Here is a 112,061-nt window from a genome sequence, read left to right as displayed (position 1 = left end):
GTGTGCAGCAGCTCTTTGTCCTGGGTGCGAGCTTGTTCCGCAATACTGGTCCATAAGTATTCCGGGCGAACCACGTAATGCACCTTGCGGCGCATTTGCTTTTCGAATTCTGCGGTGTCGGCGGCGTTGTTCTCATACCAATCCGCCAGCGGCGCGCGGCGCTCGCCCTCAGCCAGCTTGGGATAGTCCGCCCCCAGTTCCTTCTGTGCGGCGGTCTCGTAGTTGTCCGACAGATAGCGCAGGAACAAGAAGGCCAGCATGTAATCGCGGAAGTCGTCCGCGTTCATCGCGCCGCGCAGTTGATCGGCGATCGCCCAAAGAGTCCTACCCAGTTTTTGCTTTTCGTATTCGGTCATGGTGTGCCTGTTGCCTCAACGGCTTGAGGGAATAATTCTGGATTGAATGGGTAGCGATTCAGCAAGTCATGCAGAATCTTCCTGAAATAGGCCTTGTTCTCGTCCAGCATCTGCTGTGGCTCGTAGAGCGAATAATTGCCGTGACTCAGGATATTGATCAGGCGGGCGTGCAGGATGCCGTCCGGGTCATCCTCCTGCTGCTTGATGCAAGCCGAGAAGTTCTTGTGGCCGTGAAAGCTCGCCGTCTTCTCCAGGATCGTGCGCAGCATGTTGAAGTGGTGGGTGAACAGCCTATCTTCCTGCGCAGCCTGGTACAGCTCGGCCAGAGCGGCGACGTGGTGAAAGAACGGCGTGTCGCCCGTCTCTTCACGCAAGACGTAGCCGCTACCTGCTGAGTTCTTGTTGATGAAATACCGCTTGGCATTCTTCAACTCATTGCACAACACATTGAAGAACAGCGTGTGGTGCGTCGAAAGAACGGTCTTGAGCTTGCTTTCAGGCCGCTTGAGCAGTTGCGCCAGGTGGTTGGCCACGGCAATCGCGTTGTGCTCGTCCAACGACGAAATCGGGTCGTCGATATAGAGGTGCTTGACCCAACGGTAAGCCTCGATCTCCGGGTCCATGGCCAGCTCGACGACGGCAAGGAAGAAGCACCAGACGAAGATGTTTTCCTCGCCGCGCGATACCTTGATGTTGTCGATGACCTGCCCGCCCACCGTGCGCGAGAAACGCACCGCCCATTCCTGCGTGTCGATGCGGAAATCGAAATCCGCATAGCGCTGCAGCAGCGGCCGGATGCGGTTGTCCATCTCCAACTCGGCCAGACCGGCAAAGAAGCGCGAGGCCGCATTGAGCATGAGCCTTCGGTCGTTGTCGCCTTCCAGATCGTTGTCCCAATGGAACAGGTCTTCGGTGAAGGCGTTGAAGTAGAGCGTGTCGCGCTTCTCGTCCTCACCTTCGCCTTGCTTGCCGATGTCCTTGAATGCCATGGACAGGCGCGTCTTGCCGGTGCCGTTGTAGGCATAGAGCAGGATGGTCTTCTTGTTCTCCAGCTCCTGCCGCAGGTGCGCGGCCAGTGCGGCCAGGTCGGTAAAGGTTTGACCCGGCTTCATGCCTGCACCGCATCCAGCGCCGGAAAAAGCTGCTGCATCAGGCCCTGCTTGTGGGTTTTGAGGGCTACTGTCTTTTGACTTTGAGCACTGATCAGTTCGTCGAGGGAGGACAAGCAGTCGGCGATTTTTTGTTGTTCGGCCAACGGAGGAATTGGGATCTCCATTTGTTTCAGGTGAGTTGGGCCGAAGTGCTTTATCCCTCCACCAACTGCGGCAGATGCAGCTTGTCGCGCAAAGTGCGGGCTTCCCAGAAAGGCCTTTAAATAGCCAAGGTTTAGTCGTTCATTGCTTGGTCGAAATCGAATGAGCCCGGTGTAGAAAACGGCACCAGTTGCAGCCTCGGTGACAATAGATGTGAGGCCAAAGGTCGCGCTGGTTGAAATAATTAGATCGTTGGGTGCAAGACGAAAATGTGACCACTTCTGCGTTACCTTTTCGGGATCCAGATAATTGCATCCATCAAGTGTGACAGCCGCTCCACCAACACCTGCGAGTCTAACGAGCGGCACTCCTTCACTGCGAAAATCAACGGCCATAATTCCTGGGCCTTCTTGAAAGAAGACGACCTCAGGCAGGCTAGCCACATTCCAATCGCCCTCATTTGAGAAGCACAGGCGGGGGACCGTTTCGCCCTCGCTGGGAAAAAGCTGCTGCATCAAGCCATTCTTGTGGGCCTTGATGGTGTCCAGTTTCTGGGTTTCCGCCGTGATCAGATCGTCAAGGGAAGACAGGCAGTCGGCGATTTTTTGCTGTTCGTCTTTGCTTGGAATGGCTAAGCCAAACCTCTCAATGATTGGCAGCCTCAAAGAAAGAACCGTTGATTTGACGGCGTTCTTGGCTAAAACGTCTTTGAAGCGGTCCAGCGTGTAGTAAACAAATTTGGCATAGCCTTTATGCTTCATTAGCGCATAGGCCCGCTGATGAAGATTAAACTTTCCTTGAAAGTACTTTGGCTGAAACCGCATGCCCTCGCCGGGAATGATGACTGCTTCGTCATCAAAGGCAAAGTCGCTGCTCTTCTTGATAACCTCGGAACGGTCAAACAACGGATAGACGCCGTCTTCTTCGTGGTCCTCAGCGTTTGCCTTGCCGTTGGTGATCCGCAGGCAAACATCAGCCAAAGCCTTATTTTCCCACTCCTCCGCATCCCGAAATTCAGGAAACCGCAACCTTGGCGTCAATGGGCGCTTATCGTTCCCGCTCATTCGGCGCGCTCCGCATTCATGGCAACCGATCCCGCCGCTGCAAGCACATCGGGCCGCGTCACGATGGCCTTGAAGAGGTTGCCGGCGCGGTCGTCGATGAGCTCGATGTCAGGCCAGGCCCGCAGGGCGCGCAGCAGGCCGCTGCCCAGCCCGCGATAAGGGAGGAGCTTGGCGGCGAAGGAAGCCAGGATGGGGTTGCGCATATTAGAGTTGCCGGCCTTGACGTTCTCGATGGTCAGGTTGTTGGGTAGGTGTCCGGGACTGATGATCTCGACTCGATCCGCAAACACCAGCACCCGCACCGGGGCGCTGATGAAGTAATCGCGGTGAATGAGCGCGTTGGCGACCAGCTCTTCCCAGACGATGCGTGGTACCTCGGGGCGGCCCAGGGTGTTGATGCCCTGATCCCCTTGCAGGGCTCGGGTGTTGGCGCTGATGAAGCCCAGCGTTTGCTGAAACACATCGGCCAGCTTGCCGGTGATGTCGCGGCTGTCGATGTAGCGCTCGTCCTCAATCTCGTTGCCGACAAAGGCCACCGCCTTGACGATGAAGGCCGGTAGCGCGTAGTGCGGCACCTTGGCGAACAACAGGCTACCTGCCACATTGAGCTGCCCCTGATTCATCAGGTTCATGTTGGTCAGCAATTGGGGCAGCGGCTGTTGGTGCTGGGCGAGCGGCTCACCGAATTGCTGCTCGAAGAAGGCTTCGAAGTAGGGCATGTCCACATCGCCCGCGCCCAGGCCGGCCACGGGTGTTTCGTCGGCATGAACCAAGCCCGCCTGCTGGAACAGGCGTTGCAGTTCCTCGCGCGAGGTGGCCCGACGCTTGTCTGGGCCAGACTTCACCCAGATAGCGCCGTTTCTGTCCATGTAAGGCTTGCTGATACCCTCAGGAATGGAGACCACCATAACCGTGCCTGCTGGGTGCGGCACGTTGTCGGTAAGCGGATTCACAGCGGGGCGCACGTTCTGCGATGCTGCGTTGGCGACAAGCTGATTGAGGCGGGCCACGTCGGCACCTGATAGGCCGCGCACCGAGCCATCGTCGTTCACGCCGATAAAGATGCGCCCGCCTGTGGTGTTGCTAAAGGCGACGATCTCCCCCGCCAAGGCATCGGCATTGGTGACGTCCGCCTTGAACTGATGGCGGCTGTCCTCGCCCCGACTGAGGATGTCGATCAGCTCTGTGGTTTCCATAGGTTGTAAACCTCTTTACGACGGTTGAAGGCTTCCTGGCCTCCTTCCATGATGTTGATGATGGCTTCCTGCACCGGGCGGGCGTCGATGCTGCCGCTTTGCGTGGTGACCTTTTCGTCTTGGTACTGGCAGGCGTGCACCTGCTCGGCGTCACCCAGCACCGGGAAATTGGCGTTGTGGGTGGCAAAGATGAATTGGGCGTGAGGTTTCATTTCACGCAGCAGCTTGATCACATCGTCGTAGATGGTCTGGTTGTCCAGATCGTCTTCTGGCTGGTCGATGATGATCACGTCGTTCTGCCGTTGGCTGAGCACATACAGCAGTAGTGCCGAAGCACGCTGCCCGAGCGAATGGTGCTTCAGCTCCTTGCCGCGATAGCGGATGACGAAGCGGTTGGGCACCTGCCAGGTGACGAACTCGGCCAGGTTCTGCATGAAGGTCTTCTCAAAGACCTCGGGGGTGCTGCCTGCCTTGGCCAAAGCTCCCGGCAGGGCACGCAACAGCCCGCCGAAATCGGCGTAGTCCTCCATGACCGCTCGCAGGGTGGTTTCGCGGATGTTGCTGCCCTTGAAAAGCTGCTGCATGAAGCTGATGGCGGCTTCCTTGTCGCCTTTGAAGTCGGCTTCGATCTGCAGGGCGGTGTGGCTGGCATTCACGCGGTCCAGTTCCGCCTTGATGGTGTTGAATTCGCGCAGCCAAAGCTCGTTGAGTTTGTCGATCTCGGCAAACAACGCATCGCGGATGCTGGTCTGCTGTGACTCCTGCTTGGCCAGCGCCTCTAACATCTGCTCAGCTTTGGTTTTGCGCTGTTGCTGGGCCAAGAAGTCGTCCGGCTGGATGGCGGTCATGCCGGTTTGCTTGAGTTCCTGGGCCAGTTGCCGCTCGACTTGTGCGAACTCCTCCTGAAGGCTCTTGCTTGCACCTTCAAACTCGCCCTGTTTGGTCTTGAGGCGAGCCGCAATGGCGCGCGCCTCTTGCTCGATCTGCTTGAGCTGATCGACCTTTGCAATGAGACTGGAAAACTCGGCGTAGTACGCAGAGAAGAATTCCGGGTTCTGCCGGGACACGTAGCTCGTCGCGTTGCGCAACTCGTCCTCGTGCTCGGCGAGCAGGCTGCCCAAGGCAAGGATGAAGTTGTCTGCCCGCTCTTTCATGCGCGTTAGCGCAGCGGCGTCCTGCTGGAAGCCCAGGCGCTTCTGGAGCTTGTCGGCAACGCCGTACTCTTCGAATTTCTTCAGGCGGAAGTTGGAATCGGTGAGTTGGGTCTCAAAGTCGCGCTTGAGTTCGGCGTTGTTGCTGAGTTTGAGCCAGCGTTGGGCGGCTTCGCGCACGCGCTGGCGTTGGTTCTCGATGTCATCGCGCAGCACACGAAGCTTCTCGCCGACCAGCTTTTCCACCAGATCGGTCTCGAAACCTTCGCCGGTGCTGGAGAGGTCTTTTTGCCCGAAGTAGATCGGGCGGCGCAGTACGGTTTCCCGGATCGATACGCCGGGCTGCAACTTGTCGTCCAGATAGACGTTGGGTGCTTCGCGGAAGATGCGGGAGATGGTGAATTCTTGCCCGTACACATCGCAGGCCGTCAGCGTCACTTTGCCGCCGCTGCCCAAGGTGTGGCGGATTAGCTCGTCTTTGTACTTGGTGTCCTGTGCTTTCTCGCCCCGTGGAATGTCGAGGGCGTAGCGCACTGCCTCAAGGATGGATGACTTGCCGCTGCCCCGGATGCCGATGAGCGTGTTGAGTCCCGGGGAAAAATGCAGCGTCTGCCCGTCAAGGATGCCACCATCGAAGTGGATGCTGCGAATATGGGATGCCTGGTGCTTGGGCGGCTCCGGCGCGACGCGCGAAGCGGGATCGCTCAAGGCGAACTTGACCGCCTCGAAGGACAATTCGCCCAGCTTGAGATAGCAGGTTTTGCCCCGGCCGATCTCGTCGATGCACTTGGGGTCACTGCCTTCAAGCTCGGCGGGGTACCAGTTTTGCAGCCAGCCCTGAACCTTGGTACGACTGGGCTTATCTTTGCCCGCACCATCATGGGTGCGCACCTTTTGGAAGCCCAGGGTTCTGCGCCGGAAAAACTCGTTTTGCCCCAGCTCGGAAAGGCGGCCGCCATCCAGCTCGGCCCACAGCCCACTGGGTGCTTCCACATGGGCGAAGACGAGGAAAAAGTCGCGGTGATAGCCTTCCAGCTTCTTGATCGTCTCCAGGAGAGACCAGGAGGTGCGGCCGTTCTCCTGTTCATACTCTGCCGGTGCTTTACCTTCGAACGCGCTGGTCAGGAATGGGTTGATGTAGTTGTGCTCATCGATCCATTCGTCGGAGAACACAACCAGCGTGTGGATGCCATTGGCCCCATCGTTGACGGACAGCTCTACGCCCGGCAGCAGTGCAATGCCTTTCTTTAGGGCCGTCTTGCGTAGCGCTTTGAACTCTTCGAAGTCGAACTTGTTGTGATTGGTGATGACGCCCAGTCGGATTTGCGCTTTCTCCAGCGCTTCGACGTAGTTGCTGTTGTAATAGTTGTCATCGCCCGCGTACTTGAATTCGCGGTCTGCGCGGGTGTGCAGATGAAGGTCGGCGCGAACCCATTGCGCCCCTTCTGCGAAGAGGGCGGTGCGCGCCCCCGATTGCTTGGGCTGCAGGTTATCCATCATCACCCCTCCTCATACGCCGACAGCCCGGCAATCTCGCGCCCCTGTGCCAGTTTGTGCAGCAGAGGCGTCAGGTCTTCCACCAGTGCCAGTTCCTTCTGGGTGCGCGCCTTCCAGCCCAGGCCCAAGGGCGCCATCAGCTCGCTCAAGGCTTCGCCGTCGAAGATGCGGCGGCGCAGCACTTCATCGACAAAGGCTTGCAGCGCGGAAGCCTCCAGGCCATGCCGCGCCGCGATGCCGGCAAGTTCGCGCGTCTTCTTCTCGGCCTTGAAGCGCTCGTAACCGTCGCGGATTTGCTTTTCATCCAGCGCCTCGCCCACAGGTAGGCCGCGGATGTATTCGGCGATGTCCTCGCGCTCGTCGATGAACTTGGCGTCTGACTGGATCAGGCCGATGAGCTGCTCTCGGTTGAGGGTCACCTTGCCGGGCTTCTGCTGCGTCATGCGGGCGATCAGGCCCATGATGTAGTCGTAGTCGATCACCGCCGAGGCAAAGAGCACGAACTCGAAGTCGAGCTGCTGCACCTCGGGCGGAGCCTGATCGCCTTGCTTGTCCTGCTGTTCCTTCAGCCGCTTGGCCGTTTCCAGGTATACGCCCTTGAAACCCTGCAAAGCTTCTGGCGGCGCGATCTGGCTGATCTGTGCTTGTTGATCCTCGTTCAGGTCGGTGTACTGGTCGAGCTGGGTTTTGAGGCGCTGCACTTCCTTGAACAGGTTGACGAATTGGCTGCGCGCAGCGTCGCCCTTGAGATTGGCTACCTCTTCTGGCGCATTGGCCAGGCCCTGCGATTGCATGAAGTCGGCCAGCCTCTGGGTAGCCGTCTGCAGGTTGTCGATGACCTTTGGTGCAGGGTCAACAAGCCAGATTTCGCGAGGGTTGTCGATCTTCTCGCCGGAAAATAGCGCAATGGCTTCTTCCACCGGCTTCTGCTGCTGCCGGAAGTCGAGGATGTTGCCGTAGGGCTTGCTGTCGTTCAGCACGCGATTGGTGCGCGAGAACGCCTGAATCAAGCCATGGTGCTTGAGGTTCTTGTCCACGTACAGGGCGTTCAGGTACTTGGAGTCGAAACCGGTGAGCAGCATGTCCACCACGATGGTGATGTCGATCTTCTGGGCGTGGGGCAGATCGGCATTGGGGTACTGCTGGTCCTTGATGCGCTTCTGCACGTCCTGGTAGTACAGATCGAACTCACCGATGCGGTGGTTGGTGCCAAAGCGGACGTTGTAGTCGGCAATGATGCGGGTGAGCGCGGCTTTCTTGCCTTCCGGGTCCTCTTGGTTGTCTTCCTTTTCCTGCGGCAGGTCTTCCTGAATCTGCTGCACATCCTTGTTGCCCTCGGCGGGCGGCGAGAAAACGCAAGCGACGTTCAGCGGCTGGAAGGCGTCGTCTTCTCCCTGCTTCTTCGCCTGGAGGGTCTGGAAGGCTTCGAAGTATTCGATGGCGTCGTTGATGCTGGCGGTGGCCAGCACAGCGTTGAACTTGCGCCCGTTGGTGGCAGCATCGTGTTTGGCGAGGATGGTCTCGATGACCTTGGCCTTTGCCAAGCCTTCGCCGGGCTTGGGCGGGTTCTTGCCTTCGGGCTTGAAGTAGTCCACGTGGAAGCGCAAGACGTTGCGGTCTTCGATGGCGTGGGTGATGGTGTACTGATGCAGGCAGCGCTGGAACAGGTCGTCCGTGGTGCGGTAGCTGGCCTGCTGGCCTTCGATCTGCTGATAGCTGGCGTTCTGTTCGAAGATCGGCGTGCCAGTGAAGCCGAACAACTGTGCTTTCGGGAAGAACTCCTTGATGGCCTTGTGGTTCTCGCCGAATTGCGAGCGGTGGCATTCGTCGAAGATGAACACCATGCGCTGGTTGCGTAGCGGCTCCAGACGCTCTTTGTAGTTGCGCTTGTTGTTGCCGTCGAGCGCCAGGCCCAGCTTCTGGATGGTGGTGACGATGACCTTATCCGCGTAGTCGTCAGCCAGCAGGCGGCGCACCAGCGTTTCGGTGTTGGTGTTCTCTTCGACGCAGCCTTCTTGGAAGCGGTTGAATTCCTCGCGGGTCTGGCGATCCAGGTCTTTGCGGTCCACCACGAACAGGCATTTGTCGATGTCCGGGTTGTCCTTGAGCAAGGTTGACGCTTTGAACGAGGTAAGCGTCTTGCCGCTGCCGGTGGTGTGCCAGATGTAGCCGTTGCCGCAGTTCTGGTGGATGCAGTCGACGATGGCCTTGACGGCATAGATTTGGTACGGCCGCATCATGAGCAGTTTCTGCTCGCTGGCTAGCAGCACCATGTAGCGGCTGACCATCTGGCCCAAGGTGCACTTGGCGAGGAACTTCTCGGCGAAGTTTTCCAGTTGGGTGATCTTCTTGTTGTCCTCGCTTGCAAACTGGTAGACAGGTAGGAAGCGTTCGTCAGCGTTGAAGCTGAAATGGCGCGCGTTGTTGTTGGCGAAGTACCAGGTGTCGGTGCGGTTGCTGACGATAAAGAGCTGGATGAAGCACAGCAGCGTCTTGCCGTAGCCGTTGCCGGGGTCGCTCTTGTAATCGACGATCTGCTGCATGGCCCGGCGCGGGCTGACGGCCAGGGTTTTCAGCTCGATCTGCACCACCGGCACGCCGTTGATGAGCAGCAGCACGTCGTAGCGGTGGTGGCTGTAGTCGGTGTTGATGCGCAACTGATTGACCACCTCGAAGTGGTTCTTACACCAGTCGCGGATATTGACGAGGGTGTAGTTCAGCGGCGTGCCGTCGTCGCGCTCGAAGCTGTTGATGTTGCGCAGCGTCTGGGCGGCGTTGTACACATCAGGCGTGATGACGCTGTCGAGCAGGCGCTGGAATTCGCTGTCGGTCAGGCGAACGCGGTTGAGGGCCTCGAACTTTTCGCGGAAGTTCGCCTCCAGCGCGGCACGATCGCGGATATCGGGGCGGTAGGTGTATTTGAGATCTTCCAGTGTGGCAATCAGATCTCGTTCGATTTGGTTTTCTGTTGTCGTCATGAACCGGACCCCTTCCTTCGCAGTGCTGTTTTGACCCATGTTCACACTGCCTCCGACTTCTTCCTATTTATGCTCTCGGCGATCCAGCGATCCAGTTCGGAGCGGCGAAAGCGCCACGTGCCCCCGAGCTTGAACGCCGGAATTTCTCCCTTCTGGGCCAAGCGATAGACCGTCCGTTTTCCGGCTTTGAGGTATGCGGCGACTTCGTCGAGCGTCAGGATTTCGTCTTCTGGATCAGTCATCGTCTTGCCTTTGCCATTTGCCGACGCTGGATTTCGTTAGCCAAGATTGGCCAATTCTACCAAGCACGGTAGGCGCTCGCCAGCTCCGCATTCCGGGAGCTCTGCGCAGTCGATGGCCGCCTCGACCCAGGAATCCGGTCATGCCGTAGTTCCCATTCCCTGCGGCGCAAAGCGAGAGCGCGCCACAGCATCTGGCCATCCGCTTCAACGGGGAATGGCACGATGGGACAGACCAACCGCAGCACATCCGCATGGCCTGCGCTTGCCGTGGTGTTGGCTGTGTCGTTCTCGGCGCTGCAGCCTGCCGTCGCCGCCGACAGCCTCGCCTCGGAGCGTGAGCAGCTCGCCGCGCTTGCCCGCCAGCTCGACCTGATCGACCGCCTCGCCGAGCACGCCGCCAATACCGCGCCGCAGGAACGCGCCCGCTACCACTTCGACTACGCCCGGCTGCGCGCAGACCTGATGCGCGTTCGCGCCGGCCTGCAGGACTACCTCGTGCCCCAGCGCGCCCAGCCGCGCGATCCCGTCCCGCTGGCCGGCGATTACGTCCGCCGCGACCGCGCCGACGACGAGGAGCCATCGCCATGACGCCCTCTGCCGATCAGGTCGCCGCCTTCCAGGCCAACGGCGGCTTTGCGCCTTCGGTCGTCTCTGCCGTGGTGCTCGCTTTCGTGTTCGCCGTGTTGCTGCTGTGGGGCGTGTGGGCCATGCGCACCGCCTACGTCGGCTGGGCCGAGCACCGCATCACTGAACGTCAGTTCCTCGCCGTCGTCGTGCGCTTCGTGGCGATGTATCTGGTGCTGACGTTCTTCCTCCTCTCCTGACCGTCACGAAAGGCCATACGCCATGAACATGCCACCGACATCCCATCGCATTCCGTCCCGCATCGCCGCTCCGCTGCTGCCGCTGGCGCTCGCAGGCCTGCCGCTGTCGGCCTTCGCGCAGGGCCTGCCGACCATGGAGGACCCATCGCGCGGCCAGGGCAGCGGCATTCTGCAGACCTTGCAGAACTACGGCTACGACATCGTGCTGCTGATCGCGCTGCTCGTGGTCGCCTCGATGTTCGTCGGTGTCTGCTATCACGCCTACACGCGCTACTCGGAGATCCACACCGGCCGCGCCACCTGGGGCCAGTTCGGCCTGACGGTCGCCGTGGGCGCGATCCTGCTGGTGGTCGGCATCTGGCTGCTCACCAAAGCCACCGGCGTGCTGTAAGGGCGGCAAGCGATGGCCGTCCCTTCGGAGACCCCGCGCGACACGCTGGTGACCTTCCTGCCGCACCGGCTGAACCGCCAGCCGGTGGTCGTGCGCGGGCTGACCGCCGACGAGTTGTGGATCTGCGCCGGCCTGTCGGCCGCAGCCGGGTTCGCGCTCGGCCTGCCGCTGGCCTGGCTCACGCACAGCATCGCCATGGTGCCCACGCTGATCGTCGCCGGCATCGCGCTGGGCGTCTTCGTCGGCGGTGGCTTCCTGCGCGCACAGAAGCGTGGCCGGCCCGACACCTGGCTGTACCGGCAGCTCCAGTGGCGGTTGGCCCTGCGGCATCCGGCGCTGGCAGCGCTCCTGGGCGGCCAGCGTCTCGTCACCCGCTCGGGCTACTGGACTACCCGGCGCAACACCGATCGAGGGGCGCCATGAGCCGTTTCAAGAACGAGGTTGCGCACCTGCAGGCGCACGTGAAGACGCTGCGTCTGGGGGCCGGCGCGTTGTTCGTGGTGGCGCTGCTGCTCGGCTTCGGTTGGTGGAGTGCGCCGAAGAGTCTGACCATCCATGTGCCGCCGGACTTGCGCTCGGGCAGCACGCGCAAGTGGTGGGACGTGCCGCCCGAGAGCGTGTATGCCTTCTCGTTCTACATCTGGCAGCAGGTGCAGCGCTGGCCCACGAACGGCGAAGAAGACTACCCGCGCAACCTGCGCGCGCTGTCGGCCTACTTCACGCCGAGCTGCCGGGCCTTCCTGCAACAGGACTACGAGTACCGGCGCGCCAGTGGCGAGCTGCGTCAGCGCGTGCGCGGCATCTACGAGATTCCCGGCCGCGGCTACGGCGATGATCCGGCCACGCGCGTCAAGGTGCTCTCCGACCGCGATTGGATCGTCACGCTCGACGTGAGCGCGGACGAATACTACGGCTCCGAGCAGGTCAAGCGCGCCCTGGTGCGCTACCCCATCAAGGTCGTCCGGCTGGACATCGACCCCGAGCACAACCCCTTCGGCCTGGCGCTGGACTGCTACGCCAGCGCACCCCAGCGCATCGAACCGTCGCCGACGCCGACCGAGGCCGGCGTGCCCGCCAATGCCTCCGGCCATCTGCAGGGAGACTCCCCATGAAGCCCGTTAACTGGTCGGCCCTGGCCGGCGTCCTGCTGATCCTCGGTTTCGTGCCGGCCAGCCAGGCCGTGGAAATCCTGCGCTGGGAGCGGCTGCCCCTGCCGGTGCCGCTGGTGGTCGGCCACGAGCGCGTGGTCTTCATCGACCGCAATGTGCGCGTCGGCGTGCCGGCCAGCGTCGGCGACCACCTGCGCGTGCAGAGTGCGGGTGGCGCGATCTACCTGCGGGCGAGCGAGCCGATTCCGTCCACGCGGCTGCAACTGCAGGACGTGGAATCCGGCGCGCTGATCCTGCTCGACATCGCCGCCGAGCCGGCGAAGGACGGCCAGGCGCCGCTGGAGCCGGTGCGCATCGTGGAGGCGGAAGCCCCCGCGAAGCGCTACGGCGGCGGTGCAGCAAGTGGCGCGGACGAGCAGGCCGATGCGCCCGCAGACAAATCCGTTCCCCGGCGCGAAACGCCGGTATCGGTCGTGCTGACGCGCCATGCCGCGCAGAACCTGTACGCGCCGCTGCGCACCGTCGAGCCGGTCGCCGGCATCGGGCGCGTAAACCTGCGCCGCGACCTCGCGCTGGACACCTTGCTGCCGACGCTGCCGGTGCACGCGCGGGCATTGGCCGCGTGGCGCCTGGAAGACCAGTGGGTGACGGCCGTGCGCCTCACCAACACCTCGGCGCGTTGGCTCGACCTCGACCCGCGCGCCCTGCAGGGGAACTTCGTGGCGGCGACCTTCCAGCATCCGAACCTGGGGCCGGCCGGCACCCCGTCCGACACCACGGTGCTCTACCTGGTCACGCGCGGCCACGGCCTGGCCGAGTCGCTGCTGCCGGCGCTGAGCCCGATCGATGCCACCGCGAACCTGCCGCCGGCCGCCGCGGCCGGCTCGACCGGAGGAGCGCGCGATGAAAAGTAATCCGCTGCTCAAGTGGCTGCTGATCCCGATGGCGCTGCTGCTGGTGTTCGTCGGCGTCAAACTGTTCTCCGGCGCCCCCGGCGGCCAGCCCGCCCCCAAGGGCGCGGCCAGTACGCTCACGCCCGAGGAGATGAAAGCCCTGGGCATCGCAGGCGACACGCCGCGCGATACCGTCGCCACGCTGGTGGCCCAGGTGAAGCAGTTGCGCACCGAGCTGCAGAGCGCGCTCGGCGACAACAAGCAGCACAAGGCCGAGAACGAGCGCCTGCGTGCCCGGGAAAGCGCGATCGACCAGCGCATCCAGAGCGCGCTGGAAGGCGAGCGCAACCGCCTGGAGCAGGAGCGCACCCAGGTGGCCAGCGACAGGCAGCAGACCCAGGGGCTGCTGCAGGATCTGCAGCGGCAACTGGACGGCCTTGCCGGCAAGGGTGGCCCGTCCGACCTGCCCGTCGGGCTGGGGCTGGAAGAGGGTGACGGCAAGCGCTTCAACCGCGGCGTCGGTGGTACGCAGTGGGTCGAGCCCGACGATGCCAAGGTCGACGCCAAGAACGGCAGCAAGGAGCCGAGCTTTCCCCTGAGCTTCGGGCCGGCCCAGAAAAGCCTGTCGGCCGCAGCGGAATCCGTCGCCGACGTCGGCAGCCGCGCGGTGGGTGCCTCCACGAAGGCGGTCTACACCGTGCCGTCGAACTCGACGCTCATGGGGTCGATTGCCATGACGGCGCTGATCGGGCGCGTGCCGATCGATGGAACGGTCAACGACCCGTACCCGTTCAAGGTGCTGATCGGCCCGGATAACCTCACGGCCAACGGCATCGACATCCCCGACGTGGCCGGCGCCGTGGTCAGCGGCACGGCCTCGGGCGACTGGACGCTCTCGTGCGTGCGCGGGCAAATCCGCTCGGTCACGTTCGTGTTCCAGGACGGCACCATCCGCACGGTGCCGGAGGACAGCGGCAAGGGCGGCAGCAGCGGCGGCAACTCGGGTCACAACGGCGCCAGCATCCAAGCCGGCCTGGGCTGGATCAGCGACCCCTACGGCATTCCCTGCGTCAGCGGCGAGCGGCGCAGCAACGCCCAGCAGTACCTGGGCAGTCAGGCGCTCATCACCGCGGCCGGCGCCGGCGCGGCCTCGCTCATCAAGTCCGACAACGGCAGCGTGGCCGTGGTCGCCAACAGCAACGGCTCGCTGGGCACCGTCGGCATCAGCGGCAACGAAGCGATGGGCCGCATCCTCGCGGGCGGCGTGCGCGACATGGCCGATTGGGTCAACAAGCTCTACGGCCAGGCCTTCGCGGCGGTCTACGTGCAGCCCGGCGCCAAGGTGGCCGTGCATCTGGAGCAGCCGCTCGACATCGACTACGACGCCAAGGGGCGTCGGGTCCACCACCGCACCGGAGAAGCCCATGCCTCGGATCTGGATTGACGCGGCCGCCGTGCTGCTGGCGGCCACCCTGCTCGGCGGCTGCGCTACCAGCAAGGAGAAGCTGCTGCCGCACGGCGACAGCACCATGCTCGACATCTGGCATCGGGAGACCGGCGGCAGCGCGGGCGGCGGCCAGGCCGCGCGGCAACTGCTCGATGCGCGCCAGGGCCTGCGCCGGCCGCTGGTCGAGGCCGATGTGCAGGCGGCGCCCGGCGTGCAGGCGCGCTACACCCGTACCGCGCAGAACGAGATCTACCGCCAGTTCCACCGCCTGCCGAACCCCGACCTGGTGATGTACGTGTTCCCACACCTGGCGGGCACCGACCCGGTGCCGGTGCCCGGCTACAGCACGGTGTTCCCGCTCTACCAGCGCGTGCAGTACGCGATGCCGGGCGAGCGCGTGGAGGACTACTGATGGCCTGGTCGCTGTCGTGGTCACGCAAGGGCGACGCATCGCCTGCTGACGCCGTGGATGCGACCGATGATGCCTGGGCACGGCACGTGGCGGCCTTGGTGGCACAGGGTGTCGCCGAGCCGGGCAGCGCGCTCGGCCGGGGCCGGCGCAGGCCGGCCACCCAGGCCGACCACGATGCGCTCTATGGCGTCGCGCCGTCGTTCGCGGACTTGCTGCCCTGGGTCGAGTACCTGCCCGGCAGCAAGTGCATGTTGCTGGAAGATGGCCAGTCGGTGGCGGCCTTCTTCGAGCTGGCGCCGGTCGGCACCGAGGGCCGCGAGATGGCCTGGCTATGGCAGGCGCGCGATGCGCTGGAGAACGCCCTGCAGGACTCCTTCGACGAGTTGGACGACAACCCCTGGGTGGTGCAGCTCTACGCCCAGGATGAGGCCGACTGGGACAACTATCTGCGCTCCCTGGCGAACTACCTGCAGCCGCGCGCACAGGGCAGCGCGTTCAGCGACTTTTACCTGCGCTTCTTCGCCCATCATCTGCGGGCCATCGCCAAGCCGGGTGGCCTGTTCGAGGACACCACGGTGACGCGCCTGCCGTGGCGCGGCCAGGTGCGGCGCGTGCGCATGGTGGTCTACCGCCGCACGTCCGCGGCGCCGACCCCGCGGCGCGGCCAGTCGCCCGAGCAGGCGCTGACCACGATCTGCGACCGCCTCGTCGGCGGGCTGGCGAATGCCGGCGTGAAGGCTCGGCGTCTCGGCGCGGCGGACATCCACGCCTGGCTGCTGCGCTGGTTCAACCCGAATCCGACCTTGCTCGGCGCCACCGCCGAAGACCGGGAACGCTTCTACGCGCTGACCCGCTACCCGGAAGAGCGGGAGGAGGGCGAGATCGAACTCGCCAGCGGCACCGACTTCGCGCAGCGCCTGTTCTTCGGCCAGCCACGCTCGGACGTGCCCAACGGCCTGTGGTTCTTCGACGGCATGCCGCATCGGGTGATCGTGATGGATCGCCTGCGCACGCCACCCGTGACGGGCCATCTCACGGGCGAGACGCGCAAGGGCGGCGATGCCATGAACGCGCTGTTCGACCAGATGCCCGAGGACACGGTGATGTGCCTGACGCTGGTCGCCACGCCCCAGGACGTGCTGGAGGCGCACCTCAACCACCTCGCCAGGAAGGCTGTCGGCGAGACACTGGCCTCGGAGCAGACCCGGCAGGACGTGCAGCAGGCGCGCGGCCTGATCGGCAGCGCGCATAAGCTCTACCGCGGCGCGCTGGCGTTCTACCTGCGCGGCCGCGACCTGGCCCAGCTCGATGCGCGCGGCCTGCAGCTCGTCAACGTGATGCTCAACGCCGGCCTGCAACCGGTACGCGAAGAGGACGAGGTGGCGCCGCTGAACAGCTATCTGCGCTGGCTGCCCTGCGTGTTCGATTCGGCTGCCGACAAGCGCCAGTGGTACACCCAGCTCATGTTCGCGCAACATGCGGCGAACCTGGCGCCGGTCTGGGGCCGCAGCCAGGGCACGGGGCATCCGGGCATCACGTTCTTCAACCGCGGCGGCGGTCCGATCACCTTCGATCCGTTGAACCGCCTCGACCGGCAGATGAACGCGCATCTGTTCCTGTTCGGCCCCACGGGTTCGGGCAAGAGCGCGACGCTCAACAACATCCTGAACCAGGTGACGGCGATCTACCGGCCGCGCCTGTTCATCGTCGAGGCTGGCAACAGCTTCGGCCTGTTCGGCGACTTCGCGGCACGGCTGGGCCTCACCGTGCATCGGGTGAAGCTCGCGCCGGGCGCGGGCGTCAGTCTGGCGCCGTTCGCCGACGCCTGGCGCCTGGTCGATACGCCGAGCCAGGTACAGACGCTGGACGCCGATGCGCTCGACGAAGACCAGACCGATGCCGGCATGGCCGTGGAAGGCGATGAGCAGCGCGATGTGCTCGGCGAGCTGGAGATCACTGCACGACTGATGATCACCGGCGGCGAGGACAAGGAAGAAGCGCGCATGACGCGCGCCGACCGCAGCCTGATCCGCCAGTGCATTCTCGATGCGGCCCAGCATTGCGTGGCGGACAGACGCACGGTGCTCACGCGCGATGTGCGCGACGCGCTGCGCGAGCGCGCCCGCGACGCCACGCTGCCGGAGATGCGGCGCGCACGGCTGCTGGAGATGGCCGACGCCATGGATATGTTCTGCCAGGACGTGGACGGCGAGATGTTCGACCGGTCCGGCACGCCGTGGCCCGAGGCGGACATCACCATCGTGGACCTGGCCACCTTCGCGCGCGAGGGCTACAACGCCCAACTCTCGATTGCCTACATCTCGCTCATCAACACCGTCAACAACATCGCCGAGCGCGACCAGTTCCTGGGCCGTCCGATCATCAACGTGACGGACGAAGGCCACATCATCACGAAGAACCCGCTGCTCGCGCCCTACGTGGTCAAGATCACCAAGATGTGGCGCAAGCTCGGCGCCTGGTTCTGGCTCGCCACGCAGAACCTCGACGACTTGCCGAAGGCGGCCGAGCCCATGCTCAACATGATCGAGTGGTGGATCTGCCTGTCGATGCCACCCGATGAAGTGGAGAAGATCGCGCGCTTCCGCGAACTCAACGCTTCGCAGAAGGCGCTGATGCTCTCGGCGCGCAAGGAGGCCGGCAAGTTCAGCGAGGGCGTCATCCTGTCCAAGTCGATGGAGGTGCTGTTCCGCGCCGTGCCGCCCAGCCTCTACCTGGCGATGGCGATGACCGAGCCCGAGGAGAAGGCCGAACGCTTCCAGTTGATGCAGCAGCACGGCATCAGCGAACTGGATGCCGCCTTCCGCGTGGCCGAGAAGGTCGACCGTGCGCGGGGCATCGAACCCCTGGCGCTGGACACGTTGGCCTGACGGGAGCAACACGATGCGCATGCCTTCATTCGCCCGCCGTCATCCCTGGATCGGCCTGCTGATCGTGGTGACGATTGTGGTCGCCTCGTGGATGCTGCTGCGCGCGCCGCATCCGGCAACCGAGTCCATGTCCCTGGCCGCCGCCGGGTCCGAAGCGTCGAAACCGGCTGGCCCGCCCTGGCTGTATGGCCGTGCCGATGCGCGCTTCACGGTGGTCGGGTACGCCGACCTGGAGTGTCCGTACTGCCGGGCCTACTTCCCCGCGCTCAAGCGCTGGATCGACGCCCATCCCGAGGTGAACTGGCAGTGGCACCACCTGCCGCTGTCCATGCACGAGCCGGCCGCGACTGCCGAGGCACGCCTGGCCGAGTGCGCGGGCGAGACTGGCGGACATGCCACGTTCTGGCAGGCCGTGGCGTGGCTCTACTCGAACACCCGTGGCGACGGCCAGGGCCTGCCGGAGGGCCTGCGATATCCCGACCTCACGCCAGCCATGCAGGGTTGTCTCGACAGCGAGCGCCCCGATGCCGTCATCCGTGCCCAGGCGGTGGAAGCCGCGCAGCAGGGCATCGCGGCCACGCCGGCCCTGCAACTGCGCGACCGCGAGTCCGGCAAGACCCTCCTGCTGCACGGTCCCGTCGAAGGCGATGCCTTGCTGTCGGCCATCGACCTGCTCGCTGCCGGCAGCACGACCGCAGCCGAACCCGCCCATTCCCCAGACATGCCCGCCGGCGTTGCCGGTGACATGCCCAGGTAGCCATTGATCTTCAAGGCTGCGGCGCGGCTCGTCCGCGTTGATCGAAACCCGTTCGCATCGCATCCCTTGACGCGAACAGCCACCGCATCCGCGGTGGTGGATGCCCGCTCGTCACCTGCTCCATCCCCATCGTCCCCTGGAGGGTTTGCCCTCCACGGGCAGGCGCCCTCCGATCTCATCCATTGGAGGTTCGCCATGTCTCTTGTCATCGCCGACTCCCGCCCGGAGCCGCTCACCCTGATCGCCGCCCAGCACGAAAACTGGATCATCCGGCAGGCCATCACCCTGCTGGAGAACCGCGTGTTCAAGGCCGGTCCGGCGCTGGGCAGTCCCGCCGCCGTGCGCGACTACCTGCGCCTGAAACTGGTCGCGGAGCCGAACGAAATCTTCGCCGTCGTGTTTCTCGACAACCAGCACCAGGTGCTCGCCTTTGAGCCGCTGTTCAAGGGCACGGTCGACCAGACTTCGGTGTATCCGAGGGTGGTGGTCCAGCGTGCGCTGGCGCTCAACGCTTCGGCGCTGATCCTGGCGCATCAGCACCCCTCGGGGAACACCGAGCCCTCGGCCGCTGATCGTGCGATCACCGAGCGGCTGAAGAGCGCCCTGGCCACCGTCGATGTCCGGGTGCTGGATCACTTCATCGTCGGCAAAGGCAGTCCGTACTCGTTCGCCGAAGCCGGCTTGTTGTAGCAGCACCACCCCACGCGCATTCATTTCATCACCACGGGAGCCCTCGGCTCCCGTTTCCTTTCGCCGGTGCGCAGAAAATCGGGACTGACCGGTTTCGGTTTCTTTGTCGTTCCCTGATCTGCGTTGCGCTCGACTACGAGTCTGCATCGACTCCGCGGAGGCGCGACATGCCGGCTCATTCCCTCAACCTTCCTGCCGCCTCGCGGCGCCCCCTGGCCGCCAGGCTGGCCGCTGGACTCTGCGCCGCGCTGCTCGGTCCCATCGCGGCGGCCGCCGATGTGCTCGTGGTCACCGACGGCCGTCATCCGGTGCAGACCCCGGCCGGCGTGCGGATCATCGAGCTGGACCAGGCCACGCGCTTCGAGGTCGAACTCGCCGCGCACCTGCCGGCCGACCCGCAACAGGCCGCAGCCGTGGTGCGGCAGCGGTTGCATGACGGCGGCGAGGCCCTGCAGCGCCGCATCGGCCATGCCTACCAAGGTGTCGCGGATGCCTGGGGGCTGGGCATCGCCAAGATTCCCGCCGTGGTGGTCGATCGACGCTACGTGGTCTACGGCGAGCCCGACGTGTCCCGCGCCGTCGCGCGCATCAACGCCTACCGGAGCACGCAGCCATGAGCCTCCTGCTGGCACGCCGGCGCCTGCGCGCCACTGTCGCCTCGCTGCTGTTGGGCACGGCCACGTCGACGTTCGCCCTGGACACCGCCACCATCGTCTCGTCGGCGTTGTCCCCCGACTGCCTCGAATACCGCGTGGTCGGAATCTGCTACTGGCTGTACTGCACGCCCTTCGGCTGCTCGGTTCGCACCTCCGTCAAGGTGCGCCACTACGTCCCCGATGCGGTGGTGTCGAGCTACTCGAACACCGGCGAAAACCCGTGGCTGGAAGTCAGGGCGATGAGCATGCCCAACCCGACCGCCAAGGCTGGCGGTGACGGCACGACCAATCACGACAACGAGAACAACCTCGCCAAGTTCAAGAACGCCGATGTCATCGGCCATCCGGCCGGGCTGGTGTTCAGCCAGTTCGCCAGCGCCTCCGGCTACACCTGCGAAGGCGCTGGCACGGCCTTCATGCCGTATCTGCTGAGCACGCTCGACACGATCGCCTGGCGCTACAACATCCCGGAAGCGTTCTACCCCGAAGCGCTTATCCCCGGCCGGCGCGAAATCGGTACGCGCACCGGCCTGAACCTCTGGGGCAACGTGTATCCCCGCGGTGGCTTCCTGCACCAGACCGACGACCACAAGAGCGGCGCCGTGGTCGCGCAGCGCGCGGGCGACATCGTGACGCGCCGCAACCAGATTCACGTGTATCAGCCCCTGCTGGCCAACGCCCGCGACGGCTACTGGCCGGCCGGCGCGCTGATGGAGACCGACGCCTCGACGGGCAAGTGGCAGGAGCTGACGCCCACGCTCTCGAACAGTTGCGTGGTCTTCCCGCACAGCCGCACCCGCGTGCAGGCCCAGCAGGGCGACTACGCCTGGGCCTTGTGGCGGCCGTACTCCTGCTGCCGGCGCCGTGGCCAGGTCTTCCTCGGCAGCGTCGATTTCATGTGAGGAACCCACGATGAACGCCTCCCTCCCTGACTTCCTGCGTCGCGCGAAGTCGCACCTGCGGGCCACGCTGCTCGTGGCGGCCATCACGCTGGTCGTCGGCGTCGCCTGGGCGCAGACCCGCATCGACCCCAATGGCGTGAACGTCAGCGGCAGCGTGATCGGCGACGACGTGCTCTACAGCATCGGCGGCGGCCGGGCCGTGTCGATGGGTGGTGCCGGCAACATGCAGAGCATCGGCGTCGGCGTCGGCTGGAACAGCAACCTGATCTGCGGCGACATGAGCATCACCACGACGCTGCAGAACCAGCTCAACGGCATCACCAACGGCTTCCAGACGATCATGAGCAACGTGATCCAGAACGCCACCAGCGCCGTGGCCTCGCTGCCGGCCCTGATCATCCAGCGCGCCGACCCGGGTCTGTACAACCTGCTCACCAACGGCATCCTGCAGGCGCGCCTGGATTTCGACCGCTCGAAGATGACCTGCCGCGCCATCGCCAATCGCATGGCGGACATGGCCGGCGGCCAGGCCGGCTGGGACCAGCTCGCCGAAGGGATGGCGCTGCGGGATGCGGTCAGCAGCACCGATGCCGTCGCCGCCATCGAGCAGGCCGAGTCCAACAAGGGAAACAACGGCGTGCCATGGGTCGGCGGCGGCAACGCGGGCGGCTCCGGTCAGAGTTCGATCAAGGTGGTCGGCGACGTGACGCGCGCGGGCTACAACCTGCTCAACGGGCGCAGCGCCACCGATAGCTCGTCGATCGCGCGCAGCGCCTGCGGCAACCGCCTGACCTGCCAAACCTGGTTCTCGCCCCAGGCGGCCGCGGACTGGGCGACCCGCGTGTTGGGCGAACGCGAGCAGCGCACCTGCGAAAACTGCACGAAGACCCAGACCACGCCTGGCGTCGGGCTGACGCCAATGATCCAGGAAGAGTACGAGACCAAGCTGCAGGCGCTGCAGGAACTGGTGACGGGCGCCCGGCCGACGACGCTGGCCAATCTCGACGCAGCCGGCAGCAGCTCGCTGCCGATCACCCGCGGCGTGATCGAGGCCCTGCGTGACGAGCCCGACCAGGACGTGCTGGGCAGGCGCCTCGCGTCCGAGGCGGCGCTGTCCAGCGTGCTGGAGAAGGCCCTGCTGCTGCAACGCACGTTGCTGACCGGCAAGAAGGAGCCGAACGTCGCCGCCAACGAGCTGGCCGTGCAGGCGGTCGGCCAGGAGAACAGCGCACTGGAGCAGGAGATCAACAACCTCAAGACCGAGCTGGAGCTGCGGCGCACGCTGGCCGGCAACTCGGCGATGGCGATCATCCAGCGCCACAGCACCCGCGCTGCCGGTTCGCGCGGCGTCTTCGAGGGCGACACCACGCGCGACCGTCTGCGGGAAGTCCAGAAGCCGCGGAGCGGTACGCCATGAGCCGGCTGGCCTGGCTGCGGCTGCCATGGCTGTTCAACCGCCGCATCGGCTTGGCGCTGCTGTGGACCTTGCTGGTGGTCGCCGCCGCGGTGGCGGTGAACATCACTGGCATCCACGTGGTCGGCGGCGTCGAGGGCTGGCAGCACTGGCTGAAGGCGCACGCCGGCCACTTCTTCGTGTGGCGTCTGTGCCTCTACGGAGCGACGGCTTACGGCTGGTGGTGGATGCGTCGGCGCCTGTTGCGGCGGGAGCCGTCCCGCGAGACGCATCAGCGCCTGCTGTGCACGGAGATCGCGGCCGTGATCGCCGTGGTCGCGCTGGAAGCCAGCCAATTGTTGCAGCACGGCTGAGACCGGGAGGCAGGCATGACGCTCTACACCACGGACTACCTGGAGTATTACCTGACCCTGGTGGCTTGGGTGGTCAACAACGGCATCTGGAGCATCCTCGTGGCCAGCGGGGTGTTCGCGCTGCCGTTCGTGGCCATCGTGATCCAGGAATGGCTCAAGGCCCGCGGCGAAGGTGCGGACGAGGGCAACAAGGGCGTGCTGTCGTCGATGCGCATCGAGAACCGGGTGTGGGTGGCGATCGTGGTCATCATGTTCGCCGGCATCCCGTTCATCCCGGTGGATCTCGCCACGATCAAGTTCGACACCACGCGCTCCGCGCAATGCCAGGTCAACGTCCCACTGCCCAACGACACGGGCTGGTCCAACGTCTACACGGCGCTAAACGACCAGAGCGCGCTGGTGCCGGTGTGGTGGTTCTTCATGCACGCGCTGTCGAAAGCCGTGACGGGCTCCGCGGTGGCAGCGATTCCCTGCGGCACGGACCTGCGTCAGATTCGCATGGATGTGGATGCCACGCGCATCGACGATCCGGTGCTGGCACAGGAGGTCGCCGACTTCACGCACGACTGCTACGGGCCGTCGCGCGCCAAGCTGTTCATGAACCGGCCGACGCTCTCCGACGAGCAGATGAACGACGTCACCTGGATCGGGTCGAGTTACTTCCTCGACACGCCCGGCTTCTATGACACCTATCGCGCCAAGACCCCACGCACGGCCTGGCCCTACGACGCGACCCGCGATGCAGGGCTGGCACAGGTGGACAGCGGCGGCGGCTATCCGTCCTGCCGGCAGTGGTGGGCCGATGGCGGCCAGGGACTGCGCAGCCGGCTGCTGGCACAGGTCGACCCGGACCTGCTGACCCGCATCGGGCGCTGGGTGGGCTTCCTGTCGCAGAGCGAGGTCAATGACTCAGTGATCCGCGCCGTCGTCTCACCGCGGCAGCAGAAGATGAACCAGGGCGCCGTCTACACCGACTACGGCGGCCAGATCGACAAGACGCTGCCGAACATCGTCACGCGCGGCGCGAGCGACCTGGGGCTGACCGTCGGCTCGCTGGGCTTCTTTCCGGCGATGGACGTGGTGCGCCAGGCGCTGCCGATGGTGCTGGCGATGCTCAAGATGGCGCTAGTCATCTGCATCCCGCTGGTGCTGCTGATCGGCACCTACGACCTGAAGACGGTGGTGACGGTGAGCTGCGTCCAGTTCGCGCTGTTCTTCGTGGACTTCTGGTTCCAGCTCGCACGCTGGATCGACAGCACGATCCTGGATGCGCTCTACGGTTGGGGGTTTGGCGCGGACAGGCCGCACACGAACTTCGATCCGCTGATCGGCTTGAACAACGCCTTTGGCGACATGCTGCTCAACTTCGTCATGGCGATGATGTTCATCGTGCTGCCGACGTTTTGGGTGATGGCATTGGCTTGGGCAGGCGTGCGCACGGGAAATATCGTGCAGGGGTTGTCCACCGCCACCTCGGACGCCAAGGGCGCTGGGGGGCGTGGCGCTGGCATGGCAATGAGCGCCGTATCGAAGAAGTGACCGCCGTTCAGTCGTCGTCGGTCACATGCGGGTCGATGCGCCAATCGCTCTTGTCATAAAGCCCGAAGCCGTTGGGGCCTTCCCTCCACTCGGGTTGCGGTTCCTTTTGATCAGGGTCGTCGTGCTGCACGAGCCATGCAGCAGTTACCGCAAAGGCAAGCAGCAGGGCCAGCCAGAACGCGGAGTAGAGCAGCGCACCGAGCACGGCGAGCTTGACGATCCAGAGCACCGCCGTCGCCGCGCCCGCGGGCACCCCGCGCGTCACCAGCCAGCCGGCGACACGCTGCTCGCGGCGCACGTATCCACGCCAGGCACGGCCAGCCCCCCGGCCCAGCCGGTGGCTCCAGCGCCCGTTGTGCGTGTTGGTGGTCATGCTCATATGCCTCGGCTTCAGTGGTGCCTCACCTCGCGGAGCGGCCGGTCGTGGCCTGCCTTCCAGCATAGACCGCGATCAGGAGGGCGGGTTGCGGCCGGCAGAGCCGGGTTGGCTCGGGTCGCAGGTCGATTAGATTCTGCACGATAAATAAAACCTTATGCTACTTTCCATGCACGTTCTTGCAATGGCTCTAGGAGTTGATTGGATTATGTGTTATTTTTATAACATGGATGGAAATTCTCGGCACCAGGTAATCAAGCGACTGCAGGCGGGACTCCCCCGCGGGGCGCCGTTCGACCTTGCCACCCTGAGCCAGTTCGGGGTGTCGCCCCAGCTCGCCGCCCACTATGCCGACGGCGGGTGGCTCGTGCGCCTGGCCCATGGCGTCTATGCCTTCCCGAACGATGAGTTCGGGGTCTACGGTGCGCTGAAGTTCCTGCAACAGCGCGTGCCCGGCCTGCACGTCGGCGGCAAGAGCGCCCTGGCCCTGCAGGGGGTGCGGCACAACCTGGGCAGCCGGGAGGCGCTGGTGCTGTGGGGCGACGGTCGTTTCGCGTTGCCGGCCTGGTTCACTTCGCGCTTTCCGGCCCGCTACGTCCACGCCCGCCTGTTCGACTGGCCGGACACGGCGCTGGCCAGCAAGACCCTGACCACGCCGCCTGGCCTGCCCGAGGATCTGCGGGTGGCAGCCCCCGAGCGTGCCGTTCTGGAGCTGCTGTACGAAGCCGGCGTCAAGCAGAGCCTCGAAGAGGCCCGCAACCTCTTCGATGGACTGCGTTCCCCCCGCAAGGACTTGCTCGGACAACTGCTGTCCTGCTGCGCCAGCGTGAAGGCCGTGCGCCTGTTCCTGACCTGGGCGCGCGAGACCAGCCTCGTGGATGTCGACGCCCTGCTGGCGCAGTACCCGGTTCGCACCGGCAGCAACACGCGCTGGATGAGCCGGCTCGACGACGGCACCTTGCTGAGCCTGAGACCTCATGGATAAGACCTACGCGGACACCGTTCGCCTGCTGCTGGCCGTCGCGCCCGACGTGTTCGCCAACGACATCTTCGCCATGAAGGGCGGCACGGCCATCAACCTCTTCGTGCGGGACATGCCGCGTCTGTCGGTGGACATCGACGTGGTGTACCTCCCGTGGCAGACGCCGCGCGACGAAGCGCTGCAAGCCATCAACCAGGAGCTGGCCGCCATCGCCACGCGCGTTGCGCCACTGGGCGTGCAGACACGCCTGGTTCGCGCCAAGGACCTGGGAGACACCAAGCTGATCGTCGAGAACGACGCCAGCCAGGTGAAGATCGAGGTCAACGTCGTGTTCCGAGGCAGCGTGCTGCCCGTCGAGCGGCGGCCGCTGAGTGCCAAGACCAGCGATCTGTTCGGCGTCGAGTTCGAGCTGCCGGTTCAGGCACCGGACGAGCTGTACGCCAGCAAGCTGGTGGCCGCGCTGGATCGGCAGCACCCCCGCGACCTGTTCGACGTGTGGCAGCTCTACGAATCGGGCGACATCAGCGACGGCATGGTCGAGTGCTTCGTGATCTATCTGGCGGGCCACAACCGGCCGCCCCACGAAGTGCTGTTCGGCAACGACAAGGACATCGCCGGCGAGTACGAGCGGGCCTTTGTCGGCATGACCGAAGTGGACTGCTCCCTGGAGACACTGCTCGACGCTCGCGCCAGGATGCGGCGCGAGCTGCCACAGCGAACTGAGCACCGCGCACAAGCAGTTTCTGGGCGGGCTGGCGCGCGCAGAACCGGACTGGTCGCTGGTGCAGTGCCAGCACGCTGCGCAACTGCCGGCACTGCGCTGGAAGCTCGCCAATCTCGAAACCTTCCGCAAGCGCCGTCCCGACGACTTCGCAGCGCAATCCGCCGCCCTCGACACCGGCTTGGGCCAGAGCTGACGAACGTCCCGCAGCGCCCCACTTGCCGGGATTGCCCCATGCCGCATTCATCGTGGCACCCGCGCAGCTGCGGCCCTATACCCAAAGGCTTCCGTCAAAGGCCAAAGGGCTGGGAAGGGGCAAAGGAAGGGCGCCAAGGGGAAAGGCCCTATCCTGAAAAGGCCAAAAGGCGCCCCTGAGCAGCCCGTCATCCGGGGTTCGCCATGCTCTCGCTGTTCCAGCGCAAAAGGGTGCCACCCACCGCCGGCACGCCGCCCACCTCCGCCATCGAAACTCCGAAAGGGTCGATGCGGCCGGAGTCGGCCGCATCGCTGCTGGCCACGCCGCGCCGGCAGAAACTGCTGGAACACATCTGGCAGCGCACATCGCTCTCGCGCCGGCAGTTCGCCACGCTCTACCTCGCCCCACTGGAGCGCTACGCCGAGCTGGTCCAGCAGTTCCCGGCCTCCGAGAACCACCACCATGCCTATCCGGGCGGCATGCTGGACCACGGCCTGGAGATCGTCGCCTATGCGCTGAAATTGCGGCAGTCATACCTGCTGCCTGCGGGCGTCACGCCGGAGGCACAGGCGGCCCAGGCCGAAGCCTGGACCGCAGGCACGGCCTACGCGGCCCTGCTGCACGACATCGGCAAGATTGCCGTCGATCTGCACGTCGAGCATGCCGACGGCAGCGTCTGGCATCCCTGGCACGGCCCGCTGCGAAAGCCCTACCGCTTCCGTTACCGAAAGGAGCGTGAGTACCGCCTGCACAGCGCCGCCACCGGGCTGCTCTACGCGCGCCTTCTCGATCGGGACATCTTCGACTGGCTCTGCGGCTATCCCGACCTCTGGGCCGCACTGCTGTACGTGCTGGCCGGCCAGTACGAGCATGCCGGCACGCTCGGCGAACTGGTCGTGCAGGCCGACCAGGCATCGGTCGCCCAGGAACTCGGCGGCGATCCCAGCAAGGCGCTGGCGGCGCCCAAGCATGCGCTGCAACGCAAATTGCTCGACGGCTTGCGCTACCTGCTCAAGGAAGAATTCAAGTTGAACCAGGCCGGTCCGGCGGACGGTTGGCTGACCCAAGACGCTCTGTGGCTGGTGAGCAAGACCGTCTCCGACAAGCTGCGCGCCCATCTGCTGTCGCAGGGCATCGACGGCATCCCGGCGAGCAACACGGCGGTGTTCAACGTGCTGCAGGATCACGGCATCGTGCAACCGACGCCGGATGGCAAGGCGATCTGGAAGGCTACCGTCACCAGCGACGCCGGCTGGTCGCACGCCTTCACCTTCCTGAAACTCTCGCCGGCGATGATCTGGGATGCCGCCGACCGGCCGGCGCCGTTCGCAGGCCGTGTGCAGGTCGAAGAGGAACAAGCGGAGCCGACGCCGCAGGCGCCGGCGGTGCCCGATGGGCCGCGCGCGGAAGGCATCGAAGCTGCATCCGCGAGCACGACGCCGATCGCATCCGCAGCCATGGACACCGGCGTGGCCGCGCTGCTCGACCTGCTGGGCGACACCGCTCCACCCACGGCACCGGAGATCCCGAGTTCCCCTGTTGCCGAGCCCGAGTCGGCCCCTTCGACCGTGCCCCCGCCGCAGATGGGCCTCGCGCCTTCCCAGGATCGCGCGGAGCCCTCCGGGGCGCACTTCATGGCCTGGCTGCGTCAGAGCATCCAGACGCGCAAGCTCATCATCAACGACGCCAAGGCCCTGGTGCATACCGTCGCCGGTACGACCTATCTCGTCAGCCCCGGCGTGTTCCAGCGCTACGCGCAGGAGTACCTTCAAGTCGCCGCGCTGGCCAAGCAGGAGAAGCTGGAGGGGTGGCAGTGGGTACAGAAGCGCTTTGAGAAGCTGGGGCAGCACCGCAAGCAGCCGAGCGGGCTGAACATCTGGACCTGCGAAGTCACGGGGCCGCGCAAGTCGCGCCGGCTGCACGGCTATCTGCTCGCCAGCCCGGAGGCGCTGTTCCGGGAGACGCCGCCAGACAACCCATACCTGCGGCTCCTCAACGAGGCCGCAAAGCGCGAAGATTCAGCCCTTGGGGGCAAGGACAACGACGATCAGGGGTAGGCGTGCGACCGCTGTGCGGGCCGGCTTCAATCTGCGGATGGAGCCGACTCTGCCAGCTTGGCTTCGGTCAGAGTCATCAAGTGGGCGGAACTGCATTTCAGCGCACGGGCAATATTGAGGATGAGAGGGAGCGTGGGCACATGCTCGCCGCGCTCGATCTTGCCCATGTGCGACCGTTCGATGCCGGCCATGTGGGCCAGCGTTTCCTGAGCTATGCCCTGGTTGGTTCTTTCTTCCCGCACGGCAGCCCCAAACGCGATGGCTGGTTCCGCTTCGTAGGTAGTGGTGCCGGTGGGGCGGCCCCTTTGGATCGAACGCTTTGGCATTGCCAAGAGCGTCGAACACGGTCACGATTTAAACCACGTTAAACTTAACTCATCCAACGGCTTCGAGATCAGTTGCCACGAGTTCACCGCCTGGGGGAGCTGGACGTGGAATCGAGTGACATCACCGCCGAAATTCGCATGGCCGTCCTCGGCGAATGGGTGCCTCCCCAGCTCGCCGACGTGCTCGCCCTGCAGCGTGCCGAAGAGCCGGAGACTCATGCCGTCCTGGCCGGCTGGACAGATCCCGGTCGAGGCGCGGAGATGCCGGACGACGGCTTCGACTTCGCCTTGTCTGCGGTTGCCCGGCAGTGGCCTGGCTGGGTATGCGAACCGCTGTGGCATGACACGCTGGCGGTCGCCGTGGCCAAGCGCTCCCACCTGCTGGCCCACCGTGAAGTGCCGTGCGGGGAAGTGCTCAAGCAGCCCTTGATCTGCTCGCAGTCCACGGCCGATGAACCATGGCGCATGACCGTGCAGCGCGTGTTCGAGAACGCGCTGCAGGAGCGAGAGCAAGCGGTGGAGACATTCGATGTGGCGATGACGTTGGTTGCCGCCGGGTACGGGATCGCCATTGCGCCTGCCGCGAGACTGGCGAGCTACCTACGCCGAGGCATCGCCGTGCGGCCGCTGGCCGGCGCACCAACGATCGTGATGGCTTACCTGCTCCGCCGCGATGCTTCCTTGTCGGACACCCAGGCAAGATTCGCCCGCCGCGCGCGCTTGGTGTCCTGACAGACGCGCGGGGATCGCGGTTTCGCCACGATCCCGCATTCCTGCTGCTAGGCGACCCCGACTGTATGCGTCCGGCCAACCCACATTGAGTTTCGATAACCGGCCAGGGATGCTTGTGTCCACGGACTTTTGCACGGACACATGGACACTTCCGGGATGAGAGCGGCCTGGCGGCGGCACTCAGACGAGGCCAGGGCGCGGGCCAACGGACACGAGCCCTACGCGTACCTCAAGGACGTGCTTGAGCGGCTTCCCACCCACCCGGCAAGCCGCATCGACGAACTGCTGCCGCACCGCTGGCGCCAGACGACTTCAGTCTGACGCCTCAGCAGGCCTGGGCTGCACTAGGTGCACAACTGCACCGGTCGGATCGGCGACGGCGCACACACGACCAAACGCTGGTACGTCATGCGGAGCTACCAAGATCCTGCCACCCAAGGACTGGGCACGTCGAGCACATTCGTCGACATCGTCCACGGCAATGTACGAGTGCCAATAGGCGCCGGAACCAGGGGAGTCAGGCGTCGGGTTCATCATCCCTGCGACATCCCGGCCATTGCTCTGGAACAGCGTGTAGACGCCGAAGGACCCTGCATCTACCTCCCTTGAGGTCCAACCGAATAAGTCGCGAAAGAAGCTTCCGCTCGTCGGCTGATCGGGAGTGACCAACTCATGCCATATGAAGGGCGTCTCGTTCGGCATACGTGCTCCTTGGTCCCGCGGAATTCGTCCACAATACGATAGTTCAGGAGCGCCTCCTTGACGAACGGCAAACGCTCGTCGGGAAGGATGGTCAAGAAGGGTGGCCGAGGCATTTGAGGACGAGCGCCGACGAACCGGTCAAGATGACATGGCTGGACGCGTACCCCCGACTCGCGGCGGGGTCCATTCGCTTTCCTTCACGGCTGTGCTCACGGCCATGACGAGCTTGTCGAGATTGCTGGCCGTCACGCCCTCCAGCGCCGAACGCCCCCGCAGCGTCGAGCGCGGTTGCAGCAGTGCATGGTAGATCTGCCAAGGGTCCGCACCCCTGGTCAGCTTCAGGACGGACTGGATCAGCTCGTGCTTGAGTGGATCGAGGTGCCAGTCCGGCACGCGCTGGCCGCGGTTGCCCACGTTCAACGCCAGCAAGTTGCCCGCCTTGATCTCGTAGCTGATCCACCTGCGGGACTTGCCCGCCATCTTGGCAAACGCCGCGACGGGAAGGTTGTGCGGCGCTTCGAAGACATCGAACAGTTCCATCCTCTCGCGCTGAATGTCCGAAGGCGCCAGCGGCGCGGCCGATCGAGGGGGCGGAACCGCCGGCAGCCGATGTGCGGCGGCAGAAACCAACGGCATGGCGTCGCCCGGCTTCGTCACGAGCAGGATTGGCGAAGCGGCAACCGGCGTGGAGGGTACGCTTGCGGTTTGCTCATTCGGGAACGCGGGCACGCCTTCCAGATGCACGGTGAGCGGCATGCTGGCCGCCTCGACCTGGTTCTGCTCGAAGAGGTCGAGCCGATCGGCCCAGTCCTGCATCATGCGGCGACGCTGCTCCACGTACTCGGCATGGTTGTAGGTCGCGCTGACCTTGTTGGGATCGACGTGCGAGAGCTGTGCATCCACCCAGACCTTCGGGTAGCCGATCTCGTTGAGCGCGGTGGACATCGTGCCGCGAATCCCGTGTCCGGTCAGGCGTTCCTGATAGCCCATGCGCTTGAGCGCACCATTGAGCGTGTTCTCGCTGATGCGCTTCTTCAAGTCGCTGTCGTGCCGGAACAGGTGGCGCTGGGCCGGCTTGAACTCATCCAGCAGGTGCCGGACGATCTCCATGGCCTGAATCGACAGCGGCACGATGTAGGGCGGGATGTCCTTTGGCTGCTGCCGCTTCTTGCGCATATCCAACTGGAGTTGCTTCACGACGTCGGGCGGGATGATCCACAGCCCACGGTCCAGATCGAATTGATCCGGCGTCGCCTGTCGCAGCTCGCCGGTTCGCACGCCGGTCAGCAGCAATAGCCGCAGCCCGAGCTGGGTCTGCCGCCTGCCGCGATAGCTGCGCAGCCGCTGCAACAGCTTCGGCAGCTCGGCCATGCGCAGGAACGGGTTGTGGTTGACGGGTGGCAGCGGCAGCGCCACCACATCGAGATCGGCGGCGGGGTTCTGCTCCAGGCCCGGCACGATCACCAGCGCGTAGCGGAACAGTTGGTTGAACCACGTTCTGACTTTCTCGGCGACGGAGAGCGCCTTGCGCTTCTCGATCTTGGCGATCACCTCCAACAGGTCGGGACGCTTGATCTCATAGACCGACCGCTTGCCCAAGGCGGGCAGCACATCCTTGTCGAAGATGCGCGGAAGTATCGAGAGGGTCGTCTGCCGGCCTTCCTTGAGGCTGAGCCCGCGATGCTTGAGCCACTTGCGATACACCGCATCGAAGGTGTTCTCGTCGGCGAGCCGGACAGCGGTGCGCTTCTGCTTGCGGTGAACGCGAGGATTGGTGCCTTTGGCTAGCAGGGCGCGCGCTTCGTCGCGCAGGCTGCGGGCCTCGCGAAGCGTCACCTCCGGGTAGGTGCCGAGCGACATCCGCTTCTGCTTGCCCGCCCAGTAGTAGCGGAAGTGCCAAGTCCTGCCCCCTGCAGCCGTGACGGCCAGGGAGAGGCCATCCAAGTCAGGGAGGGTGTATGCCTTGCCAGTTGCCTTGGCCTGTCGAACGGCCAGGTCTGAGAGTGCCATGCTCTTGCTCCTGAACATGAGTCAGGAACCAGATGCTGGTCACGTCGACCTCGCCCCTCCATCAACAATCCGGAATCAGCCGCGCCCGCAAAAATGGACTTGTTTGTGGACTTAAAAGTCCCGGCTGTAGGCGGATCGCAGTGGACTGCGGCAGAACGTCAAAGAGAGGAAAAGTCCTTGTGTGGCAACGACTTGCAGACTCTCTTGGACTTCTGCGGAAGTCCGCAGAATGATGCAGTGGAGCGGGTTTCCGGAAACGCACCTGTACGACTGCATGGCGCCGACTGGCCGGCAGGCGAGTATCGAACTGTGAGACAACGCATAGACGCACGCGCCAAATTTGCCTAAACTTGGACCAAGATGGCTTAGAAAGGATTCCTACATGCTCCCCTCTTCCCGTACGGTCACCGCTTCCATGGCCGCCGTCCGTCTGCTCGGGGGTGAGGCTGTCCTTCACGCCATGCCACGCGTCCCGATGGAATGGATTCCGCTTCTGCGCCAGGGTTTGCCATCAGCCTCGATCGACGAAGCGATTCGGCTGACACGAATTACTCAGACGGATCTTGCGCGCGCCCTCAACATCCCAGAGCGCACCCTGGTGCGTCGCAAGCGCGAAGGCACGCTCTCGCCCGAGGAGTCGGCCAAGCTCGTCCGGTTTGCCCGGGTCGTGGAACGCGCTGAGATGGTGTTCGAGGATGCGGAAGACGCACTGAGCTGGATCCAAAGCCCCAACGCCTCGCTCGGCGGGGTGACGCCTCTGTCCCTTTTGGACACGGAGATTGGCGCTGACAGCGTGCTCGACACGCTCGGCCGCATCGAGCACGGCGTCTTCGCTTAATGCGGATCGTTTGGCGGATCACCACCGCACGGTTCGCGGCATCCGCCTTCAGCGGGGAAGGTGCGCGACTGTACGGTGGCCGCTGGAATCCGAAGGGCTGGCCGATGATTTACAGCGCCGAGTCGCAATCCTTGGCTTTGCTCGAACTGATGGTCCAGGACGATCCACTACGAGCGAACTACGTGCTGATCCCTGCGCAGTTGCCGGCCGATCTGCCCGAAACACGAGTTGATACCGAGACACTGCCCGCGGAATGGCGAACGATTGGCGCGCGCAGCGCGCTTCAGGAGATCGGCCGCACCTGGATCGACAGTGGCGATACGGCGGTGCTGAGTGTGCCAAGCGCCGTGGTGCCGGCTGAACGCAACTACCTCCTCAACCCAAGGCATCCAGACTTCACCCGCATCCAGATCGGCGCCCCGCTCTCGCTCGAGGTCGACACACGGCTGCTGCGCAACCTGGCTTAAAGAGGTGATCCACATGATGACGGCCCCCTCCCCTTGCCTCCCGGAAGTCTTCAAGTCGCTCGAGATCTCGCTGCTTGCAGCTCCCGCAGCAACGCCTGTCGTCGGCACCGGACAGCGTACGCCCATCATCCGCGCCAGCAACGATCGCGAGGCGGCCGCCCGCTTCCTGCGCGAATTCCAGGACTCGCCCCACACGCACCGGGCCTACAAGCGCGAAACCCTGCGCCTGCTCATGTGGTGTGAGGCCATCGCACGGAAGTCCTTCTCCGACCTGGTGCGTGAGGATGTCGATGACTACTTCGCCTTCCTGTCCGCTCCGCCCGCCGACTGGATCAGCCCCGGCCGGCACGAAGTTGGCTCGCCCGAGTGGCGCCCCTTCCGCGGGCCGCTCAAGGGCAGCTCGTTGCGCTACGTGAAGCTCGTCTGCGATTCGCTCTTCTCCTATCTAGTCGAGGCGCACTACCTTGCGGCGAACCCGTTCTCCCTGGCAAGGAAGCGGACACGGGAAGTCGCAACCGACGAACCGATTGCACCGCCCACCGCGCGTCGTCACCAGCTGCCCGACGACGCCCTGCAGCTCGCCTACGAGTGGATCAACGGGCTCCCCGACAAGACGCCCAGCCAGCGATGCCGGAAGATGCGCTTTCGCGCCACGCTCTCGCTTTTCCTGTTCACCGGTGGTCGCCTGAGCGAGATTGCCAGCGCCAACACACAGAACCTCGCGCACGAGAAGGGAAGATGGACCCTCTGGGTCATCGGCAAGGGCGGAAAGAAGGCAGGCCTGCCGCTCCCCCCTACCCTGGTTCGGGATCTCACCGAGTACCGGCTCGCCAACGGGCTACCTGCCTATCCGACGATGGGCGAGCGAAACCCCCTGCTCTCCAAGCTGCTGCAACCGTCCGAGGGCATCTCGGACAACATGGTCTATCGCGAAGTGAAGGCGATCCTGAAAGGCGCGGGCGAGATCGCGCATGAGCGCGGGCGGGATGACCTCGAGCACCTGCTCAAGCACTCCTCGACCCACTGGCTGCGCCACACCACCATCGGCGCGACGGTTGAGGCGACACAGGATCTGCAGCTGGCCCAGCAACTCGGCCGGCACAGTTCCGTGACCACGACCTCCATCTACTCGACCCTGGCCGACGAACAGTTCCACGACAAGGTCAGCGAGACGCTGGAAGGCGTCTTCGGTTCACTCTGAGGACGAGCTTTACTCGTCCTCGTCCTCATCATCACCCACTACGGCGTCGACGCCGGCGGCTGCGACGTCGACGGTCGTCTCGACGGCAGTTGCAGTGACGCTCACCGCTGTCGACGCCACGGTAACCGCTGCGTCCGCGACAGCTACGACCGCACAACCATTGAGGTGAAAGACAAGCAGGATCCAAGCAATATGCCTCATACGACATGCTCTTTGAGGGCAGGCAGGCTTTGTATGATCCGGACGCTCTCCAAGCTCACCCGCACGATCCGCTTCAGCAGGTCGACGATGTACCGCGGATCCTCCGACCACTGGTTCGGATCGTTCTTGATGCCAGAAGCCTTGTCGACCGTGACCTGGTAACGCTCCATGATCCACTCGATCGCCGACTTGCCGTTGACCACGTACTCGTAGGCCTCAAGCGGAATGTCACGCAGAACCAGGTGCGGGTTGTAGACGATGACGCTCTTGTCGGGCTTGCCGTCCTTCTTCCCGAAGGTCATCTTCGTCACCACGTAGTCGTCCGGTTCCATTATGAGGCGCTTCGCCTCCTCGGTCAGCGGAAAGGGGACGACCGACTCGTAGTTCACATGCCAGTCGCCCAGCTTGCGGCCGGCGGCTGAGAATGCGTTGAAGTCCTCGGCGAAGGGAATGCGCGGGAGCATCTTCTTGAGATCGGCCGCGAAGCGCTGTTTGTACTCGGGCGAGTGCAGGATCCCGTAGACGTACCAGAAGATGTCTTCTTTGGTGATCGTGGCGACTTCGTAGTGCTTGTGGAAGGCCTCCAAGGCCCAATCTGTTATCGCGTCACGGCGGACATAGCCATCAGCGTCAGGAGCCCCGGCGGAAGCGAACATCTCGCCCTGGGGCTCAGCATCGTCCTCAAGCTTCTCGTACCAGTAGAGGGGAAAGCACTGGCCGGTGTCCGTCAGATGCATGTTCGGAACATGGTCAGTGACGAGAACTGAATAGCCTTTGCGGTCAGCAACGCCTGTACTTGAGATCACGACATTACGATGCCGTGGGGTAGGGAAAAGTTTTGGAACTTGATAAACACGCTCGTTAAGTCGGCGGTTGAAGTACAGCCACTGCTTGTTGAATGGCCTGTACATACTCACTACTGGCGAACTCACGTCGTAGTCGAGTCGCTTCTGGCGCTTAGCGTCTTCTTTTAGGTTGTGCGTCCAACTGATCTTCGTCTGATCAGCCTCGACGACACTCTCAAACTCAGGACGCTGCTCTTTCTGCTTCCCTGCACATAATTCCGCATACCGCTTGAGGTCGGTGTTATAGATTCGAAGCATCCTCTGGACGTTGTCGGTGAGGGCGTCAAAACTGGAGTTGTAGACCCATGAGTCTCGATTCGTGACGACTCCCAGCGAGTAAAAATCGAATAGAACACTTGTTCCAAGACCATCCTTTTCGCCAATCAGCATGAAGCGCTCAAACGCTGGATCACGCTGGCTGGCCCAGTCCCCTTGAGCGTTCGGGGCGATCTTCTGCCAAGGTACCTCATCCAAGGAACCGAAGCTCTCGATGATGTCCAGTTTCTCCTGCTGGCTCAGGTAGTCGCCGATGTCGTGATAGTGCAATTCGCCACGGCCAATGTGGGTCGGATCCTTCACCAGGATAGTGATGGCAACCGGTGTCCTGAGCATGGTCACTGCTGCTGATGGCTTTTGCCGGCGGGATGATCAAGCAGCGTGATGGCGGAGGGGGGATCCCCCTCAGGGAACTTGAACAAACGAACCCCTCGGGGGAGTCTCTGGTTACCAAGCCAAGAGACCGTTCAAGTGTGCCATGTTGACCCGCAGCATTCGCAGTTTTTCCTGTTTCTGATTCGCCTCGATGAAGAACTCGCTGCCCAGGCGCAGGGTGCAGGGTGCCCATGCGGCGGCGTGCTCCATCGTGCCAACTATCCCCGCAAGCCCCGTGGTTGCCCGAACGCCGCTTTACGCGACGCGTTCTCGTCCCGGCTGAGCTTTTGCTGCAGCCGTTGCCGCCGACGCACGACCTCGATGTCGGTGCGCTTTCTGGGCCGGCGCGTGTATCTGGGCTTGGTGGTGGTGCTGTGTTCTGCCCGGCATGCCGGGCAGAACACAGCGGCGGCGAGGCTGTGCGAGGCGCTCGCGGTGCCGCTGCGCACCCTGCAGCGCTGGCGACGGTGGTGGCGTGAGGACTTCATGCAGACGCCGCTGTGGCAGGCGATGTGCGCCCGCTTCATGCCACCGGTGTCGGCCCAGGGGCTGCCGGGCGAGCTGCTCGCACGCTTTGCCGGCGAGACCACCGAGGCGCTGCAGCGGCTGCTGCGCTTTCTGGCGCCGCTCACGGTGCGCGCGGTCACGCTGCCCGAGGGCCGCTGAGTTCCCGCAGAGGATGCAGATCGCCACCGACGCCGAGGCTTCGTAGCCTGCACTCCCAGTGGCGCCACCACCCCGGTGCGCCCGAACCGGGAGTCCTCTTGAACACACCGACCGATCCCCCGCAACGCGATCGCTGGGCGCGGCTGCGCTTCTCGATCATCGGCCCCTTGCTGGCCGCACCGCCCGCGCCGGGCGAGGCGCACGGCGCACTGGCCACGCTCGCCGCCCGCACCTGGCGTCATCCCATCAGCGCACTGGACGTACGCTTCGGACTGTCGACGATCGAGCGCTGGTACTACGCCGCACGCAGCGCCGCCGACCCGATCGCCGTCCTGCGCGACCGACCACGCCCCCGGGGCCGCTTCGCGAGCCTGGCACCGGGCGTCATCGACGCCCTGGTGCAGCAGTACCGCGAACACCCGGGCTGGACCGCGCAACTGCACGTGGACAATCTGCGCGTCGCGCTCGCCGGCACCGGGCTGAGCGTGCCGTCCTATCCGACGGTACGCCGCTACCTCAAGGCCCAGGGGATGTTCCGCCAGGCGGCGCCCAAGCGCACGAGCGCGGGCGCGGTGCTCGCGCGCGACCGGCTCGAGCAGCGCGAGGTGCGCAGCTTCGAGCTCGATCATGTCTCGGCGCTGTGGCACCTGGACTTCCACCACGGTGCGCGTCGTGTGCTCACCCGCACCGGCACCTGGGAGAAGCCCTTCCTGCTGGGCATCCTGGACGATCGCTCGCGCCTGGTCTGCCACCTGCAGTGGTACCTGGACGAGAGCGCGCAGAGCCTGGTCCATGGCCTGTCGCAGGCCTTCATGAAGCGCGGACTGCCGCGTGCGCTGATGACCGACAACGGCGCGGCCATGCTCGCCGACGAGACGGTGTCGGGCCTGAACCGGCTGGGGGTGCTGCACCAGACGACGCTGCCGTACTCGCCCTACCAGAACGCCAAGCAGGAGTCGTTCTGGGGGCGCATCGAGGGGCGGCTGATGCCCATGCTCGAGGGCGAGCCCGCACTCACGCTGGAACTGCTCAACCAGGCGACCCAGGCCTGGGTCGAGCAGGAGTATCACCGCACGCTGCACAGCGAGATCGGCACCACGCCGCTCGCGCGCTATCTGGCCGGCCCCAACGTGCGCCGCGATTGCCCCGCCCCCACGGTGCTCGCCGACGCGTTCCGCATCGAGGTGCCACGGCGCCAGCGGCGCGCCGACGGCACCGTGACCCTGCACGGGCAGCGCTTCGAGATCCCGTCGCGCTACCACGCGCTGGCCGTGGTGCACCTGCGCTACGCGCGCTGGGACCTGACCCGGGTCGATCTCGTCGATCCGCACACCGGCGCCGTCCTGTGCCCGATCACCCCGCTCGACAAGTCCGCCAACGCCGAGCGCACGCGCCGGCCGCGCGCACCGAGCGTGGTCGATCTGTCGCCGCTGCCGCCCTCGGGCGTCGCGCCGCTGCTCACCCAGTTGCTCGCCGACTACGCCGCCACCGGCTTGCCGCCGGCCTATCTGCCTGCGCCGCTCCCCGTTGCCGACAAGGACCTCGCATGAACACCAAATTGCTGGCCCTCTACGGGCTCAAGTGGCACCCCTTCACGACCGAGGTGCCCACCGAGGCGATCCATGTGCCCGCGCGCCTCGAGCACTTCTGCTGGCGCATCGAGCAGGGGTTGATCGGCGAGGGCGGCTTCGCGATGATCCACGGCGATCCGGGCACGGGCAAAAGCGTGGCGCTGCGTCTGCTGGCCGAGCGCCTGGCGCGCCTGCCCGATCTCACCGTCGGCGCGATCACCCATCCGCAGAGCAACCTCGCGGACTTCTATCGCGAGATGGGTGATCTATTTGGCGTGCCACTGCGTCCGCACAACCGCTGGGGCGGCTTCAAGGCCTTGCGCGAGGCGTGGTTCGCCCATCTGGAATCGACCCGGCGCCGCCCGGTGCTGCTCATCGACGAGGCCCAGGAGATGAGCCCGGCGGTGCTCTCGGAGCTGCGCCTGATGGCGAGCGCGAAGTTCGATTCGCAGTCGCTCCTGTGCGTGGTGCTCGCCGGCGACGCGCGCCTGCCCGAGAAGCTGCGCCGCGAGGAGCTCATCCCGCTCGGTTTGCGCATCCGTACCCGGCTCGCCACCGAGGCGGCCAGTCGCGAGGAGCTGTTCGCCTGCCTGCAGCATCTGGTGAGCACAGCGGGCAATGCCAGCCTGATGAGCACCGCCCTCATGCACACCCTGTGCGATCACGCCGTCGGCAACTACCGCATCCTCACCACGATGGCCGCCGAGCTGCTCGCCGTGGCCGCCCACCGCGACCTGCCTCAGCTCGACGAGAAGCTCTACCTCGACGTCTTTGCCCCGCCCGAGACCGTCGTCCCGCGCCGCGCCTCGGCCCGGCGCTGACCGCCCACAGGAGTCCCATCATGCACAACCACCCCCAGAGCGCACCGCTGTCGTGGCCGGAACTGCCCGATGAGGCGGCCGTGGCCCTTCAGGGCGTGCTCCACGACTTCATCATGCTGTTCGAATCCCACTACCTCGGCCATATCGAGCGCTACTACCGCGAGCGGTCGCGCGAACCCCTCATCGAACCCGACTTCATCCAGCCCGATCTGTTCCGCTCGGCCTACCCCGACGATCCACCGTTCTGAGCCGTCCTCAAGCACAAACGCCGCCCCTCAGCATCACAGGGCGGCGTTTCCATTCGGCGGTGCGCTTCTGCACACCATCGCGCTACGTGATCATCGGAGCATCAAATCGGCTGACCACACTCAGTGTCCTCGATCCCGAACCGAAAATCTTGCCGCCTTCACGACGAGACTCTTCCCCAGCAGTGCGCTGATCTCCTCGTAAATTGAAAACATACAGGTGGCTGAAATCCTCGGTTAGGCACTTGCGTAACCCATCCATGTTATTGGCATTAATAAAGGAGCCATTGGTCACGAAGGCTACGATGCCACGCTCAACGATACGATCTGATGCCCAACGAATCGCACGGATGTAGGAGTCATACAGATTCTTGACCAGCTTTGCTGAGGAACTCGCTGCGTAAGACGAGCGGATTGCTGAATCGAGCGTCGGATAGGCCAGGTTCTTGTTGTTGTCACTTTCGCTATCCTGCTGCGCCGAATAAGGCGGATTCCCGACGATCACCCGGATCGGCTGCGCCAGCTGCCGCTCGGCACGAGCGTTGTTCTCCGGCAGCACGACCTTGTCGACGAGGTCGTTCTCCTCGGTCATCTGGAAGGTGTCGACCAGAATCATGCCGTCGAAGGGACGGTAGTCGCCGGTCACCCCGTGGTAGGCGGTTTCGATATTGATCGTGGCGATGTAATAGGCCAGCAGGACGATCTCATTGGCGTGCAGTTCATGGTCGAACTTGTGCGGCAGGTGCTCAGGATCAATTAGACCGGACTGGATAAGCCGCACCAGGAACGTCCCAGTACCAGCGAAGGGGTCAAGGATCTGGACACCGGAACTGGCGAGCGACTCCCCAAAATGCTTGCGCAGCGCAACATCTGCGCTCCTCAGGATAAAGTCGACGACCTGGATCGGGGTGTAGACGATGCCCAATCGCTCGGCCATTCTCGGAAAAGCGTTGTGGAAGAAGGTGTCGTAGAGGTTGCGGATGATGTCCTGCTTGGACTTGTCGCTTTTGGCGAGACTGACGCGCTCACGGACGTTCTCATAGAACTTGTCGAGGCCTTCGGTCTCGGACGTTATCGCCGATTCACCAAGGCGGTCTACGATGCGCTGTAGCGCCTTGCCGACCGCGTTGTGCTCCGGGAAGTTGGTGGCCGCGAAAAGCGCCTGGAACACCGGCAGGGTTAGGACATGCTGGGCGAGCATCTCCACCGCTTCACCCCGCGTCACCGCCGGATTTAGCGTGTCCTGCAGCCCTTTCAGGAAAACGTCGAACTCAGCGGCGAGCGCCGCATCGCGCGCCAGCAAATCTTCGATGCGGGCGATCAGGCGCTCGGCAACCTGGCCGATGCTCTTGGCCCACTCGCTCCAGTATTCGCGATCGCCGAGCTTCTTCGGGATCGCCGCATAGACGGCCTCGTTGATCGCATCGATCGGCAGATCCGGGAAGTCGAGCGGAAGCATCTCGCTCTCGCCGCTGCGATCCTCTCCCGACTTTCCGCCCCCACCGTCGAGGACAGTAATGCGGCGCCGGAACTCGGCCTCGTCGACCAGGCTCTCATCGTGCGCCCGCAGCGCCTTGATGACCTTCCAGATGCCTTTGAACTGCGGGTCACTGTCGATGTAGGCGTTGTAGTCCTTCACCTTCTCCGAGGGCATGCACACCGGCAAGATGATGTAGCCGTACTTCTTGCGGCCGGTGCGGTCCTTTCGCATGACGCGGCCGACCGACTGGACGATATCGACGATCGACTCGCGGGTGTCGAAGAAGACCACCGCATCGAGAGTCGGGACGTCGATCCCCTCGGACAGGCAACGCGCATTCGAGAGGATGCGGCAGTCGCCCGCCTCGAGGTCTGCCTTGAGCCAGTCGAGGGCGCGTTTGCGCGTGAGCGCGTTCATCGTACCGTCGACGTGGTCGAGGTCGCAGCGCACCATGCCGGTCGGCTCGGCTTCGTCGTGGGCCTGCTGATAGACGGCGACCAGGTCCTTGAAGATGTCCGTCGTCTGCTTCGAGAGCTTGATCGACTTGGAGAAGGCCACTGCCCGGCGCATCGGCTCGACGTCTTCGGTGAGCGCCTCTTCCTGGCCGTCCTCGCCGACCGCCACCAGGCCCCGCTTGGAGAGCCCCTTCCAGCTCCCGATGATCTTGGTCGCAAAGTTGATGTCGATCGCCTTCTTCTCGTCCAGGCGGTAGGCGTTGTTGAAGTTGTTGGCGAGCTTGGCCATCTCGTTTTCACGGACGGCGACGATCAGCACCTTGTACTCGGAAAGCAGATCGAGCTCGACGGCCTTGCCAAAGCCGAGCCGGTAGAACGCTGGACCGAAGGTCTCCTCGTCATCCATCGAGAAGAGCACCGCATCGGAGTTGTTCGCTTTGGTCTTCGATGCCTCGGCGTAGATCCGCGGCGTAGCCGTCATGTACAGCCGCTTGGCGCCGACGATGTTCTCGTTGTGATGGACCTTCACAAACTCCGACGGGCTCTCGCCTGGCAGCGTCAGGCCGGTCGTTCGGTGGGCCTCGTCACAGATGATCAGATCGAACTCGCCCAACCCCTGACGCTGGGCGTCAGCCACCACCTGGATGGATTGGTAGGTGGAGAACACCACCGTGCGCCGATCGGGCGAAAGCACGCTCGCCGCCTGGGCAACTTTGCGGGCATCTGTAGTCGCGGGATACGCTAGATCATGTGTGCTGATGTCCTCCTCGTCCTTGCCGACTTTCGTGTCCGAGCACACGACAAAGGCGTGGAACGGCTCGATCGCCTCCGACGACCACTCCCGAAGCGTCTGGCCGACTAGCGAGATCGAGGGCGCCAGGAACAGCACTCGGCCCGTTGCCGGCGTCGCCTGCTCCATCAGCCGTAGCGAGGTGAAGGTTTTCCCGGTACCGCAGGCCATGATCAGCTTGCCGCGATCGACCTCCTGAAGGCCCTCAAGGATCTTGGCCACCGCCTCTTCCTGGTGGGGCATGAGCGTCTTCTTCTCGCGCAGCCGAATGTCCTGAATGCGCTCGAGGCTGAACTGACTCCAGTCGATCGGGCTATCGGCCAAATCCTTGAACCACAGGCGCGAGACAGGAATGGCCTGATTCTCGAGCGCCTTCTCGGCGTTGCTGCTCCACTTGTCGGTCGTGGAAACGATCACCCGGTGCGCAAATGATCGTTCGCCCTGGTTGGTCGAGAAGCGCTTGCCCGAGGCTGTGAAGAAAGAGTCGATATCGGCCTTCTGCAGGGCGTAGTCCGGATCGTAGAACTTGCACTGGATCGCCCAGTAATCGCCTGTTCCACGCTCACGGGCGACCAGATCGATGCCTACATCCATGCCGCTACGGTCCGGCCACTCCGACCACAGCCAGACCTCGGCGAGTCGGTCAGCGTACTGCGGGTCAACCAGCAGATAATTGGCTATGAGTCGCTCGAACTTGTCGCCCATCTCGCGGTTGGACCGTGCCGCTTCCCGAAACTCGGAGAGGATGTCATTCAGGGTTGTCATTCTTTTTCAGCTTTGTGTTGGTAGCGAAATACTTATCGCATACCGTCCTGTGGACGACGACATAACTAGAACTGCAAGGGGATACCGCTCTAAGGATATCAGCACATCAGCCATTACCTGTCCTGCCCTAGGGCGATAGCCAGGCTCTGAGAGACTTTTGCTCGTGCTTCACAAGAAAATGGGGGCACCGCGGTGCCCCCATTCATTGTCACACTGCAATCTTACCGTGTGCCCGTCTTGAGCTTGATGACGCCGCGGGCATCATCGTGAGCATCCTGCTCAAGCTGCTGCTTCGTCGGGGACTGAATCGTTTCGATCGAACCCGAGATGCTGGCCCCGTCATAGACGACGAACTTGCCGCAGCGGATCTTGCCGACGACGACGGCGCTGGGCGCCAGAACAAGCGTGCCTTGGACTTCGATATCGCCCTCCACCTCGCCAAGAATGAAGGCACGAGGACCGACGAGCGAGCCTTCGACGCGTGCGCCCTTCGAGAGGATGCACAGCCCGTCCTCGGTGCCGAAGGTCACGTTGCCGGCAATCACGCCGTCGATCTTCAGTCCGTCCGAGAACGAAAGATTCCCTTCGAGGCGCGACTTTGCGCTGATCACCGAACTGATCTTCTCCTCGATGGGATTGATGCTGATCCGCTTGGGAGCATTGTCCTGACGGATCATCGAGAAGTTGGTGCGCTGGTTGCGTTGAGCAAGCTGCATGGTCGACTCCATTCGTCTCTCCGGATCAGGGCTTCACGCGGATGACGCTGCGATCCGTGATGACTGTCATCGCCACAGGATCGATGCGCTCGATGCGTTCACCCGAGGGCAAAAGGTCATGCACGCGATACGCGGCATCCCGGCCACCGGTGCTCACCACCAGTTGGCCGTCAGTGAATGCACGCAAACCGATCTGGGATGCGGTCACGACCATCACGTCACGTACCGTCTCGGGCTCTTTGCTCGACGGCTCTGCAGACTTGGTGCGTTGAGCGGTCTCGGTCTTTCGGGGCGCCGGCGCCGAGGCCTTCTTCGGCTCAGCAGGCGGGACCTTCTTGGTTTCGACGGCAGGCTTCACCGCTGCCGGCTCAGCCGCCTTCGCCACCTTGGCAATGGGCGCAACAGGGGCTGGCGCAGGTTGTGAGCTGACCGGCGCCGGCGTAGCGACCGGTGCTGGAGCGGGTGCGAGTGCGGGCGTGGGAACTGCAGCTTGAACCGGGGCTACGACCGGAACATCGGTCACGGCTTGAGATGCAGGCTGGGGCTGTTGGACCTGCTGAACAGGCGCTGGGGCAATCGCCTCGGCGGTGGCCGGCTCGCCTCCTGCTGCAGCGGCCAGAAGTTCGGCTTCAGCGGCGGTCTCAGCGATGACTGGCGCGGGCTGGGGCGCTGCGGGCGCGGCTTCGGCAACGGCTGTTTGCTGCGAAGCCGAGTCGGGCATGACTGCCGCCGGCGCCGGGGCGACCGGAAGCTGATCAGCCACAACAGCTTGCTGCGGAGCCGCCGCTTCAGGCGTGGCGAAGGGGTTGCCCGCCGTGGTCGGGCCGGCTTCAACACCCGAGAGGGCTGCGAGATCCAGCTTCTGGTTGTTCCCTTCGAGAAGCGCATGGACTTGCGGGAACTGCAGCGCGGCAGCACCGCCGATCACCACCCCTGCGATCGACAAAGCGAGAATGAGTTTCTTGCGGCTTTTCTTCGGGGGCACCTGCTCGACGAACTCGGTGTCGATGACGTCCTGGGGTTCCAGATCCAGTTCGATATTGGGCGCACTCCCTCCACCCATGTTGTTCATGATGATGGAGTCGTTAAAGCTGTCTCGCGACATACATTCCTCTTAGGTTTCGAGTCCAGGTTCTCCGCGGCACAGGGTGCACAGCACCAGTTGCGGACCACAACCCAGCCTCTCACGAGTCATTTCGATTGCAAGGCCTGGGCATGGCGCCTGCTGCTAACTCGAGGAAGTGTATGTCGGCGAAAGAAGCAGCATCCCTTCACAAAACAGCCAAAATCCGGGGTTTTACGAGGGAACAAACGTCGCCCCGCACCACGTCGTGGTTCCATCGTTGGCAATGCTGTTCTCCCTTATCTATGGTCAGAGTGGTATGAGGGGAGGATGCCGCCATGTTCAGTGAAATCCGCGCTGGCCTAGTTCTGGCATGTTTCTTTGCTGTCTCGGGAGTGGCCTCTGCTTGTCCATCAGGCCAGTCAAGAGGAGCGTTCGGGTGGTGCTACCCGAACGTAGGCGGCGAGGTGGGAAAGACATGGGAGAAGGGGAAGAAGGAAGCCAGCAACTTCGAGAAGGACATTCGGGCCTGGATCGAGACGGGCAAGTGCGGGGGCGACTTATGCGACGCGGTCGATGCATCACTGAAGTTCGGAAAGCATCAGGTTGACGATTTCGGGGTCAGCCTCGACAAAGCTGCCGAGCGCCTCAAGGAAGGTAAGCCTCTTGATGCGCTTTGGCACTTGCACACCGATTACGTTGTCAACACGCAGGAGAACGCCGCCGAGGCCGCACAAAGAAGCGCCGTTCTTAGAGCGACAGGCCAAATCGCGGCAACCGTCTACGGCGGGTACCAAGGCGCAGCAGCCTACACCGCTTGGCTGACCTACCATGCGACTGGAAGCTTCAATGAGGCGATGCGTGCCGGAATAATCTCCGGCGCATCAGCCGCTGCTCTGGACACCATATCCTCCATGGATTTTGAAGGGGTCCGCCGCGTCGCTGCCGAGTCAATAATGACAAGCGCAGTAAATGGGATTGCGGTCGCCGCCTCGGGCGGAGACGAACAAGCGGTTCGTGAAGCTGTCGCGTTGGCGATGACGACCGTCGTGCTCCGCGAAGGCTATCGAAGGCTTACCAACCTGGATCTCGACAAGCAACGGCTGAAGTCCTCTACGGGGCCAGCCTATTGCCTCGCCGAAGTACCGACCACAGAGTATCTCAACGGCGGCCCTGGTCCATCGTGTTTGGCGCCCCCCTCAGCGTATGCGAGGCGTGCTGACGGCTCAGTGGAGTTTGAAGGCAATGGCCCCAAGGTGAATTTCAAGCTTCTGGACCCCGATCGTCCGCATGTTGGTACATGGGGCACAGCGGAGATCTCCCCCCTCAACATCTCTGCCGAGAACTCTGCGTTCATGACCGGGGTGTCTCGGTTACCGGGGTGGAATGCGATGTCTGTAGTACACGATGAACTTAGCATCCAGATGAAATTTGATCTGCTCCCTGGTGGCATCATTCCCACGGTGGCGACAATACCTCCCGCAATGGTTGCGACTTACATCGGATCAGGGAACAGCATTCATGACTCGATCCGTGACACCTTTGCCAAGCGTGCTCAGGAGAGAGAGGCCGCCTCAAACTCAAACGGCACGGGAAAGGCGCCTCCCGCCCGAATCGACGAAGCGTCGACACGAATGTTGCCGCTCTTGGCTGCCGGGCCAACCGAGAGGATGCACCTCATCTGCGGCTTCGAAGGGGATGCCCCTGGCACGCTGCGGAGTCGCACCGACGTGCTTGTAGTCGTTGCAGCCGACGGGGCACCACTTGCGGAGGACGGTCGCATCTGCGACGTGCAACAGAAAACCGGTGATCACTTGTATGCACTCGGACATGCACACCACCAGATCAACTACTGCCACGGTGTTGCGGAGCGGATTGCACTCAACAGACAGCGCCGGGGCGGAGTCTGCTTCGCCAGTACGGGCATGCTTGTGACCTCGAAGCAACCAGCGGCCCAGTTGCAAGCAAATGCTCGGTAAGTACGCCTCTGGCGACCCGAATGGGACTGCTGCAGTTCGAAGGAATCAGGTCTCGTCCGGCTTGATTTCCGATTTCGTGATCCGCATCGTGCCATCCGGGTTCCGGCCCGTCTGGAAGCCTCGCTTGGCGAACAGCGTGTCCAGATGCAGTCTGAGCGCCTCCATCACGATCGAGGTCTGGCTCGCTCCGTAGGTCGTCTGCGCCATCCACTTGAGCATGAGGTACTCGTGCTCAGGCATCTTGATCATGACCGTTTGCTTGTAGCGCGGGTCGCCGCTGATCCATGGCATCTCGGCCCCCTCCCCTGCCCCGCTTGAAGCAGGCGCAACAGGCACGGGCGTCTCCACTGGCGCTTTCGGTTTGGCGACGGCATCGCCTCGCTCGATGAACGCCTGGGCTGCAGCCGACTCGATCAGCGCCTCCTTTGGCTTGCTCAGGGGCGGCGGAACGATTCGCTTCATGTCCGGTTTCACGGTTGCACTCCTTCGATCAAGCTCGATGCCTCGGGCCGCTCGCCGGCGAGCACCTTCATCAGCTCGGTATGCACGGATTCCATCTCCATCTGCGCGCGTGCCAGTGAATCAGCCTTGCCGGGCAGCTCATGCACCGCCCTGCCCTCACGCGCTGCGGCGATGAAAGAACTGCGCTGGCACACGAAGTGCGGGCTTACATAGAGACCCGAGTAGGCGGAGAGGAACTCACGCAGCGCCAACACCTCCTGGCCACGGGCGGCGGGCGACGGGCTGAGGCCGTTCATCACCACCATTACCTTGAGTCCCTCGTTGATCGAGCGCACGTTCGAGATCAGATCCTCGAAATCCTGGTGAAACACCCACGCATCGAAGTTGCTGGGCTTGACCGGGTACAGCAGCACGTCGGCGACCACCAGCGACGCACGAAGCTCAGGCGAGTTGTGGCCTGGCGCGTCGATGAACACGTGCTCGTAGTGCTTTGCCATCTCGACGGCCGAGCGCTTCAGATCGCCGCCCGTCTTTTCGATTGCCACGACCTCGGGGGTCAGGCCCCGCGACGCTCGCAACGCGACCCAGTTCGACGATGACCGCTGTGAGTCCGCGTCGATCAGCAACGACCCCAGGCCCTTCGCCTGGTGCATGGTGATCAAGTTCGTCGTGATGGTGCTCTTCCCACACCCGCCCTTGGATGAGCCGACAACGATGATTGGCACAGGGAATACCTCCTAGTGTGGTGAGCGCATGCTCGACCTTGCAGAACTGATGATGTGCAGCATTCTAGTCGAGCAAGCATCAATTTGCCGGCCAACATTACCTAGCCTGCTATCTCTAGCCTAGACAGTATAGATTACTAATGCTAGAGTTTAGCGCATAGGCCATACTGTCTGTTCAGGAGTAGTTCAAGATGACTAGCCCGCTCGTGCTGCCCAAGACTGCGAAAGAAGCGCAAGAAATGCTGCGCGCTGCAGGTCTTCCGGAACTGACGCCGGCCTTGATCGCTGAGATCGTCAGCAAAGAGGGCGAGGACTTCAAGAAGGCTCTCGCCACGGTCGCTCAGGGCAACGTCGACCGCGAGAATCCCAGCCTGCGCTATTTGCTACAGATCATCGGCGCCTGCGTGCCGGCCACACGCGCGGTACTCGAACGGCTCGGTCTGTGCGGCGTCGCCCTCAGCGCGCTCATTGAGATCAGCAAGGCAGAGGGCCGAACCTTTGTCCAGGCGATCCGGGCGATCAACGGCAATGAGATGTCGGCCGAGCACACACACGTCAGGCAGTACCTGACCAGAGTTGTAAGTCCGCACGCCACTGCGGCCCCAGGGGATCACGCACCGACCGCAGGGGCGCAGTCGCAGAGCGCAACCCATCCGAACGCGCCACAACCCCAAGCGCGCACGGAGGCGCCCACACGTCAGTCGCAACCGCAAAACCGCCAACAGGCACAAGGTCAAGGCTCGGTGACGCCATTTCCGGCTCGAGAACGTTACGAACGCGGCAACGCGGGCAGCGGACAGCCGACGACCAGCCGAGCCTCCCAGGCAAGCGGTGAAGCCCCTGATCGCAAATTCACCTCCGTGCATCTGTATGCCGGCAAGGCTGCGCTGTGCTTCAGCCCAGACGAGACCCGCAAGGACACCAGCCCCACCGTGCGCGTCGAAGCTGCGAAGGCATCGGGTCCGCGGCAGTACGACTGGGGCACGAAAGTGAGCTTCCAGATGACGGTGAGCGAATTGCCGCTCGTCTTCGGGGTGCTCTACGGTCTGATTCCGAAGGTCGAGCTCACCGGTCACGGCGTCGAGAACGAGAAGAGCATGAGCATCGAGGAGCAAGGCGGGAAGTTCTTCTTCTCGATGCGCGTTCGCGGCGGCACCATTTATCCGGTCCCCGTGCCGGCCAAGGATGCCTACCCGATCATGACCATGCTCCTCGAGCAGATGCAGAAGAACGCGCCGGGCCTGCCCACCGCGCAAATCATTCAGATCGCCAAGCGGGTCTGCGATATGTACCGGAGCGGCCTGAACGAGCAGCAGCCGCGCGTCGCCAATGGCTAAGCTGCTTCGATACTGGCCGGCACTGGCCGGCGCGCTGGTTGGTTGTGCGGCATGGGGCTATGGATTCACCCCCCTTGCCGCCCTCTTCTTTCTGCTTTGGGGCACCGCCCGCAACAGAAAGGTTGCGTACCTCACGGCGCTGGCCTACTACCTCGCGGGGTCGCGCGTCATCCCCGGCGCTGCGGCTGTGTTCTTCGGAGAGGACACCAGCCTTCTCCTGGGCATTGGCTTGTGGCTCGTCGCTGCGGCCCTCCTTGCGCTTCCGTGGGGACTACTCCATTGCGCGCAGGGCGGATTGCGCAACGCCTGGCGCCCATTTGCTGCCCTCTTTCTGGTAACGGTCCCGCCGCTCGGCTTTGTCGGTTGGCTCAACCCCCTGCTGGGCACCTCCCTGATCCTGCCCGGACTGGGTTTCGTATCCCTGGTCGTAGGCGTAGTTCTGGCCATCTGGCTCTCGCTGCTGCCAGCTCGCCACTGCTCCAGCTGGAAGTCAGGGTTGATCGCCGCGTTGATCAGTCTGATTGGTATCGCCGGCCAGCCCAGTCCGGCCTCAATGCCAGGTTGGGTCGGACTCACGACACATGAGGGCAAGACGCCCGAAGAGATGAACGACCGGATGATCCGGTACAGCCGAACGCAGGAGCTGATTGAGGCCGCGGTTCGAGAGGAAGGCACCAAAGTCGTCGTACTGCCGGAGCAGTTCATTGGCCGATTCAATCTCGATACGGAACGGGCGCTTCAGTATCTGCTTGGCCCCATGCTCATCGAACGATCCGCCCATGCGCTCATCGGGGCAGCGCTCCCTACTGGCGAGGGCAAACGCACGGCGAACGTGCTGATGCACTTCGATGGGAATCAGTGGTCGCCGATCAAGGCACGCTTTGCCGTGCCCGTGAGCATGTGGAAGCCGTGGGCCGACGACTCGACGGTGATCAACCCGCTCGATCTGCGCCTCTTCGAAGTGGCCGGCAACACGGCCCATGTGTCCCTGTGCTTCGAGGACTACATGCTCTGGCTACATCTTGGCGTGTTCCTCACCAACGAGCGGCCCGACCTGATCATCGCCGCGGCTAACGGCTGGTGGGTCAGGGAAGGAAAGGCTCAAGCCATTCAGGACGAGCACATCAACGCCTGGGCACGGATCTTCAACCTGCCGCTCGTTCGGGCACTCAACGCCTCTTGAAGTTCGGGCCATCCGTGTAACGATCATTGCATGACCAGCAATCCCGCCACCTCCGATCCGGTTCATGCCTTGCGCGCGGCGCGGCAGAAGTACGGACTCGCCCGCCTGCACATGGGCGTGCTCCTCGAACACATCCGAAACTCCAAAGGATGGGAAGGGCACGCCGAGTCCTTCACGGGCTTCCTCGAGGAGTTGCGCATCAACCAAAGCGCCGCCTACCAGTACATGCGGGTGGCTCGCCGCTTCTTCTTCGAGATGCCGCTCCCCGATGCGGCGCTGACCGAGATGTGCATGGCCAACATCAGCACACTCGATCTCGCCAGCCGAGTCGCCAACGAAGAGAACCTGGCCGAAGTGGTGAGCATCGTCACGGCCCTGAATGAGCGTGACGCCAAGACCTCACTGGAGGAGATGCTCAACGCAGAACCCACGGGTGAAGAGGGCGCGAAGCGCGAGCCGCGGCTTGCCAAGGTGCTCAGGCTGTACCGGGAGCTTCCAGACGACCAACGCATCGACGTGCGCAATGCCCTGCGGGTGAAGCATGAGTAAGGACACCGAGCAGATCACCCCGCTGGCCGCGATGCGAAAGGTCGGGATCACGCACGCCTTCGAGACGTTGCTTTGGGCCCCGCGCAAGCACGTCGACTACACCTGCCTGTGCCAAGCGTCCGAGTTGCCCGACATGATCGACCAGCGCGTGATGCTCGAACTCACGATCGGCAGCGAGCCGATCAAGCACCCCACGAAGAAGGGCGCATTCCACGTCTGGGTCGTTGATGGGTCCGGCGCCGAACACCGGCTTACCGTCTTTGGTGACGTCCGTTACACGCCCTGGAAGCAGATCCCCGTGGGGGATCGCACCTTCGTGGTCTGCAAGCCGTCGCTCTACAACGAGCGGATCTATCTGAACGGGCCAGAGTTGGTGCCTGCCGAGTGGGCGCACCGCGTGATGCCGGTGTATGCCGGCAAGGCCGGTGTGCTGGCGGCCGCGGTGGTCGCGATGGCAGCGGGGGAGTCGATCAAGGACAACGCCGTGGTGGCGGAAACCTGCTTTGCCATCCGTGAAGCCTTCAGCGGCATGGAAGAAGCCGACATCCTCCAACTCGCCGGCATCAAGGGTAACTTGGCACTACTGCTTTATGGATTGCACAATCCACGATCAATGCAGATGGCCGAGTGGGCGATGAAGTCGGCGCGAAAGCTCGCGGTCGCCTATGTGAAGCACAGCGCCGAGCAAGCCTCGCACCGTCCGCTTCGGATGCTCACCATGATCCGCACGAGCGAAGAGGATGTGCGTGCCCTGATGGCGCGTCTGCCTTTCTCACCGACCACAGGCGAGCGCTCGCAAGAGCAGGCCATCGTGGCGATCGCACGGCTCCTGGCCGAGCCCTACGCGATGGACGCAATCCTCTCGGCCGACGTCGGCGTGGGCAAAACGCTGTGCTACATGGTCCCCTCCGTCGCTGTGCAGGCAAAGGGGGCGCGGGTGTGCATCCTCGTCCCGAACACCATCCTTGCCGAGCAGATCGCAGGGGAGTTCCGCCATTGCTTCCCGGAGTGCCCTGTCGCGCTAGTGACCGACGCCACCAAGGGCGTTGCGATCGGCTGGGAGGAGAACCCCATCATCGTCGCCACCACGCGGATCTTCTCGGTGGCCAAGCGGGCGAAGTGGCACCCGAATCTGCTGGTGATCGACGAGCAGCAGAAGATGTCGGTCGAGCAGCGCGAAGCCCTCTGCACCGAGGACACGAACGTGCTCGAGGCCTCCGCGACGCCGCTTCCGCAAACGCTTGCGCTGCTTCAGTACGGGGGCAAGGATCGCATCGAGGTCGACAAGCGCCACGCCCAGCAGACGATCCACTCCTACGTGGTCGATCAGTCTCATCGCCAGCGCATGTTCGCCAAGCTCAAGGAGACGGTGGAAGCCGGCTACCAGGTCGCAGTGATCTACCCCCGCGTCGAAGGCAAGAGCGAAGATGACGTGAAGTCCGTGATCACCGCCGGCGAGCGCTTCGAGCGCCTGTGCCCTGGCCAAGTGATCGTGCTGCACGGCAAGCTCTCCACCGAGGCGAAGCTCGAGGCGATGCAGCTCGCCCGCGAAGGCCAGAAGAAGATCGTCGTGGCCTCCTCGATCATCGAGATCGGAATCACCATCGAGAACCTTCGCATGCTCATCGTGGTGGAAGCCGACCGGTACGGCGTGAGCACCCTGCACCAGTTCCGCGGCCGGCTGGCCCGTAAGGGGGGTGAGGCGTGGTTCTTCGCCTACTTGCCCCGTGAGGTCGAGGAAGAGACCCTGGCGCGCGTCAAGCTACTCACGCGCACGACCAACGGGTTCGAGCTGGCCGAACTCGACATGCAGCAACGGGGTTTCGGGGATCTGGGCCGCGATGGGACGGCCACGAGCGGCAAGGCCCGGACGCTGTTTCGCTCGATCGAGCTCATGCCCGAGGATTTCGAGCCGGCTGACGCCGCTCGCGCCGCAGCCTAGCCGCGGCGACAGGCCCGCAAATAGAAGAAGAATACGGCCAAGCAACCCAGCGTGACCACGAGATCCATCGGCCAGTAACCGATCCGGTCATGCATCACGGCAAAGCCCAGACTGTAGCCCGCCACCAAGGGGGCTGCCTCTCGCAGCGCCTTGCCGTCGACGAGCCACGGCGCGACTTTCACCAAGAACGGGATAACCACACCTGGCGCCCAGCCGAGAGCGGCTGCATGGATAAAATCCGGCAGCATCATCGAGGCGTTCAGGAGGTGGAGATCTTCAACGTGCATTGTTGGCTTGGGGGGGCAGGTTTCGGAACACCTTTTCCGCATACACCTGCTGCTTGGAAGGGGTGACGGCGTTGTAGGCCCCGATCGCCTTCCAGGTGTTGCCGTGGCGCTCCATATTTTGCGACAGGATCCAGCCTGCGACATCGAGGCTTACGCACGGATCAAACAGGTGCTCGCGGGCGATCCCGAACTTCGCGAGCTTCGGAAACCAGAACGAGTTGATCTGCATCATCCCCACGTCCTCGCTGCCGTTCGCATTGGACTTGTTCACGGCGCGCGGGTTGAGCCCTGATTCGGTCTTTGCAATCGAGAACAGGATGTAAGGATTCACTCCCCACTTGCGGCCGACGCTCTCCCAGGTGCAGGTCGCCGCAGCCGCCGTGCGCGAGGGCTCGGATGCGGCCGCAGCGACCGACGCCTGGGTCACCGGACGGGTGTTGTCGAAATCGAGCTTTGCTTGCTGGTTGGCCGAAGCGACCACCGGCAAGAGCATCAAGATAAGGAGCGGTAAGGGTTTCATCCGTAGAACAGGGAAAAGAGTGCGATGCCGAGGCCAAGCCCCAGCACCGGCGTCGCGAGGCGGAACATCCCGCGGCTCGGATGCCGAGCGCCAGTGGTGGAAGGATCGATCCCGTTGGCCGCGCGAACACCGGCCTGATAGACCTCGCTCACGCTCATCGTGCGGGTGGTCTCGAGGTGCTTTTGGGCGTAGCGCTCGTAGCGAGCAGACCGACCGTCGTCACGACCCTCGATGGCAGCCTGAACGCTGCGCGGGTCATCGTCTGCGAAATCTTTCATGAAGTAGGTGCTGCGGATCTTGCTCATGGTGCTTCTCCTGTCAGTGCTTGAGGACATCCCTCACCTTCACTTCTACAGGGGAAGCACCAGAGTTCAAGAGGGCAAATTCGCACTTACGCAGTTGCACTCTGCCTACCAAAAATCTCGGCCAGATCCGCTTGGTCAAGCTCAACACGTACCGGCTCCGGCTCAGTGCTCTTGGGTACAACAACGGGAGCAGGTGCTTGCTCCGGGATCGGACCCGGGGTTGTCTTGGCGATGACATCCGCCGTTTCAATTGGCTGCAAGCGTCCTGTGAGCATGGCCTCGAGGCGCATTAAAAGCGCGTTCCGTCTCGACAGCTTCCCCTCGGGGAGCGATTCGAGCATCGAGTAGAGGTGAGGCAACTCATCCGAGTGGACCTGAAACCTCATGGTTATGGTCTTTCTTTGGGACATCAAGCGATCTCCTTCCGCTGCTTCTTGCCCTTCTTGCCCTTTTTGCCGGCAGGAGCCTCCACTAGAGGTATCACCTCAGCAGGCAGCTCCGGCGCAGCATGGGGCGACACCTCGGCCGCCAGGCATCCTCGCCGAAGGATCTCTATCAGGACGCTTCGGCGCCTGAACTTGTGCTCCGGTAGCAACCGCTTCAACTGCGCGTGAAGCTCCGGAAACTCGTCCCTGAAGATCGTTGCTCGTAGTGCAATAGGTTCGTGTTCCACTGGTTACACCTCAACAGTTCTGATTCGGCCAGTGCATCACCTGAGCAAGCCGGCTCGTTAGCACACGATGCAGCATGGCTTAGGCTGCGGCACGGTTACTGTTGAACTGACCCGAGCGTTTGAACTGCTCGCCTGCCAACTGGAACCCCCTCACATTTGCGAACACCGGGTCCTCGGTGATCACCAACTCGTGGTTCGGGAACTTCTCTTGGATGACCTCCCGGAAGAACTCAGCGCCACCACCGGCGATGATGATGTTGTCGATATCGACGCCACCGTTACCAACCCGGTTGGCCAGCACCGAGACAAACTGCCGGGCCTTTTCCTTGCCAAGTCGGATATGCGACGAGATGTCTCGCTGCTTCCCAAAGAAGCGAGGCTGAGTACCAGTGCGAATCGCATCGTCAATAGTCGAGAAGTCCGAGATTTGATGGCCGAGCTCCTTGCTGACCGACTCGCCTACGGTCGCAAGAATCGAGGACATCCCGCCCGAGTGGGCGCCACTACGCGCATTGATCATCTTGACCCCATGGGCCACGACCCAGTCCAGCGTGTAGTAGCCCGGATCGATCAGGAGGTTGGTCTGGTTCCGCATGCGCCCATAGACGTTGTTCCGGATCGTGTAGTCGAAGAAGGCCCCAATGGGCTGAGGGGTCACCGTGACGCTACGCACTTCGACGTCGATCTGATTCCCGGCCTGATCAGGGATGCGGTGAGAACCGGTCATTCGCTTGATCAGCGCCTCCTGATGCTGCGCATAGGTGTTCACGGGCAGCCCAAGAATCAGATGGTCAAGGTGAGGAACCCCCATGTAGGCGATCGCCCCACGGACCAATGCCATATAGGCGTCAGTCATCGAGAAGTCCGCATCCAGCGTTCGCCCATAGCTTGGGTCCTGGGCGAGCCGCGCATCGCGACCGACCTCATACAGCACGCCATTGACCTCGACGGTAATGGTGTTGCGGCGCTGGAACACGCCGCCGGTCAGATCGGCGCCTGAGCTTGCCTGGGGAGCGATCGAGGGGAACAGACTGCATGCGATCTCGCCGCCGTGGGCGTGAAATTGGACGAACTTGGTATTGCCATAGCCGACATCGATTGCGCGGACGATTGGTTCGGTCATTTGAGGGTCTCCAGTTAGAAAGGACCGTACCATCCTAAACGCAGCCGAACTTGCAGCATGCCTCGTAAAACAGGCAATTTGACCCCTTGTACGCGAGAGTGGGCAACAGATAGGCGATAGCCCGGCAAGGGATGGGTGCGTGATGGGTTAGCTGTACTCAGCCAACTTGAATCGGCAAGGTCAGGGTGAGTAATGGGCCATAAATAGGCGAGAGATGGGATATCGAAATGCACTCTGGCGTGGATCAGCAAGGTCGCGGCGATGTGTAGGCAACATATCGGTGAAAGATGGGATATCAGGACTCGCCCGCCCTGGACTGGCAGCGTCACGGCGAGGATAGGCAAGCCATAGGAGAGCGATGGGCAAAGCAGAGGCCGGCACTTTCTTGTTCGTCAGCAATTGGTGCTGCCCCTGAGCGCGTCTCGATGCATCGAGACGACTTTCCCCAAGGACCCACCACATCATGCCGTTGGTAGTGCTCGTTCGAGCACTGATCCAGAGATCCCTTTTCGCCGACACCGACCCCTCGAATGAAGCGTGTTTCGACCTTGAACTGCGTCGATTGATCGGACGTTTCACTTCAAAGGGGCGAGCAGAGAGTGATCGCGAATAGCAATAACGGCGCGCGTTCCGTGAGATTTCGGCAGATGAAAGCGCGGGAGAATCAAAAGTACGACGGACACACCCGCTTGACCCTCCTTTGTTGTCTGTGTAGATTTGGCTCGTCTTTGACCGGTTAGCTGCCAACCGCAACGCAGCCCTTCGAAACGCCAAGCCCCGGAATAGGGTGACAGCGACGGCCCGAGGCCGATAAGCGTCATCGTCCGACACGGACATCCAGCCGGCAGAACCGGCAACCCGCTCGGTCCCTTGTGACCTTGAGCTTGCACAAGAGGCACCACGCCTCGTGGCCACCGCGCCAGTCCCTGCTCACACGATGTGAGCCCAAGCCGGGCCCTGCTACCACTTTGTTGCGGCCCGGTAGTAGCTAATCAATATCCAAGTTCCTGCATTCGCGCGTGTTCCCGCGTTCCGACAGACCATGTGATCTGATTGGGCGCACCTCTCGCCGCGTGTAAACGGACCCCCCTCCTGGTCGCAGGGAGGGATGGCGGGCCGGGCCGGACGTAACCGGTCACTGAGCGGCGTCCTTCTCCAGCCCCCGTCCGCGCGGAACAATCCCTCCCACATTCATCAGGGAGGAGCCGGCAGTGACCAGGGCGACAGCGACCAACAACAAGTGGCGGCGGCGTAGCCGTCAGGAATGGCAAGCAGTCATCGCGCGGTTTGCCGAGAGTGGGCTGGGGGTCGAGCCGTTCTGCGCCCGTGAGGGGCTCAGCGAGTCGACCTTCCGGCGCTGGCGTAGCCTGCTGGGCGAGCCGAGTACGCAGTGCGCTGCGCCGGCGATGGAGCGCATCGGCTTCGTCGACGCCGGCACGCTCAAACTCGGCGGCACGGGACGGCTCGAGCTCCGACTCGATCTGGGCGACGGCGTGATCCTTCACCTGTCGCGCGGCTGATGTTCTTCCCCGAAGGCGCCGTCCGGGTCCATGTCTATGGCCGCCCGGTCGACATGCGCAAATCCTTCGACGGCCTGTACGCGCTCACGCGCCAAGCGCTCGGCTGCGATCCGCTCTCGGGCGAGCTGTTCGTATTCATCAACCGGCGCGGCACGCAGATGAAGGTGCTGTACTGGGACCGCACCGGATTCTGCGTGTGGGCCAAGCGCCTCGAACAGGGGCGTTTCGTGTCGAACTGGGCGCAGGTTTGCACGCGCCAGATGGACTGGACCGGGCTCAAGCTGCTGCTCGAAGGTATCGAGCCGGTCCGCTCCAAGCGCCGTTTCCGACTGCCCGAAAACGCCGTGCAACCCGCATGAATGCTGGGTTCTACGGTAAAATATGCGCCATGCCCGCGCCGCACTCCGCCCCCGTTCCGACCCTTGCCGAGGCCGCCCAGTGGGCGCCCGAGCGCGTCGTCGAACTGGCCCAGGCGCATGAGGATCTGCAGCGCCAAGTGCAGACCATCCAACATCAGCTCGAGTGGTTCCGCCGCCAGCTCTTCGGCCAGAAGAGCGAGAAGCGCGTGGTTTCACCAGACCCGGCGCAGATGCATCTGGGCGAGTTGCCGATCCCCGACACACAGCCCGACCTCCCCGGCAAGACCGTGGCGGGACACACCCGTCGTGTGTCGCGTACCGACTTCACGAACGACAAGGACGACTCGGGCTTGTTCTTCGACGAGACCCGCGTCCCAATCGAGACCATCACGCTCGCCAACCCCGAGACCGATGGACTCACCACCGACCAGTTCGAGGTGATCGGCGAGAAGGTGAGCCACCGTCTGGCGCAGCGCCCGGGCAGCTACGTGATCCTCAAGTACGTGCGCCCGGTCATCAAGCGTCGCGACACGCAGACGATCCACTGCCCGGCGGCCCCCGCCGGGGTGATCGACGGTAGCCGCGCCGACGTGAGCTTCATCGCCGGGCTCATCACCGACAAGTTCTGCTACCACCAGCCGCTGTACCGCCAGCATCAGCGGCTCGGGGACAACGGCATCCGGGTCTCGCGCCCGTGGCTCACGCAGCTCACCCACGCGGCGCTCGCGCTGCTCGAGCCGGTCTTTACGGCCCAGCTCGACTCGATCCGCGCAAGTCGCATCAAGGCGATGGACGAGACCCCGATCAAGGCCGGGCGCGCCGGCCCGGGGAAGATGAAGGGCGGCTACTTCTGGCCGGTGTATGGCGAGCGCGACGAAATCTGCTTCGCCTATCACGAGGGGCGTAGTGGCAAACACATTGCGCAGACCCTGGGGACCGACCCACCGCCCGAGGGGGCGGTGCTGCTCACCGACGGCTACGCGGCCTACGAACGTTACGCACAAAAATGCGGGCTCACGCGCGCGCAATGCTGGGCGCACTCGAGAAGAAAATTCTTCGAGGCCCAGTCGATCGAGCCCGAACGGGCGACGCAGGCATTGGAGATGATCGGCCAGCTCTACGCGGTAGAGCAGCACATCCGTGAGGCACAACTCATCGGCGAGGCACGCCGCGCATACCGGCTCGCCCAGGCCAAGCCGATGGTCGACCGGTTCTTCGACTGGGTCGGCGCCCAATTCGAATCCCAGGGGCTACTGCCGAGCTCACCGCTGACCACTGCCCTGGCCTACGTGCGTGAGCGCCGGGCCGCCCTCGAGGTCTACCTCGCCGACCCCGAGGTGCCGATCGACACCAACCACCTCGAGCGGGCGCTACGCGTAGTGCCGATGGGCCGCCGCAACTGGCTCTTCTGCTGGACCGAGGTCGGCGCGAAATACGTGGGGATCGCGCAGAGCCTGATCGCCACCTGTCGCCTGCACGACATCGACCCCTATGCCTATCTGGTCGATGTGCTCCAGCGCGTCGGCCAGCACCCTGCCGCCGATGTCGCGCAACTCACCCCAAGGCTGTGGAAGCAACACTTCGCGGCCAATCCGCTTCGATCCGATCTCCACCCGCGCTCGAAGTAGGCAAGAACGCCGCTCGGTTACCGCTTACGGCCGGACGACAACACTTCTAGGGAGACGTGACGGGCTCCCACCTAACCTCCCCTTGGACTCCCTCGACGGATCGCAAGGCGGCTGACTTCGAAAGGTCGGCCGGGGACGGTGATGCAGAAATGATTCACCGTGTCGGAACGCAGATGCTCACGTAATCGCGATTTGCCGATGGGCGCCCCTTGAGCGCCTGGCCGAGAGGCCGAAGCAGTTGGTAGCTGCAGACAAGGCTCGTGTGGATTGTGCAATCCAGAACTGACCGCGTGCGTTGGTTGTGGATTGCGCAATCCAGGACTCCACTGTTTGTTGCAGGTAAGCCATGAGACGACATACCGCCAGCCCTCCTAATGACTCGGTCAGAGGGGACTCCCCCAGAAAATCAGAACCGCAACCCTGGAAGCGTATGGGTTGGAAAGACGGGTTGATCTACTTGCTTGAGACCAAAGGCCGGGCGACAAGTCCGCGAAAGGGTCGCCATAAGCCGGTAAGCATGAAGACCATCGAGAAGCGAGAGATCGAGCTCTTCGCTGCCTTCGGTCAACTGGCGCAGATGGGCTTTCACCTGAGAACGCTGGACAACTTCAAGAAGAAGCATGTCGAGGCCCTGTCTCGGAAGTGGGAAGCAGATGGTTTGTCCGCATCGACGATCCAGAACCGGATTTCAGTGCTGCGAACTCTGGCCGAGTGGCTGGGCAAGAGCGGAATGATTGGGCGTTCGACGGATTTCGTTGCGGACCCCAAGAGCGTCACGCGCACGGCTGCTGCGACCTACGACCACTCGTGGTCGGCTGCAGGTGTTGATGTCGAGGCGGTGATGCGGATGGTGTCCGCGACGGACAAGTACGTGGGTATGCAGCTTCGCCTTTGCTTGGCGTTCGCACTTCGCCGTGAAGAGGCGGTGATGTTCAAACCGCACCGGGCGGACAAGGGGATGTACATCGAAGTTGTTGACGGCACGAAGGGTGGCCGGCCACGTGTTGTCATGATCAGAACGGAGGCGCAACGCCGGGTATTGGAGGAGGCCAAGGCGTTCGTGAAAGGGGTGAATGGACACGTAGGAAGCCCCAGTCGCGACCTGAAGTCGGCGATCCGGCGATTTGGGTATGTTCTTGGGAAGTGCGGTGTGACAAAGGCGGGGTTGGGTATCACGGCACACGGACTGCGTCACGAGACCTTGTGCAATCTCTTTGAGGACCTGGCAGGAGTTCCCGCCCCGATTCGTGTCGCCAATCCCCGTGAGGTACTTGCGCAGGCCGACCCGGACAAGGTTGAGCTTGCGCGTGCGGCGGTAGCGGAGATGGCAGGCCATGCTCGGATCTCGATCAGCTCCTCCTATCTTGGGGGGATGCTAGGCAGGGACCGCGAGCCGAGCCCGGCTGAGAAGCGGTACATGGCGCACTGGACACGGTTCTTCGAGCTTCATGCGCGGTCGCTGCTGACCGAGTCGGAGAAGCTGGAGAAGTTGCGCTTGAGGAAGATCCTGCGGCTCGACGAGGACAAGGGCGATGCGCCGGGGCATGAGGAGTTGCCCACGCCGGCGGGGTCGGACGAAGTGAATCTGGCAGCAGGAGGTGCGTGATGGCTGTCATCGACGGACGGCAAGTGCGTTTCCGGAAACGCCCCATGAACGTCTTCCCTCCCCTCTGTCTGGCTAGGCCTGCCTGTGATGGGGTGTGGCGATGAGCGCGGTCCTGTTCGAGGCGGATCTGCGCGCCCACCTGGAGGCGTTACTGGAGATTGACGGGTTCGTGATCGGGGAGTGGCTCTGCACCTTGTCCCATGAGGCGCTTGCAGAGCTGATCGATCGTCTGGAGGTGATGCTGTCCGACGAGGACGCGGAGCTTGAGAACGATCTGGTGCTCGATCTGCTGCTGGCGACGAACCTGGGGCATGCAGCCGAGTGCGGCGGGCGCACCTTGTCTGGTCTGGAGGAGATCGAGGAGGCGATGGTGGGTCTGGAGCATGCGGCGCACCTTGTCGCGGTCGAGCGGGCTGGGCTGGTCGAGGTAGAGGGGCCGGTGTCCATGAGCGACAAGGAGCGCCCGAGTCTTTCGCTGACACAGCGCGGCGTGGAGCGCCTGGTGGTGCGGCGGTGGATGTCGGACGCGGACATCGGCGGATCGGGTGCGGAGCGCGTTCTGAATTGACGCGGGGCGCTGAGGGGCGACCGGGACCAGGAAGGCGGCTCAGGTTGGCGCCTCGCACCTTCACCCCTCTGTCTGGCTAGGAAATCTCAAGGGTAGGACTTGTAGGAGCGCGACTTGCCGGTATGGTGGGTTGAGCACACAACCGTTTTCACACAGGAGAGCGAACGAGATGTTTTTCAAGAATGCGCAGGTGTACCGGCTGGCGAAGGACTGGGGCATGACGGCCGAGGGGCTCGAGGAGCAGTTGGCGAAGAAGGCGTTCCACCCGTGCGGTAGCCAGGACATGGAAAGCCGCGGCTGGGTGTCGCCGAACAAGACAGAGTCGCTGGTAGCCACGGTCGGCGGTCAGTGGCTGATCGCGTTGGGGTTCGAGAGCCGGATCCTGCCGAGTGCGGTGATCAAGCAGGAGGCCGAGGAACGCGCGCAGGCGATGGCTGAACAGCAAGGGTACAAGCCGGGCAAGAAGCAGATGAAGGAGATCAAGGAGGCGGTGATCCAGGAGCTGCTGCCGCGAGCCTTCACGCGGCGCTCGACGATGTATGCGTGGATCGACCCGGTGGGCGGCTGGTTGGTCGTGGATGCGTCGTCGCAGTCCCGTGCGGAAGAAGTGCTGGAGACACTTCGTCACACGCTCGACAGCTTCCCGCTGACGCTACTGCGCACTGAGCGCCCCCCGGTTTCGGCGATGGCTGACTGGCTGGCGGCCGGCGAAGCGCCCGAGGGCTTCACGCTCGATTCGGACTTTTCGCTGAAGTCCGTTTCGGAGGACAAGGCCGAGGCGAGCTTCAAGCGCCATGATCTTGAGTCGGCGCACGTGAAGGATCACCTGGAGGCGGGCAAGCTGCCCACGCGGCTTGCGATGACCTTCGACGACCGTGTGTCTTTCGTTCTGACGGACAAGGGTGAAGTGAAGCGCATCGATCTGCTCGACGTCGCCAAGGAATCGCTCGAGGGAAAGGACGAGGACGCCGAGGCGCTGTTCCAGGCCGAGTTCGCGCTGATGACGGGCGAGCTGAGTCGCCTGTTCGAGGCGCTGGTTGATGCCTTGGGCGGCGAGATCGTCACAGAGGGCAAGCCGAGCGGCGAAATCGTCCTCGAGATCAAAGAGGCGGCCTGACGCACAGGCGGCGCCGGGGGAAATGAAGGCCTGCATCGCTGAAGCAGGATGACCGCTCCCGCCACCTAACCGCCTACGGCGGTTGAGGTGGGGGTTTCCTGGTTCATCGATCTGAGCGCAGCGCCGTTTCCGGCGCCGCGACTTACCGTGATCTCCCCAAGCGTGACTTCGGAGCGGTCCGCCCCTAGTTGTTTCTGGCGCATCCGCATCACACGCTTCTTCTCCTTCGGTTTGAATTCGCCCGAAAGGAGGAGCCTCACGCCGCGATGGGCGATGTTTCGCCCTGCGTTGTGATCGGCGTTGTCCGTATGGCCGCAGCATTGGCAGACGAACTCGGCTTGTGAGCGCCGGTTGTCCGGGTGAGTGTGCCCGCAGCGGGCGCACGCCTGCGACGTGTGATGAGGTGCCACTTCCACGACGAGCTTGCCCGCTCGCCGTGCCTTGTATTCGGTGCACGTCTTGGTCGTGCTCCAGGCAGCGCCCAGAATCGACCGGTTGAGCCCTGCCTTGGCGCGTGCGCCGTTTTTCTCCCAGCGACCGGATTCGCTCTGTTTCGCCTTGGGCCTGCGGGTCATGCGCTGCACGCCCAAGGCCTCGAACACGATCAGGAGCGCCTTGGGGTCGGCAACCAGTGCATGGCTCGTCTGATGCGCAAAGTCGCGCCTTACGTCCTTCTCGTAGCGACGTAGGCAGGCGATGCGATATGCCGCTTTGCGACGATTCGCCCCACCCTTGGCTCTGCGCGAGAGCTTGCGTTGCCAGCGCCGCGCTGCGGCCTGCTTCTTGGCAATGCGATCCTGCTGAACAGGCGTTAGATCGAACCGCGCACCATTCGAGCACGCAAACGGAATCGCGACACCGCGATCCACGCCCACCGTGCGTGCCCTGAGCTCGTCCTCGGCGAAAGATGAAAGCCAGTCAGCCGTCTCCGAGTCCGAAGGCTCCGGGACGCCATCGTCGTTGGTGAATGACAGATACCAGCGCCCCGCATCGACCGAGAGCGTGATCGAGGCCGGGTGCGTGTGGGCTCGGTGCGCTGCGTAGCGCAGCGCGCCCACCGGGCACTTTCGGGTGCCCACCTGCAGTCGATAGCCGACTGCACTCGTCTCCGAATCAACAACCTGCTCGAACCGGAACAGTTCGCTCGTGAGCCACACCGCCTGAGCGCCATGGCGTTTCTGGAGGGTGGGCCGACCTCCGAGCTTCTTCCAGTAACGGCTGTAGGCCTGCTTCCAGCGCACCGCACCGTTTCTGAGCACTTGTGAGGGCACTTCCCGCAGCCACGGCGTGGCCTCGGTGATGAAGTGGCTGTACTGCTGGTCTTGCGGCGCGAACTGGCCGACATGCTGGAGCGACTTGCGCGCGAAGGTCCGGAAATAGCGGTCCTCGCTCACCTTGGCGTTGTAGATGAAACGCTGGCAACCGATCCACCGCAGCAAGCGTGAAGCCTGCTCAGGGGTGGGGTAGAGGCGGAAGCGAAAACCGGACTGCATGCCACCAACGTACCACGGGCGCTTCGCAGATCAAGCCCTTGTTGGCGTCGTCACGGACGCCGCCCGCTTGACCCCCTCCTAACCCTACGGGTTTAGGAAGGAGAATGCGCGGGCAATTCGTTCAACCCAGCACGATCTCCTGCGCGGCTCGTCCCGCACGTCACTCAACACGCAGGGGCGTGATGCCGATGTCGCTGACCGCCGACCCACCGTGTCCTGTCCGTACTGCAACGCGCCGGCTGAGTTGGTTCGCGGTGACGTGATCTACCGTGGCCGTCCGGAACTGCACGCAAAGCGCTTCTGGCGTTGTGCCCCGTGCGGTGCGCATGTCGGTTGCCACGCTCCGAACCGCCGGTTCGGATACGACGGCACGCAGCCGCTCGGGCGCCTGGCCAACGCCTCACTTCGCAAGGCCAAGGCGCGGGCACATGCCCTCTTCGATCCGTTCTGGCAATCGGGCCGGATGAGCCGTGTGGACGCTTACACCTGGCTGGCCAGGGAGCTTCGGATCGATGTCGAGGCCTGCCACATCGGCGAGTTCGACGAAGCGATGTGCAGCCGGGTCGAGGAGATCTGTAAGCGCTGGATGTTCGGCGCCGGTCCGGGCTGAACGGCAGGCTGCAAAACCACCCAATCGAGGTGTTTTACGCGGCAAGCCCCCATGCCGCTACCCGGTATAACGGACTGATCTCGAACTCTGCCCCGATAAGGGGGCCAGGAACGCCCGATGTCAGAGCTATCACCGGCCATGCTGTCGCGCCTTGCGCTGAAGATGCCCGCAGAATTCGACGTTCGCCAGCGCACGATCTGGATCTACCTCGAGCGCCCCACGGGTCGCTTCGTGAAGGTGGTCCTCCCGCAGATGCGGGTCGTCAATGCCGAGACGCTGCAGCGCACCCACCGGCGGGCGGCCGGACAGGCGCGCTACCTGTGGCTTGAGAAGTACGGTACCCCGTTTCCGGAAACGGGGGTCGATGGCGACTGGACCGAGTTCGTGCTCGCTGACGAGATTGCGCACGAAGGGCCGACGCGGCTCACCGAGGCCGAGTGGGCGCATGTTCAGCGCGCCTCCCGCCAGGCCGCCCTCACCGTGGACATCCTGTGGTTGCTGGTCGAAGGACTTGGCTGGCGTCCTGGTCAGCCGGTGGCCGACACCGATCGCGGCTGGTTGTCCGTGTGGGCCGAGGAGGAAGAGTCCCCGGGCGTAATGGAGAGCGTGCGCGAGTTGCTGTGCCTGCCTCGCCGCTATGACTGGATCCCCGCGGCGGTGATGGGTGCCTATGCCACCCCGCCCCGTTCAGCCTGGCGCCCGATCGCCGCGGCCTGAGCAAGTTTCGCTTCACTCATTTATCATGCACGGGCGCGCTCAAGCCCTTTGGCACTCGGCCCCTCGCTGCTTTTCCTACCCTGACTTTCTGGAACGAACACCATGCTCGACGCGCTCAACGCCATCTTCCTTGCCGCCAATATCGCCGCCCAGACCCTTAACGTGGTCGCCCGCGCCGATGAGGACATCCTCATCGAGAAGGACGTGAAGGTCTATGCGGTCTCCATGACCGAACAAGCCCCGATGTGGACGAAGAAGTGCAAGTACGAAGGGGTGATGGTCGAGTACGCCCGCGACTGGGAGGAGGAACAGCTCTCGACCGGCGTCATCCTGCCGCCCGAGCCGGACAAGCCGATTGGCTACGCGCTGATCCTCACCAAGGAGCGCTGCCCCGAGAAGGAGGAGCGGGCGATCTTCAACACGGACAGCAAGTTCTTTACGCCGTTGTTTGGCAAGGCCTATGTGATCCGTGAGGGCGGCCCGATGGACACCCGCGACTACTGGAGCCTAAAGGAAGAAGACCGTCCGAAGTGGATGCCGCAGGTGTTGCGCACGATCGAGGCCGAGGCGCCTAAAAACCCTGCAGCCCAGCGCTTTCTCGACGAGATCGGTACGCGCTCGGCTGATGTCGGCGTAGCCGCCCCCCTTGGTGTCACGCCGGCACTTGAAAGCCAGGAGCAGGCCGCCCCCGAGCCGGCGCAGGAACCGCAACTTGACCCGCAGCAGGCTGAGGCAGAGCCGGCGGAGCTTACGACAGCGAATTAACGGACGGACCCGATGCCCAGACACCACGCCCCTTTCGATGCGGCGTTCATCCAGACGGTGAACGAGCACCAGTTCGGCCTCGGTGATGATCCGTCCGCCCGGATTCGCTGTCCGAACTGCGCGACGGGCCTGGAGCGGCCGGATGTGGATGAAGCTGGGCTGGTGGTGGCCGACACGGACGGGCTGCTGTGTCTCGAGTGCGGACATCTCGACCCGGCGCCAAACCTGCCCGCGTCCGTAACGGACACGGACGGTCGCGTGCGATGGGCGCAGGCGCTCTTTCACGACCGGACTGCAACGATCGATGCGCTCCTGAGATCGCTCAGGGCGCATCCCGCCCTGGCAGCGCAGGCGCCCCGCGCTTCGCCGGATTCGGCCGCACCGGTGACGCGCGCCTTGCGATCGGCACTGGGCGCTCTGCGGCGATACGCGCTCCTGTGCGAAGGAGTAGAGACCCGTCCAGGTCGCGCCTTCGAGATCACGAGCGACTGGGCATCGATCCGAGACTGCTGCCCGCCCCCTGGCTGGGTCTGCGATGTTCTGTATCACCTCGAGGGGGTAAGCGACCCCTGCCATCCTGCCTTTGGCGCGGGCTGGCACATCGTCCGTAGAACCAGCGAAGAGCCGGTGACGTTGGCCCGAGCTCGACATGACGTTCATGGCCGAGCGCACTACTGGCGCAACGTTGATTGATGGTCTGCCGGTTGAACTTCATGCGAGCTATGCAAGACTCAGGCTCATCTTTCCCAGCTGGAATGCCCCTTATGCTTTTTGATGTCGTGGCCGTCAGCCTGCAGACGAACGTCGTGCGCCTGGTGCCTGAGAACAAATCCAAGACCGATGCCGACGCGGTCGTCTCGGTGAGTGCTTGTGCTGCTCTCGATACTCATAGCGATTGCTTGACGGCTGCAACCTTGCCAAGGAGGCAGGTGAAGGGGTCGCAGCGCGAGGCCGCACCGAGCCGCAAGCCGGCCGGGCGGCGTCAGACTGGCAATCCGCTGCTGGCGATGGCGCTTGGGATGGCTGCGCCGCACCCGCGTTCGCCGCTCGCCCCGGTGCGCCAGATCCGGCAGCTGCACGATCAAGACGAACCCGAGGATGCGCCCATCCTGCGGCCGAGTCCGCGGCGTGACCAAATTCTCGAGATGCTCCAGGGGGCGTCCTACAGCGTCAATGAGATCGCGGAGCACCTGCAGATCAGCGTCAAGTCCGCCAACGAGCATCTGCGCATCCTGCTCACCGCCGAGAAGGTGGAACGGACAAAGGAGCGCGATCGCAGCGGACGGGTGTGCATGGTGTATCGGGCGACGGCCCGCCGCAACATTGCGCCCCCACTCGAGGATACTGGCAGTGAGGCCACGCCCGTCTGAAATGACCGAAATGCGCGGCAAGCCCCGGCACTTCAGGCCGGGGAAGGATAGCGCGTTCGCCGCAGGCGAACTGGGGGCTTGAAATCCGGATCGGATGTGTGAGCCTGATCGCATGAGTGAGGGAACGGGCTTCCATCGTGCGTACCGGTATCGGCTGCGGAGCAACCGCAAGGCCGAGGCGGTGCTACGACGCTGGGCAGGGTGCAGCCGCAAGGTGTGGAACCTCGCTCTGGCCGAGCAGCAGGCTCGACGCGAGCGTGGCGAGAAGTATGCCGGCTTCGCGGGCATGTGCCAGTGGGTCACCACCTGGCGCAAGGCCACTGGGACGGCCTATCTTGCCGAGGTGCCGGTGCACGTGCTGCAAAACGTGGTGCGTGCGCTCGATGGCGCCTTCCAGCGCTTTTTCAGGAAGGAAGGCGGCTACCCGAAGTTCAAGCGCCGCGGCGACCCGATCGGCCTGCGCGAGACCGATGTGAAGTGCTTCTCGGTGGACGCGGCCAACGGGCGCATCCGCTTTCCCAAGGTGGGCTGGTTGCGCTACCGGGCGAGCCGCCCCATCGAGGGGCGAGCGATCACGGCCACGCTGCGCGCCGAGGCCGATGGCTGGTACGTGTCGATCGCCTGCGCGTTCGAACCCAAGGCGCTCGAGCGCAGCCCGAAGGCCTGCGGCATCGATCGTGGGGTGGCAAACTTCGCCGCCTTCGACACCGGGCAGCGGATCGCGCCGCTCGATGCGCACAAGCGTGCCGTCCAGTGCTTGCGCCGCTACCAGCGAGCGGTGGCTCGCAAGCTCGAAGCGGCCAAGGTCGCCGCCGGCATCCCGAAGGGCAAACCCTTCCCGAAGGGGTTCCGGCTGCAGCCTTCGAACCGGCTTCGCAAGGCACAAGCCCGGGTGGCGAAGATCCACCAGGGGATCGCCCGCCAGCGGGCGGACTTCCTGCATAAGCTGTCGACGCAGATCGCCCGCGAACACGCGCTCGTGTGCCTGGAGGATCTGAAGGTTCGATCGATGAGCGCCTCGGCCGCAGGCACGCAAGAGGCGCCCGGCAAGCGGGTGCGTCAGAAGGCGGGCCTGAACCGCTCGATCCTCGATCAGGGCTGGTCGATGTTCAAGGACCAGCTCGCGTACAAGCTCGAATGGCGCGATGGAGTGCTCGTGCTCGTCCACCCCGCTTACACCTCGCAGCGCTGCCACGCCTGCGCTCACACCCATGCAGACAACCGCAAGGGCGAAGTTTTCCGGTGCCGGTCCTGTGGCCACACCGACCACGCGGACGTCAATGCCGCGAAGAACATTCTGGCCGCGGGACACGCGGTTCTGGCCGGCGACGGCCACGCGCTCGTGGAGGGACAGGTGCAGTCAGGCCGCCCGGTGAAACGAGAACCCACCGAAGGGCTACGCCGTGCGGCCTAGCCCAGCAGGAATCCCCGCCCTTCCCGCTGCGCGGCGAGCGAAGCGAGAGGGCGGGGAGGATGTCAACTTTGGATTGCAGCTATCACTTGAACATTGAGCCGACTGTGGCACCTTCAAAGGACGAACCACGGAGATCGAGCATGAAACAGAACCACCGTCCTTCTTGCCCAGCCTGCGGCTCCACCGAGTACGAGGGCGAGCTTATGGTTTGCCCGCACTGCGATAGCCTCAAGTGCTCGCAGTGCGACATGGGCGACGACACGGCATGCATTGCCTGCGAGGGCGAGGAGTAAGCGATGCCTGTCTCGATCGAGCAGATCCGCCCCGGGGCCGTCTTTCGGTTCAAGACCGCTGCGCGCCGCGTCACCTCGCTGAGCAAACCGCTCGGATCGGGCTTTAACGTGAACTGGGAGTACGCCGATCGCCTGCCACGTGGCGGCAAGCGCACCGGCTCGCAGTGGGTGCACTACTTTCGAGCCGACGCGATCGAGGAGATCCCAGACCCCGGCGCCGTCACTGAGCAGCGTAAGCTCATCCCACCTCAGCGTGTGGTCGGTTGCCAGCCTGCGCCGGTCACCATCACGCTCGAGACGCGTTGTCCGGACAAGTACGCCATCGTGGATCTGGAAACTGGCGAACTGTGGGGGCACACGGGCGACAACTTCCGCCGTCTGTCCGAAGCGGAAAGCGCCGACGTCACCTATGTCGCCGGCCTGGCCTCGGGCGCACAGCGTAGCCACCCCGACGACCAGGCGGTGGATCGCTTCGCTGCAGCCCTGAAGGCCAAGCTCGCCGAGAGCAGAGCGAAAGGCCGAAGCGGCTGGGACGATCCGAACCAGTGCACCACCCAGGATCTGGCAGGCCAGATGGTCGCGCATCTTCGAAAGGGCAACGAGGGTAACTTCCTCGATATCGCCACGTTCGCGATGATGCTGCACGAGCGCCACGCGAGCCCGACCGAGCTCGTCGCCGAGTTCGACGCGAGGGCTGCCCGGTGAGCGCTCCAACCAACGAGCTCGAGCGCACTTCGCTCGATGCGGCCTTAAAGCCCGTGGCCGCGCCGCTTTGCGGTGCCTACGCCGTCGGGCTTGCCGCAGGCCTGTCTTGGCAGACCGTCTTTGCCGATGCGAGGCGCTTGTTCAACCGTTCTGATCGCTGGAAGGGCCGGCTGTTCTTCTTCGAACTCATCTCACTGCTCACGCACTACGGCATCGAGCACCGCAAGATCCCCGGCATGGCCCCGCTCGTGCTGGAGAAGCTGGCCGCGGAGATCCCCCCGGACGAAACACACATCGTCTGCATTACCGGGCACTTCGTACTGCTGCACGGCGGTCGAATATTCGATCAGCATTTCCCCTTGGGCGAGCGCATCAGCGACTACCCCTGGCGCCGCCGGCGCATCCAGCGCTGGGTCCAGATATCGCACCCTGCACCAGACAACAAGCGCGGCTGATCGTCGGCGCCACGCCGTACAACAGGCGAAATGCCTTGTTTTACGCGGGGATAGGGTAAGACCGTCTTCGGTATAACGACTCCTGTTAGGGCGCATTGCGTCGCCCGTCGCTTCGAGGATCGTTCATGCCCAGCCATTCATCCACTCCAGAGCGCGCCCGTATCTGGAGGTACAGCACACAGCGCTGCTTCCCTTGCGACGGAGGTGCAAGGTGATCGAGCACCTGTTTGGCCTGACGGCTCCTTTCACGCGCCCCGCCAACGCGCCGGTTCGACGAATTACGCCACTGCAGGAAAAACGCGCAAAGCCCGAGGAGGTGAAGCGCTCCGCAAGCCGCGAGGACGTGCATCGTCTTATCTGCACGAAGACGATGATCGCGGCCGAGGTCGGTGAGGCGCTGTCGATCTCGACCAAGGCGGCTGCGGCCCACCTTCGCAGGCTCGAGGAGGCCCGTCAGGCGTATCGCTGCGGAGAGGTCATGGTGAACGGTCGCAGGGTGCCCAAATTCAGAGGCGTGCAATGACTATCACTGACCCTCCTTCCGCCGGCCTAACGGCGAAGCAGCCAGGGAAGGGAAAGACATTCCCGGTCCAGATCGGACAAGATACCTACGGCGTCCTTGCGCAGACCGACCCGCTGAAGGCCCGCTTCTGGCAGTCCATACTCGGTCGGGCCAAGACAGCAGGCACGCCCGTTCATTGTCTATGCCTTCGAGATGACCAGGCGCGGCTGCTGTCCGTGCACGAGCGTGACGGCAGATACCACCTCCAAGCGTTCCCGAACCAGGGTGAGTCTCACGCCAAGGAGTGCCGCTTTCACCGGGATGCTACCGGGCCGAAGAATGCGTTTCCGGAAACCACGGATGAGCCGGCACAGGATGAACCGCCTCGGGATCGCCTGCCAATGGGCTTCGCGATGCCCACGCATTCGCCATCGATGGGCGGAGCAGGAGCCGGCGGGCCAAGGAATAGCCCACGGATTCATCGTGTCTCGCTCGAGTACCTGTTGATTAAGCTCTGGAACACGGCCGGCCTCAACGAATGGAAGCCGTCTTGGGCCGGCAAGCGCAACATGTTCACCGTACTGAACCGACTGCGTACGGCCGCCACCGAGATCGAGATCAACGGCGAACAGCTCGCGCAGAACCTGGTGATCGGGGAGCTCCATGAGGGAGGCACGGCCGACGCTCACAACGCTGCGGTGATCAAGCGTGCAACCGAGGCGCGTCGCCGCATCCTGGTCCTCGGGCGCCTGGCGGCGGCCAAGCGTCAGGACCAAGGCCTTACGGGTTATGAGGCTAAAGAAATTGCACGGCGTCCAGCGCAATCGTTTGTGGTTTCTCTGGGCTTAAAAGACCTCAAGCTTGATTTCATAGCGCTTTTGGCACACCGATCTGTGACGTCGAAGACCACTCGCGTGGATCACAACAGCCTAGGTGTCACAGTCCTCCTCCAAAAACTAGCCGAGCATCCGTCCCTTTGAGGCGGCCGTGGTCCACTCGCGAAGCCAGACGGACAACTCACTTCGGGATACTGGTCGATTTGTGGCGTACGATGACCATGCCGAATTGATACAGTCCGGGTGGAAGAGATCCGACCAGGAAACTCGGCGGACGAGCTTCGATCGTCCCACAGTCCGCGAGAGCGGAACTCTATGCTAACCATCTGATGCTTCGCTGCGCAGGGCCATCTAGGATGAATGATACTCAAAACACAGTTTCAAGCTCTCACGTTACGCCGATTGGCGGCAACGTCTTTCTGGATCTCGGGTTCCCACCCCGCGAAGCCGAGCGCTTGCTCTCCGACTCCCAGATGAGGATTGAGGCAGCGCTCACGGAAACACCTGTAGACATGAAGCAAGGGACGCGCATCGATGAGGATCAGATACGACGAGCAAGATGACATCCTGTGCATCGGCTTCTCGGAGGAACCGATCGTGAGGGATGTTTCACTCGGGTGGAACGTGAACATCGGCTTTACAGCAAACGGAATCGCCGAGATCACGATCCTGGATGCCCGAACCGCAGGTCACTGGCCGATAGAGATCGAACCGAGCCCACAGTGACCGAGAACATACGCCGCTGCCAGACAGGCGGCGTCACGGTCGACTTCGACGGCGCCGATCACGGCGTTGCTCCGTTAGACGAGCGTTGGTCGTGGGGTCCTAGTTAAGCCCGCTTAACTAGTGCGGAACCCTAGTTAAGTTTACGCGGATTTCTTTAATTAGCAGGACACTGGTCACTCTGGCTCCAACATCTCCACGTCGGGGAAGATGCCCTTGCTGAACGGGGAGTGGGGTGCGGAACAAGTCAAGATAGTTGTCGCCTGATTCATGCAACCAACCGCCCTATGTCTTCAGCATGTATGTGGTCGCGCACGACAGCGTCGCGCTCCGGATTGAGCGTGACTGCACCGACCGGCGTCCAGTCGCGTGTCCCGCAGGACCAGCGCGCAGGATGGCGCTCGCGGGCCTGGAGATACGTCTGATGGCGTGCAGCCAGGATCGCCCGGTCCTCGAACGCGTGTCGTTGCGCCGGGGTGACGTAGCGGATGCCGCTGTGGCGGTGCTCGAAGTTGTACCAGCGCACGAAGTCACGTCCCCAGAGGCGGGCGTCTTCAAGGGTAGCGAAGCCGCGCACCGGGAATTCGGGGCGATATTTGGCCGTCTTGAAGAGCGACTCGACGAAGGCGTTGTCGTCGGAGACGCGCGGGCGCGAGTAAGACGGTTTGACGCCCAGCCAGTGCAGCATGGCGAGCACCGTGGTGGCCTTGAGCGTGCTGCCATTGTCGCCGTGGAGTACGGGTTTGTCGGTCATCGCGTGGACGCCTTCGACCAGCGCGGTGCGCTTGAGCAGGCTCACCGCGTGGTCGGCATGGTCGGCCTCATGGATCTCCCACCCGACGATCTTGCGGCTGTAGAGGTCCTGGATCAGGTAGAGGTAGAACCAGCGCCCCTGCACCTGCGTGGGCAGATAGGTCATGTCCCAGCACCAGACCTGGCCCGGCGCGGTGGCCACATGCGTGGTCGGCGTACGCGAGCGCTGAGGCGTTCGGGTGCGGCCCCGGTGACGGGTCTGCCCGTGGGCGCGCAGCACGCGCTGGAAGCTCGATTCGCTCGCGATGTAGACGCCTTCGTCGGCCAGCGTCGGCACGATCCGCGCAGGTGGCTGATCGGCGAAACGCGGCTCGTTGGCCACCGCCAGGACGCGGGTGCGCTCCGCCTCGGTGAGCGCATGCGCAGGCGTCGGGCGTTCGGCCAAGGGCCGGCGGTCGCCGACGTGCAGGCCGTCCTCGGCCTTCCAGCGTTGCAGGGTGCGAACGGTGATGCCGGCGACCTCGCACGCCGGGCGCAAGCGCGCACCCGCTACGTGAGCGGTGTCGATGTGGCGGACCATCGTTTGGCGATCTTCCAGGCCGATCATGCGTCCTCGTCCTTGTCCTTCGGAAAGATCGCCTCGAGCTTTTTTGACAGTACCAGCAGCGCGGCGGCTTCGGCCAGGGCCTTCTCCTTGCGGCGCAGGTCGCGCTCGAGTTCCTTGATGCGGCGCCGGTCGGCCTTCTTCTCCCGGTGGCTGATCCGCGCGGTGTCTTCGGGGTCGGCGAGCGCCTGCGTGGCCGCTGCGCGCCATTGCTCGAGTTCCTGCGGATACACGCCGTTCTCGCGGCACCAGGCGCTCTTGCTGGCTTCGTCCATCGCGGCGGTAACCAGCACCGCCTCGAATCGGGCGGGCGCTGTCCAAGCCCGCTCGCGAGCGGGCTTGGACAGCGCATCCGCGCGCCACCGCTCCAGCGTCGCCGTTGAAATGCTCAGTTCGTGGGAAACCGTCTCCACCGATGCGCTCTCCGGGGGCAACAACCGTGCTACCGCTTTGTCCTTGAATGCTTGTCCGTATCTGGCCACTTCGTTCTTCCGTTATCGCCCTCAGGTTTCAGATTCTATCGAGGCGACAACTATCTTGACCCAGAGGGGTATCTACGGGGTAAGCAGACGGAGGTGTTTCCTCAGGCATTTCGAACCCTCCATTGGCAACGTCGATTCTCCGGCAACAGAAGTCTTCATCTTTTCCGACGTCCGGCATCGCTGTCAGCCCCTCTAACGACTCTTCACTTTCCGGGAAAGACTGCTCGTAAAGTAACTCAGGATCGATATCCGCTCCTCCAGGCCAACGAACAGTTCCGTTTTCTACGAAGACCTGGCGAAACAGCGAAACTCTACGAAGAGGGGTGAATACAGTGGACTCGCGTGCCAATAGCCTGGACATGGAAAAACGCCGAACCTCCCCATTTTCGAAAGTAAGCCTGAGCACAAAGCCAGGTAGCGACTCGACTGCGGTTACGTCAAACAGCGGACTGCGCGAAGACCGCGTCACTTGAGCTAGCAGCACTTTGGGGACGGGCACAAGCTCCAAGGTCTTTCCGTGTTCATCTGCGAATTCGACCAACACTGTGTTCTCGTCTAGTACTTCGACGATTGTCCCCCTTGCCAAATCCTGCCTTAGACGAACGATCGCTAAGGGTTGCATCGAGGTCGTAGATGAGGCTGGTGGGACCGACATGGGAAGACGTGAAAGAGAACCTTGACGTCGGGTAACGTATCACACGATGCGGCCCGCCGGGTGAGCAGCGAATCTTGAGAAGCTTCCGCTCAAATACCCGACCCCGCATTTTCAACCGAAGAAGCCGAATGGCGGAAATGCGCCAAGGTGCGGCCCTCCACCTGCAAGCACTAGATGGCCGCTCAGGCCGACTTGTTGCTTGTTGGCATAGGCATGAGGCAGTTGCCGGGCCAAAGAAACCAGACTGTGAGTTCGGCTAGCGGTCAGGCCGCTTTAGATTACAGTCCAGACATGCAAAACTCATGAGATCTTGGGCTGGTCGAGTCTCGATCGTTGCCATCCTCTCCAGTAAAATCTCACCTATCGCGCGCTCAATGCCCAGCAACGGCGCGGCTTTCCAGGGCTCTCCCGTAAACTCTCACCCATTGGTCGCCGCAACGATTCTGGCCACGTTCATGGAGATCGCCCAAATCCACGCGACAGACATGGCTGATCTGTTTCGCTTTCCCAATTGCCCCAACGGGCCCCACGCACACCCCGACGAATAGGGAGCCATCATCCAGGCGGACCACTCAGCCGGCCAAAGCCCTCAATTGACCGGCAACACGCGCGTCCACGCCAAGCCGCAGGTTCGGGAGTAGTTCGACGGTGACCGCTAGGGCGAAAAAGTGTTCCCCACGCCCGTGGGGATGAACCGACGTGGGGCACTTCGAGTTCTTCTACAATCCGCAGCGCCGCCACGGTTTCACCAACCAGCTCTCGCCGGTAGAGTTCGAGCGGCAGTATTTTTTGAAGAACGGGACCGTCTAGGAAACCCGGGGCGATTCACTTCACGCAGCACTGAAAATGAGGGGCAGGTCAATTCACACCGTCCCGCACCAGATGGCAATCCGCCTTTGAGCACCGCCAATCGGGATAGGGGCGGTCAGTGTGCCTGACCGGTCCCCTCCCACACCACCCGGCATGCGGGTCCGCACCGGGCGGTTCGAGCAGTTGAGGTCATGAGAGGTGAGGCATGCCCAGACGGTCAAAGTAGTCGATCGTCAGAACGTGATGCAGCGCGGTCAGACTGTTGTGCCACCAGCGATGGCTGAGGGCGGCGACGGACTGCGCAATCCTGGGCGTCGCTCCCAACTTGAGCAGTTCCCGGTAGATCGTCTTTCCACGTCGCCAGTGCTTGAGGTGGAGGACTCGCATTCGGCGACGCATCCACTCGTCCAGCCCTCGCCAGACGCGCGGTGTTTGCGCCAGTCCGAAGCACGCTTTCCACCCTGGAACATAGCTTCGCAGCTTCTCGACCACCTCTGCGATGCTGCACCCGTCGGTCCGGCGTGTAAGCTGCCGTATCCGTTGCTTGAACGTCTCCAGCGCCTTGCCCGACACGGCGCGCCCGACCTCGCCGTTCCGCGTCAGCCACCGGGCGTAACCCAGAAACTTGCGGCCAAACACGCTGGCCACCGCACTTTTCGATTCGTTGATCTTCAGGTGCAGCTTGTCGTACAGACGCTTGAGCGGGGTCATCACCCGCTCCCCCGACTTCTGGCTGCGCACATACACATTGCAGTCATCGGCGTAGCGGGCAAAGCGGTGCCCTCGTCGCTCCAGCTCTCGATCCACCTCGTCGAGCAACACATTGGCCAGGAGCGGCGAGAGCGGTCCGCCTTGCGGCGTACCCTCGACGCGCTCGACCACCACGCCGCCATCCATCATCCCCGCATTCAGGTAGGCGCGCACCAGCCGGATCACGCCGGGGTCGGGCACGCGCTTCTTTAGGCGGTCGATCAGGATGTCGTGGCTGACCCGGTCGAAGAACTTGGACAGGTCGACATCGACCACGACCCGGTAGCCCTCCTGCACATACTGCTGCGCAGCGAGCACGGCATCGCGTGCCCGGCGGCCGGGCCGGAATCCATGGCTGTGTTCACTAAAAGTGGGATCGATCAGCGGTTGCAGCACTTGCAGCAGTGCCTGCTGAACCAGACGGTCGGTCACGGTGGGTATCCCCAGCTCACGCTCACTCCCGTCCGCCTTCGGAATACCCACGCGCCGCGCCGGCAGGGGCCGATACGTGCCTTCCATCAATTGCCGGCGGATGGTCGGCCAAGCGCGCTTCAGGTGTTCTTTGGTCTGGCCTATGTCCAGCCCATCGACGCCTGCGGCTCCCTTGTTCGCCTTCACGCGCTTCCACGCGCGTTGCATGTTTCCTCTCTCGAGCACTTGCAACAGCAAGTCTCGCCCTGCGCCTCCCGGGTCGTGACGCGGGGACCGGGCTTCATCGCTGGCCGCGCCAGACGAGGCTTCACCCTGCCTTTGCGCGACCCGCCCCGCTGACGCGGACATCTGATGCCGTGCTCGATCCATCGTCACGTCGTTTGACGCTCCTTCTCGTTCGGCCCTTCGCCCACACTGCGGCTACTACGGCCTCTGCTGACTTCTCGCTCCGCCTTTCGGCGTCGCCCTTTCAGATCTCCCCAGTTAAGAACGCACTCCTTCGCTGCACAACCGCCGGATTTACGCCACTTCGCCTTGATCACGAGAGCTTCGCGGCTTCTTGCCCGCTCGCCCTGCTCGGCAGCGCCTTCTATCCGGTTCTTGTCCATCGGCTCGCAGCTTCGCTCCGCGCTTCCTTCCCACGCTCAGTCACCCTCACGCAGTTGCGCTTCGCTTCGTTCGCTGTGATCAACTTACGGCGGGACTTGCACCCGCAAAAGAGTGCGCCCATGCTGGGCGCACAAAAAATGGCCCGCCGAAGCGGGCCAAACCCGAAATCACCCCCGCGCCTTGCGGCGCGAGAGGCAACCACGACGCACATCCTGATTTCGGGGAGGGAGATCGTCTACAGCGCGACGCCGCACCGGCTCAGGCCTTGGCAGAATCGCGGCGGAACACCAGCGGCGCGCCGCCGTGCGAGCGCTTGACCATCCACTGCGCGAGCGCCGAATCCATGTAGTCGGCATGGCCGGGGAACCAGTCCATCAGCGCCTGTGCCAGCTCGCGCACCAGGACGGCATTGCCCGCGGCAAGCTCCTGCTGCACTTCGCGCACCGAGGCCAGCACCTTGGCGTGCTCGTCGATGTGGCAGTCGGCGGCCGGAAAATCCGTGCCTCTCATCCAGCCGTCTTCCTGCTCGAAATGGGCCACGGCATGCGCGGCAAACGCGTCCAGGGCTTGCGCCAGTCCGGCGTCCGGCGCCGTCAGCAGCGCATCGACCAGGGTCACGAACTCGCGGTGGGTGTCGTCCATCGACGTGTAACCGAGTGAGTACCGGTCCGTCCAGTCGAATCCCGGATGCGCCTCCGTCATTTCTGTCTCCGATGATTGCCGAGGCTCCTTGCCCGGCCGTCAGCCACCCAACCCTACCGGGCTAGGTGTCCTATTTGCGATGCAGGTGAACAACGCTACATGCTCACTTGCGGTGCCCTGTCACAAATTATCGTATGCCAAGGCGAAGTCAATCTCGGCGCGGCCAAGCGCTTCTCGGCCAGATGCACTCCAGTGGTCTGGTATTTCCACTGAAAGTCGCATCCGACCTTGAGCGCGATCATCCGCACAAATCCTAGTTATGCAGATGGAGCAATCCCCTTCGCCCGCGCCAGATTGAGCGCCGTATCCTCGATCATGTCCTCCTGCCCGCCGACCATGCCGCGCCGGCCCATCTCGACCAGGATCTCGCGCGCGGGCACGCCGTACTTCTTCTCGGCGCGCTTGGCGAACAGCAGGAAGGAGCCATACACGCCGGCATAGCCCAGCGTGAGCGCGTCGCGGTCGATGCGGATCGGGAAGTCCATGATCGGCACCACCAGGTCCTCGGCCACGTCCTGGATCTTGAACACATCCACCCCGGTCTCGATCCCCATCAGGTCGCACACCGCAATGAAGACTTCCATCGGGGTGTTGCCCGCACCGGCGCCCAGGCCGGCGGCCGCCGCGTCGATGCGGGTGGCGCCCACTTCGAGCGCGGCGAGGCTGTTGGCCACGCCCATGGCGAGGTTGTGGTGGCCGTGAAAGCCCAGTTCAGTCTCGGGCTTGAGCGCATCGCGCACCGCACTGAGGCGGGATTTGACCGTGTCGGGCAGCAGGTGCCCGGCCGAGTCGGTGACGTAGATGCAGTTGGCGCCGTAGCTCTCCATCAGCCTGGCTTGCTTGAACAGCCCTTCGGGGCTGTTCATGTGGGCCATCATCAGGAAGCCGACGGTGTCCATGCCAAGCTTGCGCGCCATGCCGATGTGTTGCTCGGAGACATCCGCCTCGGTGCAGTGGGTGGCCACCCGGATCGTGGAGACGCCGATCTCGTGCGCCATCTTCAGGTGATCCACCGTGCCGATGCCCGGCAGCAGCAGCGCCGAGACCTTGGCCTGCTTCATCAGCGGGATCACCGCGCCGAGGTATTCCTCGTCGCTGTGGGCGGGGAAGCCGTAGTTCACCGAGCTGCCGCCGAGGCCGTCGCCGTGGGTGACCTCGATCAGCGGGATGCCCGCTTCGTCCAGGCCGACGGCGATGGTCTTCATCTGCTCGAGCGTCATCAGGTGGCGCTTGGGGTGCATGCCGTCGCGCAGGGTCATGTCGTGGACGGTGATCTTCTTGCCGCGAAGTTCCATGTTCATCTCCTTCGTCTGGTCGCCGCTCAGGCCACCATCGTGGCGCGGTTGGATTCGAGTTTCAGGCGCCCGGCGAGGATCTCCTCGGCGAACATCTCGGCGGTGCGCGCACCGGCCGCGGTCATGATGTCGAGGTTGCCGGCGTACTTGGGCAGGTAGTCACCCAGGCCTTCGACTTCCAGGAAGACCGAGACGCGGTTGCCATCGAACACGGGACCATTCACGAGGCGGTAGCCGGGCACGTACTTCTGCACCTCGCGGATCATGGCGTGGATGGATTCGGTGATCGCGGCCTGGTCCGGTTCGGTCTCGGTCAGGCAGTGCACCGTGTCGCGCATGATCAGCGGCGGCTCGGCCGGGTTCAGGATGATGATGGCCTTGCCCTTCTTCGCGCCGCCCACCTTCTCGACCGCGCCTGCGGTGGTGCGGGTGAATTCGTCGATGTTCTTGCGCGTGCCCGGACCGGCCGACTTGGAGGACACGGTGGCGACGATCTCGCCGTAGGCCACCGGCTGCACGCGGGACACCGCCGCGACCATCGGGATCGTGGCCTGGCCGCCGCAGGTGACCATGTTGACGTTCATTTCACCCTTGCCGACGTGCTCGGCCAGATTGACCGGCGGCACGCAGAAGGGGGCGATCGCGGCCGGGGTGAGGTCGATCATCAGCACGCCCAGCTCGTTGAGCTTGCGGCTGTTCTCGGCATGGACGTAGGCCGAGGTGGCATCGAAAGCGATCTGCACGCCGTCGGCCAGCACATGCGGCAGCAGGCCGTCGACGCCCTCGGCGGTGGTCTTGAGGCCCATCTCGCGCGCACGCGCCAAGCCCTCGGAGGTGGCGTCGATCCCCACCATCCACACCGGCTCCAGCACCGGGCTACGCTTCAACTTGTACAGCAGGTCGGTGCCGATGTTGCCCGGACCGATCAGGGCGCATTTGATCTTGTTCATGAGAGCTTCCTGAAAACGCATGACTTGAGGATGCAGGCCGCACGGCCCCCCACGAGGAGAGGGAGAGAGAGGAGCCGTGCGACTGCAATCGGAAAGCAGAAGAGAGCCGTACGTCGCGTGCGCTCAGACGAAACGCACGGCGCAGCTTCCGATACCGCCAATCGTGACGCGCAAGTTGTCGCCAGCCTTCACGGGTACCATGGCGCCAAGCGCCCCCGACAGGATGATCTCGCCCGCCTTCAGGCCAATGCCCAGTCGGCCGAGCGTGTTCGCCAACCACACCACAGCATTGACCGGCGAGTTCATCGTCGCCGCACCTGCGCCCGTCACTACGACCTCGCCGTTCTTCTCGAGCACCATGCCGCAGGTGATCAGGTCCACGTCGCGCGGGTCGATGAGCGCGGAACTCAGTACGAATACGCCGCAGGAGGCGTTGTCCGCGACGGTGTCCTGGATCTTGATCTTCCAGTCGCGGATGCGCGAATCGACGATCTCGAAGCAGGCCATCACGCCTTCGGTGGCGCGCAGGACATCCGCCGCTGTCACGCCTGGCCCCATCAGATCGTGCTTGAGCACGAAAGCGATCTCGCCTTCGGCCTTAGGCTGGATCAGCGAGGACGCCGGAATCGGGTCGCCCGAGTTGAACACCATTGCATCGGTCAGCATTCCGAAATCGGGCTGATTCACGCCGAGCATGTTCATGACTGCCTGCGAGGTCACGCCGATCTTCTTGCCGATGATGCGCTCGCCGTCCCGCAGACGGCGGGCCATCAGCTGCTGCTGGATGGCGTAGGAATCCTCAATCGTCAGTCCGGGGTGCGCTGCCGTCAGCGGATCGATGACCTCGCCCTTTCGCAGTGAGTCGTAGAGCGCATCGCCGAGTTGATCCAGTGCTGTGTGATCTATCACCGCATCGCTCCGTGAATCAGATCGGCTCGGCCAGCTTGGCAAGCGCGCGTTCGACCACTGCTGTCTGCGCCTCAACCGGCGCGCGAGCCTGTTCCAGACGTCCCAACTCCATGGAGCATTCGGTCACCAGGCGGCAACGGCCGATGCGACGCCCCATGAAGCGGGCGAAGGTCTCCTCCACGCTGTCCGACTTCTCCAGCTCTTCGGCTAGCACCAGGGCATCCTCGATCCCCATGCCCGCGCCGGAGGCGAGCTGCGGCGTGGTCGGATGGGAGGCGTCGCCGATCAGCAACACGCGGCCCTTGTACCAGGGCGAGGGCAGCACAAAGGCCTCCAAGGGACGGAAGTTGATCATCGAGTGCTGGTCGAGCGAGTCAGCCAGGCGCTTGACGATACCGCCATAGCCCGCGAGCTTCTTCGCGAACTCGGCCGCCAGTTGGTGCTCCTCGAGGAAGACCTTGGGTGTGCGCTCGAGCAGGAACATGTACATGTGGGTGTCCGAGACAGGTGTCAGGCCCACCTTGGCCGGGCCGCCGAGGAAGTAGGTGCGGCGCGCCACTTCCGGCGGACGTTCGGTGAACAGACGCCAGGCGCTCTGACCGGTGTACTCCGGCTTGGGCGCGTCGGGAAAGATGAGGTTGCGCACACCAGAAAACACGCCGTCGGCACCGATGACGAAGTCGTAGCGGGCACGGCCGCCATCACTGAAGGTGACGTCCACACCGTCGTCGTCTTGGTCGAGGGCCTTCACCGTCAGACCGAGTCGGATATCCAGACCCATCGAGCGAACCTTGCGCTCGATGATCGCGTGCAGCGCGGGGCGCATGATGCCGCCCGAACTGCTAATGCCTGCGGCCGGCGGCATCGGCGTCGGCAACACGCGCAGCGGAGTGCCCTGCGTGTCGCAGATCTGGATACCTTCGCCAACATAGGCCTCGGCGGCAACTTCATCATAGACTCCGAGCTCCTTCAGCGCGCGCAGCGTCGGGCCGGTAATGGTGATGCCGGCACCGAGCGCCCCCCAATTCGGATTGATGTCGATGAGGTCGATGTCGAGACCTCGCTGCTTGAGCGTTATGGCCGATGACATGCCGGCTGTGCCGGCCCCGACGATCAGCGCGCGCGAAGACTTGAGTGTGGAGTGAGTTGCCATGGTTCTTTATCCTGACAGGACGGTCCGAAGGCGCGGTCTCAGGCCGCAGCGTCGGCCTTGAGGAAGTTCTGCACGAGCTGCGCAAAGGCGGTCGCGTGCTCGATCTGCGTCCAGTGGCCGCAGCGACCGAAGATGTGCAACTGGCTGTTCTCGATCCAGTTCAGCATCGTCAGCGAGGTCGACAATGGGATCACCTTGTCGTCACGGCCGTGCACCATCAAGGTGGGATGCCGGATGCCGCGAACGGCAGCTTCCGGATGAGCCATCGCATCAACGCAGCGCTGTCGAGGTGCAGGGAACATGCTTTCATAAGCGGCTCGCGTCAGCGGGCGCATGCTGGCCTCGTAGCGCATCTGCACCAGTTCGTCCCCGACCAGCGCCTGGTTGTAGGCGAAGATCTTCATGATCGACTGCATGTTTTCGAACGAGGGCGTGTAGCCCCACACCTTGTCGAGCCCGTCGGTTAGTTCGAAAGGAACGCCCACGCTGCCCATCAGAACGAGCTTGTTCACGCGCTCGGGATAAGTGATGGCCAAGGCCAGCGCCATCGAGCCACCGAAGGAGTTACCGATGACATGCACCTTGTCGACCCCGACCGCATCGAGGAAGGCGACGATCTGATCGAGCCACGCCCGGCGGTTGAACTGCATGTCGACCGGGAACTCGCTGAAGCCAAAGCCCGCGAGGTCGGGCGCGAGCAGGCGGAAGTCACCCTTGAGCGCCTGCAAGGTCAGGCGCCAGTTGGCCCAGGCACTAACGCCCGGTCCGGAACCGTGCAGCATCAGCACCGGCTCGCCGCTGCCGAGATCGTGGTAGTTCGTGAGGATCGGACCGCACTGAATCTGCCTGCCGATCTCGGGATTGCTCGCCTGCGTGTTCATGCCTTTCGCCCTCCCGCCTTGCGCCACACCAGGCGCACCGTGCGTGCCTGCGGCGTGCCTTCTTCCATGCGCGCGGTCAGTGCGATGGTCCCATCAGCGTTGACCTGGATGCGGCGCCTCTGCTCGCTTCCTACCCAGTTCGGGAACATGCTGATGCTGACCTTGTGCGTAACCACCTCCCCGTCAAGGCTGTAGGTGCCGGCGTAGGCCAGCATCGACGTGTAGGCGCGCGCCTTCTCTGCGTCGCTGGCGTTCCACTGCCCCCCGGTCTCGAACTTCGGCCGATTAGCGCGGGCGATCATGCAATCCATGTCGCCGTCGTCCGTGTAGCGGATGAAACCGTGCAGGCCCTCGCCCATCGGCAGTTCGCTGCGCCCGTCATCGAAGACCTGTTCCCACGAAAGGATGTCCCATCGGCCAACGAGATCGATTTGCTGTGACATTAGGTGTCTCCTCCTTGAACTTATTCAGTGCTTTGCAGCGAGGCTGGCGAAGAAACCGGCGACGATGCTGTTGTGTTCCGGGGCGCTCTCGTATTGCGCCCAGTGACCGGTGTCGGTGGCGCAATGGAAGCGGCCGTCCTGGACCTGTTCCGACAGGCGCTGTCCAAGCGCAGGCGGTGTACGGTTGCGATCACCCCAGTACACCAGCGTCGGCTGGGCGATGCGACGCGCGATCGCGTCTGTCACCGTGTGGCGCCGGATGATGTCGCCAGCCAGATACTCGGCGATGAACTTTTGCTGCACGGCAGCCAGCGCGGGTTGCTGATACAGCGCCTGGCGCACGCGGATGGCCTCGTCGCTGAGACGCTCGGGCCTGGCGAGGATGCGCGCCATGCGGGTGCGCACGTTATCGAAGCTCGGGTCGCGCAGCACTTCGAGCGAGCTCGGCAAGTTCGCCGCCCAGTCTGGCTCGACATAGCCCGGGATGGAGCCCTCGTCCGGCGAGTAGCCCATCGTGGTTGTAAGCACCAGGCCGCGAACCTTCTCGGGGTGTTGCACCGCCAGTTGCATCGCCACCCAGCCGCCCATCGACTGCCCCTCGACGAAGGCGACTTCAATGTCGAGCTGTGCCATCACATCAGTCACCTGATCCACTAGGAGCGGAATGATCTCCGGGTGGTAGCCCTCGGTCTGCGAGCGGCCGTGCCACAGGAAATCCATCGCCACGACGTGGAAGTGCTCGGCAAGCGGCGCGATGTTCAGCGCGTAGTTCTCGGCGTGGCCGCCGGTGCCGTGAAGCAGGAACAAGGCCGGGCCGCTGCCGGCCTCGATGATGCGGGTGCGATAGCGTCCCTCGACGATACGCACCTGCGTCTTGAGCAATTCGACCCAGTAGGTATCGGGCACGGATCGCCCGGATTTCGGCTCGGACACTGTACTCACGCCTCGCTCCTTACAGCGCCTGTTCCTTGCTGGCAGAAATCGGGCCGCGCAGTGTGCCATCCGACTTCTCCAGACCGAAGGTCCATTCGGAGAAGATGTGCGACACCGCATCAAAGTCCTGGGTCTCCCAGTGCTCGTCAACCATGTCCTCATCGGCCGCGTATTCCCACGAACCGCCGAACGGGCTCTGGAAATACCAGAAGCAGGCGGACGAGATCAGGTGACGGCCGGGACCGGCAAAGGTCTGCCAGCCCAGCGAATCGAGGTGCTGGCCACCGCCGATCACCTCATGGATGTCACGCACTTTGAAAGCGAGGTGGTTGAAGCGCGTACCGCGCTGCTTTGCGTTCATGAAGAAAACGTGATGATGGTTTCCCACCGGCGAGCAACGCATGAAGATCCCGCGGTTGGCGTAGCGGTCCGACACGATGAAGCCGAGGCGCTCGATGTAGAACTTCACCGCCTCGCCAGCGTCGTCGACACCGATCGCGATGTGGCTGATCTCGTGCGGTTTCGCCGCCTGGTAGCGTGGCGCTCGCGCATTGAGGCGACCAGGACTTCCCGGCGCGTTGTAGCGCGTCACCTCGTAGGGCACCGACCTGCGACGGGCGACGCGAAATGCCAGGTTGATGCCTAGGTCATCGACGCTATGCAGCACGCCCGCCGCGTCGAACTCGGCCCTGCGGTCTCGCCCCAACTCGGCCGCCAGCGCCTTTAGCGCAGCCTCGTCCTCGACCCCCCAGGTGAGCTCGCTCATACCGCTCGGCGAACCGATCGGGCTGCGGTCGGCGCGCGTTCGGTCAACCTCGACCACGCGAACCTCGGACCCATCAACCGTCGCGAACAGACGCATACCCTGCTCAGGCGACGCGGCCTCGTTCAAGCCCCAGTCTTTCGCGAAGCGGCACGCATCGTCGAGATCCTCGACCGCGAACGTCACGCACTCCACACCGGTGAATCGAAAACGGTTTTCCAATGCCATGCCTGTCTCCATTGGCGGACCAGAGCCCCGCAGAACGCCCACATCCGCCATTCGTGTTGAAAGCGAGGTGGACTTTATTTATCGCCCCATAAGCGAGCCACAGGAGAAGAAACAATGCAGATATGTGCGAAATGGAAGCCCTGCGTCGGGGAAACAGATCCGTAAGCGATGAAATAGAACAATGCAAGCTTTTCGTCGACTTCAACCTAAACGTCTCACCGCCCCGCCATCCGGATCGCGCCGTCGATCCTGATGACCTCACCGTTCAGATACGTGTTCTCGAAAATATGCTGCACCAAGGCTGCGAACTCATCGGGTTTCCCCAGCCTCGGCGGGAAGGGAACCATGCGACCAAGGGACTCCTGAACTTCAGTCGGCATCGACATGAGCATCGGTGTCTCCATGATGCCCGGCGCAATTGCCATCACCCGAATGCCGTAGCGGCTCAGCTCCCGAGCTGCGGGCAGCGTCAGCCCCACGATTCCGGCCTTGGACGACGCATAGGCCGCCTGCCCGACCTGCCCCTCGAAGGCGGCGACCGATGCGGTGTTCACGATGACACCGCGCTCACCAGACTCGTCGGCTACGTTGCGACTCATCGCCTCCGCGGCGAGGCGCAGCGTGTTGAAGGTACCGATCAGGTTGATATTCACCGTGTTGGCGAAGGACTCGAATGGATGTGCTCCAGTCTTCCCCAGGATTTTTTCAGCCGGAGCGACGCCCGCACAGTTCACCAAACCGTTCAGCCCGCCACCACGATTCACTGCCAAATCAATGGCGGCCTGCACGCTGGCAGGATCGGTGACATCCGTTTCGGCGCAGAGCGCATTCGCGCCGATCTCGGCGGCCACGTGCTCGATTGCGGCCTTGTTGCGATCAACAAGTACCACTCTGACGCCCCCGTTCGCCAGCCGCCTGGCCGTAGTCGCCCCCAGCCCCGATCCCGCCCCGGTGACGATGACGGTCTTTCCTTGAATCTTCATCAGCTGGTCCTTGTCACATTTACTTGCGGTGGTTTCACATCTGGCACCACCAGCGATCGCACCGGGCGTCCCGCCACTGCGCGCGTCGAGTGTCCGCGACCGATCAGATCCGTGGCGAGAATCACCGCACCCGGACCGAACACGCGGATCTGATGACGTCCCGTCTCGATCTCGATTTCGCCATCCATCACGATCAGGTACAGAGGCGAAGACGGCGTGTGCCAGCCCGACGCATACTCGGCTCCCACTTCTCGAAAGATCACGCCCTGTGCCCCATGAAGCGCCGACATGAATCCGAGCGCGCCCTTGTCCTCCAGCGGGATCAATACGTCCTCGAAGTACGACACCCCTTCCTCGTCAGAGCAGATCCGGGTGATGGAAAATGTCTTGTCTGTGTTCTGCATGATCAGGCGCACTCGCAGTGAGACAGGAAGTCGAAGCCGGGCAAATCGTCGTAGTACGCCCACGCGCGGGCGGCGTTCGACTCGGTCCACACAACCGGCTCGAACTCGGGGTGGGCCTCGGTCATGCGACCGCCACTACACAGTTCCAGACGCAGGTTGTGCGGATCGCGAAAATGCAGCGAGAAGGTGTTGCCATAGGGCTGGCGCGTGGGTCCGGTGAGCTCAAGTGCCACCCCGTCCTGCCTCAGGTACTGCCCATCGACGAGAATGTCCGAAGCGTCTTCTTTGGTGAAGGCGATGTGGTGCAGGCGGCCGCGCTCGCCGGGGAAAATCGCCAGCTCCTGTCCGCCGACGTTCTTCGACATGCGGAACAGCAGGGCCGAGAGCAGGTTCTCTCCATTCTCGCTAACGATCTTTTCCGACACGAAGAACCCGAGCACCTCGGTGAGGAAACGGACCGTTGCAGCCGGCGCATCGGACGTGAAGGCGACGTGGTTGAGGAACATCGGTGCCGGCGTGCCACGCACCGCACGCGGGGCGACCCAGTCCGGCGACTGGTGCCCGGCGATGTAGCCTGGCTGCTGCATGTAGTGAAAGAGGCGCACGCGGGGTCCGTTCGGCACCACAAAGGCGATGGATTCCGACAGTCCGGGCCCTGCCTCGCCGGCACCGGCGCGCGCGACGGCGACGCCAGCCGCCTCCACCCGGGCAGACAGGCGCTCGAGGTCGGCGGCATCGCGCACCTGGAACCCCACCTCCACCAGCATCGATCTTGCGCCTTTCTCCAGCAGCATCGAATAGGCGTACGGCTCGTGCCAGCAGCGCAGCTGCACGGCGCCATTGGCCGCACCGGTTTCAAGCAGCCCGAGCGTGTCGCGGTAGAAGTCGCGGGCCCGATCAAAGCCCTCGGCGGGCACGGCCACGCGGACGTAGCCGAGCCGGGTGATGCCTGTGTGTTTGAGCGTCATTCTTGATGTCTCCCCGGTGTCGTTCAGCTGACCAGTTCGTAGAACTGGGGCGCAATGGCCGATTCGTAATAAAAGGTGCCCTTGCCCATGCTCGGCAGATCCCAGATCACGTCACCGATCGCGCCCGGCACACCGGGGGTTTCGTAAGCGCCGCACTGGAACTCGTTGCGGTTTCCGGACGGATCGAAGAAGTACACGGTAGTCACCCCCGCCACCCCATGGCGGGTGAGGCCGTACTCGAGCGTGGGCACCTTGCGATGCTTGAGCAGATCGACGCGGCGGATGACATCGGCGCGGTCCTGCACGTAGAAGGCGATGTGGTGCAGTCCGCCATCGGGTCCGGGCGCGATCGCCACGTTGTGCATGGTGTTGCCGAGCGTGGTGAAGGCCGCGAACAGATTGCCTGCGGGGTCGAGCACGCGCTCGGAGATGTTGAAGTCGAGGACTTCCTGCAGGAAGTCGACGGTCGGTGCGGGGTTCTCGCACACGATGAGGACATGGTCGAGGTGGCTCACCGGATTCACGCCATCGACGGCGTCAAGGATGGGGTCGGGGTTGCGCATGCCGCAGGCGTAGCCCGCACGCTCGGAATGGTAGAAGAGCACGATGCGGTGCTTCGACGGCAGGGTAACCTCCACGCCCTCGCCCTGCCCCAGCACGCTGCCCGCGGCCAGCCGCCGGGTAGCGAGGCCGCGCACTTGCGCCTCGCGCTCGACCTCGCCCAGATCGGCGGGGTCATTCACCTTCAGGCCCAGGTGGTCGATGCCCGCCTGCTGCCCTTGGCGCAGCACAATGCAGTGGTGGTCCTGGCTCTCGGGCGCCTGCAGATAGACCCGCGACGCATCCCGCCCGGTGATGCGCAGACCGATCGTGTGGACGTAATGCGCCTCGGCCGCACCCAGATCGGTGACGTCGATGCACGCGTAACTCAGTCTCGTAATCGCCATGTATGTCTCCTCGTTAGCGGGCCGCGGGCATCCTCCCCGTGGCACCATGTCAGTCATGTCAATCCCAGCCCGCCCTGCGCGCGCACCAGCGCCTGTGACAAGGGCGATACGCTCACCACGTTCCACCCATTTGGCATGTTTATCAGCAGATCCGACGCCGCAGTCGCGCGGCACAGCAAGGCGGGCCGGAGCCCCTCCGCGCTCAGCTTTTCCAGCCGGCTGCGCGACACGCCCTGCCGGTAGGCCACCTCGCCGCAGGCCAGCCAGCCCACACAGGCGCCACAGGCCCCACCCCGGCAGGCCTGCGGCACAAGGATGCCGGCGCGTTCCAGCGCCGCGCTCAGCACCTCATTCGCGGCCGCCGTGCAGTGCTGCTGGCGTCCAGCCGCATCCACCACGCAGACGGCGAAACACCTGTCCATCGACACGCTCAGGCCGCGTGCAACATCGGAGGCACATCGCCCATTTCGGCTTCAGCCTTCTGCAGCGCCGCCAGGCAGCGAACGCGAGTGCCAGATTCGGAGGCGAGGATCTTCAGCGCCGCACGCCCGACCGCACCGACGTCGCCGCCGCCGCGCTGGATGCGCTCGAGAATCAGCACCCCCTCGTCGAGGAAGCCCCACAGGTCGTCCAGCGCCTGATCGCGCACCCGGCCGTAGCCCTTCACCACGCGCCCGGCCTCGGCGACTAGGCAACCCAGCACCGGGCTGCGGGCATGTGCGGCGCCGATCGCGTCGTACCAGCGCTTGAAAAGGTCCATCTCGTGGGCATAGCGGCTGGAACGGCGCCGCATGCCACGGAAGGCGGCCAGGGTGCGCAGGCTCCAGTAGCCCGACACCGTGGTCGAGCCCAACCGTAGCGGAAAGCTGCGCTTGTCGAAATCGCGCATCAGCATGCCGCCCACGCCGGCAACGATGCGGCCCATCCATGGCGGCAGCATGCCTACGATCTGTTCCGCGTCGGGCACGAGGAAGTCCGTGACCTCGACCCCATGCCGCGGCTTGATGCCGTGCTCGCGCAGCACCTGCAGGTAACGCTCGGGGCGCGTCTTCAGCTGCGCGACGCGCGGAATGTCCTCGTAGGCCAGCCACAGGGCGCCGTGCCGGGCAAAGGCCTTCAGCGTGGCGATGTCGACACCGGGCAGGCCGGCGAGACGGTCGAGCAGCTCGAGATAATGGGCGGCATGGGCTTCGTCCATGTAGTCGATCAGGTTCTCGACGGCGGGCCGCACGAACTGCGCCAGTTCTGCACTGTCTCGCCGTTGCGCGAGGAGCCGCTCCACCGTCGCAGCCTCTGCCGCCGACAGGCGAGCGGCACGGCGCGAGGCATCCGGGCGGGCCGCCTCGGGACCGGATTGCGCGGGGAAACGCCCCTCCTTGACCAGACGGTAGCCGAGCTGGAAGGCCGCGATGTTGGCCTTCACATTGATCTCGGACGCCTTGATCGCCTCGACGAAGGGCGCGTCGTCCACGCCCTCGACCGCCGCCGCGACCGCCGCACCCAGCAGGAAGGCGTTGCTCGACAGCGCCGACAGGCCCTGCTCGACCACGACCGCCTGAGCGTTGCACAGGTAGTGGCGATCCGGCGCGAGGTCGTGCGCGGCGGTGAAGATCTGTTTGCTGTCGAAGATGCCCTCTTCGGCCGGCATCTTCTCCAGTGTCGCATAGGTGCGCGCGGTGTTGCCCACGATCACGCAGTCGCTCGAGGCATACCCCCCACCCATCAGGCGACCCAGCTCGAGCAGTTCCTGTCCGATCAGCAGGTTCACATCGCCCGGCATCGCGAACATCGAGTGGGTGCGCCGGCGGCTACGGTCGGGCGCGGCCTCGCAGTAATAGGTTACGGTGCCGCCACGCTGCGAGATCCCGAGCAGTCCGATGCTCACCGCATCCCAGCCAGCGTTGATCAGCCCGTGAACGAGCCAGTCGCTCAACACGCCGCCACCCTGCCCGCCGACCGTGCCGATCAGTACCCTGAGTGATTTGCCTGCTGCCATCATGCGCGCTCCATCTGTTCAAGTGCCTGGCCAAGCGGCGGCACCAGTTTTCGTCTGATCCAACCCTTGATGCGCTCGCCCAGCGAGGGGTTCTCAACCCGGGTCACGCGAATAAAGGACGGACATAGCTTCGCGGCATGCGATACCTCGCCGCATACCCCACAGCCGACACAGGTGTTGTCGACATAGGCAGCGGGTGCGGTACGCAGCGGATTGGGCGAAGGCTTGAGCGTCAGCGAAGGACAGCCACTGAAGCGGATGCATGCGTGATCGCCGACGCAGACCTCCTCGTCCACACCGAAGCGCTCGATCTCCACCCGCTTGCCGGCCTCCAGATCCCTCTGTCGCTCCACCTTCACGCGGCGCTGGCGCTGCAGCTGACATTCGGCTTCGGAGATCATCACGCGCACCTGGGGAATCTTCGCGTCGCGGCGGATGCGCTCGAGCTTCTTCTGGAAGTCCTTAAAGTCGTAGGGGTTGGCCCGCTCGATGTGCTTGACGCCCATCGCCTTGAAGGTATCGGCGATGCTCATCTCGGTGTTCATCGGCTCGCCGCTCATCAGCTTGCCAACGTTGGGGTTCTCGTGCGCCCCTGTCATCGCCGTCCACTTGTTGTCGAGGACGATGTAGGTCGCATCCTGCTTGTTGTAGATCGCGTTCGCCGCCGAGGCGTTGAACGCGCTGTGCCATAGCGTGCCGTCTCCCACGGTCGACACGTTGCGCTGCCGCGACATCGCGGTAATCCCGCTCGCCGCGGCCAAGCCGGCGCCCATGCCGATGTTGGAGTCCGCCAGTTCGAAGGGTTTGAAACCCGCCATGCCATAGCAGCCCACGTCGCCCGCATGCCAGTCGACCTCGCCGGTCAGCGTTTCCTTGATCTTCATCTGCGAGAACACCGGGCGCTCCGGACACCCCGTGCAGAAGGTCGGCACGCGGGGCGGCACCGGCTTGGAGAACAGGCGTTGTCCCTCCTCCATACGCACCTGGAACTGCTCGGCCAGCCGCCCGCCGCCGAGTCCTTCGCCGAGGTGGCGATCGAGGAATGTGGCCAACGGTGCGAACAAGCGCTCGGGGAGCAGCTCGCCGATGCCGGGCACGATGTCGTGCCCATGAAAGTCCAGGCTCGAACCGTTGCGCTGGAGCAGCGCACGCATCTGCGTCTCGAGCAGGTCAGGCTGGCCTTCCTCGATCAACAGCACCGCGTCCTTGCCAGCGAAGAACTCGAGCAGTTGCGCCTCACTGAGCGGGTTGATCACGTTCAGCTGAAGCAGATGCAGGCGCGTATCGAGCGCATTGCCGTCGTCTGCGAGACCGAGGCGCTCCAGAATGCGCCAGGTGGTGTTGAAGGTAGTGCCGTGGGTGATGAGGCCGATACGGGCCTTCGCGTCGCCAAAGTATTCGTTCAGGCCACGCTCGACCGTCAGCCGCGCGGCGGTCGGCAGACGCACCTCATAGCGATCGCGCTCCTGCTGCTGGGCGAAGGGCGGCAGCGCAAACAGGGTCGGGTCCTTCTTGAACCCTTCGACCGGTCGCACGGTGCTGATGGCGGGGACGACGTTCTCGCCCACCACGATCTCGGCGTTGGTGTGCGAGAGCTGCGGACGCAACAACAGCGCCGTCACACACTTGCTGTCACGCGACAGATCCATGCCCTCCTTGACCATGCGGTGTAGCAACTGCTGGTCGCCGCGCGGGTCGATGACCACTAGGCCCGACTTCACGCCCCACGCCAGCGTGCGCTGCACGACAGTCGTGCTAGAGACGCCGTAATCCTCGCCGACGACGATCATCGCCCCGTCCTGCACACCGAGTTGCGAGACGTGATCCACCACGTCCATCGCCACCCCGTTGCCGACCACTTTCCACGTCACCGCCCCGCGCACCGGTCCATAGACCGATGTGGTCAGTAGAGCACCGGCCGAGACCTCGCTGCTGGAGCTCTCGAAATAGACGCCCATGTCCTTGAGCAGGGGCTCGTAGGCATCGGCAACCGCGTCCATCAGGTTGGCGGTCGGTGACCCGGGATAGCCGCCGAAGTAGCTGATTCCGCTCTCCAGCAGCGCTTTCAACACCACCAGCGCACCATCGCCATATAGGACGCTGCCCGCCGGCGCGCTCAGTTGCGCAATGTCCTGATCGGTATAGGTATGAGCCATATTTTTTGCTCGCCTGAAGTCAGTCAATAACAGTGACAAATCTCAGCAATTCACATGCCAAGAATTAAGCATCTGTTTATTAGATGTTTTTTGTTTAACGCCGAGCGCGAGCGCGATCATGTGCACGAATCTCTTCACATCAGTTCGCCACCGAAAGCCCGCCATCGACGTCAAACTGGGTGCCGGTGACGTAGGCCGCGTGCGGGCTGGCAAGGTAGGCCACCGCATCCGCGATCTCCTCGGGCAGCGCCATGCGTCCCATCGGCACCCGGTAATGCGCCGCCGACGCGGCGAGGAAGTCGTCGAAGCTGCCGGCCGAGGCGTCGTACCAGGCGCGCCAGGCCTCGGTAGCGACCACGCCGAGGCCGACGGCGTTGGCGCGAATGCCATCGCGCGCGTGATCCGCGGCAATGAGTCGCGTCAGCGCCAGGCACCCCGCGCGCACGACGCTGCTGGCGAAGAAGTCCGGATGCGGACGTTGGGCAAACACGGCGTTGATGTTGACGATGCTGCCGCCGCCGCGCGAGCGCATCCGGGGCACCGCGAGCCGTGCGGTACGGACCATGGCCATGAGTTTGGTGTCGAACTCGACCTGCCACTGGGCGTCCGACAGTGTCTCCAGCCTGCCACTCTCGGCGCCGGCCGCGTTGTTGACGAGGACGTCGATCCCACCCCACCGCGCGGTCAGGTCATAGAACAACGGCTCGATGTCGCCGCTCCGCCCCATGTCGGCAACACGCCAGGCGAGGCGGTCGCCATGGGCGAGCGCCAGTGGCACCAGCTCCGCATCGAGACGTCCAGCGTCACGCGCACACGTCATCACGCAGCATCCCTCGTCCAGCAGGCGTCGCACCACTGCGAGCCCGACGCCGCTGCTGCCCCCCGTGACCAGGGCAATCTTTCCATTCAGCCCGCTGCCCAGATCCGCCCGAATGCCCGGGGTCATGCCAGCCTCCTCACGCCCTCACCTCAGCGCCCCGCGAAGACCGGCTCGCGCCGCTCCGCAAAGGCCGCCAGGCCCTCACGCTGGTCGCCCGTGGTGTTGAGCAGGCCCATTGCCATCGACTCCATTTCCATGAAGGCATCGAAGGACAGGGTCGAGGCGTACTGCAGGACGTGCTTGGCCAGACCATGTGCGACGGTGGGTCCTGTAGCGACCTCCTGCGCAATCGACAGCGCGACCGTGGGCAACTCGGCGTCGGCGACGACGCGCGTGTAAAGACCCAGCGCAGCAGCCTCGGTAGCGGTCAGCGACAGGTTGCGCAGAACGATCTCCTTGGTACGCAGCACGCCGATGTTGCGCACCATGAGGTACAGCACCGACGAGTCGGGCATGGCACCGACCTTGCCGAAGGCGGGCACGAAGCTCGCCCGCTCGGCGGCGATGATGATGTCCGCACTCAGGGCGATGCCGATCCCGGCGCCCGCCACCGGCCCGGCAAGCGCGGAGACGACCGGCTTGCCGAGCTGGGTGATCGCGCGCAGCACGGGGCGCATCTCCTCGTCCAGAAAGCGACGGATGCCCAGCGGCGTCGGATTCGAGAAGATTTCCTTCAGGTCCCCGCCGGCACAGAACACGCTGCCCTCGCCCTCGAGCAGGACGGCGCGCACGTCGGGGTTTTCGGCCGCGTGCTCGAAGCTGCTGCGCAGGGCGCGCAACATGGCCGCGTTTAGTGCGTTGCGCGCTGCCGGGCGATTCATGCGCACGCGCAGCACCGCTCCTTCGAGCTGCATAGTGACGATCGAGTCCGCCTGGCTCATGCCTGCGCTCCCTTGCCGAACTGCGGCTTCTCATTGGCGAAGAAGGCACGCAGGGCCTCATCATGGTCAGCAGTGCGGAAGGTAAGTCCTTCCAGCGCCAGCGAGGCCTCGAGCATGCCAGCCATGGTGCGCTCGAGGTGCATGTTCACCGCGCGCTTGGTGAGTTCGATCGCCAGACGCGGACCGTTGGCCAAACGCTGCGCAAAGGCGTAGGTGCGCTCGACGAGCTCCTCGGCCTTGACCGCGTGGTTGACCAGGCCGATCGCCGCGGCGTCGGCGCCGGTCAGGGCGTCGCCGGTCATCAGGAATTCCTTGGCGCGGTTCGGGCCGATGAGCAGCGGCCAGATGATCGAGCCGCCATCGCCGGCGACGACCCCGATACCCACGTGGGGATCGGCAATGCGCGCCTTCTCGTCCATGAAGCTGATGTCGCAGAAGAGCGCGAGCGTCGCGCCGATGCCCACGGCGGCGCCGTTGATCATGGCGATGACCGGCTGCGGCGCAGCCGCGATCGCCTTTAGCACCTCGACGCCTTCACGCAGGACCTGTGTGAAGCCCTCGCCGCTTTGCGCCTGGCCATGCACCCAGTTGAGGTCGCCCCCGGCACAGAAGCCCTTTCCGGCGGGATCGCCGGTGAGGACGATGACCCTGACTTCCGGATCGCGCGCCGCCAGCGCAAAGGCCTCGGGCAACTCGCGGTGCATCTCGCCGTCCATCGCGTTGCGACGATCCGGCTGGCTCATGGTAATGGTGAAGATGCCTTCGCTCTTGCGAACGAGCAGGCGCTTGAATTGCTTGTCCATGCGTCTCCCTTGTGCTCTTGCGTGAGTGGAACTGCCCACGAAGAAAACAACAGCAAGGACCGCGCCAGGACTTCAATTCATTGATTTGTATAACTTTTGCTGATTATATTTGGACAAATTTGGAGAGGGCCGCATATTTTCATTAAGAAAAATGAGCCGGGATCCCAATCGTGCCTCCCCGGCCATGACCACTCACGCTTTCTGCTTCTTCAGTGAGTAGGACACCTGTGAGCGGGACAGCCCCAGATACTTGGCCGCATCGCTGATGTTGCCACCTGCCTTTTCCCCCGCGGAGAGGATCAGGTGCGTCTGGAGGTCTTCCATCGTGGCCCGCTGCGCCATCATTTCATCGAGCAGTCCGGCAAATCCACCCGCCAGATGAGGGGTGACCGGTTCGGCGAGATCCCTTTTCGTACTGACGCGCTCCGGTTCAGAGGGCGCGAGCGAGTGCGCGCCCGTGCCGCAAATCACCAGATGACGCCGCTCGATCATCCCGCCATTGTTGGCGAGGATGACGCCCCGTTCGATCATGTTCTGGAGTTCGCGAATATTGCCCGGCCAGGGATAGCTCTTGAGCACTTCCATTGCATCATCCTCGATCCCGGCAACACGTTTGTCATGTTTGTCGGCGTAGGTGTCGATGAACCGCTTGACCAGCAAGGGAATGTCCTCCGCCCGTTCTCGCAGTGGCGGGATGGTGACCGGATAGACATTGAGGCGATACATCAGGTCAAGACGGAATCGCCCATCACGGACCGCGGTCTCGAGATTCACGTTCGTCGCAGCGACGATTCGGACATTGACCTTCTCGGTCTGCGTGCCGCCCACGCGCTCGTACTCCCCTTCCTGCAGCACCCTCAACAGCTTGGTCTGCGCAGAGGCCGACAGTTCGCCCACCTCGTCGAGGAACAAGGTGCCCCCGTTCGCACGCTCGAAGCGGCCGGAGCGCGAGCTATGGGCACCGGTGTAAGCCCCCTTCTCGACGCCGAACAGCTCGGCTTCGATCAGCTCTTCCGGAATTGCACCACAGTTGATCGCGACGAAGGGCCCCCTGCTGCGCGCGCTGTTGTCGTGCAGGTAGCGCGCGAAGCGCTCCTTGCCGACACCCGTTTCACCGAGCAGCAACACCGTCACGTCGGTGCTCTGCGCACGCGAAACGAGATCGAGCGCCTCACGGAACGCCTTCGAGCGCCCAACCAGCGCCCCCACGCCGTGCGCCTCGCGAACGCTCTCGTGCAGGTCGCCAATCCGCTGCTGCAGCTCGAATAGGGTTTCAGCCACAGGATCGGGCTTGAACCAGTCGAGTTCCTTCCCGAGGTCCCCCCACTCCTCGATCGGCTTGCCGACGATCCTGCATTCCTCATCACCCTTGCCGCGACAGGACAATTCCCTGTAGTGGATGTGCTTGCCCATCAGGGCACTGGAATACCCGGTGGCGTAGCCCAGCGCCTCCCAGCACACGGCCTCATGATGCGGCCCATATAGCCCCAGATGCAGGTCCGCCTCGTAGGATCGCTCCCAGATGAACTCGCCGTAGAACCTTCCCTTGCTGGCGTCGATGTCGACGCGAACAACCCTTGGATGGGCCCCGCCACGCACACTGTGCAGGTTGGGGCCGAGCATCAGCAGCTCACGATCCGTGGCCTCCGCGGCCAGCTTGCGTGCCCACTCCAGGTCGCGCGCGCCGGACGCATACCCCATGCGCAGCAACAGGCCGCGTGCCCGCTCCATCCCCAGCGTGTCGATCAACTCCTTGCGCAGGAAACCCATGCGGGCAACGTCAACCAGCACCATGCGCTGCGCGTCGAGAAAGATTAGCCCTTTGTCCGGTGATACCGTGACCTGCGACGACACAAGCTCCATCGCCTCGTTCTTCACGCCTTCTTGCGCGGTGTAAATCATGTCTCCTCCATCGTATCCGCTTGTTATCAATGGCAAGGGAGAGGCCATGGAATGCACCTCTCCCTCCCGTTGTCGGAATGTCGTGTCCAGCGTTCAGGCCGCCTTTTGCCGGTCACCATACACCCTTGCGCCTGTTCGCGCTGCATGCGAATTCATCGATCGACGGCGGCCCTGCCCTCCACTGGATTCACTTAATGCATTAATGATTTAAAGCAACTCGACTGCCATCGCCGTGGCCTCGCCGCCACCGATGCAAAGCGATGCCATGCCGCGCGAAAGCCCGCGCTGTCGCAGGGCGCCGATCAGGGTGACGATGATGCGCGCGCCGGAGGCGCCAATCGGATGGCCCAGTGCGCAGGCCCCGCCATGCACGTTGACCCGCGCATGATCGAGCTTGTGATCGCGCATGGCCGCGAGCGTGACCGCGGCGAAGGCCTCGTTGATCTCGTACAACTCGGGCGTGGCCGCAGTCCACCCAAGCTTGTGCAACAGTTTCTCCATCGCGACCGCAGGTGCAGTCGCGAACCATGCCGGCTCCTGGGCGTGGCTGGCGTGGCCGAGGATGCGCGCGACAGGTTCCACACCGAGCGTCTTCGCGGTGCTCTCGCGCATCAACACCAGCGCCGCGGCACCGTCGGAAATCGAGCTCGCATTGGCCGGCGTGATCGTGCCGTCGGGCCGGAACGCCGGCTTCAGTTCGCCGATCTTCGCGATGTCGGCGAGGAAGGGCTGCTCGTCCCGCTCCACACGCACCGTACGCCCCTTCACGGCGACATCGACCGGCGTCAGCTCCCAGTCGAACAGCCCCTCCTCGTTCGCGCGCCGGGCGCGCAGCAGCGACTCGCGCGCGTAATCGTCCTGCTCGACGCGGGTGAACCGGTAGCGGTCGACACAGTCCTCGGCGAAGCTGCCCATGAGGCGCCCCTTTTCATAGGCATCCTCTAGCCCGTCCAGGAACATGTGGTCGTAGATCCGGCCATGCCCCAGGCGGATCCCCCTGCGCGCCTTCGGGATCAGGTGCGGCGCATTGCTCATCGACTCCATGCCACCCGCCACCACGATTCGCGCGCTCTCGGCGCGCAGCATGTCGTAGCCAAGCATCGTCGCCTTCATGCCCGAGCCGCACATCTTGGTCAGCGTCGTCGCACCGCATCCCTGTGGCAGTCCGCCACCCAGGGCAGCCTGCCGGGCCGGGGCCTGACCGACGCCCGCCATCAGGCAATTGCCGAACACGACCTCGTCGATCTCGTCGCCGGGCACGCCCGCCCGCTGCACCGCGGCGCGTATCGCCGCCGCGCCCAGCGTCGGGGCCGGCAGCGCGGACAGCGCGCCCATGAATCCGCCAATCGGGGTCCGCGCAACCCCTGCAATCACGATCGAATCCGTTTCCACCTTCCATGCTCCTCCTGCCACCCGGCGCGGCACCCCGCGCGAGTGGCAATCAATGATTAGATGCTCTTGAACAGCGGGCTGCGCCGCTCGTTGCGCTGATCGGCCCCCGACAGGAACTGCTCGGTGAACATCCCCTTCTCGAACAGTCGGCCCTGCATCAGCACGCGAATGCAGGCCTCGATCATCTGCGGCGGACCGCACAGATAGGCCTTGCAGTCGCGGAAGTTGCCGTCGAAGCGCGACTTCGCGACCTCATGCACGAAGCCGGCGGCAAGCCAGTCCTCCCCTCCCTGCGCTTGCTCGTCGGACACCGCCGCGATGTAGTGGAAGTTGGAATGGCGCGCCGCCAGCCCGCGGAACAGATCGACCTCGTACAGCTCGCTGACCGTCCTTGCGCCGTGGATCAGGGTGATCTCGCGCGGATCGCCGCGCTCGAGCAGATCCAGGATCATCGACTTCGGGCTGGACAGGCCCGAGCCGCCAGCCAGGAACAGGGCATGACCGGGTGCCGAGTGCCTGACGAAGAAGCGCCCGTAAGGCCCGGCGAAGCGCAAGGTTTCGCCCACCTTCAGCTGCTCATGCAGGTAGGCCGAGCCCGCGCCGCCCGGCACCCGGCGCACGTGCAGTTCCACCATGTCCTGCTCGGACGGCGAATTGGCGATCGAGAACGCCCGCGGCCCGTCGACACCGGGAATGGCGAGCTGCACATACTGCCCGGGCTGGAATGCGAACCCCGGCTTGCCCAGCTTCAACCGGATGCCGCGGATGGTGGGCGTGAGGGATTCGATCGTGGCGACCTGCGCGTCCCATTCGCCAATCGGCAGATGCAGCGCGTCAGGCTCCTCGTCAACGTCCGCCTCGATGCACAGGTCAGACAGCGGGATCGCGCAACAGGTGAGGCACTTGCCCTCGTCGCGCTCAACATCCATCAGCGCGAACGGGGTCGCCTCGCCGTGGTCGACCGTGCCCTCGACGACGTCGACCTTGCAGGTCGCACAGCGCCCGTGCTGGCAGGCATAAGGAAGCCACACGCCGGCACGAAGGCAGGCATCGAGGATGGTTTGCCCCTCCTCGGCCTGCACCACGGCGCCCGAGGGTTCGATGCGGATCTCGTAGGCCATCAGCTGCGCGATCCCTTGATGCCTTCCAGACCGGGCGTCTGCATGCGCAGCACGGTCTTGTGATCGATCCCGTTCGCATCGAGCGACGCAGCCGGATCGGGCGTGAAGGGCTCACCATTGCGCAGCCAGCGGATCTGGTCGACCGCGACTTGCGACCAGTCGGGGTGTTCGCCGAAGGCACCGGGCAGGATCTCCCGGGTCAGCTTCGCGAATGGCGTGTCGGGCGGCAGCATGAAGGCCAGCGTGGCGAACATGAGGTGATGATCCCAGCCGACATACAACACGCGCATGCCGTGGAAGTTCTCCTCACGGTCGCGGACCTCGCCTTGATAATCCGGGTACAGGGCTCTGACAGACATTTCCTTCTCCTTCGTGTGCCTCAGGCAGCCTGCCCGTCGGCGCTCTTCCATTTTTCCCAGTTGCGCTGATCCTCGGAGCCTTCGTAGTCGAGGTTGTCGCGACCGTTGATGACGCCATACCAGTCCAGCACCTCGGGGATGGAGGCACCGCCGCAGTTGCCCTGGAACACCTGATGGGTCGGCAGCCAGGCCTGGACGTACTTCTCCGGTTCGTCCTTGAAGATGTCGCAGCAGCCGTCCGAGCAGAAGTGGTAGCGATTGCCCTTGTATTCGGTGCTGCGATAGCAGATCTCGGTCGGATCGTCGGGCTCGGTGAACCAGGTCGGGACCTGGCAGACCTGGCAGAGCATGGGCAAGGACTGGTTGTAGAACCGTTTGCCCTGCTGCTGGCGCTCACGCCAGAACTCGAAGCGCGGCCGGTACAGGCGATCGAAGCTCTCGGGGTACTTCTCCGACAGCCAAGCCATCTCGGATTCGGAGGGCATCCAGCTGTGCAGACCGGTGGCCGCGCCATAGCCGTAGAGCGCCGACCAGGCCTCGTGCGAATAGCGGTCCTTCTCCTTCAATGACACGTCGGCGTACTTCGGCATGCGGAAACCGTAGCGCTCGAGATCCTCGAACAGCGCACCGCCGGCGCGCTCGAAGTACATCTCCCAGGCCTCGCTCCACGACATCACGCGCTTGGGCAGCATGTAGTCCATCATCAGCGCCACCAGCACGAGCAGGCGATAGCCGCGCCAGAACCACTTGTCGATCCACTTCTGGATGATCGGCACGTTGGCCGGATCCTGCTCGGCCATGAACTTGATGACCTCCAGGCCAAGCGTCATGTGTCGCGCCTCGTCCGACTGCGCGGAGAAGCCGAAGGTGACGGTCGCCATGTCACCGTTGTAGGCCGCGCCCGACATGAAGGGCATGAAGATCAGGTTCGTGAGCACGTACTCGAAGGAGAACGAGATCGCGGTCAGGAACTCGAACGGGCCGGCGGTCAAGGCGTCCTCGAAGTACGACTTCGGCACGGACAGATACCACGCGCGGTCGTACATCTTCTGGGTGTTGTGGAAACCGTTGAAGAAGCGGTTGTAGTGCGAGACGGTATGGATCTGCGTCTGCGCGTGGCGGATCTCGTCGATCGCCTGCATCTGCGCCGCCACGCGCTGGCCGACGCCGGGCAGCTGCCGACCAAGGTGGTTGAAGCCGCGCGCGGCGTTGTATTCCGAGGGCGTAATGCCCTGCAGGAACAGTTTCAGCGCGTTGACATAGCGCGCGTCGGAGATGTTGAGGTGGCCGTTGTGTTGGCTGAACGCGTCGATGATCGCGTAGAGCTTGCGTTCCTTCTCCGCCTGGTACTTCCAGTAGGCGTCCATCGTCAGGCGGAAGGGGTCTTCCCAGGCCTCCCAGTCGTGGATCTTGATGCCTTCGAACTGGTAGTAGGGATAAACCTTGTCCATGGGCTGGTAGGTGGGCTCCCAGCCCAGGCCGCGGGTCATCAGGCGGTAGCGGTCGCGCAGACCGACTTTCTTGCGCATGTCCATTTTGTGCAGCTCCTTACTTGGTCGCTCCCCATTGAAGGGAGAATTCGTCGTCGGTTTCGTAAACGTTGCCGCCGATCGAGATCATGCAAACGTGCAGTTCCTGAGGGTCCCAGTCGCGTCCGATCTTCGCGGACACGGTCGCGCGCTTTACGGTCAGGCGTCCCGGCGCCTCGATCCGGACCATCGCCGGATAGCGGCGCAGCGTAGCGTCCGGGTTGTCCTCCATGATCGCGTCGATGATGGGCAGTGCCTCTTCGATGGCCTGCAGTGCGATGTAGACTTCCTTCATCATTCCTCCCCGGTATCCAGTCCAAGGCGCTGGACGCGCACATCCAGCGCTTCCACGGCCGCGCGCAAGGCGATTGCGCCCTCGTCGGATCCAAAAGCCGCTTCGATCGGCGCGCCCAGGGCCTCGACCGCGCGATCCCGCCATTTGCGATACCAGCCGCTCAGCAAGGCCTTGTTCTCGTCGGATTCCGCGGCCGCGATCTTGATTACCGAATCGACCCAGCCCGAGGTCTCGGCATGCCAGTCGACAAAGAACTCGATCATCACGGCCAGGGTGGTGCCGAACTCCTTCAGGCTGTCCGGGAAGCGGACGTACGCCAGCGGGAAGAGCAGGCCATCCGCGGCCACGTTCTGCGCGATGAAGACCTCGAACCAGTCCCGCTCGACGAACAGATCCTCCATGTAGCGGCGCAGCGGTTGCCACTGCGCATGCTCGAGCCAGGCGTTGCGCGCGCGCTCGACCATGATGTCGGTGCCCTGGCCGAACTGCAGGCCGATCTGGGTCAGGTACTGGGCGAGTCCAAGCCGGTCCATGGTGTGGAAGGTCATCGGTACGTTGAGCATCGAACCGTAGGCCAGCGAAGCCGAGAAGCCGTTATTCATGTTGGCGCCCCACTCGTAGTGGCGCAGCGGCAACAGGAACTCGGCGGCCTTGTGCATCGACTCGGTCGACATGCTGGCCAGAAGACCCCGCTTGTCGATGAAGGCGAAGTTGCGCTCGACCGCGTCCTGCTGCTTGGAACGCGCGATCGTGTAGCTGCCGTAATAGAACTGGCGCGGATCGCGGAAGACCTCCCAGTCCGCCATGACCACCGCAGTGCGGCGCGGGTCGTAAAGGTTGAAGCCCTCCTGGTCCCACATCGGGCGGTAGTGGAAGTTCGCTTCCGACTGCAACTGCAGCGTCCCCTCGAGGTAGCGCGGCGCCAGCTTGTCGCCACCGATGCGTGCGGCGACGTGATCGAAGGTGTGACGAATCGGCTCGATCGTCGAGGTCTTGATCTCAATATTCATGATTCATTTCCACTGTTTCCATTGTTTCCATTGGCACCATCTGCTCGCCCCGAGGCGTCCTTGCCGTAGCGCCACTTGAGCCGTTCGATATCGATCGACACCCCTTGCTCCGGCGTCATGAACACCACGTTGTTGGCCTCGCAGAACTCGATGAATGCCGCTTTCGGCAAGATCAATTCGACGGACAGCTCCGGGTGATTGATCGCGAAATCGAAGTTCACATACCCCGCGCGCTCGCTCTTACGGACACGTACGAAGCGCACGGTCCCATCATTCGTTTCGGTCATTTCCTGCACCTCGGGCGTTGAACATCGACCTCAATTGATCGGCAAAAAAATCGGCCGGGCGACAGCGGAAAGGAGGGATGGGAAGCGCCCCCGCCCGGCCAAAAGGGACTCAAAGGGACAGGTCTCTCAATCGCCGCCGCGCAAGTTCTGCACCTGGAAGATCGAAGGCGGGTTGCCCTTCACGTCGATCCAGCCCTTGAACTGGGACGTCGTGCAGTGCTGGGCCTGAACGTCGATTTGCGAGAAGGCGTCATCGAGGGCGATGCCACTGCCCTTGTTCGCCGGCAGATGGAAGTCGGGGTGAGCCTTGGCAACGGTCAGCGTCTTCCACAATTCGCCCTTGCGGTCATAGACCATCGAGCGGGAGGCCCCCATGACCTGCGCATCGAGGTAGAGCAGGCGCTTGCTCACCGGATGCGACGGCAGCAGTGGCTCGGCCTGCAGCACGTGCACCTTGCGCAACTGCCACGTGATGGCCGGGAGGCAGTTTCCCTTGCCCTCGAAATCGACGTACTTGTAGCCCTCCGGATCCTGATACTGGTCGGTGAGCTTCGCCTCGGTATGCTTGAAGTACGGCATCAGGATGTTCTGGGTGCCGAGGAAGGTCCATTTCATCTCCGAGACGCGGCCGGTGTAGCCCTCGAAGTCCTCGATCATCATGTCAGAGCCCAGGAAGGCGTCGGTCGTCTGGCCGGTAGCGAGCCGGCGCACCCGTTTCTGGAAGCCCAGGTACAGGTAGGCGTCGTTCTGCTTCGCGTCGTCGTCGTAGGTCTGCAACAGCAACTGGGTGTTGCGCAGATCCTTAGGCTCAAGGACCTTGATGTAGTTCGCCCGATACAGGTTGGCGGCATTCGGCAGGATGTCCGGAATCGGCTCCACATCCGTCCTGTGCTTGAAGTTCAGGAAATGGAACTCCATGGTCAGGTTGCGCTCGACCTGGCCCGTCGCCGCGTTCCGGTATTGCCAGTAGAACGGCTTGATCGTCGCGCTCTCACCCCAGTTGATGCCGTACTTGAAGTTCCACGCCAGTTTCTCCCCTGCACGTGGATCCTTGGTGTCGGGCGCGGCCGGGAACGGGCGGCCGGCCACATAGCCGATCAGTTCGCCCGGCTTCTCCCCAAGCTTGACACCGGCGGCATTCTTTCGCGTGGCCTCGACGTAGCCCTTGGCCAGTGCGAAATCAAGCGTCTCGCCGACCTTCATCTCGAACCAGCCATCCTTGAGCAGCTGGTACGCAGCGGGGTCGAGCACCTCCTTGAACTTGTCGGCGTTGGCCTGGTTGATGACCATGCCCACTTCTAGCCCCGGGAAGCTCGGCATGCCATTCTTGTAGGGGCTGAAGGACGCCTCGATGTCCGCGTCGGTAACGGCCAGCGCAGGCGTGCAGAATGCGATCGCCGCCGCGCTCGCAATCAGCGATTTCTTGAACGTATTCATTCGGTTGTCTCCGTCCTGTCTTAGAACTTGTACTTGAGGGTCACGAACAGCTCGTTTTCCTTCCACGCCGCGCCGATAGGGCCGGCGCGGAAGCGGCCCAGCGGCTCGAGGCCAGCCTGGCCCAGGGACTGCCCCAACTCGTGCGAAGCGTTGTAGCCACTGAACGGGGGATACGGATTGCACGAACGGCAGTCGTCGGTCTCCCAGCGGCTGCTCCTGTCGTCACTGCTGCCCTTGAAGTTCCCACCGAAGGACAGCGTCAGGTCGTCACTCACGATCCAGTCGACCTGAGGCGCAACAGCCCACGCCTTCGCACGGAAATCGCGCGTAAGGATCAGTTGCGGGAACACCCGGCCATTGGCCAGCGTCCCCCTGACGAGCAGGGTGCCGAGCACGTTGTGCTTCCAGTCGATCATCCCGTACTTGCCCAGCGGGCCGTCGTGCTCCTCGTGGTCGAGGATCTGTTGGTAGAACAGCTGCGCCGAAATGAGCGTCGCCGTACTCGTGCTGATGAAGGGGATGAAGGTGGGGCGGTCCACGCCGATGACGGAGCGGAAGACCTTGCTCTTGGAATAAAGCTCCTTGCGTGCGGTGTTGGAGAACTCCTCGCCCTCGGTCAGCGCGGCCTCCACGCGCACGGCTGCCTTAGCGGCCGGAATCTGGAAATCCATCGAGCCGCCAATCAGGTTGACACGCGGGAAGTGCATGTCGAACGCGATCAGGTGCGATGCCGTGGCGCCTACCTCACCGGTGAACGGATTCACCAGGTTGGCCGAATGATTGAAGGCCCGGAGCGACGGGTTCTGCGACCGGTAGGTGAGCGCATTCAGCGAGAAGTTGAGGCCGGACTGTGTGACAGCCTCGTACTTCACCCCGAGCTGAGTATTTTTCAGACTCCACTCGGGCAGATGGACGTTGCGCAGGCCGATCTGGTGTGGGCCGAAGTCGGTCGCGATGGTGCCGTTTCCGGCAAAGTTCGCGACCGTGCCGCCGTAATCCCACATCGTCTTCAGGCCGCGCAGCAGACAGCCGGCATCGAGCATCACGTTGGCCGTGCCGCACTGGCCCAGGTTGTTCGGACGGAACTGGTCGAAGTTCCACACGACCTGGAGATTGCGCTCCTGCATGGTTTCCGAGCCGCCGAGGCGCCATTCGGCCTGGGCGATCCACATCGGGATGCGGATGTCCTGCAGTTCGTCGTAGATGTTGTTGCGCGAGTAATCGACCGGGTTGATCACGTCGAGCACGCGGAACAGATCGGTCCGGCCCCAGACGACCTGCTGCTTGCCGACCTTGACGAAGAGGTCGCTGCCGTCGGCGAGCGTGAAGGTCTTGCGCATGTAGGCTTCGCGCAGGAAGTCGAGGCGATCGTTGAACTCCGGGGTCTCGAGTTCCCTCAGCGTGCGGTCGCCATAGCCGCCGAAATCGGCGCAACCGCGCTTGTCGGTATCGCACGGGCGCACCGGCACGCCAAAAGCGATGCCGCCGTTCGTGTCATGCCAGCGCTGCCCCAACACCTGCATACCCTGATTAGGATGGCGCGAAAGGTCGAAGCCGAACGCATTGGTCGGCGGCAGGCCGAGTCCCGCTGCAATGGCGTTGTTCACCCCGCCCCCGTGCGGCACTTCCGGGAGATTCAGCGACGTTCCTGCGCTGGTCGGGATGGGCGGCAGGCCCGGACCGGCAAGGTTCTCGAGTTTGATCGGGCCTCCCGCCTTGCGGCCGTATTCCGAGTCGTTGAGCCGATAGACGCCGTCCCAGGTTCCGCGCAGGATCCCGCGGAAGCCCCAGCCGTTGTCGAGATCCCGCGCGGCCTCTACCTGCAGGGTGTTGCGGAACTTCGACAAACCGACGTTGTTCCCGGTGTTGTCCTTGCCACGAAAGCGGGTGTCGTTCTCGTAGAAAACGTCCACTTCCCACGGACTGACATCGTCCCCCAGCGCAGGCAGCGCGTTTTGCGCCATTGCCGTCGCGGGCTCACCGCACGCAAACAGAACCGCGGCACAAACAATCGTCGGGCGGCTGCGAGCTATGGTTTTCCTCATGTCTCCTCCTGGTCTTATTGATCGTGTTTTGCTCAAACCCGGCCGGCCACCAGCACGGGCCGAGGTGCAACTTCATCCGGCTGGTCCTCCTCGAGGACGCCGTCTTCGTCGAAATGAGTGGCCATGACGAAATGCGGACGGAAAGCCACGCACCACGCTGGAACAATCAGCATCGCGGCGATGGCATTGACGACGAGCATGAAGCTGAGCAGCACGGCGGCATCCGACTGGAAGCGCAGGTCCGACATGAAGACCCACAGCACGACGCCGGCGATGAGGGTGGCCGCGGTGAAAGAGACCGCGCGCCCGGTGGTCGCGACCGCGTTGATGACCGCCTTGTGGATGCTGCGGCAGCGGGCCATCTCCTCGCGAATGCGATCCATGAAATAGACGGCGTAATCGATACCCACGCCAACGCCGACCGCAATGACCGGAACGGTATTCACGTTGATCCCGATGCCGGCTGCACCCATGTACGCATAGGTCATGACCGTGGCGAACAGCATCGGCAGCACCATCAGCCATCCTGCGTGCACGGACTGGTAGTAGATCGTCACCAGCAGAAAAGCCAGGATCATGACGGTGGGGATGATGATCACGTGGTCGCGGTGCAGCGCCTGGTTCGCCGCTGCCGTCACACCGACGATGCCGCCCCCCAGCTCGATGTGCAGCCCGGGCACCTCGTCCTCGATACGGGCGATGCCCTCCTCGGCCATGGCCACTACGCGATTGAGCGTATCGGCCTTGAGATCCTTGTAGTAGAAGACGATGTTGGCCTCGCGCTCGTCAGGGCTGATGTATTCATTCAAGGCCCCCGGTATCGGACTGCTGGCCATGAAGGCAAACAACAGGCCGCCCACGTCTTCGGCCTTGGACGGGATCTGCATCCAGCGCGGATCGTCGTTGTGCAGCAGGCGATTGACCACCCGCACCACCATCGGGATGGCGCGCGTGCCGCCCAGTTCGGGGTCGCTCAGCATGTGCGCCTGAAAGCGCTCGATGGCGGCAAGCACTTCCGGCCGCTTGATCCCGCCCGGCTCGTCGGTGCGCGCCACGACGTGCAGCTCTTCCGATCCCGGGAAGAGGCCATTGATCGCCTGCGTCGACCGGTTGTAATCGTGGTCACGGGCCAGCAGCGGGCTGCCCGGTTCGGACTCGCCCAACTTCACCTGCGCAATGAACCAGCCGCCGCCGATCGCACCGATGAGCGCCAGCACGAGAATCGTGCGGGCCCCGCCATCCGTTCCGCCCGTCATCGCCATCGCACGGCGCAGGGCGCGCTGCACGCCTTCGTTCTTGTTTTCCATGTCGCGCGGCTGCGGCAGCACGCTCAGCGCGAGCGGCACCATGAAGTGCACCGTGAAGATCACCGCGAAGCCCCAGAACCCGGCAGCGATGCCCAGCTTCTGGTTGAACGGCGCGGTGCCCAATGCCAGAACGAGGATGCCGATGGCGTCGACGATGATCGCCAGCGAACCCGGGCGGAACAACGCATCCAGCGCATTGCGCGCAGCAAGGGCGCCGCTTCGCGTCTTGGCGAGCTCCTCGTAATAGCGCTCGACGAGTTGGACGCCGTGGGACATCGCCCGCGCGGCGATCAGGAAGGGGATCGGCAGGCTGAGCGGCTCAAGGTTGATCCCGATCGCCGCCATGAAACCGAGGCCCCAGATCGTCGACAGCGCAATGCCCAGCAGCGGCAGCGCTATCCCGTACAGCCGGCGGAAATAGACCACCAGCAGGAGCGCGAGCAGGGCGAGCGTCCACGCGAGGATTGCGACAATCTGGCTCAGGTAGGTGTAGACCCAGCCGGTCAGGACGGGGTTACCCGTGACGTGTATGCGGTAACCCGGCTGCTCGAGGCTGGAGCGGACTTCCTGCAGAGCGGAAAAGGTCTGCGTGTAGTCCAGTCCGACCTCGTTCAGTTGGACCTTGATCATCGCCGCCTTCAGATCAGGTGAGACGAGCAGTCCGAAAACCGCCGGGTCGGACACGACATCCCGCCGCATCTTGTTGAGCTGTTCGACGGTTCTGCGGGAAAGCGCCGGATCGTAGTAGGGCTCGGAAACGAAGCTGCCCTCGGAACTCAGGTAGGTCTTGCGTGCGGTGCGGTGCGTCAGGCTCGCGACGAGGTTGTGATTAACGCCGGGCAGGCTGTCCATGCCCTGCGTGGCCCTGTCGATCAACGCCAGAGCGTCATCGCGGAAGATGGTCCCCTGCTCCACCTCGATCGCCATCACGATCTGGTTTGCGCCGCCGAACCGCTCCTTAATCCGGTTGTACACTTGGATGTAGCTGTGGTTCTGAGGCAGCAGATCCGAGAAATCTGAATGGATGCTGAGCTTGGGCAACGCGGATGCAAAACCCAGCGTGACAAGGAAGATCAGCGCCAGGACGATGCGCGGATTGCGGAACAGCCACTCTTCGGCAACATGAAGACCGTGGGTGATCCGATGACGCAGGGACGCGACGCTCATGATCCGGCCTCCTCGGTCGAAACGACGCGCGAGAATCCGCCGGGGCCACCTACGACCAGTGCTTGCCGATCTGGGCCAAGGCTAGCCACCGACGTCAATGGAACGGGCATCGCGTCAGGGTACGCGACCGGTGTCACGCCTGACTCACTGAGCCGCGCCACGACCCCGCCGCCGCCAACGCCAAACACCTCGTTGCCTGCCCGCACCAGCCGGTAGAACGAGACACCCGTGACGTTCGGAACCGGCGCCCACGAGACACCGCCGTCGGTCGTCCTCACAACCTGGCCAGCTAGGCCGCTGGCAAAGCCCTCCTCGCGACTGACGAAGGCGACGGCGTAGGGATAGAAATCGCCGTCGATCGTGCCGATATGGGTCCAGTTTTCGCCGCCATCGGTCGTGCCGAAAACAAATCCGAACTCACCCACGATGAAGCCGTGGGACTCATCGACCATCTGGATGCTGGTCAGCTGTGCGTCGTCGGCGTCACGCGACAGGTCGATCAGCGTCCAGGTCGCGCCGAAATCCGGGCTCATCGCCACTTGGGCATGCGCACCCGTCACCCACCAGCGGCCGCGCGTATCACAGGCAGCGGAGATCGCTGGCACGGGTTCCGACAGGGCGATGCTGTCCCACTGCTGCCCTTTCGAATCACCGACCCAGCCACGCCCTTGGAAGTCGATACCCACAAAGCGGCCATCGGGACACGTGGCAAGATCGACCATGCCGCCGCCGATCGCATGCCGGCGCCACGCGCGCCCCTGATCGTCAGACACGATCACGGAACCGGCCTGACTCGCCGCCACCACGGTCACCCCATTCGACGCGATCGCCTGAACGAGGTCGTAGCGCTGAAATGGCTTGGCACGCTGCGCATCGACGCCGTCGAAACCTCCACCCCCGAATCCACAGCCAACAATGAGTGGAGCAGTGAGCGATGACAGAAGCAGCTTGCGGAGCGAATTACTGGACCGAAATCGCTCCAGCGCTTGTGCGGCACGTTCTCTAAAGTGCATGGCTATGCTTGCTATGGCTGAAAAACACATGAAGCCATAAACAAGAGTCATGCCAGATCGTAAGTATCTGTATTATCTACGTTTTAAATTGTGCAAACACTCAATCAGCCTTCGGCTGTAGAAATTTGTTAATAACGCTGGCGCACGCCGCGCGTTCATTCCACCGCGTATTTGGCACACCATTCTGAGACATCCAAGACCATCCGCGTGAGCGAGAACAGCTCAAGGTGCCACAGTCGGTCTCCAAAAATTAGCCGAGCATCCGTCTCTTTGAGGCGGCCGTGGTCCGAGGAAATCGGGCAGGTAAAGGACGAAAAAGTGCTCGCCACGCCCGAGGGGATGAACCGACGCTGTGCCTTGTGCCGCACCGCCTCGGAGCTCAGCCCGGCCCGCGGCGGATCGATGACCAGCTCGATGCCCTCGGCCACCGCCAGATGACTGCATACCGACGCGCTGCCGATGGCGCGCTCGCGTGGTGGCATCGGTGGCGGCGCGCCGTGACGGGCGGCGCGGCTCTACACCACGCACGAGATGATGGAAGCACTCGATCCGAACTACGACTCTGAGTTGGCGCGCTCAATGATGGACGCGTGCGCGCGGCTGCTGGACGCTGATTTATGCGGGACGCTGACTGAGCTTCGACGAGAAAAGCCGATCAGTCGCTGACCTTTCCCCGCGCAGCCTTGATCGACGCCCGCCGCGCCTTCCCCTCGAGCCTGCGGGTGACCGACGCACGGGTCGGCCGGGTCGCACGGCGCGCCTTCTGGGGCGCAGCGACACGCTCGATCAGTTCTTCCAGTCGGCGCAGCGCCTCGGCGCGGTTCTTCTCCAGGCTGCGAAATTTCTGCGCCTTGATGATCACCACGCCCTCCTTGCTGATGCGATGGTCGTGCAGGGCCAGCAGTCGCGCGCGGATGTCCTCGGAAAGGCTCGAGGCGGCGATATCGAAGCGCAGATGCACCGCGTTCGACACCTTGTTGACGTTCTGCCCGCCCGCACCCTGGGCCCGGATCGCGCTAATCTCGATTTCGTCAGGAGAGAGGAAAAAGTGATTTGTCATCGTTCGGCGCATAAGCCCTCGGCCGGTCGCGCGCGCGTCAGCATCCCCGAGCAGCGGCCAGGCATCTTGGCAGCTGCGCCTTCGACGCACGCTGGATCCGGCGCAACAGATC

General features: G+C 63.7%; 112 protein-coding genes and 2 pseudogenes (2 of these 114 only partly in view). 51 read left to right on the top strand and 63 right to left on the bottom strand.

Annotated elements, in window-relative coordinates:
- The 7 genes in view from C664_RS05825 to mads1 are tightly spaced (at most 41 nt apart) and all read right to left on the bottom strand, a layout consistent with a single transcriptional unit that may run on beyond the window.
- Positions 1-356: the 5' end (the start) of a type I restriction-modification system subunit M gene (locus C664_RS05825; protein WP_004254954.1), read on the bottom strand. Its footprint begins 1,279 nt before the window's first position; 356 of the gene's 1,635 nt are visible here — the first part of the coding sequence; it begins with the start codon at positions 354-356; its stop codon lies beyond the left edge, outside the window.
- Entirely contained in the window at positions 353-1,468 is a 1,116-nt protein-coding gene (locus C664_RS05820) for an AAA family ATPase (RefSeq protein ID WP_004254950.1), read from the bottom strand. The genes C664_RS05825 and C664_RS05820 overlap by 4 nt, the downstream gene beginning before the upstream one ends.
- On the bottom strand, positions 1,465-2,673 hold the full coding sequence (locus tag C664_RS05815; RefSeq protein ID WP_004254947.1) for a restriction endonuclease subunit S: 1,209 nt from the start codon (positions 2,671-2,673) through the stop codon (positions 1,465-1,467). The genes C664_RS05820 and C664_RS05815 overlap by 4 nt, the downstream gene beginning before the upstream one ends.
- Positions 2,670-3,869 (bottom strand): RNA-binding domain-containing protein, encoded by a 1,200-nt coding sequence (locus C664_RS05810; protein ID WP_004254945.1) that lies wholly within the window; start codon positions 3,867-3,869, stop codon positions 2,670-2,672. The genes C664_RS05815 and C664_RS05810 overlap by 4 nt, the downstream gene beginning before the upstream one ends.
- The gene (locus C664_RS05805) at positions 3,851-6,520 is read right to left on the bottom strand and encodes a TrlF family AAA-like ATPase (protein ID WP_038011038.1); all 2,670 of its coding nucleotides are present in this window, start codon (positions 6,518-6,520) and stop codon (positions 3,851-3,853) included. Before C664_RS05805 ends, C664_RS05810 begins: the two co-directional genes overlap by 19 nt.
- A complete protein-coding gene (locus C664_RS05800; RefSeq protein ID WP_004254932.1) occupies positions 6,520-9,495 on the bottom strand; it encodes a type I restriction endonuclease subunit R in 2,976 nt (991 codons plus the stop codon). Before C664_RS05800 ends, C664_RS05805 begins: the two co-directional genes overlap by 1 nt.
- Positions 9,496-9,536: 41 nt before the next feature.
- Positions 9,537-9,737 (bottom strand): methylation-associated defense system helix-turn-helix domain-containing protein MAD1, encoded by a 201-nt coding sequence (gene mads1 / locus C664_RS05795; RefSeq protein WP_004254928.1) that lies wholly within the window; start codon positions 9,735-9,737, stop codon positions 9,537-9,539.
- Between the two features lie 222 nt (positions 9,738-9,959).
- On the opposite strand from mads1, the gene C664_RS05790 reads away from it, so the two are divergent.
- From C664_RS05790 to C664_RS05715, 16 genes are all read left to right on the top strand, one after another.
- A complete protein-coding gene (locus tag C664_RS05790) occupies positions 9,960-10,325 on the top strand; it encodes an integrative conjugative element protein, RAQPRD family (RefSeq protein ID WP_004254925.1) in 366 nt (121 codons plus the stop codon).
- Complete coding sequence (locus C664_RS05785) at positions 10,322-10,561, top strand: TIGR03758 family integrating conjugative element protein (RefSeq protein WP_004254918.1); 240 nt, start codon at positions 10,322-10,324, stop codon at positions 10,559-10,561. The genes C664_RS05790 and C664_RS05785 overlap by 4 nt, the downstream gene beginning before the upstream one ends.
- 22 nt (positions 10,562-10,583) lie before the next feature.
- A complete protein-coding gene (locus tag C664_RS05780) occupies positions 10,584-10,952 on the top strand; it encodes a TIGR03745 family integrating conjugative element membrane protein (RefSeq protein WP_004254916.1) in 369 nt (122 codons plus the stop codon).
- A 12-nt stretch (positions 10,953-10,964) separates the two neighbouring features.
- Complete coding sequence (locus C664_RS05775; protein ID WP_004254913.1) at positions 10,965-11,375, top strand: TIGR03750 family conjugal transfer protein; 411 nt, start codon at positions 10,965-10,967, stop codon at positions 11,373-11,375.
- A complete protein-coding gene (locus tag C664_RS05770; RefSeq protein ID WP_004254909.1) occupies positions 11,372-12,064 on the top strand; it encodes a PFL_4703 family integrating conjugative element protein in 693 nt (230 codons plus the stop codon). Before C664_RS05775 ends, C664_RS05770 begins: the two co-directional genes overlap by 4 nt.
- Complete coding sequence (locus C664_RS05765) at positions 12,061-12,975, top strand: TIGR03749 family integrating conjugative element protein (protein ID WP_004254907.1); 915 nt, start codon at positions 12,061-12,063, stop codon at positions 12,973-12,975. Before C664_RS05770 ends, C664_RS05765 begins: the two co-directional genes overlap by 4 nt.
- Positions 12,965-14,398, top strand: a complete 1,434-nt coding sequence (locus C664_RS05760) for a TIGR03752 family integrating conjugative element protein (protein WP_004254905.1) — start codon at positions 12,965-12,967, stop codon at positions 14,396-14,398. Before C664_RS05765 ends, C664_RS05760 begins: the two co-directional genes overlap by 11 nt.
- Positions 14,379-14,813 (top strand): TIGR03751 family conjugal transfer lipoprotein, encoded by a 435-nt coding sequence (locus tag C664_RS05755; RefSeq protein ID WP_004254902.1) that lies wholly within the window; start codon positions 14,379-14,381, stop codon positions 14,811-14,813. Before C664_RS05760 ends, C664_RS05755 begins: the two co-directional genes overlap by 20 nt.
- Positions 14,813-17,701: a conjugative transfer ATPase gene (locus C664_RS05750; RefSeq protein WP_004254899.1), complete on the top strand. Its 2,889-nt coding sequence runs from the start codon at positions 14,813-14,815 to the stop codon at positions 17,699-17,701. The genes C664_RS05755 and C664_RS05750 overlap by 1 nt, the downstream gene beginning before the upstream one ends.
- A 13-nt stretch (positions 17,702-17,714) precedes the next feature.
- On the top strand, positions 17,715-18,458 hold the full coding sequence (locus tag C664_RS05745; protein WP_004254897.1) for a DsbA family protein: 744 nt from the start codon (positions 17,715-17,717) through the stop codon (positions 18,456-18,458).
- A gap of 195 nt (positions 18,459-18,653) precedes the next feature.
- Positions 18,654-19,148, top strand: a complete 495-nt coding sequence (gene radC / locus C664_RS05740; RefSeq protein WP_004254895.1) for a RadC family protein — start codon at positions 18,654-18,656, stop codon at positions 19,146-19,148.
- 167 nt (positions 19,149-19,315) lie between these two features.
- Positions 19,316-19,765 (top strand): TIGR03757 family integrating conjugative element protein, encoded by a 450-nt coding sequence (locus tag C664_RS05735; protein ID WP_004254891.1) that lies wholly within the window; start codon positions 19,316-19,318, stop codon positions 19,763-19,765.
- Complete coding sequence (locus C664_RS05730; protein WP_004254871.1) at positions 19,762-20,706, top strand: TIGR03756 family integrating conjugative element protein; 945 nt, start codon at positions 19,762-19,764, stop codon at positions 20,704-20,706. Before C664_RS05735 ends, C664_RS05730 begins: the two co-directional genes overlap by 4 nt.
- A gap of 10 nt (positions 20,707-20,716) precedes the next feature.
- Complete coding sequence (locus C664_RS05725) at positions 20,717-22,123, top strand: integrating conjugative element protein (protein ID WP_004254870.1); 1,407 nt, start codon at positions 20,717-20,719, stop codon at positions 22,121-22,123.
- Complete coding sequence (locus C664_RS05720) at positions 22,120-22,473, top strand: hypothetical protein (RefSeq protein WP_004254869.1); 354 nt, start codon at positions 22,120-22,122, stop codon at positions 22,471-22,473. The genes C664_RS05725 and C664_RS05720 overlap by 4 nt, the downstream gene beginning before the upstream one ends.
- 15 nt (positions 22,474-22,488) lie before the next feature.
- Positions 22,489-24,012 (top strand): conjugal transfer protein TraG N-terminal domain-containing protein, encoded by a 1,524-nt coding sequence (locus C664_RS05715; RefSeq protein WP_004254868.1) that lies wholly within the window; start codon positions 22,489-22,491, stop codon positions 24,010-24,012.
- Between the two features lie 7 nt (positions 24,013-24,019).
- On the opposite strand, the gene C664_RS05710 is transcribed toward C664_RS05715, so the two are convergent.
- The gene (locus C664_RS05710; RefSeq protein ID WP_443080592.1) at positions 24,020-24,385 is read right to left on the bottom strand and encodes a DUF3742 family protein; all 366 of its coding nucleotides are present in this window, start codon (positions 24,383-24,385) and stop codon (positions 24,020-24,022) included.
- Between the two features lie 229 nt (positions 24,386-24,614).
- Between C664_RS05710 and C664_RS05705 the strand changes: the two genes are divergently transcribed.
- From C664_RS05705 to mobH, 3 genes and pseudogenes are all read left to right on the top strand, one after another.
- Positions 24,615-25,373 carry a type IV toxin-antitoxin system AbiEi family antitoxin domain-containing protein gene (locus C664_RS05705; RefSeq protein WP_004254863.1) on the top strand — a complete coding sequence of 253 codons (759 nt, stop codon included), beginning with the start codon at positions 24,615-24,617 and terminating at the stop codon, positions 25,371-25,373.
- Positions 25,366-26,287, top strand: a pseudogene (locus C664_RS05700) (nucleotidyl transferase AbiEii/AbiGii toxin family protein). Before C664_RS05705 ends, C664_RS05700 begins: the two are co-directional and overlap by 8 nt.
- A gap of 203 nt (positions 26,288-26,490) precedes the next feature.
- Complete coding sequence (gene mobH, locus C664_RS05695; protein WP_038011036.1) at positions 26,491-28,344, top strand: MobH family relaxase; 1,854 nt, start codon at positions 26,491-26,493, stop codon at positions 28,342-28,344.
- Between the two features lie 26 nt (positions 28,345-28,370).
- Here mobH and C664_RS05690 read toward each other — a convergent pair whose 3' ends face one another.
- Positions 28,371-28,670: a helix-turn-helix domain-containing protein gene (locus C664_RS05690; RefSeq protein ID WP_004254851.1), complete on the bottom strand. Its 300-nt coding sequence runs from the start codon at positions 28,668-28,670 to the stop codon at positions 28,371-28,373.
- Positions 28,671-28,775: 105 nt separating this feature from the next.
- Here C664_RS05690 and C664_RS05685 point away from each other — a divergent pair, with 105 nt between their 5' ends.
- Together C664_RS05685 and C664_RS05680 are read left to right on the top strand one after the other, a co-directional pair.
- Positions 28,776-29,402: a substrate-binding domain-containing protein gene (locus C664_RS05685; protein WP_004254848.1), complete on the top strand. Its 627-nt coding sequence runs from the start codon at positions 28,776-28,778 to the stop codon at positions 29,400-29,402.
- Positions 29,403-29,597: 195 nt separating this feature from the next.
- Positions 29,598-29,723 (top strand): annotated as a pseudogene (locus C664_RS05680) (transposase domain-containing protein); the annotation flags it as partial.
- On the opposite strand, the gene C664_RS21240 reads toward C664_RS05680, so the two are convergent.
- On the bottom strand, positions 29,715-30,104 hold the full coding sequence (locus tag C664_RS21240) for a VOC family protein (protein WP_004254842.1): 390 nt from the start codon (positions 30,102-30,104) through the stop codon (positions 29,715-29,717). The pseudogene C664_RS05680 and the gene C664_RS21240 sit on opposite strands and share 9 nt — an antisense overlap.
- A gap of 138 nt (positions 30,105-30,242) precedes the next feature.
- The gene (locus tag C664_RS05670) at positions 30,243-32,114 is read right to left on the bottom strand and encodes a tyrosine-type recombinase/integrase (RefSeq protein WP_038011035.1); all 1,872 of its coding nucleotides are present in this window, start codon (positions 32,112-32,114) and stop codon (positions 30,243-30,245) included.
- A gap of 382 nt (positions 32,115-32,496) precedes the next feature.
- Between C664_RS05670 and parS the strand changes: the two genes are divergently transcribed.
- Genes parS through C664_RS05655 form a run of 3 tightly spaced genes read left to right on the top strand, consistent with a single transcriptional unit; the run spans position 32,497 to position 34,620 of the window.
- A complete protein-coding gene (gene parS, locus C664_RS05665) occupies positions 32,497-32,952 on the top strand; it encodes a type II RES/Xre toxin-antitoxin system antitoxin (RefSeq protein ID WP_004254833.1) in 456 nt (151 codons plus the stop codon).
- The gene (locus C664_RS05660; protein WP_004254831.1) at positions 32,952-33,419 is read left to right on the top strand and encodes an RES family NAD+ phosphorylase; all 468 of its coding nucleotides are present in this window, start codon (positions 32,952-32,954) and stop codon (positions 33,417-33,419) included. The genes parS and C664_RS05660 overlap by 1 nt, the downstream gene beginning before the upstream one ends.
- Positions 33,420-33,432: 13 nt before the next feature.
- Positions 33,433-34,620, top strand: a complete 1,188-nt coding sequence (locus C664_RS05655) for a tyrosine-type recombinase/integrase (RefSeq protein ID WP_004254830.1) — start codon at positions 33,433-33,435, stop codon at positions 34,618-34,620.
- A gap of 9 nt (positions 34,621-34,629) precedes the next feature.
- Here C664_RS05655 and C664_RS05650 read toward each other — a convergent pair whose 3' ends face one another.
- From C664_RS05650 to C664_RS20605, 3 genes are all read right to left on the bottom strand, one after another.
- Positions 34,630-34,821: a hypothetical protein gene (locus C664_RS05650; protein ID WP_004254828.1), complete on the bottom strand. Its 192-nt coding sequence runs from the start codon at positions 34,819-34,821 to the stop codon at positions 34,630-34,632.
- Positions 34,818-36,278: a type ISP restriction/modification enzyme gene (locus C664_RS05645; RefSeq protein ID WP_004254826.1), complete on the bottom strand. Its 1,461-nt coding sequence runs from the start codon at positions 36,276-36,278 to the stop codon at positions 34,818-34,820. Before C664_RS05645 ends, C664_RS05650 begins: the two co-directional genes overlap by 4 nt.
- Before the next feature lie 111 nt (positions 36,279-36,389).
- Complete coding sequence (locus C664_RS20605) at positions 36,390-36,527, bottom strand: hypothetical protein (protein ID WP_157353991.1); 138 nt, start codon at positions 36,525-36,527, stop codon at positions 36,390-36,392.
- Between the two features lie 111 nt (positions 36,528-36,638).
- Between C664_RS20605 and C664_RS20240 the strand changes: the two genes are divergently transcribed.
- The 4 genes from C664_RS20240 (at position 36,639) to C664_RS05625 (ending at position 39,623) form a co-directional block, all read left to right on the top strand.
- On the top strand, positions 36,639-36,983 hold the full coding sequence (locus C664_RS20240) for a hypothetical protein (protein WP_004254825.1): 345 nt from the start codon (positions 36,639-36,641) through the stop codon (positions 36,981-36,983).
- 98 nt (positions 36,984-37,081) lie between these two features.
- Complete coding sequence (locus tag C664_RS05635) at positions 37,082-38,533, top strand: DDE-type integrase/transposase/recombinase (protein WP_004254822.1); 1,452 nt, start codon at positions 37,082-37,084, stop codon at positions 38,531-38,533.
- Positions 38,530-39,375: an ExeA family protein gene (locus C664_RS05630; protein ID WP_004254820.1), complete on the top strand. Its 846-nt coding sequence runs from the start codon at positions 38,530-38,532 to the stop codon at positions 39,373-39,375. The genes C664_RS05635 and C664_RS05630 overlap by 4 nt, the downstream gene beginning before the upstream one ends.
- 20 nt (positions 39,376-39,395) lie before the next feature.
- Positions 39,396-39,623: a hypothetical protein gene (locus tag C664_RS05625; RefSeq protein WP_004254813.1), complete on the top strand. Its 228-nt coding sequence runs from the start codon at positions 39,396-39,398 to the stop codon at positions 39,621-39,623.
- A gap of 82 nt (positions 39,624-39,705) precedes the next feature.
- On the opposite strand, the gene C664_RS05620 is transcribed toward C664_RS05625, so the two are convergent.
- The 3 genes from C664_RS05620 to C664_RS05610 form a co-directional block, all read right to left on the bottom strand.
- Positions 39,706-43,110 carry a restriction endonuclease gene (locus C664_RS05620; protein WP_004254809.1) on the bottom strand — a complete coding sequence of 1,135 codons (3,405 nt, stop codon included), beginning with the start codon at positions 43,108-43,110 and terminating at the stop codon, positions 39,706-39,708.
- A 221-nt stretch (positions 43,111-43,331) separates the two neighbouring features.
- Positions 43,332-43,838: a bactofilin family protein gene (locus C664_RS05615; protein WP_004254805.1), complete on the bottom strand. Its 507-nt coding sequence runs from the start codon at positions 43,836-43,838 to the stop codon at positions 43,332-43,334.
- 13 nt (positions 43,839-43,851) lie between these two features.
- A complete protein-coding gene (locus C664_RS05610; RefSeq protein ID WP_004254801.1) occupies positions 43,852-44,931 on the bottom strand; it encodes a hypothetical protein in 1,080 nt (359 codons plus the stop codon).
- 296 nt (positions 44,932-45,227) lie between these two features.
- Between C664_RS05610 and C664_RS05605 the strand changes: the two genes are divergently transcribed.
- Positions 45,228-46,868 carry a hypothetical protein gene (locus tag C664_RS05605; RefSeq protein ID WP_157353989.1) on the top strand — a complete coding sequence of 547 codons (1,641 nt, stop codon included), beginning with the start codon at positions 45,228-45,230 and terminating at the stop codon, positions 46,866-46,868.
- Positions 46,869-46,913: 45 nt separating this feature from the next.
- Here C664_RS05605 and C664_RS05600 read toward each other — a convergent pair whose 3' ends face one another.
- Both C664_RS05600 and C664_RS05595 read right to left on the bottom strand, forming a co-directional pair.
- Entirely contained in the window at positions 46,914-47,342 is a 429-nt protein-coding gene (locus C664_RS05600) for a hypothetical protein (RefSeq protein ID WP_157353986.1), read from the bottom strand.
- On the bottom strand, positions 47,339-48,055 hold the full coding sequence (locus C664_RS05595) for an AAA family ATPase (RefSeq protein ID WP_038011030.1): 717 nt from the start codon (positions 48,053-48,055) through the stop codon (positions 47,339-47,341). Before C664_RS05595 ends, C664_RS05600 begins: the two co-directional genes overlap by 4 nt.
- 191 nt (positions 48,056-48,246) lie before the next feature.
- Between C664_RS05595 and C664_RS05590 the strand changes: the two genes are divergently transcribed.
- The 4 genes from C664_RS05590 to C664_RS05575 are packed head-to-tail and all read left to right on the top strand — an operon-like array spanning position 48,247 to position 53,066.
- The gene (locus C664_RS05590) at positions 48,247-49,392 is read left to right on the top strand and encodes a hypothetical protein (RefSeq protein WP_004254777.1); all 1,146 of its coding nucleotides are present in this window, start codon (positions 48,247-48,249) and stop codon (positions 49,390-49,392) included.
- On the top strand, positions 49,385-50,575 hold the full coding sequence (locus C664_RS05585) for a hypothetical protein (protein WP_004254773.1): 1,191 nt from the start codon (positions 49,385-49,387) through the stop codon (positions 50,573-50,575). Before C664_RS05590 ends, C664_RS05585 begins: the two co-directional genes overlap by 8 nt.
- 30 nt (positions 50,576-50,605) lie before the next feature.
- Complete coding sequence (locus C664_RS05580; protein WP_004254771.1) at positions 50,606-51,124, top strand: hypothetical protein; 519 nt, start codon at positions 50,606-50,608, stop codon at positions 51,122-51,124.
- A complete protein-coding gene (locus tag C664_RS05575; RefSeq protein WP_004254766.1) occupies positions 51,117-53,066 on the top strand; it encodes a DEAD/DEAH box helicase in 1,950 nt (649 codons plus the stop codon). Before C664_RS05580 ends, C664_RS05575 begins: the two co-directional genes overlap by 8 nt.
- Here the strand turns inward: C664_RS05575 and C664_RS05570 are convergent.
- The 6 genes from C664_RS05570 to C664_RS05545 form a co-directional block, all read right to left on the bottom strand.
- Positions 53,063-53,353 carry a hypothetical protein gene (locus tag C664_RS05570; RefSeq protein ID WP_004254761.1) on the bottom strand — a complete coding sequence of 97 codons (291 nt, stop codon included), beginning with the start codon at positions 53,351-53,353 and terminating at the stop codon, positions 53,063-53,065. The two genes, C664_RS05575 and C664_RS05570, sit on opposite strands and share 4 nt — an antisense overlap.
- Complete coding sequence (locus tag C664_RS05565; protein WP_004254757.1) at positions 53,343-53,846, bottom strand: lytic transglycosylase domain-containing protein; 504 nt, start codon at positions 53,844-53,846, stop codon at positions 53,343-53,345. The genes C664_RS05570 and C664_RS05565 overlap by 11 nt, the downstream gene beginning before the upstream one ends.
- A 23-nt stretch (positions 53,847-53,869) precedes the next feature.
- Entirely contained in the window at positions 53,870-54,178 is a 309-nt protein-coding gene (locus tag C664_RS05560) for a hypothetical protein (RefSeq protein ID WP_004254755.1), read from the bottom strand.
- A gap of 86 nt (positions 54,179-54,264) precedes the next feature.
- The gene (locus tag C664_RS05555) at positions 54,265-54,588 is read right to left on the bottom strand and encodes a hypothetical protein (protein WP_004254753.1); all 324 of its coding nucleotides are present in this window, start codon (positions 54,586-54,588) and stop codon (positions 54,265-54,267) included.
- Complete coding sequence (locus C664_RS05550; RefSeq protein WP_004254745.1) at positions 54,588-54,851, bottom strand: hypothetical protein; 264 nt, start codon at positions 54,849-54,851, stop codon at positions 54,588-54,590. The genes C664_RS05555 and C664_RS05550 overlap by 1 nt, the downstream gene beginning before the upstream one ends.
- Before the next feature lie 79 nt (positions 54,852-54,930).
- Positions 54,931-55,974, bottom strand: a complete 1,044-nt coding sequence (locus tag C664_RS05545) for a PRTRC system protein D (RefSeq protein ID WP_004254741.1) — start codon at positions 55,972-55,974, stop codon at positions 54,931-54,933.
- 1,211 nt (positions 55,975-57,185) lie between these two features.
- Here C664_RS05545 and tnpA point away from each other — a divergent pair.
- The 6 genes from tnpA (at position 57,186) to C664_RS05515 (ending at position 62,772) form a co-directional block, all read left to right on the top strand.
- The gene (tnpA, locus tag C664_RS05540; protein ID WP_004254737.1) at positions 57,186-57,494 is read left to right on the top strand and encodes an IS66 family insertion sequence element accessory protein TnpA; all 309 of its coding nucleotides are present in this window, start codon (positions 57,186-57,188) and stop codon (positions 57,492-57,494) included.
- Positions 57,494-57,853, top strand: coding sequence for an IS66 family insertion sequence element accessory protein TnpB (gene tnpB / locus C664_RS05535; RefSeq protein ID WP_004254732.1), 360 nt, complete (start codon positions 57,494-57,496; stop codon positions 57,851-57,853). Before tnpA ends, tnpB begins: the two co-directional genes overlap by 1 nt.
- Before the next feature lie 29 nt (positions 57,854-57,882).
- Positions 57,883-59,481 carry an IS66 family transposase gene (gene tnpC, locus C664_RS05530; RefSeq protein ID WP_004254728.1) on the top strand — a complete coding sequence of 533 codons (1,599 nt, stop codon included), beginning with the start codon at positions 57,883-57,885 and terminating at the stop codon, positions 59,479-59,481.
- Positions 59,482-59,998: 517 nt separating this feature from the next.
- Positions 59,999-61,087, top strand: a complete 1,089-nt coding sequence (locus C664_RS05525) for an integrase domain-containing protein (RefSeq protein WP_232435068.1) — start codon at positions 59,999-60,001, stop codon at positions 61,085-61,087.
- Between the two features lie 100 nt (positions 61,088-61,187).
- On the top strand, positions 61,188-61,655 hold the full coding sequence (locus C664_RS05520; RefSeq protein ID WP_004254720.1) for a hypothetical protein: 468 nt from the start codon (positions 61,188-61,190) through the stop codon (positions 61,653-61,655).
- Positions 61,656-61,824: 169 nt separating this feature from the next.
- Positions 61,825-62,772, top strand: coding sequence for a recombination-associated protein RdgC (locus tag C664_RS05515; protein WP_004254717.1), 948 nt, complete (start codon positions 61,825-61,827; stop codon positions 62,770-62,772).
- Between the two features lie 65 nt (positions 62,773-62,837).
- Here the strand turns inward: C664_RS05515 and C664_RS05510 are convergent, their stop codons facing one another.
- The gene (locus C664_RS05510; RefSeq protein WP_004254714.1) at positions 62,838-64,265 is read right to left on the bottom strand and encodes an RNA-guided endonuclease InsQ/TnpB family protein; all 1,428 of its coding nucleotides are present in this window, start codon (positions 64,263-64,265) and stop codon (positions 62,838-62,840) included.
- Positions 64,266-64,476: 211 nt separating this feature from the next.
- On the opposite strand from C664_RS05510, the gene C664_RS05505 reads away from it, so the two are divergent.
- From C664_RS05505 to C664_RS05455, 12 genes are all read left to right on the top strand, one after another.
- Complete coding sequence (locus C664_RS05505) at positions 64,477-64,875, top strand: zinc-finger-containing protein (protein ID WP_038011028.1); 399 nt, start codon at positions 64,477-64,479, stop codon at positions 64,873-64,875.
- A 117-nt stretch (positions 64,876-64,992) separates the two neighbouring features.
- Positions 64,993-65,592 carry a hypothetical protein gene (locus tag C664_RS05500; protein WP_157353982.1) on the top strand — a complete coding sequence of 200 codons (600 nt, stop codon included), beginning with the start codon at positions 64,993-64,995 and terminating at the stop codon, positions 65,590-65,592.
- A gap of 102 nt (positions 65,593-65,694) precedes the next feature.
- On the top strand, positions 65,695-66,357 hold the full coding sequence (locus C664_RS05495) for a hypothetical protein (RefSeq protein WP_004254705.1): 663 nt from the start codon (positions 65,695-65,697) through the stop codon (positions 66,355-66,357).
- Positions 66,358-66,369: 12 nt separating this feature from the next.
- The gene (locus tag C664_RS05490) at positions 66,370-67,050 is read left to right on the top strand and encodes a hypothetical protein (RefSeq protein ID WP_004254701.1); all 681 of its coding nucleotides are present in this window, start codon (positions 66,370-66,372) and stop codon (positions 67,048-67,050) included.
- Between the two features lie 71 nt (positions 67,051-67,121).
- Positions 67,122-67,727, top strand: coding sequence for an ArsR/SmtB family transcription factor (locus C664_RS05485; protein ID WP_004254696.1), 606 nt, complete (start codon positions 67,122-67,124; stop codon positions 67,725-67,727).
- A gap of 112 nt (positions 67,728-67,839) precedes the next feature.
- Positions 67,840-69,141 carry an RNA-guided endonuclease InsQ/TnpB family protein gene (locus tag C664_RS05480; protein WP_004254692.1) on the top strand — a complete coding sequence of 434 codons (1,302 nt, stop codon included), beginning with the start codon at positions 67,840-67,842 and terminating at the stop codon, positions 69,139-69,141.
- A 140-nt stretch (positions 69,142-69,281) separates the two neighbouring features.
- Complete coding sequence (locus tag C664_RS20790) at positions 69,282-69,434, top strand: hypothetical protein (RefSeq protein WP_004254690.1); 153 nt, start codon at positions 69,282-69,284, stop codon at positions 69,432-69,434.
- A 3-nt stretch (positions 69,435-69,437) separates the two neighbouring features.
- A complete protein-coding gene (locus tag C664_RS20505) occupies positions 69,438-70,139 on the top strand; it encodes a hypothetical protein (protein ID WP_004254686.1) in 702 nt (233 codons plus the stop codon).
- A complete protein-coding gene (locus C664_RS05470) occupies positions 70,136-70,594 on the top strand; it encodes a hypothetical protein (RefSeq protein ID WP_004254682.1) in 459 nt (152 codons plus the stop codon). The genes C664_RS20505 and C664_RS05470 overlap by 4 nt, the downstream gene beginning before the upstream one ends.
- Positions 70,595-70,805: 211 nt before the next feature.
- Complete coding sequence (locus C664_RS05465; RefSeq protein ID WP_004254679.1) at positions 70,806-71,117, top strand: hypothetical protein; 312 nt, start codon at positions 70,806-70,808, stop codon at positions 71,115-71,117.
- The gene (locus tag C664_RS05460; RefSeq protein WP_004254676.1) at positions 71,114-72,076 is read left to right on the top strand and encodes a DUF1173 family protein; all 963 of its coding nucleotides are present in this window, start codon (positions 71,114-71,116) and stop codon (positions 72,074-72,076) included. The genes C664_RS05465 and C664_RS05460 overlap by 4 nt, the downstream gene beginning before the upstream one ends.
- A gap of 390 nt (positions 72,077-72,466) precedes the next feature.
- A complete protein-coding gene (locus C664_RS05455; RefSeq protein ID WP_004254673.1) occupies positions 72,467-72,658 on the top strand; it encodes a DUF2283 domain-containing protein in 192 nt (63 codons plus the stop codon).
- A 265-nt stretch (positions 72,659-72,923) separates the two neighbouring features.
- Here the strand turns inward: C664_RS05455 and C664_RS05450 are convergent.
- From C664_RS05450 to C664_RS05270, 37 genes are all read right to left on the bottom strand, one after another.
- Positions 72,924-74,494, bottom strand: a protein-coding gene (locus C664_RS05450; protein ID WP_088179231.1) for an IS3 family transposase whose coding sequence is annotated in 2 segments (ribosomal slippage) — positions 72,924-74,062 and positions 74,062-74,494 — 1,572 coding nt in all. Because the reading frame shifts where the segments join, the coding sequence is not laid out codon by codon here.
- Positions 74,495-74,522: 28 nt separating this feature from the next.
- Positions 74,523-75,116 carry a DUF2442 domain-containing protein gene (locus C664_RS20230; RefSeq protein WP_083483054.1) on the bottom strand — a complete coding sequence of 198 codons (594 nt, stop codon included), beginning with the start codon at positions 75,114-75,116 and terminating at the stop codon, positions 74,523-74,525.
- 1,032 nt (positions 75,117-76,148) lie between these two features.
- Positions 76,149-77,348, bottom strand: coding sequence for a group II intron reverse transcriptase/maturase (gene ltrA, locus C664_RS05440; protein ID WP_198291482.1), 1,200 nt, complete (start codon positions 77,346-77,348; stop codon positions 76,149-76,151).
- A 660-nt stretch (positions 77,349-78,008) separates the two neighbouring features.
- Complete coding sequence (locus tag C664_RS05435; RefSeq protein WP_004254645.1) at positions 78,009-78,452, bottom strand: bacteriohemerythrin; 444 nt, start codon at positions 78,450-78,452, stop codon at positions 78,009-78,011.
- A gap of 257 nt (positions 78,453-78,709) precedes the next feature.
- Positions 78,710-79,747, bottom strand: a complete 1,038-nt coding sequence (gene dmpG / locus C664_RS05430) for a 4-hydroxy-2-oxovalerate aldolase (protein ID WP_004254635.1) — start codon at positions 79,745-79,747, stop codon at positions 78,710-78,712.
- A gap of 26 nt (positions 79,748-79,773) precedes the next feature.
- Positions 79,774-80,697 carry an acetaldehyde dehydrogenase (acetylating) gene (locus C664_RS05425; protein WP_004252850.1) on the bottom strand — a complete coding sequence of 308 codons (924 nt, stop codon included), beginning with the start codon at positions 80,695-80,697 and terminating at the stop codon, positions 79,774-79,776.
- A 123-nt stretch (positions 80,698-80,820) separates the two neighbouring features.
- Positions 80,821-81,606, bottom strand: coding sequence for a 2-oxopent-4-enoate hydratase (gene dmpE / locus C664_RS05420; protein WP_004254626.1), 786 nt, complete (start codon positions 81,604-81,606; stop codon positions 80,821-80,823).
- 16 nt (positions 81,607-81,622) lie between these two features.
- On the bottom strand, positions 81,623-82,759 hold the full coding sequence (locus C664_RS05415; protein WP_004254623.1) for an FAD-dependent oxidoreductase: 1,137 nt from the start codon (positions 82,757-82,759) through the stop codon (positions 81,623-81,625).
- A gap of 38 nt (positions 82,760-82,797) precedes the next feature.
- A complete protein-coding gene (locus tag C664_RS05410; protein ID WP_004254616.1) occupies positions 82,798-83,640 on the bottom strand; it encodes an alpha/beta fold hydrolase in 843 nt (280 codons plus the stop codon).
- Positions 83,637-84,083, bottom strand: coding sequence for a lipocalin-like domain-containing protein (locus tag C664_RS05405; protein ID WP_004254613.1), 447 nt, complete (start codon positions 84,081-84,083; stop codon positions 83,637-83,639). Before C664_RS05405 ends, C664_RS05410 begins: the two co-directional genes overlap by 4 nt.
- Positions 84,084-84,107: 24 nt before the next feature.
- Entirely contained in the window at positions 84,108-85,025 is a 918-nt protein-coding gene (locus tag C664_RS05400; RefSeq protein ID WP_198291481.1) for an alpha/beta fold hydrolase, read from the bottom strand.
- A gap of 10 nt (positions 85,026-85,035) precedes the next feature.
- Positions 85,036-86,058: a VOC family protein gene (locus C664_RS05395; RefSeq protein ID WP_198291480.1), complete on the bottom strand. Its 1,023-nt coding sequence runs from the start codon at positions 86,056-86,058 to the stop codon at positions 85,036-85,038.
- Between the two features lie 164 nt (positions 86,059-86,222).
- Positions 86,223-86,990, bottom strand: a complete 768-nt coding sequence (locus C664_RS05390; RefSeq protein ID WP_004254604.1) for an SDR family NAD(P)-dependent oxidoreductase — start codon at positions 86,988-86,990, stop codon at positions 86,223-86,225.
- Positions 86,990-87,394, bottom strand: coding sequence for a hypothetical protein (locus C664_RS05385; protein ID WP_038011076.1), 405 nt, complete (start codon positions 87,392-87,394; stop codon positions 86,990-86,992). The genes C664_RS05390 and C664_RS05385 overlap by 1 nt, the downstream gene beginning before the upstream one ends.
- Before the next feature lie 2 nt (positions 87,395-87,396).
- The gene (locus C664_RS05380) at positions 87,397-88,362 is read right to left on the bottom strand and encodes a VOC family protein (protein ID WP_004254597.1); all 966 of its coding nucleotides are present in this window, start codon (positions 88,360-88,362) and stop codon (positions 87,397-87,399) included.
- Positions 88,363-88,385: 23 nt separating this feature from the next.
- Positions 88,386-89,309: a VOC family protein gene (locus C664_RS05375; RefSeq protein WP_004254595.1), complete on the bottom strand. Its 924-nt coding sequence runs from the start codon at positions 89,307-89,309 to the stop codon at positions 88,386-88,388.
- A 53-nt stretch (positions 89,310-89,362) separates the two neighbouring features.
- Positions 89,363-89,731 carry a 2Fe-2S iron-sulfur cluster-binding protein gene (locus tag C664_RS05370; RefSeq protein ID WP_004254591.1) on the bottom strand — a complete coding sequence of 123 codons (369 nt, stop codon included), beginning with the start codon at positions 89,729-89,731 and terminating at the stop codon, positions 89,363-89,365.
- A gap of 8 nt (positions 89,732-89,739) precedes the next feature.
- Positions 89,740-91,308 carry an indolepyruvate oxidoreductase subunit beta family protein gene (locus C664_RS05365; protein ID WP_054963721.1) on the bottom strand — a complete coding sequence of 523 codons (1,569 nt, stop codon included), beginning with the start codon at positions 91,306-91,308 and terminating at the stop codon, positions 89,740-89,742.
- A complete protein-coding gene (locus tag C664_RS05360) occupies positions 91,305-93,461 on the bottom strand; it encodes an indolepyruvate ferredoxin oxidoreductase subunit alpha (RefSeq protein WP_004254575.1) in 2,157 nt (718 codons plus the stop codon). Before C664_RS05360 ends, C664_RS05365 begins: the two co-directional genes overlap by 4 nt.
- A gap of 139 nt (positions 93,462-93,600) precedes the next feature.
- Positions 93,601-94,407, bottom strand: a complete 807-nt coding sequence (locus C664_RS05355; RefSeq protein ID WP_004254572.1) for an SDR family NAD(P)-dependent oxidoreductase — start codon at positions 94,405-94,407, stop codon at positions 93,601-93,603.
- Positions 94,408-94,430: 23 nt separating this feature from the next.
- Positions 94,431-95,222, bottom strand: coding sequence for an enoyl-CoA hydratase/isomerase family protein (locus tag C664_RS05350; RefSeq protein WP_004254559.1), 792 nt, complete (start codon positions 95,220-95,222; stop codon positions 94,431-94,433).
- Positions 95,219-96,025, bottom strand: a complete 807-nt coding sequence (locus tag C664_RS05345; RefSeq protein WP_004254553.1) for an enoyl-CoA hydratase/isomerase family protein — start codon at positions 96,023-96,025, stop codon at positions 95,219-95,221. The genes C664_RS05350 and C664_RS05345 overlap by 4 nt, the downstream gene beginning before the upstream one ends.
- Before the next feature lie 192 nt (positions 96,026-96,217).
- Positions 96,218-97,927 (bottom strand): sigma-54-dependent Fis family transcriptional regulator, encoded by a 1,710-nt coding sequence (locus C664_RS05340; protein ID WP_004254549.1) that lies wholly within the window; start codon positions 97,925-97,927, stop codon positions 96,218-96,220.
- 207 nt (positions 97,928-98,134) lie between these two features.
- Positions 98,135-99,319: an acetyl-CoA C-acyltransferase gene (locus tag C664_RS05335; protein ID WP_004254543.1), complete on the bottom strand. Its 1,185-nt coding sequence runs from the start codon at positions 99,317-99,319 to the stop codon at positions 98,135-98,137.
- Between the two features lie 56 nt (positions 99,320-99,375).
- Positions 99,376-100,440, bottom strand: coding sequence for an NADH:ubiquinone reductase (Na(+)-transporting) subunit F (locus C664_RS05330; protein ID WP_004254525.1), 1,065 nt, complete (start codon positions 100,438-100,440; stop codon positions 99,376-99,378).
- Entirely contained in the window at positions 100,440-100,799 is a 360-nt protein-coding gene (locus C664_RS05325) for a phenol hydroxylase subunit P4 (RefSeq protein ID WP_004254522.1), read from the bottom strand. The genes C664_RS05330 and C664_RS05325 overlap by 1 nt, the downstream gene beginning before the upstream one ends.
- A 20-nt stretch (positions 100,800-100,819) precedes the next feature.
- On the bottom strand, positions 100,820-102,334 hold the full coding sequence (locus C664_RS05320) for an aromatic/alkene/methane monooxygenase hydroxylase/oxygenase subunit alpha (RefSeq protein ID WP_004254519.1): 1,515 nt from the start codon (positions 102,332-102,334) through the stop codon (positions 100,820-100,822).
- Positions 102,335-102,347: 13 nt separating this feature from the next.
- Positions 102,348-102,626 carry an MmoB/DmpM family protein gene (locus tag C664_RS05315; protein WP_004254512.1) on the bottom strand — a complete coding sequence of 93 codons (279 nt, stop codon included), beginning with the start codon at positions 102,624-102,626 and terminating at the stop codon, positions 102,348-102,350.
- Positions 102,623-103,633: an aromatic/alkene monooxygenase hydroxylase subunit beta gene (locus tag C664_RS05310; protein ID WP_004254509.1), complete on the bottom strand. Its 1,011-nt coding sequence runs from the start codon at positions 103,631-103,633 to the stop codon at positions 102,623-102,625. The genes C664_RS05315 and C664_RS05310 overlap by 4 nt, the downstream gene beginning before the upstream one ends.
- Positions 103,630-103,920: a phenol hydroxylase subunit gene (locus tag C664_RS05305; RefSeq protein WP_004254506.1), complete on the bottom strand. Its 291-nt coding sequence runs from the start codon at positions 103,918-103,920 to the stop codon at positions 103,630-103,632. The genes C664_RS05310 and C664_RS05305 overlap by 4 nt, the downstream gene beginning before the upstream one ends.
- Before the next feature lie 126 nt (positions 103,921-104,046).
- Positions 104,047-105,357: a DUF1329 domain-containing protein gene (locus C664_RS05300; RefSeq protein ID WP_004254503.1), complete on the bottom strand. Its 1,311-nt coding sequence runs from the start codon at positions 105,355-105,357 to the stop codon at positions 104,047-104,049.
- A 20-nt stretch (positions 105,358-105,377) separates the two neighbouring features.
- Positions 105,378-107,321 carry a DUF1302 family protein gene (locus C664_RS05295; RefSeq protein ID WP_004254500.1) on the bottom strand — a complete coding sequence of 648 codons (1,944 nt, stop codon included), beginning with the start codon at positions 107,319-107,321 and terminating at the stop codon, positions 105,378-105,380.
- 113 nt (positions 107,322-107,434) lie between these two features.
- On the bottom strand, positions 107,435-109,876 hold the full coding sequence (locus tag C664_RS05290; protein WP_004254497.1) for an efflux RND transporter permease subunit: 2,442 nt from the start codon (positions 109,874-109,876) through the stop codon (positions 107,435-107,437).
- Positions 109,873-110,940 carry a WD40/YVTN/BNR-like repeat-containing protein gene (locus tag C664_RS05285; protein WP_051019118.1) on the bottom strand — a complete coding sequence of 356 codons (1,068 nt, stop codon included), beginning with the start codon at positions 110,938-110,940 and terminating at the stop codon, positions 109,873-109,875. The genes C664_RS05290 and C664_RS05285 overlap by 4 nt, the downstream gene beginning before the upstream one ends.
- Positions 110,941-111,044: 104 nt before the next feature.
- The gene (locus C664_RS20905) at positions 111,045-111,371 is read right to left on the bottom strand and encodes a hypothetical protein (RefSeq protein ID WP_004254490.1); all 327 of its coding nucleotides are present in this window, start codon (positions 111,369-111,371) and stop codon (positions 111,045-111,047) included.
- 173 nt (positions 111,372-111,544) lie between these two features.
- Positions 111,545-111,949 carry an alternative ribosome rescue aminoacyl-tRNA hydrolase ArfB gene (arfB, locus tag C664_RS05275; RefSeq protein WP_004254486.1) on the bottom strand — a complete coding sequence of 135 codons (405 nt, stop codon included), beginning with the start codon at positions 111,947-111,949 and terminating at the stop codon, positions 111,545-111,547.
- A 37-nt stretch (positions 111,950-111,986) separates the two neighbouring features.
- Positions 111,987-112,061, bottom strand: the end of a protein-coding gene (locus C664_RS05270) for a 3'-5' exonuclease (protein WP_038011023.1). It continues 537 nt past the right edge of the window; only the last 75 of its 612 coding nucleotides appear in the window; its start codon lies beyond the right edge, outside the window; the stop codon is at positions 111,987-111,989.

It is taken from the genome of Thauera sp. 63 (assembly GCF_000310165.2).
Taxonomy (GTDB): Bacteria; Pseudomonadota; Gammaproteobacteria; order Burkholderiales; family Rhodocyclaceae; genus Thauera; species Thauera humireducens.
This window is presented reverse-complemented; position numbering and strand designations above follow the sequence as displayed.

What these genes read in the sequence shown, in the direction of transcription:
- C664_RS05730 (WP_004254871.1), top strand. Translation starts at nt 19,762, where the DNA reads ATGAGCCTCCTGCTGGCACGCCGGCGCCTGCGCGCCACTGTCGCCTCG.
- C664_RS05690 (WP_004254851.1), bottom strand. Translation starts at nt 28,670, where the DNA reads ATGCCAAAGCGTTCGATCCAAAGGGGCCGCCCCACCGGCACCACTACC.
- C664_RS05780 (WP_004254916.1), top strand. Translation starts at nt 10,584, where the DNA reads ATGAACATGCCACCGACATCCCATCGCATTCCGTCCCGCATCGCCGCT.
- C664_RS05755 (WP_004254902.1), top strand. Translation starts at nt 14,379, where the DNA reads ATGCCTCGGATCTGGATTGACGCGGCCGCCGTGCTGCTGGCGGCCACC.
- C664_RS05525 (WP_232435068.1), top strand. Translation starts at nt 59,999, where the DNA reads ATGAAGACCATCGAGAAGCGAGAGATCGAGCTCTTCGCTGCCTTCGGT.
- C664_RS05605 (WP_157353989.1), top strand. Translation starts at nt 45,228, where the DNA reads ATGTTCAGTGAAATCCGCGCTGGCCTAGTTCTGGCATGTTTCTTTGCT.
- C664_RS05510 (WP_004254714.1), bottom strand. Translation starts at nt 64,265, where the DNA reads ATGCAGTCCGGTTTTCGCTTCCGCCTCTACCCCACCCCTGAGCAGGCT.
- C664_RS05580 (WP_004254771.1), top strand. Translation starts at nt 50,606, where the DNA reads ATGACCAGCAATCCCGCCACCTCCGATCCGGTTCATGCCTTGCGCGCG.
- C664_RS05330 (WP_004254525.1), bottom strand. Translation starts at nt 100,440, where the DNA reads ATGGCCTACGAGATCCGCATCGAACCCTCGGGCGCCGTGGTGCAGGCC.
- mobH (WP_038011036.1), top strand. Translation starts at nt 26,491, where the DNA reads ATGCTCTCGCTGTTCCAGCGCAAAAGGGTGCCACCCACCGCCGGCACG.
- C664_RS05285 (WP_051019118.1), bottom strand. Translation starts at nt 110,940, where the DNA reads ATGACTCTTGTTTATGGCTTCATGTGTTTTTCAGCCATAGCAAGCATA.
- C664_RS05385 (WP_038011076.1), bottom strand. Translation starts at nt 87,394, where the DNA reads ATGCAGAACACAGACAAGACATTTTCCATCACCCGGATCTGCTCTGAC.
- C664_RS20605 (WP_157353991.1), bottom strand. Translation starts at nt 36,527, where the DNA reads ATGGAGCACGCCGCCGCATGGGCACCCTGCACCCTGCGCCTGGGCAGC.
- C664_RS05500 (WP_157353982.1), top strand. Translation starts at nt 64,993, where the DNA reads ATGTCAGAGCTATCACCGGCCATGCTGTCGCGCCTTGCGCTGAAGATG.
- C664_RS05520 (WP_004254720.1), top strand. Translation starts at nt 61,188, where the DNA reads ATGAGCGCGGTCCTGTTCGAGGCGGATCTGCGCGCCCACCTGGAGGCG.
- C664_RS05745 (WP_004254897.1), top strand. Translation starts at nt 17,715, where the DNA reads ATGCGCATGCCTTCATTCGCCCGCCGTCATCCCTGGATCGGCCTGCTG.
- C664_RS05750 (WP_004254899.1), top strand. Translation starts at nt 14,813, where the DNA reads ATGGCCTGGTCGCTGTCGTGGTCACGCAAGGGCGACGCATCGCCTGCT.
- C664_RS05360 (WP_004254575.1), bottom strand. Translation starts at nt 93,461, where the DNA reads ATGGCTCATACCTATACCGATCAGGACATTGCGCAACTGAGCGCGCCG.
- C664_RS05565 (WP_004254757.1), bottom strand. Translation starts at nt 53,846, where the DNA reads ATGCTCTTGCCGGTGGTCGCTTCGGCCAACCAGCAAGCAAAGCTCGAT.
- C664_RS05480 (WP_004254692.1), top strand. Translation starts at nt 67,840, where the DNA reads ATGAGTGAGGGAACGGGCTTCCATCGTGCGTACCGGTATCGGCTGCGG.
- C664_RS05630 (WP_004254820.1), top strand. Translation starts at nt 38,530, where the DNA reads ATGAACACCAAATTGCTGGCCCTCTACGGGCTCAAGTGGCACCCCTTC.
- C664_RS05495 (WP_004254705.1), top strand. Translation starts at nt 65,695, where the DNA reads ATGCTCGACGCGCTCAACGCCATCTTCCTTGCCGCCAATATCGCCGCC.
- C664_RS05345 (WP_004254553.1), bottom strand. Translation starts at nt 96,025, where the DNA reads ATGGACAAGCAATTCAAGCGCCTGCTCGTTCGCAAGAGCGAAGGCATC.
- C664_RS20905 (WP_004254490.1), bottom strand. Translation starts at nt 111,371, where the DNA reads ATGCCACCACGCGAGCGCGCCATCGGCAGCGCGTCGGTATGCAGTCAT.
- C664_RS05355 (WP_004254572.1), bottom strand. Translation starts at nt 94,407, where the DNA reads ATGACCCCGGGCATTCGGGCGGATCTGGGCAGCGGGCTGAATGGAAAG.
- C664_RS05725 (WP_004254870.1), top strand. Translation starts at nt 20,717, where the DNA reads ATGAACGCCTCCCTCCCTGACTTCCTGCGTCGCGCGAAGTCGCACCTG.
- C664_RS05490 (WP_004254701.1), top strand. Translation starts at nt 66,370, where the DNA reads ATGCCCAGACACCACGCCCCTTTCGATGCGGCGTTCATCCAGACGGTG.
- C664_RS05820 (WP_004254950.1), bottom strand. Translation starts at nt 1,468, where the DNA reads ATGAAGCCGGGTCAAACCTTTACCGACCTGGCCGCACTGGCCGCGCAC.
- C664_RS05555 (WP_004254753.1), bottom strand. Translation starts at nt 54,588, where the DNA reads ATGTCCCAAAGAAAGACCATAACCATGAGGTTTCAGGTCCACTCGGAT.
- tnpC (WP_004254728.1), top strand. Translation starts at nt 57,883, where the DNA reads ATGCCCGCGCCGCACTCCGCCCCCGTTCCGACCCTTGCCGAGGCCGCC.
- radC (WP_004254895.1), top strand. Translation starts at nt 18,654, where the DNA reads ATGTCTCTTGTCATCGCCGACTCCCGCCCGGAGCCGCTCACCCTGATC.
- C664_RS05300 (WP_004254503.1), bottom strand. Translation starts at nt 105,357, where the DNA reads ATGAATACGTTCAAGAAATCGCTGATTGCGAGCGCGGCGGCGATCGCA.
- C664_RS05770 (WP_004254909.1), top strand. Translation starts at nt 11,372, where the DNA reads ATGAGCCGTTTCAAGAACGAGGTTGCGCACCTGCAGGCGCACGTGAAG.
- C664_RS05575 (WP_004254766.1), top strand. Translation starts at nt 51,117, where the DNA reads ATGAGTAAGGACACCGAGCAGATCACCCCGCTGGCCGCGATGCGAAAG.
- C664_RS05645 (WP_004254826.1), bottom strand. Translation starts at nt 36,278, where the DNA reads ATGCTCAGGACACCGGTTGCCATCACTATCCTGGTGAAGGATCCGACC.
- C664_RS05350 (WP_004254559.1), bottom strand. Translation starts at nt 95,222, where the DNA reads ATGAGCCAGGCGGACTCGATCGTCACTATGCAGCTCGAAGGAGCGGTG.
- C664_RS05310 (WP_004254509.1), bottom strand. Translation starts at nt 103,633, where the DNA reads ATGAATATTGAGATCAAGACCTCGACGATCGAGCCGATTCGTCACACC.
- C664_RS05585 (WP_004254773.1), top strand. Translation starts at nt 49,385, where the DNA reads ATGGCTAAGCTGCTTCGATACTGGCCGGCACTGGCCGGCGCGCTGGTT.
- C664_RS05705 (WP_004254863.1), top strand. Translation starts at nt 24,615, where the DNA reads ATGGATGGAAATTCTCGGCACCAGGTAATCAAGCGACTGCAGGCGGGA.
- parS (WP_004254833.1), top strand. Translation starts at nt 32,497, where the DNA reads ATGCTCCCCTCTTCCCGTACGGTCACCGCTTCCATGGCCGCCGTCCGT.
- C664_RS05315 (WP_004254512.1), bottom strand. Translation starts at nt 102,626, where the DNA reads ATGATGAAGGAAGTCTACATCGCACTGCAGGCCATCGAAGAGGCACTG.
- C664_RS05325 (WP_004254522.1), bottom strand. Translation starts at nt 100,799, where the DNA reads ATGTCTGTCAGAGCCCTGTACCCGGATTATCAAGGCGAGGTCCGCGAC.
- C664_RS05650 (WP_004254828.1), bottom strand. Translation starts at nt 34,821, where the DNA reads ATGAGGCATATTGCTTGGATCCTGCTTGTCTTTCACCTCAATGGTTGT.
- C664_RS05655 (WP_004254830.1), top strand. Translation starts at nt 33,433, where the DNA reads ATGATGACGGCCCCCTCCCCTTGCCTCCCGGAAGTCTTCAAGTCGCTC.
- C664_RS05570 (WP_004254761.1), bottom strand. Translation starts at nt 53,353, where the DNA reads ATGCACGTTGAAGATCTCCACCTCCTGAACGCCTCGATGATGCTGCCG.
- C664_RS05290 (WP_004254497.1), bottom strand. Translation starts at nt 109,876, where the DNA reads ATGAGCGTCGCGTCCCTGCGTCATCGGATCACCCACGGTCTTCATGTT.
- dmpG (WP_004254635.1), bottom strand. Translation starts at nt 79,747, where the DNA reads ATGGAACTTCGCGGCAAGAAGATCACCGTCCACGACATGACCCTGCGC.
- C664_RS20505 (WP_004254686.1), top strand. Translation starts at nt 69,438, where the DNA reads ATGCCTGTCTCGATCGAGCAGATCCGCCCCGGGGCCGTCTTTCGGTTC.
- C664_RS05375 (WP_004254595.1), bottom strand. Translation starts at nt 89,309, where the DNA reads ATGGCGATTACGAGACTGAGTTACGCGTGCATCGACGTCACCGATCTG.
- mads1 (WP_004254928.1), bottom strand. Translation starts at nt 9,737, where the DNA reads ATGACTGATCCAGAAGACGAAATCCTGACGCTCGACGAAGTCGCCGCA.
- C664_RS05560 (WP_004254755.1), bottom strand. Translation starts at nt 54,178, where the DNA reads ATGAGCAAGATCCGCAGCACCTACTTCATGAAAGATTTCGCAGACGAT.
- C664_RS05765 (WP_004254907.1), top strand. Translation starts at nt 12,061, where the DNA reads ATGAAGCCCGTTAACTGGTCGGCCCTGGCCGGCGTCCTGCTGATCCTC.
- C664_RS05660 (WP_004254831.1), top strand. Translation starts at nt 32,952, where the DNA reads ATGCGGATCGTTTGGCGGATCACCACCGCACGGTTCGCGGCATCCGCC.
- ltrA (WP_198291482.1), bottom strand. Translation starts at nt 77,348, where the DNA reads ATGCAACGCGCGTGGAAGCGCGTGAAGGCGAACAAGGGAGCCGCAGGC.
- C664_RS05625 (WP_004254813.1), top strand. Translation starts at nt 39,396, where the DNA reads ATGCACAACCACCCCCAGAGCGCACCGCTGTCGTGGCCGGAACTGCCC.
- C664_RS20240 (WP_004254825.1), top strand. Translation starts at nt 36,639, where the DNA reads ATGTCGGTGCGCTTTCTGGGCCGGCGCGTGTATCTGGGCTTGGTGGTG.
- C664_RS05815 (WP_004254947.1), bottom strand. Translation starts at nt 2,673, where the DNA reads ATGAGCGGGAACGATAAGCGCCCATTGACGCCAAGGTTGCGGTTTCCT.
- C664_RS05790 (WP_004254925.1), top strand. Translation starts at nt 9,960, where the DNA reads ATGGGACAGACCAACCGCAGCACATCCGCATGGCCTGCGCTTGCCGTG.
- C664_RS05370 (WP_004254591.1), bottom strand. Translation starts at nt 89,731, where the DNA reads ATGGACAGGTGTTTCGCCGTCTGCGTGGTGGATGCGGCTGGACGCCAG.
- C664_RS05710 (WP_443080592.1), bottom strand. Translation starts at nt 24,385, where the DNA reads ATGACCACCAACACGCACAACGGGCGCTGGAGCCACCGGCTGGGCCGG.
- C664_RS20790 (WP_004254690.1), top strand. Translation starts at nt 69,282, where the DNA reads ATGAAACAGAACCACCGTCCTTCTTGCCCAGCCTGCGGCTCCACCGAG.
- C664_RS05800 (WP_004254932.1), bottom strand. Translation starts at nt 9,495, where the DNA reads ATGACGACAACAGAAAACCAAATCGAACGAGATCTGATTGCCACACTG.
- tnpB (WP_004254732.1), top strand. Translation starts at nt 57,494, where the DNA reads ATGTTCTTCCCCGAAGGCGCCGTCCGGGTCCATGTCTATGGCCGCCCG.
- C664_RS05610 (WP_004254801.1), bottom strand. Translation starts at nt 44,931, where the DNA reads ATGTCGCGAGACAGCTTTAACGACTCCATCATCATGAACAACATGGGT.
- C664_RS05545 (WP_004254741.1), bottom strand. Translation starts at nt 55,974, where the DNA reads ATGACCGAACCAATCGTCCGCGCAATCGATGTCGGCTATGGCAATACC.
- C664_RS05810 (WP_004254945.1), bottom strand. Translation starts at nt 3,869, where the DNA reads ATGGAAACCACAGAGCTGATCGACATCCTCAGTCGGGGCGAGGACAGC.
- C664_RS05320 (WP_004254519.1), bottom strand. Translation starts at nt 102,334, where the DNA reads ATGGACATGCGCAAGAAAGTCGGTCTGCGCGACCGCTACCGCCTGATG.
- C664_RS21240 (WP_004254842.1), bottom strand. Translation starts at nt 30,104, where the DNA reads ATGCCGAACGAGACGCCCTTCATATGGCATGAGTTGGTCACTCCCGAT.
- C664_RS20230 (WP_083483054.1), bottom strand. Translation starts at nt 75,116, where the DNA reads ATGCAACCCTTAGCGATCGTTCGTCTAAGGCAGGATTTGGCAAGGGGG.
- arfB (WP_004254486.1), bottom strand. Translation starts at nt 111,949, where the DNA reads ATGACAAATCACTTTTTCCTCTCTCCTGACGAAATCGAGATTAGCGCG.
- C664_RS05785 (WP_004254918.1), top strand. Translation starts at nt 10,322, where the DNA reads ATGACGCCCTCTGCCGATCAGGTCGCCGCCTTCCAGGCCAACGGCGGC.
- C664_RS05340 (WP_004254549.1), bottom strand. Translation starts at nt 97,927, where the DNA reads ATGATTTACACCGCGCAAGAAGGCGTGAAGAACGAGGCGATGGAGCTT.
- C664_RS05805 (WP_038011038.1), bottom strand. Translation starts at nt 6,520, where the DNA reads ATGATGGATAACCTGCAGCCCAAGCAATCGGGGGCGCGCACCGCCCTC.
- C664_RS05720 (WP_004254869.1), top strand. Translation starts at nt 22,120, where the DNA reads ATGAGCCGGCTGGCCTGGCTGCGGCTGCCATGGCTGTTCAACCGCCGC.
- C664_RS05295 (WP_004254500.1), bottom strand. Translation starts at nt 107,321, where the DNA reads ATGGCGCAAAACGCGCTGCCTGCGCTGGGGGACGATGTCAGTCCGTGG.
- C664_RS05620 (WP_004254809.1), bottom strand. Translation starts at nt 43,110, where the DNA reads ATGACAACCCTGAATGACATCCTCTCCGAGTTTCGGGAAGCGGCACGG.
- C664_RS05455 (WP_004254673.1), top strand. Translation starts at nt 72,467, where the DNA reads ATGAGGATCAGATACGACGAGCAAGATGACATCCTGTGCATCGGCTTC.
- C664_RS05460 (WP_004254676.1), top strand. Translation starts at nt 71,114, where the DNA reads ATGACTATCACTGACCCTCCTTCCGCCGGCCTAACGGCGAAGCAGCCA.
- C664_RS05405 (WP_004254613.1), bottom strand. Translation starts at nt 84,083, where the DNA reads ATGTCACAGCAAATCGATCTCGTTGGCCGATGGGACATCCTTTCGTGG.
- C664_RS05395 (WP_198291480.1), bottom strand. Translation starts at nt 86,058, where the DNA reads ATGGCGGATGTGGGCGTTCTGCGGGGCTCTGGTCCGCCAATGGAGACA.
- C664_RS05305 (WP_004254506.1), bottom strand. Translation starts at nt 103,920, where the DNA reads ATGACCGAAACGAATGATGGGACCGTGCGCTTCGTACGTGTCCGTAAG.
- C664_RS05515 (WP_004254717.1), top strand. Translation starts at nt 61,825, where the DNA reads ATGTTTTTCAAGAATGCGCAGGTGTACCGGCTGGCGAAGGACTGGGGC.
- C664_RS05380 (WP_004254597.1), bottom strand. Translation starts at nt 88,362, where the DNA reads ATGACGCTCAAACACACAGGCATCACCCGGCTCGGCTACGTCCGCGTG.
- C664_RS05415 (WP_004254623.1), bottom strand. Translation starts at nt 82,759, where the DNA reads ATGGCAACTCACTCCACACTCAAGTCTTCGCGCGCGCTGATCGTCGGG.
- C664_RS05760 (WP_004254905.1), top strand. Translation starts at nt 12,965, where the DNA reads ATGAAAAGTAATCCGCTGCTCAAGTGGCTGCTGATCCCGATGGCGCTG.
- C664_RS05485 (WP_004254696.1), top strand. Translation starts at nt 67,122, where the DNA reads ATGCTTTTTGATGTCGTGGCCGTCAGCCTGCAGACGAACGTCGTGCGC.
- C664_RS05615 (WP_004254805.1), bottom strand. Translation starts at nt 43,838, where the DNA reads ATGGAGTCGACCATGCAGCTTGCTCAACGCAACCAGCGCACCAACTTC.
- C664_RS05435 (WP_004254645.1), bottom strand. Translation starts at nt 78,452, where the DNA reads ATGACGGAGGCGCATCCGGGATTCGACTGGACGGACCGGTACTCACTC.
- C664_RS05425 (WP_004252850.1), bottom strand. Translation starts at nt 80,697, where the DNA reads ATGAACAAGATCAAATGCGCCCTGATCGGTCCGGGCAACATCGGCACC.
- C664_RS05590 (WP_004254777.1), top strand. Translation starts at nt 48,247, where the DNA reads ATGACTAGCCCGCTCGTGCTGCCCAAGACTGCGAAAGAAGCGCAAGAA.
- C664_RS05715 (WP_004254868.1), top strand. Translation starts at nt 22,489, where the DNA reads ATGACGCTCTACACCACGGACTACCTGGAGTATTACCTGACCCTGGTG.
- C664_RS05390 (WP_004254604.1), bottom strand. Translation starts at nt 86,990, where the DNA reads ATGAAGATTCAAGGAAAGACCGTCATCGTCACCGGGGCGGGATCGGGG.
- C664_RS05670 (WP_038011035.1), bottom strand. Translation starts at nt 32,114, where the DNA reads ATGGCACTCTCAGACCTGGCCGTTCGACAGGCCAAGGCAACTGGCAAG.
- C664_RS05735 (WP_004254891.1), top strand. Translation starts at nt 19,316, where the DNA reads ATGCCGGCTCATTCCCTCAACCTTCCTGCCGCCTCGCGGCGCCCCCTG.
- C664_RS05410 (WP_004254616.1), bottom strand. Translation starts at nt 83,640, where the DNA reads ATGAACACGCAGGCGAGCAATCCCGAGATCGGCAGGCAGATTCAGTGC.
- C664_RS05365 (WP_054963721.1), bottom strand. Translation starts at nt 91,308, where the DNA reads ATGATGGCAGCAGGCAAATCACTCAGGGTACTGATCGGCACGGTCGGC.
- C664_RS05775 (WP_004254913.1), top strand. Translation starts at nt 10,965, where the DNA reads ATGGCCGTCCCTTCGGAGACCCCGCGCGACACGCTGGTGACCTTCCTG.